This is a genomic window from Neorhizobium galegae (genome assembly GCF_021391675.1).
In the GTDB taxonomy this organism is placed as follows: Bacteria; Pseudomonadota; Alphaproteobacteria; order Rhizobiales; family Rhizobiaceae; genus Neorhizobium; species Neorhizobium galegae_B.
The window spans coordinates 3,204,532-3,314,339 of sequence record NZ_CP090095.1 but is presented as its reverse complement, the minus strand read 5'-3'; the positions used below and the strand labels follow the sequence as shown (position 1 = coordinate 3,314,339).

Annotated in this window: 112 protein-coding genes, 1 other RNA gene and 3 pseudogenes (2 of these 116 only partly in view); 63 read left to right on the top strand and 53 right to left on the bottom strand. The window is 62.5% G+C overall.

Annotated elements, in window-relative coordinates:
- Positions 1-280 carry the start of a bile acid:sodium symporter family protein gene (locus tag LZK81_RS16525; RefSeq protein WP_233953955.1) on the bottom strand. The gene continues 722 nt to the left of window position 1, outside the view, so only the first 280 of its 1,002 coding nucleotides appear in the window; the start codon lies at positions 278-280; the stop codon falls past the left edge of the window.
- A gap of 88 nt (positions 281-368) precedes the next feature.
- Between LZK81_RS16525 and LZK81_RS16520 the strand changes: the two genes are divergently transcribed.
- Positions 369-1,223 carry a LysR family transcriptional regulator gene (locus tag LZK81_RS16520; protein ID WP_233953954.1) on the top strand — a complete coding sequence of 285 codons (855 nt, stop codon included), beginning with the start codon at positions 369-371 and terminating at the stop codon, positions 1,221-1,223.
- A gap of 236 nt (positions 1,224-1,459) precedes the next feature.
- Here LZK81_RS16520 and LZK81_RS16515 read toward each other — a convergent pair whose 3' ends face one another.
- Positions 1,460-2,512, bottom strand: coding sequence for a threonine aldolase family protein (locus LZK81_RS16515; RefSeq protein WP_233953953.1), 1,053 nt, complete (start codon positions 2,510-2,512; stop codon positions 1,460-1,462).
- Between the two features lie 499 nt (positions 2,513-3,011).
- On the opposite strand from LZK81_RS16515, the gene gltB reads away from it, so the two are divergent.
- Together gltB and LZK81_RS16505 are read left to right on the top strand one after the other, a co-directional pair.
- Positions 3,012-7,712: a glutamate synthase large subunit gene (gene gltB / locus LZK81_RS16510; protein ID WP_418936506.1), complete on the top strand. Its 4,701-nt coding sequence runs from the start codon at positions 3,012-3,014 to the stop codon at positions 7,710-7,712.
- Between the two features lie 65 nt (positions 7,713-7,777).
- Positions 7,778-9,232 (top strand): glutamate synthase subunit beta, encoded by a 1,455-nt coding sequence (locus tag LZK81_RS16505; protein ID WP_233953952.1) that lies wholly within the window; start codon positions 7,778-7,780, stop codon positions 9,230-9,232.
- A gap of 146 nt (positions 9,233-9,378) precedes the next feature.
- On the opposite strand, the gene LZK81_RS16500 is transcribed toward LZK81_RS16505, so the two are convergent.
- Positions 9,379-10,674 (bottom strand): GDSL-type esterase/lipase family protein, encoded by a 1,296-nt coding sequence (locus tag LZK81_RS16500; protein WP_418936447.1) that lies wholly within the window; start codon positions 10,672-10,674, stop codon positions 9,379-9,381.
- A 66-nt stretch (positions 10,675-10,740) separates the two neighbouring features.
- Positions 10,741-11,961: a lytic murein transglycosylase gene (locus LZK81_RS16495; protein WP_233953950.1), complete on the bottom strand. Its 1,221-nt coding sequence runs from the start codon at positions 11,959-11,961 to the stop codon at positions 10,741-10,743.
- 200 nt (positions 11,962-12,161) lie between these two features.
- Here LZK81_RS16495 and galU point away from each other — a divergent pair, with 200 nt between their 5' ends.
- Together galU and LZK81_RS16485 are read left to right on the top strand one after the other, a co-directional pair.
- Entirely contained in the window at positions 12,162-13,049 is an 888-nt protein-coding gene (gene galU, locus LZK81_RS16490) for a UTP--glucose-1-phosphate uridylyltransferase GalU (RefSeq protein WP_233953949.1), read from the top strand.
- A 93-nt stretch (positions 13,050-13,142) separates the two neighbouring features.
- On the top strand, positions 13,143-14,027 hold the full coding sequence (locus tag LZK81_RS16485; RefSeq protein WP_233953948.1) for an ornithine carbamoyltransferase: 885 nt from the start codon (positions 13,143-13,145) through the stop codon (positions 14,025-14,027).
- Here the strand turns inward: LZK81_RS16485 and LZK81_RS16480 are convergent.
- Positions 14,024-15,559 carry an outer membrane beta-barrel protein gene (locus LZK81_RS16480; protein WP_233953947.1) on the bottom strand — a complete coding sequence of 512 codons (1,536 nt, stop codon included), beginning with the start codon at positions 15,557-15,559 and terminating at the stop codon, positions 14,024-14,026. The two genes, LZK81_RS16485 and LZK81_RS16480, sit on opposite strands and share 4 nt — an antisense overlap.
- Before the next feature lie 145 nt (positions 15,560-15,704).
- Here LZK81_RS16480 and LZK81_RS16475 point away from each other — a divergent pair, with 145 nt between their 5' ends.
- Positions 15,705-16,700: a KpsF/GutQ family sugar-phosphate isomerase gene (locus LZK81_RS16475; protein ID WP_233953946.1), complete on the top strand. Its 996-nt coding sequence runs from the start codon at positions 15,705-15,707 to the stop codon at positions 16,698-16,700.
- A 49-nt stretch (positions 16,701-16,749) separates the two neighbouring features.
- Here the strand turns inward: LZK81_RS16475 and LZK81_RS16470 are convergent, their stop codons facing one another.
- Both LZK81_RS16470 and LZK81_RS16465 read right to left on the bottom strand, forming a co-directional pair.
- Complete coding sequence (locus tag LZK81_RS16470; protein ID WP_233953945.1) at positions 16,750-17,208, bottom strand: NfeD family protein; 459 nt, start codon at positions 17,206-17,208, stop codon at positions 16,750-16,752.
- 3 nt (positions 17,209-17,211) lie between these two features.
- The gene (locus tag LZK81_RS16465; protein WP_046624782.1) at positions 17,212-18,249 is read right to left on the bottom strand and encodes an SPFH domain-containing protein; all 1,038 of its coding nucleotides are present in this window, start codon (positions 18,247-18,249) and stop codon (positions 17,212-17,214) included.
- 193 nt (positions 18,250-18,442) lie between these two features.
- Here LZK81_RS16465 and queC point away from each other — a divergent pair, with 193 nt between their 5' ends.
- Together queC and LZK81_RS16455 are read left to right on the top strand one after the other, a co-directional pair.
- On the top strand, positions 18,443-19,153 hold the full coding sequence (gene queC, locus LZK81_RS16460; RefSeq protein WP_233953944.1) for a 7-cyano-7-deazaguanine synthase QueC: 711 nt from the start codon (positions 18,443-18,445) through the stop codon (positions 19,151-19,153).
- Between the two features lie 87 nt (positions 19,154-19,240).
- Positions 19,241-19,996, top strand: coding sequence for an MBL fold metallo-hydrolase (locus tag LZK81_RS16455; protein WP_233953943.1), 756 nt, complete (start codon positions 19,241-19,243; stop codon positions 19,994-19,996).
- Between the two features lie 52 nt (positions 19,997-20,048).
- On the opposite strand, the gene hemH is transcribed toward LZK81_RS16455, so the two are convergent.
- The 5 genes from hemH to LZK81_RS16430 form a co-directional block, all read right to left on the bottom strand.
- A complete protein-coding gene (hemH, locus tag LZK81_RS16450; RefSeq protein WP_046608478.1) occupies positions 20,049-21,083 on the bottom strand; it encodes a ferrochelatase in 1,035 nt (344 codons plus the stop codon).
- 131 nt (positions 21,084-21,214) lie between these two features.
- A complete protein-coding gene (locus tag LZK81_RS16445) occupies positions 21,215-23,266 on the bottom strand; it encodes a 5'-nucleotidase C-terminal domain-containing protein (protein WP_233953942.1) in 2,052 nt (683 codons plus the stop codon).
- 213 nt (positions 23,267-23,479) lie between these two features.
- Positions 23,480-23,839: an outer membrane lipoprotein Omp10 gene (gene omp10, locus LZK81_RS16440; protein ID WP_038589461.1), complete on the bottom strand. Its 360-nt coding sequence runs from the start codon at positions 23,837-23,839 to the stop codon at positions 23,480-23,482.
- Between the two features lie 196 nt (positions 23,840-24,035).
- On the bottom strand, positions 24,036-25,487 hold the full coding sequence (locus LZK81_RS16435; RefSeq protein ID WP_233953941.1) for a homospermidine synthase: 1,452 nt from the start codon (positions 25,485-25,487) through the stop codon (positions 24,036-24,038).
- Between the two features lie 157 nt (positions 25,488-25,644).
- Positions 25,645-25,794: a hypothetical protein gene (locus tag LZK81_RS16430; RefSeq protein ID WP_233953940.1), complete on the bottom strand. Its 150-nt coding sequence runs from the start codon at positions 25,792-25,794 to the stop codon at positions 25,645-25,647.
- 49 nt (positions 25,795-25,843) lie between these two features.
- Between LZK81_RS16430 and LZK81_RS16425 the strand changes: the two genes are divergently transcribed.
- Together LZK81_RS16425 and LZK81_RS16420 are read left to right on the top strand one after the other, a co-directional pair.
- A complete protein-coding gene (locus tag LZK81_RS16425) occupies positions 25,844-26,128 on the top strand; it encodes a CopG family ribbon-helix-helix protein (protein WP_046607879.1) in 285 nt (94 codons plus the stop codon).
- Entirely contained in the window at positions 26,125-26,418 is a 294-nt protein-coding gene (locus LZK81_RS16420; protein WP_080952400.1) for a type II toxin-antitoxin system RelE/ParE family toxin, read from the top strand. The genes LZK81_RS16425 and LZK81_RS16420 overlap by 4 nt, the downstream gene beginning before the upstream one ends.
- Here LZK81_RS16420 and LZK81_RS16415 read toward each other — a convergent pair whose 3' ends face one another.
- From LZK81_RS16415 to LZK81_RS16400, 4 genes are read right to left on the bottom strand one after another with little or no spacing between them, the layout of a single operon-like run.
- A complete protein-coding gene (locus LZK81_RS16415) occupies positions 26,419-26,793 on the bottom strand; it encodes a DUF4440 domain-containing protein (RefSeq protein WP_233953939.1) in 375 nt (124 codons plus the stop codon).
- A complete protein-coding gene (locus tag LZK81_RS16410) occupies positions 26,794-27,498 on the bottom strand; it encodes an aminotransferase class IV family protein (protein WP_233953938.1) in 705 nt (234 codons plus the stop codon).
- Positions 27,483-28,658, bottom strand: a complete 1,176-nt coding sequence (locus tag LZK81_RS16405; protein ID WP_233953937.1) for an aminodeoxychorismate synthase component I — start codon at positions 28,656-28,658, stop codon at positions 27,483-27,485. Before LZK81_RS16405 ends, LZK81_RS16410 begins: the two co-directional genes overlap by 16 nt.
- Before the next feature lie 41 nt (positions 28,659-28,699).
- The gene (locus LZK81_RS16400) at positions 28,700-30,556 is read right to left on the bottom strand and encodes a M3 family oligoendopeptidase (protein ID WP_233953936.1); all 1,857 of its coding nucleotides are present in this window, start codon (positions 30,554-30,556) and stop codon (positions 28,700-28,702) included.
- A 151-nt stretch (positions 30,557-30,707) separates the two neighbouring features.
- Here LZK81_RS16400 and LZK81_RS16395 point away from each other — a divergent pair.
- The 3 genes and pseudogenes from LZK81_RS16395 to LZK81_RS16390 all read left to right on the top strand — a co-directional run.
- Positions 30,708-31,896 (top strand): annotated as a pseudogene (locus LZK81_RS16395) (sigma-54-dependent transcriptional regulator); the annotation flags it as partial.
- Between the two features lie 197 nt (positions 31,897-32,093).
- Positions 32,094-32,270 (top strand): annotated as a pseudogene (locus tag LZK81_RS29420) (helix-turn-helix domain-containing protein); the annotation flags it as partial.
- A 292-nt stretch (positions 32,271-32,562) separates the two neighbouring features.
- Positions 32,563-34,338 carry a DUF882 domain-containing protein gene (locus LZK81_RS16390; RefSeq protein ID WP_233953935.1) on the top strand — a complete coding sequence of 592 codons (1,776 nt, stop codon included), beginning with the start codon at positions 32,563-32,565 and terminating at the stop codon, positions 34,336-34,338.
- A gap of 87 nt (positions 34,339-34,425) precedes the next feature.
- Here the strand turns inward: LZK81_RS16390 and LZK81_RS16385 are convergent, their stop codons facing one another.
- The 3 genes from LZK81_RS16385 to LZK81_RS16375 all read right to left on the bottom strand — a co-directional run bounded on the left by LZK81_RS16385 (position 34,426) and on the right by LZK81_RS16375 (position 35,907).
- Positions 34,426-34,698, bottom strand: coding sequence for a DUF2312 domain-containing protein (locus LZK81_RS16385; RefSeq protein ID WP_007752220.1), 273 nt, complete (start codon positions 34,696-34,698; stop codon positions 34,426-34,428).
- An 86-nt stretch (positions 34,699-34,784) separates the two neighbouring features.
- Positions 34,785-35,093, bottom strand: coding sequence for a DUF1244 domain-containing protein (locus LZK81_RS16380; RefSeq protein WP_046607872.1), 309 nt, complete (start codon positions 35,091-35,093; stop codon positions 34,785-34,787).
- A 22-nt stretch (positions 35,094-35,115) separates the two neighbouring features.
- Positions 35,116-35,907 (bottom strand): N-formylglutamate amidohydrolase, encoded by a 792-nt coding sequence (locus LZK81_RS16375; protein ID WP_233953934.1) that lies wholly within the window; start codon positions 35,905-35,907, stop codon positions 35,116-35,118.
- Between the two features lie 272 nt (positions 35,908-36,179).
- Here LZK81_RS16375 and LZK81_RS16370 point away from each other — a divergent pair, with 272 nt between their 5' ends.
- From LZK81_RS16370 to LZK81_RS16360, 3 genes are all read left to right on the top strand, one after another.
- On the top strand, positions 36,180-36,590 hold the full coding sequence (locus tag LZK81_RS16370) for a DUF1036 domain-containing protein (RefSeq protein WP_152564222.1): 411 nt from the start codon (positions 36,180-36,182) through the stop codon (positions 36,588-36,590).
- Positions 36,590-38,029, top strand: a complete 1,440-nt coding sequence (pyk, locus tag LZK81_RS16365) for a pyruvate kinase (protein WP_046607870.1) — start codon at positions 36,590-36,592, stop codon at positions 38,027-38,029. Before LZK81_RS16370 ends, pyk begins: the two co-directional genes overlap by 1 nt.
- 210 nt (positions 38,030-38,239) lie before the next feature.
- The gene (locus LZK81_RS16360; RefSeq protein ID WP_233953933.1) at positions 38,240-39,151 is read left to right on the top strand and encodes an agmatinase; all 912 of its coding nucleotides are present in this window, start codon (positions 38,240-38,242) and stop codon (positions 39,149-39,151) included.
- A 62-nt stretch (positions 39,152-39,213) separates the two neighbouring features.
- Here the strand turns inward: LZK81_RS16360 and LZK81_RS16355 are convergent, their stop codons facing one another.
- From LZK81_RS16355 to LZK81_RS16325, 7 genes are all read right to left on the bottom strand, one after another.
- On the bottom strand, positions 39,214-39,960 hold the full coding sequence (locus tag LZK81_RS16355) for a hypothetical protein (RefSeq protein ID WP_233953932.1): 747 nt from the start codon (positions 39,958-39,960) through the stop codon (positions 39,214-39,216).
- Between the two features lie 75 nt (positions 39,961-40,035).
- Positions 40,036-41,076 (bottom strand): alpha/beta fold hydrolase, encoded by a 1,041-nt coding sequence (locus LZK81_RS16350; protein WP_233953931.1) that lies wholly within the window; start codon positions 41,074-41,076, stop codon positions 40,036-40,038.
- Positions 41,077-41,095: 19 nt separating this feature from the next.
- The gene (locus tag LZK81_RS16345; RefSeq protein WP_046610139.1) at positions 41,096-41,716 is read right to left on the bottom strand and encodes a hypothetical protein; all 621 of its coding nucleotides are present in this window, start codon (positions 41,714-41,716) and stop codon (positions 41,096-41,098) included.
- 99 nt (positions 41,717-41,815) lie between these two features.
- Entirely contained in the window at positions 41,816-41,941 is a 126-nt protein-coding gene (gene ykgO, locus LZK81_RS16340) for a type B 50S ribosomal protein L36 (protein WP_003497670.1), read from the bottom strand.
- A gap of 122 nt (positions 41,942-42,063) precedes the next feature.
- Entirely contained in the window at positions 42,064-43,143 is a 1,080-nt protein-coding gene (locus tag LZK81_RS16335; protein WP_233953930.1) for a 5-(carboxyamino)imidazole ribonucleotide synthase, read from the bottom strand.
- Entirely contained in the window at positions 43,140-43,637 is a 498-nt protein-coding gene (purE, locus tag LZK81_RS16330; RefSeq protein ID WP_007757842.1) for a 5-(carboxyamino)imidazole ribonucleotide mutase, read from the bottom strand. Before purE ends, LZK81_RS16335 begins: the two co-directional genes overlap by 4 nt.
- A 10-nt stretch (positions 43,638-43,647) precedes the next feature.
- Positions 43,648-43,851 (bottom strand): YdcH family protein, encoded by a 204-nt coding sequence (locus LZK81_RS16325; protein WP_037077103.1) that lies wholly within the window; start codon positions 43,849-43,851, stop codon positions 43,648-43,650.
- A 231-nt stretch (positions 43,852-44,082) separates the two neighbouring features.
- Here LZK81_RS16325 and LZK81_RS16320 point away from each other — a divergent pair, with 231 nt between their 5' ends.
- On the top strand, positions 44,083-44,259 hold the full coding sequence (locus LZK81_RS16320; RefSeq protein WP_046607865.1) for a YdcH family protein: 177 nt from the start codon (positions 44,083-44,085) through the stop codon (positions 44,257-44,259).
- 150 nt (positions 44,260-44,409) lie between these two features.
- On the opposite strand, the gene LZK81_RS16315 is transcribed toward LZK81_RS16320, so the two are convergent.
- Complete coding sequence (locus LZK81_RS16315; RefSeq protein ID WP_046607864.1) at positions 44,410-44,670, bottom strand: ArsR/SmtB family transcription factor; 261 nt, start codon at positions 44,668-44,670, stop codon at positions 44,410-44,412.
- A gap of 114 nt (positions 44,671-44,784) precedes the next feature.
- Entirely contained in the window at positions 44,785-45,555 is a 771-nt protein-coding gene (locus LZK81_RS16310; protein ID WP_233953929.1) for a sulfite exporter TauE/SafE family protein, read from the bottom strand.
- 116 nt (positions 45,556-45,671) lie between these two features.
- Here LZK81_RS16310 and LZK81_RS16305 point away from each other — a divergent pair, with 116 nt between their 5' ends.
- The 6 genes from LZK81_RS16305 to LZK81_RS16280 all read left to right on the top strand — a co-directional run bounded on the left by LZK81_RS16305 (position 45,672) and on the right by LZK81_RS16280 (position 51,032).
- Positions 45,672-46,325 (top strand): thiamine phosphate synthase, encoded by a 654-nt coding sequence (locus LZK81_RS16305; RefSeq protein WP_233953928.1) that lies wholly within the window; start codon positions 45,672-45,674, stop codon positions 46,323-46,325.
- A complete protein-coding gene (locus tag LZK81_RS16300; protein ID WP_418936505.1) occupies positions 46,325-47,470 on the top strand; it encodes a tetratricopeptide repeat protein in 1,146 nt (381 codons plus the stop codon). The genes LZK81_RS16305 and LZK81_RS16300 overlap by 1 nt, the downstream gene beginning before the upstream one ends.
- 293 nt (positions 47,471-47,763) lie before the next feature.
- Positions 47,764-48,564, top strand: a complete 801-nt coding sequence (locus LZK81_RS16295) for an inositol monophosphatase family protein (protein ID WP_037077091.1) — start codon at positions 47,764-47,766, stop codon at positions 48,562-48,564.
- A gap of 135 nt (positions 48,565-48,699) precedes the next feature.
- Positions 48,700-49,752, top strand: coding sequence for a hypothetical protein (locus LZK81_RS16290; RefSeq protein WP_046607860.1), 1,053 nt, complete (start codon positions 48,700-48,702; stop codon positions 49,750-49,752).
- A 3-nt stretch (positions 49,753-49,755) separates the two neighbouring features.
- Complete coding sequence (locus LZK81_RS16285; protein ID WP_046607859.1) at positions 49,756-50,787, top strand: peptidoglycan -binding protein; 1,032 nt, start codon at positions 49,756-49,758, stop codon at positions 50,785-50,787.
- A 26-nt stretch (positions 50,788-50,813) separates the two neighbouring features.
- Positions 50,814-51,032 (top strand): hypothetical protein, encoded by a 219-nt coding sequence (locus tag LZK81_RS16280; protein WP_046607858.1) that lies wholly within the window; start codon positions 50,814-50,816, stop codon positions 51,030-51,032.
- On the opposite strand, the gene LZK81_RS16275 is transcribed toward LZK81_RS16280, so the two are convergent.
- Positions 51,016-52,299 carry a glucoamylase family protein gene (locus tag LZK81_RS16275; protein ID WP_233953926.1) on the bottom strand — a complete coding sequence of 428 codons (1,284 nt, stop codon included), beginning with the start codon at positions 52,297-52,299 and terminating at the stop codon, positions 51,016-51,018. The two genes, LZK81_RS16280 and LZK81_RS16275, sit on opposite strands and share 17 nt — an antisense overlap.
- A 120-nt stretch (positions 52,300-52,419) precedes the next feature.
- Positions 52,420-54,216 carry an ABC transporter transmembrane domain-containing protein gene (locus LZK81_RS16270; RefSeq protein WP_233953925.1) on the bottom strand — a complete coding sequence of 599 codons (1,797 nt, stop codon included), beginning with the start codon at positions 54,214-54,216 and terminating at the stop codon, positions 52,420-52,422.
- A 187-nt stretch (positions 54,217-54,403) separates the two neighbouring features.
- Here LZK81_RS16270 and rpmE point away from each other — a divergent pair, with 187 nt between their 5' ends.
- From rpmE to LZK81_RS16255, 3 genes are all read left to right on the top strand, one after another.
- Positions 54,404-54,625: a 50S ribosomal protein L31 gene (gene rpmE, locus LZK81_RS16265; RefSeq protein ID WP_038589408.1), complete on the top strand. Its 222-nt coding sequence runs from the start codon at positions 54,404-54,406 to the stop codon at positions 54,623-54,625.
- 143 nt (positions 54,626-54,768) lie between these two features.
- The gene (locus LZK81_RS16260) at positions 54,769-55,023 is read left to right on the top strand and encodes a type II toxin-antitoxin system prevent-host-death family antitoxin (protein ID WP_046607886.1); all 255 of its coding nucleotides are present in this window, start codon (positions 54,769-54,771) and stop codon (positions 55,021-55,023) included.
- Between the two features lie 9 nt (positions 55,024-55,032).
- The gene (locus LZK81_RS16255; protein WP_233953924.1) at positions 55,033-55,458 is read left to right on the top strand and encodes a hypothetical protein; all 426 of its coding nucleotides are present in this window, start codon (positions 55,033-55,035) and stop codon (positions 55,456-55,458) included.
- A gap of 69 nt (positions 55,459-55,527) precedes the next feature.
- Here the strand turns inward: LZK81_RS16255 and LZK81_RS16250 are convergent, their stop codons facing one another.
- From LZK81_RS16250 to LZK81_RS16240, 3 genes and pseudogenes are all read right to left on the bottom strand, one after another.
- The gene (locus tag LZK81_RS16250) at positions 55,528-56,040 is read right to left on the bottom strand and encodes a DUF1465 family protein (RefSeq protein ID WP_046607855.1); all 513 of its coding nucleotides are present in this window, start codon (positions 56,038-56,040) and stop codon (positions 55,528-55,530) included.
- A gap of 466 nt (positions 56,041-56,506) precedes the next feature.
- Positions 56,507-56,698, bottom strand: coding sequence for a DUF1192 domain-containing protein (locus LZK81_RS16245; protein ID WP_046607854.1), 192 nt, complete (start codon positions 56,696-56,698; stop codon positions 56,507-56,509).
- Positions 56,695-57,998, bottom strand: a pseudogene (locus LZK81_RS16240) (MFS transporter). Before LZK81_RS16240 ends, LZK81_RS16245 begins: the two are co-directional and overlap by 4 nt.
- 189 nt (positions 57,999-58,187) lie before the next feature.
- Between LZK81_RS16240 and LZK81_RS16235 the strand changes: the two are divergent.
- Positions 58,188-58,355: a hypothetical protein gene (locus LZK81_RS16235; RefSeq protein WP_172716904.1), complete on the top strand. Its 168-nt coding sequence runs from the start codon at positions 58,188-58,190 to the stop codon at positions 58,353-58,355.
- Here LZK81_RS16235 and LZK81_RS16230 read toward each other — a convergent pair.
- From LZK81_RS16230 to tkt, 9 genes are all read right to left on the bottom strand, one after another.
- Positions 58,352-59,269, bottom strand: a complete 918-nt coding sequence (locus tag LZK81_RS16230; protein ID WP_233953923.1) for a PhzF family phenazine biosynthesis protein — start codon at positions 59,267-59,269, stop codon at positions 58,352-58,354. The genes LZK81_RS16235 and LZK81_RS16230 overlap by 4 nt on opposite strands.
- Before the next feature lie 111 nt (positions 59,270-59,380).
- Positions 59,381-59,827: a hypothetical protein gene (locus tag LZK81_RS16225; protein ID WP_046625132.1), complete on the bottom strand. Its 447-nt coding sequence runs from the start codon at positions 59,825-59,827 to the stop codon at positions 59,381-59,383.
- 211 nt (positions 59,828-60,038) lie between these two features.
- Positions 60,039-60,935, bottom strand: a complete 897-nt coding sequence (locus LZK81_RS16220) for a fructose bisphosphate aldolase (protein ID WP_233953922.1) — start codon at positions 60,933-60,935, stop codon at positions 60,039-60,041.
- Between the two features lie 220 nt (positions 60,936-61,155).
- The gene (locus LZK81_RS16215; RefSeq protein ID WP_233953921.1) at positions 61,156-62,358 is read right to left on the bottom strand and encodes a phosphoglycerate kinase; all 1,203 of its coding nucleotides are present in this window, start codon (positions 62,356-62,358) and stop codon (positions 61,156-61,158) included.
- Positions 62,359-62,528: 170 nt separating this feature from the next.
- Entirely contained in the window at positions 62,529-64,376 is a 1,848-nt protein-coding gene (locus tag LZK81_RS16210) for a potassium/proton antiporter (protein WP_046607848.1), read from the bottom strand.
- 742 nt (positions 64,377-65,118) lie between these two features.
- Positions 65,119-65,985, bottom strand: coding sequence for a GIY-YIG nuclease family protein (locus tag LZK81_RS16205; protein ID WP_233953920.1), 867 nt, complete (start codon positions 65,983-65,985; stop codon positions 65,119-65,121).
- A 124-nt stretch (positions 65,986-66,109) separates the two neighbouring features.
- On the bottom strand, positions 66,110-66,568 hold the full coding sequence (locus tag LZK81_RS16200; RefSeq protein ID WP_233953919.1) for a hypothetical protein: 459 nt from the start codon (positions 66,566-66,568) through the stop codon (positions 66,110-66,112).
- Positions 66,569-67,007: 439 nt separating this feature from the next.
- Complete coding sequence (gene gap, locus LZK81_RS16195; protein WP_233953918.1) at positions 67,008-68,018, bottom strand: type I glyceraldehyde-3-phosphate dehydrogenase; 1,011 nt, start codon at positions 68,016-68,018, stop codon at positions 67,008-67,010.
- A gap of 76 nt (positions 68,019-68,094) precedes the next feature.
- Positions 68,095-70,077 (bottom strand): transketolase, encoded by a 1,983-nt coding sequence (tkt, locus tag LZK81_RS16190; RefSeq protein ID WP_233953917.1) that lies wholly within the window; start codon positions 70,075-70,077, stop codon positions 68,095-68,097.
- 342 nt (positions 70,078-70,419) lie between these two features.
- Here tkt and LZK81_RS16185 point away from each other — a divergent pair, with 342 nt between their 5' ends.
- The 10 genes from LZK81_RS16185 to LZK81_RS16140 all read left to right on the top strand — a co-directional run bounded on the left by LZK81_RS16185 (position 70,420) and on the right by LZK81_RS16140 (position 79,387).
- Entirely contained in the window at positions 70,420-70,692 is a 273-nt protein-coding gene (locus LZK81_RS16185; protein WP_046610118.1) for a DUF4164 domain-containing protein, read from the top strand.
- A gap of 25 nt (positions 70,693-70,717) precedes the next feature.
- Positions 70,718-71,095 (top strand): cell division protein ZapA, encoded by a 378-nt coding sequence (locus LZK81_RS16180; RefSeq protein ID WP_046607844.1) that lies wholly within the window; start codon positions 70,718-70,720, stop codon positions 71,093-71,095.
- Between the two features lie 64 nt (positions 71,096-71,159).
- A non-coding RNA gene (gene ssrS / locus LZK81_RS16175) (6S RNA) lies at positions 71,160-71,318 on the top strand.
- A 169-nt stretch (positions 71,319-71,487) separates the two neighbouring features.
- Positions 71,488-73,296, top strand: coding sequence for a diguanylate cyclase (locus LZK81_RS16170; RefSeq protein WP_046625138.1), 1,809 nt, complete (start codon positions 71,488-71,490; stop codon positions 73,294-73,296).
- Positions 73,297-73,436: 140 nt separating this feature from the next.
- On the top strand, positions 73,437-74,936 hold the full coding sequence (locus LZK81_RS16165; protein WP_233953916.1) for a sensor histidine kinase: 1,500 nt from the start codon (positions 73,437-73,439) through the stop codon (positions 74,934-74,936).
- Positions 74,933-75,376 carry a response regulator gene (locus tag LZK81_RS16160; protein ID WP_046607842.1) on the top strand — a complete coding sequence of 148 codons (444 nt, stop codon included), beginning with the start codon at positions 74,933-74,935 and terminating at the stop codon, positions 75,374-75,376. The genes LZK81_RS16165 and LZK81_RS16160 overlap by 4 nt, the downstream gene beginning before the upstream one ends.
- Positions 75,377-75,385: 9 nt before the next feature.
- Positions 75,386-76,414, top strand: a complete 1,029-nt coding sequence (locus tag LZK81_RS16155) for a sensor histidine kinase (RefSeq protein ID WP_233953915.1) — start codon at positions 75,386-75,388, stop codon at positions 76,412-76,414.
- 320 nt (positions 76,415-76,734) lie between these two features.
- A complete protein-coding gene (locus LZK81_RS16150) occupies positions 76,735-77,961 on the top strand; it encodes a hemolysin family protein (RefSeq protein WP_326491514.1) in 1,227 nt (408 codons plus the stop codon).
- Positions 77,958-78,560, top strand: a complete 603-nt coding sequence (locus tag LZK81_RS16145; RefSeq protein WP_233953913.1) for a 5-formyltetrahydrofolate cyclo-ligase — start codon at positions 77,958-77,960, stop codon at positions 78,558-78,560. Before LZK81_RS16150 ends, LZK81_RS16145 begins: the two co-directional genes overlap by 4 nt.
- 2 nt (positions 78,561-78,562) lie before the next feature.
- The gene (locus tag LZK81_RS16140) at positions 78,563-79,387 is read left to right on the top strand and encodes a TIGR00282 family metallophosphoesterase (RefSeq protein WP_233953912.1); all 825 of its coding nucleotides are present in this window, start codon (positions 78,563-78,565) and stop codon (positions 79,385-79,387) included.
- Positions 79,388-79,397: 10 nt separating this feature from the next.
- Here the strand turns inward: LZK81_RS16140 and LZK81_RS16135 are convergent, their stop codons facing one another.
- Both LZK81_RS16135 and LZK81_RS16130 read right to left on the bottom strand, forming a co-directional pair.
- Positions 79,398-79,724, bottom strand: coding sequence for an HNH endonuclease (locus tag LZK81_RS16135; RefSeq protein WP_326491492.1), 327 nt, complete (start codon positions 79,722-79,724; stop codon positions 79,398-79,400).
- Positions 79,724-80,323 (bottom strand): hypothetical protein, encoded by a 600-nt coding sequence (locus tag LZK81_RS16130; RefSeq protein WP_233953911.1) that lies wholly within the window; start codon positions 80,321-80,323, stop codon positions 79,724-79,726. The genes LZK81_RS16135 and LZK81_RS16130 overlap by 1 nt, the downstream gene beginning before the upstream one ends.
- A gap of 201 nt (positions 80,324-80,524) precedes the next feature.
- On the opposite strand from LZK81_RS16130, the gene LZK81_RS16125 reads away from it, so the two are divergent.
- On the top strand, positions 80,525-82,459 hold the full coding sequence (locus LZK81_RS16125; RefSeq protein WP_233953910.1) for a DEAD/DEAH box helicase: 1,935 nt from the start codon (positions 80,525-80,527) through the stop codon (positions 82,457-82,459).
- A 117-nt stretch (positions 82,460-82,576) separates the two neighbouring features.
- Here LZK81_RS16125 and LZK81_RS16120 read toward each other — a convergent pair whose 3' ends face one another.
- Positions 82,577-83,308: a dienelactone hydrolase family protein gene (locus LZK81_RS16120; protein WP_233953909.1), complete on the bottom strand. Its 732-nt coding sequence runs from the start codon at positions 83,306-83,308 to the stop codon at positions 82,577-82,579.
- 200 nt (positions 83,309-83,508) lie between these two features.
- On the opposite strand from LZK81_RS16120, the gene LZK81_RS16115 reads away from it, so the two are divergent.
- Positions 83,509-84,354 (top strand): MBL fold metallo-hydrolase, encoded by an 846-nt coding sequence (locus LZK81_RS16115; RefSeq protein ID WP_233953908.1) that lies wholly within the window; start codon positions 83,509-83,511, stop codon positions 84,352-84,354.
- Between the two features lie 24 nt (positions 84,355-84,378).
- On the opposite strand, the gene LZK81_RS16110 is transcribed toward LZK81_RS16115, so the two are convergent.
- Positions 84,379-84,891, bottom strand: coding sequence for a pyridoxamine 5'-phosphate oxidase family protein (locus tag LZK81_RS16110; RefSeq protein ID WP_046625145.1), 513 nt, complete (start codon positions 84,889-84,891; stop codon positions 84,379-84,381).
- A 170-nt stretch (positions 84,892-85,061) separates the two neighbouring features.
- Here LZK81_RS16110 and LZK81_RS16105 point away from each other — a divergent pair, with 170 nt between their 5' ends.
- Positions 85,062-85,808, top strand: a complete 747-nt coding sequence (locus LZK81_RS16105; RefSeq protein ID WP_046625146.1) for a YebC/PmpR family DNA-binding transcriptional regulator — start codon at positions 85,062-85,064, stop codon at positions 85,806-85,808.
- A 56-nt stretch (positions 85,809-85,864) separates the two neighbouring features.
- On the opposite strand, the gene LZK81_RS16100 is transcribed toward LZK81_RS16105, so the two are convergent.
- Positions 85,865-86,866: an LLM class flavin-dependent oxidoreductase gene (locus LZK81_RS16100; RefSeq protein ID WP_046625147.1), complete on the bottom strand. Its 1,002-nt coding sequence runs from the start codon at positions 86,864-86,866 to the stop codon at positions 85,865-85,867.
- 129 nt (positions 86,867-86,995) lie between these two features.
- Entirely contained in the window at positions 86,996-88,408 is a 1,413-nt protein-coding gene (locus tag LZK81_RS16095) for a methyl-accepting chemotaxis protein (protein WP_233953907.1), read from the bottom strand.
- A gap of 191 nt (positions 88,409-88,599) precedes the next feature.
- On the opposite strand from LZK81_RS16095, the gene ruvC reads away from it, so the two are divergent.
- The 9 genes from ruvC (at position 88,600) to LZK81_RS16050 (ending at position 93,665) form a co-directional block, all read left to right on the top strand.
- Entirely contained in the window at positions 88,600-89,109 is a 510-nt protein-coding gene (gene ruvC / locus LZK81_RS16090) for a crossover junction endodeoxyribonuclease RuvC (RefSeq protein ID WP_037078104.1), read from the top strand.
- A 55-nt stretch (positions 89,110-89,164) separates the two neighbouring features.
- On the top strand, positions 89,165-89,413 hold the full coding sequence (locus LZK81_RS16085) for an AbrB/MazE/SpoVT family DNA-binding domain-containing protein (RefSeq protein WP_046610108.1): 249 nt from the start codon (positions 89,165-89,167) through the stop codon (positions 89,411-89,413).
- 4 nt (positions 89,414-89,417) lie between these two features.
- Positions 89,418-89,831, top strand: coding sequence for a type II toxin-antitoxin system VapC family toxin (locus LZK81_RS16080; RefSeq protein ID WP_046610107.1), 414 nt, complete (start codon positions 89,418-89,420; stop codon positions 89,829-89,831).
- A gap of 12 nt (positions 89,832-89,843) precedes the next feature.
- Positions 89,844-90,461, top strand: a complete 618-nt coding sequence (ruvA, locus tag LZK81_RS16075) for a Holliday junction branch migration protein RuvA (protein WP_038589322.1) — start codon at positions 89,844-89,846, stop codon at positions 90,459-90,461.
- Positions 90,462-90,563: 102 nt separating this feature from the next.
- Positions 90,564-90,812 (top strand): AbrB/MazE/SpoVT family DNA-binding domain-containing protein, encoded by a 249-nt coding sequence (locus LZK81_RS16070; RefSeq protein WP_233953906.1) that lies wholly within the window; start codon positions 90,564-90,566, stop codon positions 90,810-90,812.
- Positions 90,809-91,213, top strand: coding sequence for a PIN domain-containing protein (locus LZK81_RS16065; protein WP_046607826.1), 405 nt, complete (start codon positions 90,809-90,811; stop codon positions 91,211-91,213). Before LZK81_RS16070 ends, LZK81_RS16065 begins: the two co-directional genes overlap by 4 nt.
- A complete protein-coding gene (ruvB, locus tag LZK81_RS16060; RefSeq protein ID WP_046625150.1) occupies positions 91,210-92,250 on the top strand; it encodes a Holliday junction branch migration DNA helicase RuvB in 1,041 nt (346 codons plus the stop codon). Before LZK81_RS16065 ends, ruvB begins: the two co-directional genes overlap by 4 nt.
- The gene (locus tag LZK81_RS16055) at positions 92,251-93,150 is read left to right on the top strand and encodes a metallophosphoesterase (RefSeq protein WP_233953905.1); all 900 of its coding nucleotides are present in this window, start codon (positions 92,251-92,253) and stop codon (positions 93,148-93,150) included.
- Between the two features lie 5 nt (positions 93,151-93,155).
- Positions 93,156-93,665 (top strand): NUDIX hydrolase, encoded by a 510-nt coding sequence (locus LZK81_RS16050; RefSeq protein ID WP_233953904.1) that lies wholly within the window; start codon positions 93,156-93,158, stop codon positions 93,663-93,665.
- On the opposite strand, the gene LZK81_RS16045 is transcribed toward LZK81_RS16050, so the two are convergent.
- Positions 93,662-94,552, bottom strand: coding sequence for a LysR substrate-binding domain-containing protein (locus tag LZK81_RS16045; RefSeq protein ID WP_233953903.1), 891 nt, complete (start codon positions 94,550-94,552; stop codon positions 93,662-93,664). The two genes, LZK81_RS16050 and LZK81_RS16045, sit on opposite strands and share 4 nt — an antisense overlap.
- A gap of 125 nt (positions 94,553-94,677) precedes the next feature.
- Here LZK81_RS16045 and LZK81_RS16040 point away from each other — a divergent pair, with 125 nt between their 5' ends.
- The 3 genes from LZK81_RS16040 (at position 94,678) to LZK81_RS16030 (ending at position 95,823) form a co-directional block, all read left to right on the top strand.
- On the top strand, positions 94,678-95,139 hold the full coding sequence (locus LZK81_RS16040; protein ID WP_046607821.1) for a VOC family protein: 462 nt from the start codon (positions 94,678-94,680) through the stop codon (positions 95,137-95,139).
- A gap of 104 nt (positions 95,140-95,243) precedes the next feature.
- Complete coding sequence (locus LZK81_RS16035) at positions 95,244-95,465, top strand: DUF2945 domain-containing protein (RefSeq protein ID WP_046607820.1); 222 nt, start codon at positions 95,244-95,246, stop codon at positions 95,463-95,465.
- Positions 95,458-95,823 (top strand): hypothetical protein, encoded by a 366-nt coding sequence (locus tag LZK81_RS16030; protein ID WP_233953902.1) that lies wholly within the window; start codon positions 95,458-95,460, stop codon positions 95,821-95,823. The genes LZK81_RS16035 and LZK81_RS16030 overlap by 8 nt, the downstream gene beginning before the upstream one ends.
- Here the strand turns inward: LZK81_RS16030 and LZK81_RS16025 are convergent.
- The 3 genes from LZK81_RS16025 to LZK81_RS16015 are packed head-to-tail and all read right to left on the bottom strand — an operon-like array spanning position 95,807 to position 98,737.
- Positions 95,807-96,694, bottom strand: coding sequence for an NAD-dependent epimerase/dehydratase family protein (locus tag LZK81_RS16025; protein ID WP_233953901.1), 888 nt, complete (start codon positions 96,692-96,694; stop codon positions 95,807-95,809). The two genes, LZK81_RS16030 and LZK81_RS16025, sit on opposite strands and share 17 nt — an antisense overlap.
- Entirely contained in the window at positions 96,691-97,503 is an 813-nt protein-coding gene (locus LZK81_RS16020; protein ID WP_233953900.1) for a glycosyltransferase, read from the bottom strand. The genes LZK81_RS16025 and LZK81_RS16020 overlap by 4 nt, the downstream gene beginning before the upstream one ends.
- A 13-nt stretch (positions 97,504-97,516) precedes the next feature.
- Entirely contained in the window at positions 97,517-98,737 is a 1,221-nt protein-coding gene (locus tag LZK81_RS16015; protein ID WP_046603571.1) for an NAD-dependent epimerase/dehydratase family protein, read from the bottom strand.
- Between the two features lie 122 nt (positions 98,738-98,859).
- Between LZK81_RS16015 and ybgC the strand changes: the two genes are divergently transcribed.
- Positions 98,860-99,327, top strand: a complete 468-nt coding sequence (ybgC, locus tag LZK81_RS16010; protein ID WP_046603572.1) for a tol-pal system-associated acyl-CoA thioesterase — start codon at positions 98,860-98,862, stop codon at positions 99,325-99,327.
- A gap of 8 nt (positions 99,328-99,335) precedes the next feature.
- Here ybgC and LZK81_RS16005 read toward each other — a convergent pair whose 3' ends face one another.
- A complete protein-coding gene (locus tag LZK81_RS16005; RefSeq protein WP_233953899.1) occupies positions 99,336-100,001 on the bottom strand; it encodes a lysozyme inhibitor LprI family protein in 666 nt (221 codons plus the stop codon).
- 365 nt (positions 100,002-100,366) lie between these two features.
- On the opposite strand from LZK81_RS16005, the gene tolQ reads away from it, so the two are divergent.
- The 10 genes from tolQ to glmM form a co-directional block, all read left to right on the top strand.
- Positions 100,367-101,086, top strand: coding sequence for a protein TolQ (tolQ, locus tag LZK81_RS16000; RefSeq protein WP_046603573.1), 720 nt, complete (start codon positions 100,367-100,369; stop codon positions 101,084-101,086).
- Positions 101,087-101,117: 31 nt separating this feature from the next.
- A complete protein-coding gene (tolR, locus tag LZK81_RS15995) occupies positions 101,118-101,570 on the top strand; it encodes a protein TolR (protein WP_046603574.1) in 453 nt (150 codons plus the stop codon).
- A gap of 10 nt (positions 101,571-101,580) precedes the next feature.
- A complete protein-coding gene (locus LZK81_RS15990) occupies positions 101,581-102,801 on the top strand; it encodes a hypothetical protein (protein ID WP_233953898.1) in 1,221 nt (406 codons plus the stop codon).
- An 84-nt stretch (positions 102,802-102,885) separates the two neighbouring features.
- Positions 102,886-104,199 carry a Tol-Pal system beta propeller repeat protein TolB gene (gene tolB, locus LZK81_RS15985; RefSeq protein ID WP_038544862.1) on the top strand — a complete coding sequence of 438 codons (1,314 nt, stop codon included), beginning with the start codon at positions 102,886-102,888 and terminating at the stop codon, positions 104,197-104,199.
- Between the two features lie 170 nt (positions 104,200-104,369).
- Positions 104,370-104,903 (top strand): peptidoglycan-associated lipoprotein Pal, encoded by a 534-nt coding sequence (gene pal, locus LZK81_RS15980; RefSeq protein WP_046603576.1) that lies wholly within the window; start codon positions 104,370-104,372, stop codon positions 104,901-104,903.
- A gap of 175 nt (positions 104,904-105,078) precedes the next feature.
- On the top strand, positions 105,079-106,134 hold the full coding sequence (ybgF, locus tag LZK81_RS15975) for a tol-pal system protein YbgF (protein WP_233953897.1): 1,056 nt from the start codon (positions 105,079-105,081) through the stop codon (positions 106,132-106,134).
- A 7-nt stretch (positions 106,135-106,141) separates the two neighbouring features.
- A complete protein-coding gene (gene tilS, locus LZK81_RS15970) occupies positions 106,142-107,008 on the top strand; it encodes a tRNA lysidine(34) synthetase TilS (RefSeq protein WP_233953896.1) in 867 nt (288 codons plus the stop codon).
- Positions 107,005-107,502 (top strand): hypothetical protein, encoded by a 498-nt coding sequence (locus LZK81_RS15965; RefSeq protein ID WP_233953895.1) that lies wholly within the window; start codon positions 107,005-107,007, stop codon positions 107,500-107,502. The genes tilS and LZK81_RS15965 overlap by 4 nt, the downstream gene beginning before the upstream one ends.
- A 105-nt stretch (positions 107,503-107,607) precedes the next feature.
- Positions 107,608-109,542 carry an ATP-dependent zinc metalloprotease FtsH gene (gene ftsH, locus LZK81_RS15960; protein WP_046603579.1) on the top strand — a complete coding sequence of 645 codons (1,935 nt, stop codon included), beginning with the start codon at positions 107,608-107,610 and terminating at the stop codon, positions 109,540-109,542.
- Between the two features lie 230 nt (positions 109,543-109,772).
- Positions 109,773-109,808, top strand: the 5' end (the start) of a protein-coding gene (gene glmM, locus LZK81_RS15955; protein ID WP_046603580.1) for a phosphoglucosamine mutase. It continues 1,317 nt past the right edge of the window; only the first 36 of its 1,353 coding nucleotides appear in the window; it begins with the start codon at positions 109,773-109,775; the stop codon falls past the right edge of the window.

Below are 109,808 nucleotides of genomic sequence, written 5' to 3'. Positions count from 1 at the left end.
CCAGGATGTCGTCCGGGATGAAGCCGATCATCAACCCGAGGATCGGGAAGATCGCGAATGTCGTCAGCAGGATCGTCAGGTGCAGGCGCCAGTGCAGGATGCCCGCCACCACGACATCGCGCGACAGGCGCGCGCCATGCAGGAAGAACAACAGGCCAATGGCGATGTCGGTGGCGACGTTGAACCAGTCGGCATAGACGCCGTGGATCGGCAGGGCCGAGGCGAGAATGACGGTGCAGACGAGAAGGACCGTGAAGCGGTCCGGCAGAAAACGGCTCATGGGCGGATTCCTCGGATTTGAGGATTTACCCCTCCCTTATCATGAAGCAGAATGCAAACACTAACAGTTATCACGGTAACGGATAGCCATGCTGAACCTTCACCACCTGAACAGTTTCGTCATGCTGCAGCAGACAGGCAGTTTCACGGAAGCTGCAACCCGGCTGGGAATCGGCCAGTCGACCGTCACCCAGCATATCCAGCGGCTCGAAAAATCGCTCGGCCGCCAATTGGTGTTTCGCGATACGCATCAGGTGAAGCTGACGGCGGAGGGCGAGGCATTGCTCGGTTATGCGCGGGGCATGCTGGACATGAACGGCAAGGTGGCCTCGCTGTTCGGGGAGAGCCGGTTGCGCGGGCGGCTGCGGCTCGGGGTTTCGGAAGACGTGGTGGCGAGCCGGCTGACCTCGATCCTCGAAGATTTCATCCGGCTTTATCCGCTGGTCGATCTGGAATTGACCGTGGCGCTCTCGGCGGTGCTCTACCAGATGCAGGACCTTGGCGATCTGGATCTGGTGCTCGCCAAGCGGCATATCGGCGAGACGCACGGTCGGCTGCTTTATCGCGAACCGTTGGTCTGGCTGGCGCGCGACCCGGATGTGGCGCTGCGCGGCGATGCGTTGCCGCTGATCGCCTTTCCGCCGCCGAGCATTACCAGGCGCGTGGCCCAGGAGGCGCTCGACCGGGAAAAGATGGCCTGGCGGATCGTCTGCACCTGCGGCAGCCTGAGCGGGCTGACGGCGGCGGCGCGGGCCGGTATGGGCGTGCTCGTCCAGCCGCGCAGCATGGCGCCGGCGGGGCTCAAGGAGATCCCTGGAGACCGGCTGCCGGTGCTGGAAGACGTGGAATTTGTGCTGATTCCGCGTTGCGGCGCCGATGCCGCGCTCATGGAGGCGCTGTCGAGCCTGATCGTGGCGCAGATCGCGCCACAACATCAAGCGTGACGGTCGCGAGAGAGGCGCCTGGCTCGTTGGGCAGGCGTGGTAAATGGGACGTGAGGCGGCGCGTGGAGCCCCTCCCCCTTGTGGGGAGGGGTTGGGGAGGGGACTTTGCTCCAGTTAAAACCCCTCCCGCCTGCCGGCCACCCTCCCCACAAGGGGGAGGGTTAGGGATGCCGCACCGCCTCACGTCCCCTAAGCGATAGCGCTGCCCCAATTGGGAGATCGAAACGCGGCGTCGTTCAGCCCGCTTTGCAGATCGACAGGAACTGGTCGATATCCTCTTCGGTGGTGGCGAACGAGGTCACGAGGCGGATCAGGGTTTCGTCGTCCTTCACTGGCTCCGGCATGTTGGTCGGCACCGGCCAGCCGTAGAATTTCGCGCCCTTGGCTTCGGCTGCCTCGGCCGATGCCTTGTTGAGCACGGCGAAAACCTCGTTGGAGGTCGTGTCCCAGGCAAGCCGTGTGCTGTTCAGCGAGCCGATCCCGGCGCGCAGGCGGTCGGCCATGCTGTTGGCGTGGCTTGCCATGTTGAGCCAGAGGCCGTCCTGCAGATAGGCATCGAACTGGGCCGAGATGAAGCGGGTCTTCGAGAAGAGCTGGGCGGCGCGCTTGCGGATGAAGGCGAAGTCCCTGGCCAGCTCCGGATTGAAGAAGACGATCGCTTCCGCACACCAGCAGCCGTTCTTGGTGCCGCCGAAGGAGAGGATGTCGATGCCGCGCTTCCAGGTCATTTCGGCGGGCGATACGTCGAGGGAGACCAGGGCATTGGCGAAACGGGCGCCGTCCATATGCACCGGCAGGCCGTTCGCCTTGGCGATCGCGGTGATCGCGTCGATCTCGTCGAGCGTATAGATGGTGCCGGTTTCGGTCGCCTGGGTCACGGTGACGGCTGCGGCGCGGCCGTGATGGAGCGAATCCTGCGGGAAGCCGGCGATCCGGGCTGCCAGTCTGGCCGGATCCATCTTGCCGTCTTCGCCTTCGACCGGAACCATGCGCATGCCGGAAAAGAAGTCGGGCGCGCCGCATTCATCCTCGATTACATGCGCTTCCGAATGGGAGAAGGTGACGCCGCCGATCCGGGCGATGCTGGCGAGCGACAGCGAATTTGCGGCCGTGCCGGTGGAGACGAAATAGACGGAGACGTCCCGTTCGAAGATCTCGTTGAAACGGGCCTCGACCGCCTTGTCGAGGTCGCTGTTGCCATAGGCGGCGGCAAACCGGGTCGACTCCTTGGAGAGGCGTTCATTGATGGACGGATGGGCGCCGGCCCAGTTGTCGGAAGCGAAAAACATTTTGAAAAATCACCCTGGAAGCTTTGTCTTGGAAGGCGTGCGGAGATTAATCTTTTTGAACCGGTAATCAATCGGCGAGGGCGGCCGAAAGGCCAAAACGGTTAGGTCAGCAAGTAGCACGCTTTAAAACCCGCCCGAACGTAATTAAATTTCGACATCTACGGCATTTGGCGTAATCTTCTGTCGCCAAAAGCGGGAGATTTTTAGCAACCGCTCTTGTCGCCGGTTAACTTCTATGGCATAAATTTTGAAAATTAGGACAGAAGTGCTGTCCTAATTCCGGGAAATGAAGCGATAATTGGCGCGTCTTTTCCGCTGACGCTCACGCCGATCCGGGTTATGTTGCGCTGCAAAGCTGCAACTGACGCTGGAGCGGCGCCATCGCATGAAGCACGGGATGGAGCTTGGCTGTCATCCCCAAGAGATATTTGAGGGCCACTTTGCCCGCTGCCGAAGGCGGCCAACAGGAGGAATGACGATGACGAAGACCATCTCCGAGATGTCCGGCCTTGATGCCCCGATGTCCGCCGAGACGAAAACTCGCATTCCGTTTGTCGCGAACGGCATTCCGGCCGCGCAGGGTCTCTATAACCCCCGCAACGAGCACGATGCCTGCGGCGTCGGCTTCATCGCCCATATGAAGGGCAAGAAGTCGCACCAGATCGTCAAGGACGGCCTGTTCATCCTCGAGAACCTGACGCATCGCGGTGCCGTCGGCGCCGACCCGCTGATGGGCGATGGCGCCGGCATTCTGGTGCAGATCCCCGACCGCTTCTTCCGCGAGGAGATGGCGGCGCAGGGTGTCACCCTGCCGAAGGCCGGTGAATATGCCGTCGGTCACATCTTCATGCCGCGCAAGGCGGATGAGATCGAGCACTACAAGAAGGTGATCGAGGACGTCATTGCGGAAGAGGGGCAGCAGTTCCTCGGCTTCCGTGATGTGCCGGTCGATAACTCTTCGCTCTCCAAGGCACCGGATATTGCCGCCACCGAACCGCATCACGTTCAGGTCTTCATCGGCGCCGGCAAGGACGCCGCGACCAACCACGATTTCGAGCGCAAGCTGTTCCTGATCCGCAAGGTGATCTCCAACCGCATCTATGACGCATTCGGCGGCGTCGACATGGGCTTCTATCCGGTGTCGCTGTCGTCCTCGACGATCGTCTACAAGGGCATGTTCCTGGCCTATCAGGTCGGCGCCTATTACAAGGACCTGGCCGACCCGCGGTTCGAGACGGCGGTGGCGCTGGTGCACCAGCGCTTCTCGACCAACACCTTCCCGTCCTGGAAGCTCGCGCACCCTTACCGCATGGTCGCCCATAACGGCGAAATCAACACGCTGCGCGGCAACGTCAACTGGATGGCGGCGCGCCAGGCGTCGGTCTCCTCGCCGCTGTTCGGCGAGGATATTTCCAAGCTCTGGCCGATCTCCTACGAAGGCCAGTCGGACACGGCCTGTTTCGATAACGCGCTCGAGTTCCTCGTGCGCGGCGGTTATTCCATGGCGCATGCCGTGATGATGCTTATCCCGGAAGCCTGGGCCGGCAACCAGTCGATGTCGCCGGAGCGCAAGGCCTTTTACGAATACCACGCTGCCCTGATGGAGCCGTGGGACGGCCCGGCTGCCGTTGCCTTCACCGACGGCCGCCAGATCGGCGCGACGCTCGATCGCAACGGCCTGCGTCCGGCCCGCTACATGGTCACCGACGACGACCGCATCATCATGGCGTCGGAATCCGGCGTTCTGCCGGTGCCGGAAGAGAGCATCATCAAGAAGTGGCGCCTGCAGCCGGGCAAGATGCTGCTGATCGACATGGAAAAGGGCCAGATCGTTTCGGACGACGAGCTGAAGTACGAGCTTGCGACCAAGCATCCCTACGGCAAGTGGCTGGACAAGACCCAGCTCATCCTCGAAGACCTGAAGCCGGTGGAGCCGCGGGCGCTGCGCCGCGACGTGTCGCTGCTCGATCGTCAGCAGGCCTTCGGTTATACGTCGGAAGACACCAAGATCCTGATGTCGCCGATGGCGACGACGGGCCAGGAAGCCGTCGGCTCGATGGGCACCGATACGCCGATCTCGGCCATGTCTGAAAAGTCGAAGCTGCTCTACACCTATTTCAAGCAGAACTTCGCGCAGGTCACCAACCCGCCGATCGATCCGATCCGCGAGGAACTGGTCATGAGCCTCGTGTCGTTCATCGGCCCGCGTCCGAACATCCTCGACCACGAGGGTGCCGCAAACGCCAAACGTCTGGAAGTGCGCCAGCCGATCCTGACCAATGGCGATCTGGAAAAGATCCGCTCGATCGGCCACACGGAAGACCGGTTCGACACCAAGACGCTCGATTTCACCTATGACATCGAGCGTGGCGCCGAAGGCATGCCGGAAATGCTCGACCGTCTCTGCGAACGTGCGGAAGCTGCGGTCAAGGGCGGCTACAACATCATCGTGCTCTCCGACCGCCAGATCGGCCCGGACCGCATCGCCATCCCGGCGTTGCTGGCGACGGCCGCCGTGCACCATCACCTGATCCGCAAGGGGTTGCGCACCTCGGTCGGCCTCGTGGTCGAATCCGGCGAGCCGCGCGAAATCCATCACTTCTGCTGTCTCGCCGGTTACGGCGCCGAGGCGATCAACCCTTATCTCGCCTTCGACACGCTGACCGACATGCACATGCGCGGCGAGTTCCCCAAGGAAGTCGATGCGTCTGAAATCGTCTACCGCTATATCAAGGCGGTCGGTAAGGGCATTCTCAAGGTCATGTCCAAGATGGGCATATCGACCTACCAGTCCTATTGCGGTGGCCAGATCTTCGATGCGATCGGCCTCTCTTCGGGTCTGGTCGAGAAGTATTTCTTCGGAACGGCTTCGAACATCGAAGGCGTCGGTCTCGAAGAGATCGCCCAGGAAACCGTCACCCGTCATCATGCGGCCTTCGGCAAGGACCCGGTCCTGGCGACGACGCTCGATATCGGCGGCGAATATGCTTACCGCATGCGCGGCGAGAGCCATGCTTGGACGCCGGATGTGGTCGCGACGCTGCAGCATGCGGTACGCGGCAACAGCCAGGAGCGCTACCGCGAATTCGCCGAGATGGTGAACGAGACGGCGGTGCGGATGAACACCATCCGCGGCCTGTTCAAGATCAAGTCGGCAGGTGAGATCGGCCGCAAGCCTGTGTCGATCGACGACGTGGAGCCGGCGGTCGATATCGTCAAGCGGTTTTCGACCGGCGCCATGTCGTTCGGCTCGATTTCCCGTGAAGCGCATACGACGCTTGCGATCGCCATGAACCGGATCGGCGGCAAGTCGAACACCGGTGAAGGCGGCGAGGAAAGCGATCGCTACATGCCGCTGCCGGACGGCAGCCAGAACCCGGAGCGTTCGGCGATCAAGCAGGTCGCGTCCGGCCGCTTCGGCGTCACGACGGAATACCTGGTCAATGCCGACATGCTGCAGATCAAGGTGGCGCAGGGTGCGAAGCCCGGCGAAGGCGGCCAGCTGCCCGGCCACAAGGTGGACGCGACGGTCGCCAAGACCCGTCACTCGACGCCGGGCGTCGGCCTCATCTCGCCGCCGCCGCACCATGACATCTATTCGATCGAAGACCTGGCGCAGCTGATCTACGACCTGAAGAACGTCAACCCGACCTCGGACATTTCCGTCAAGCTCGTTTCGGAAGTGGGCGTCGGCACGGTTGCCGCAGGTGTCGCCAAGGCACGCGCCGACCATATCACGGTGGCGGGCTTCGACGGCGGCACGGGCGCTTCGCCGCTGACCTCGCTGAAGCATGCGGGCAGCCCCTGGGAAATCGGCCTCGCCGAAACCCAGCAGACGCTGGTGCTGAACGGGCTTCGCTCGCGCATTGCCCTGCAGGTCGACGGTGGTCTGAAGACCGGCCGCGACGTCATCATCGGTGCGTTGCTCGGTGCGGACGAATTCGGTTTCGCGACCGCTCCGGTCATCGCCGCCGGCTGCATCATGATGCGCAAGTGCCATCTGAACACCTGTCCGGTCGGTGTCGCCACCCAGGACCCGGTTCTGCGCAAGCGCTTCAAGGGCACGCCGGAGCATGTCATCAACTACTTCTTCTTCGTTGCCGAAGAAGTGCGCGAAATCCTGGCCTCGCTCGGCTTCACCCGCTTCGACGAGATCATCGGCATGGTCGAGCTTCTGGAAAAGGACGAGATGATCGCCCACTGGAAGTCCAAGGGTCTCGATTTCTCGAAGATCTTCCACAAGGTGGCGGCTCCGAAGGAAGCGACCTACTGGACTGAACGCCAGAAGCACCCGATCGACGACATTCTCGACCGCAAGCTGATCGAGAAGTCGCAGGCTGCGCTCGAAAACAAGGAACCGGTCGTCTTCGAAGTGCCGATCAGGAACGTCGACCGTTCCGCCGGTGCGATGCTCTCGGGTGCACTTGCCAAGCGCTGGCGCCACAAGGGCCTCAAGGACGACACGATCCATGTAACGCTGCGCGGCACGGCCGGTCAGTCATTCGGCGCGTTCCTTGCGCATGGCATCACCTTCGATCTGGTCGGCGACGGCAACGACTATGTCGGCAAGGGCCTGTCTGGCGGCCGTATCATCGTGCGCCCGCCGGAAAACTCGAAGATCGTTGCCGAGAACTCGATCATCGTCGGCAATACCGTGCTTTACGGCGCGATCACCGGCGAGTGCTATTTCCGCGGCGTTGCCGGCGAGCGCTTTGCCGTTCGTAACTCCGGTGCGATCGCTGTCGTCGAAGGCGTCGGCGACCACGGCTGCGAATACATGACCGGCGGCATCGTCGTCGTGCTCGGCGAGACGGGACGCAACTTCGCGGCCGGCATGTCCGGTGGCGTCGCTTACGTGCTCGACGAGAGCGGCGATTTCGCCAAGCGCTGCAACATGGCGATGGTCGAACTCGAACCGGTTCCGGAAGAGGACGACATGCTGGAAAAGCTGCACCATCACGGCGGCGACCTCATGCACAAGGGACGCGTCGACGTTTCCGAGGACATGACGCGCCACGACGAGGAACGCCTCTACCAGCTGATCTCCAACCACCTGCATTACACGGGCTCCAACCGCGCCAAGGAAATCCTCGACCGCTGGAGCGAATACCGGCCGAAATTCCGCAAGGTCATGCCGGTGGAATACCGCCGTGCGCTGGTGGAGATGGAGCGTATGCGGATGGGTGTTGCTGCGGAATAAGTTTCGCGAGGATTGTTAGGTTTTAACCGGCTGCGAGAGCGGCAGGACGGATTGAGGGTTTAAACATGGGCAAGGTAACGGGTTTCCTGGAGATCGACCGGCAGGTGGGCAAGTATCAGCCGGCTTCCGACCGCATCCGCCATTTCCGCGAATTCACCATCCCGATGTCGGATGCGGAGGTCACCAAGCAGGCGGCGCGCTGCATGGACTGTGGCATTCCCTATTGCCATGGCCCGACCGGCTGTCCGGTTCACAACCAGATCCCGGACTGGAACGACCTCGTCTACAACAACAAGTGGGAGGAGGCGATCCGCAACCTCCATTCCACCAACAACTTCCCGGAATTCACCGGCCGCGTCTGCCCGGCGCCTTGCGAGGAAGCCTGCACGCTGAACCTGGAAGATGCGCCGGTCGCCATCAAGACCGTCGAGCAGGCGATCGCCGACAAGGCCTATGAGCTCGGCTTTATCGCGCCGCAGCCGGCGACCATCCACACCGGCAAGAAGGTCGCGATCATCGGCTCCGGCCCCGCCGGCATGGCGGCTGCCCAGCAGCTCGGCCGCGCCGGCCACGAAGTGCATGTCTATGAGCGCGAGTCCAAGGCCGGCGGCTTGCTGCGCTACGGCATCCCCGACTTCAAGATGGAGAAGAACTTCATCGATCGCCGCGTCGAGCAGATCACCGGCGAGGGTGTCACCTTCCATTACGGCGCCAATGTCGGTGTCGACATTCCCGTCGAGAAGCTTCTCGCCGAGCATGATGCGGTGCTCTATTGCGGCGGTTCGGAAACCCCGCGTCCGGCCGGCATTCCTGGCGTCGAGCTGCATGGCGTCTATGACGCGATGCCCTATCTCGTGCAGCAGAACCGCCGCCTCGGCCGCGAGAACATCGAAAGTGTCGCCTGGGCGGCCGATCCGATCCTGGCCGGCGCCAAGCATGTCGTCGTCGTCGGCGGCGGTGACACGGCGTCGGACTGCGTCGGCACGGCCTTCCGCCAGGGCGCCGTCAAGGTGACCCAGCTCGACATCCGCCCGCAGCCGCCGGAAAAGGAAGACAAGCTCGCCGTCTGGCCGTTCTGGGCCACCAAGATGCGGACCTCGTCCAGCCAGGCCGAAGGTGCGGTGCGCGAATTCCAGGTGGCGACGCTCGAGTTCGTTGGCGAAGACGGCCAGCTCATCGGCGTGCGCTGCTGCGAAGTCGACGAGCGCCGCAAGCCGATCGCCGGCACGGATTTCATCATCAAGGCCGATCTCGCCTTCATCGCCATCGGCTTCTCCGGTCCGCTGACGGACGGGGTTCTGAACGAACTCGACGGCAAGCTGACGCTCAATGTCGACAAGCGTGGCTCGACCAATGTCGTCGCCAACGACAAGGACTACAGGACCTCGATCGACAAGTTCTGGACCGCCGGCGACGTGCGCCGCGGCCAGTCGCTGGTCGTCTGGGCGATCCGCGAAGGCCGCCAGGCGGCCCGGGCGATCGACGAGGCGCTGACGGGAAGCTCGGTTTTGCCGCGGTAAGTGGCGGGAATTTCGCTGGGCAGACGGTTGATGTGAGTCGGTGCGGCAAGCTCCTTTAATCTCCCCCACAAGGGGGAGATCGGATGCGGCGCGGTTTCACTCCCTCTCCCGGTTTGCGGGAAAAGGGCGAATGCCACACCCGATCGCTAACGGGTCGCCGCGCTCACGGCCGGGATCCTATAATCGTCAATGCGTCCGGCCGGCGCCGGGGCGAGTTCTCCGCGCCTGACCAGTTTGTCGCGCGGTGTTTCGACGAGGACGGAGGGGAGTGGGGCGGCGCCGAGAAGGTCCTTGCCGCCGTCGAGCTCGGGGTCGGAGAGGCTGATCGGATGGGTCGGGATGGCCTGGCCGGGCGAGGCGGGAAGGGTGGATAGAGCCGGCAGGTTGGAGCCGTCGAGCTTCACGACATCGGGGCTTGCCATTTCGCCGAGATGCCGGCGCGCGAGCTTTTCCACGTAGAAGGCGAGCTTCTGCTTGCCGGCCTTGGTGAAGGTGATGCCATCGGAACCGCGCAGGCGCACCTGCTGGCCGTTGACGTCCGACCCGGTGACGATGAACTTGCCGTCCTCGTCGACGAAACCTTCCCAGATATCGACGAATTCGCCGCCGGCCTTTTCCGCCTGGTTGCGGTAAATGGCGTTGAGCGTCACGGCGTCGGCGGTCGCCACCGGCGACTGGAAGGAAGGCAGGCCGACCCAGAGGAGCGGCAGCTTGCGTGCGGCGACGATGCCGACAAGTTCGGTCACCCGCCGCTCGTATTCCTTGAACCAGGCGTCGCTGCGGAACTTTTCCTTGGTGCTGCCGATCGTCATCTGCTGGCGGTCGTTGGCCCCGAGCATGATCACGACCACGGCGGGTTTCACCTCGTCGAGCATGGCGGGAAGCTCGGCCGCCCAGTCGAGGTGATCCTCGCGCACGAGACCGGAGGAGCCGTCGCTGCGCTCGGTGATCGCGACGCCGGGAGCGGTCGCAAACGCCGTTTCCAGTTCGCTGCCGATGCCGCCGGCCATAAAGTCGCCGACCACCAAAACCTGCTTGGCATTATTGATTTTGGCGACCGGTTCCGGCGCCGGTGGCGCGATCGGCTGCACCGGGCGGGGAGCGGCCGCTCGTCCCGTGCTGCGGCGCGGCCGCGGTTTCATCTCGATGATCGAGCCGTCGCGTTCGTAGCGGCGGCGGCTGTAGGGGGCGGGCCGCTCATAGCGGTCGTCGCGCTCGTAACGCGGACCGCCGAACAGGTAATCGAAGAGGTTACGGCGCGGGATGGGCTCCTGGGCGGCGGCCGGCGGCGAGCCGGCCGGCAGGGCGACCAGCACCGCGAGGAGGAAAAGGGCCAGACGCACCCATCCCCAGTTTCGCACGCCCTTGTCTGGTCGAGGCCTGTTCCGCCAGGCACCGTTCTGGACGGTCTCTTTTTGCCCGGATTTATGCAAAGCCTTCATGCCTCCGCCGCCCCGCAAGTCTTGCGGGAGATTCCCTTAAACGATGTGGCGCGATACGCCTTCTTGTCAACGCAAAGCTTCGAGAAGCGACTTCGAGGGCTCGCCGTTCTGCTGCATGCCGAGGCGTTTCTGGATCGCCGAGATCGCAGCCTTCGAGCCGGAGCCGAAATTGCCGTCGACTTCGCCCTCGTAATAACCGAGCTGCTTCATGCGGTTCTGCAGCTCGAACTTCTGCTTGATGTCCAGCGTGCCTTCGGGGCGCGGCCAGCTCTGCTGGACGCCGCCGACACCGGCGATCTCGTCGGCGAGCAGGCCCACCGCCAGCGCGTAGCTGTCGGCGGCGTTGTATTTCTTCACGGTGAAGAAATTGCCGAGCATCAGGAAGGCCGGGCCGCTCTCGCCGGCCATCAGCTTCAGCGTCGCCCGGTCGGTGCCGCGCGGGAAGCTTTTGCCGTTCGGGCGGGCGAAACCGAGCTTCGCCCATTCGCCGAGCGTCTTGGTCTGGCCTTCGTGACGGGCGCCGTTGGCCGGGAGCACGGTTTCGTAACCCCAGGTCTTGCCGCTCTGCCAGCCGTTCTTGGCAAGCAGGTTGGCGGACGTGGCAAGCGCATCCGGGACCGAATGCCAGATATCACGCTTGCCGTTACCGTCGGCATCGATCGCGTAGAGCAGGTAGCTGGTCGGGATGAACTGGGTATGGCCCATGGCGCCGGCCCAGGAGCCGGTCAGCTGCTTCGGGGTGATATCGCCCGACTGCAGGATCTTCAGTGCGGCGATGAGCTGGTTGCGGGCGAACTTGGCGCGCTTGGGATCGCCCCAGGCAAGGGTCGCCAGCGCCTGCGGCACGTGGTGCAGGCGGTCGGGATTTTCCAGTGCTGCACCATAATTGGATTCCATCGACCAGATGGCGAGCAGGATGTTCTTGTCGACGCCGAAATGGCGTTCCAGGGAGGCCAGCGTCGAGCCGTGCCTGGCGGCCATCTCGCGGCCGATCTTGACCGTATAGGGGTTTACGCGGCTGTCGAGATAGTCCCAGATCCTGGACTTGAATTCCGGCTGAAAATTCGCCTTCTCAAGCACGTCCTGATCGGGTTCACTGATACCGGCGAACGCTCGGTCATAGGTGGAGCGTGTGATACCGCTTTTGGCGGCGGTGTCGTAGAATTTTGCGATCCACGTCTTGAAACCGGCGTCTGCCTGAGCATCTATCGGCATGGCCGCAGCGGCGAGCCCGGCGATCAGGGAGAAGGCAAACCCACGAAAGAGGTTGGTGCGAAGCGTCTTCATCGGCAGTCGGGTCCATTCTTCTTTTACCAAGCCTGACGGCAAGAGTGGCATGCGGCTTAACGATGTAATAACAGGATTGGGTCAACAAATTCTTTACCATAGAAACCCAACCCGCGGCAGTCTTTGCGAAACGGTAGCAATTCGTCATTAGATGCCGAGATTTGAATATTTGCACAATGACGTGCTTGCAGGAGGCATGAGTGGCACAACAACAAAAGATCCGTAAGGCAGTGTTTCCGGTAGCAGGTCTGGGCACGCGCTTCCTGCCCGCGACCAAGGCGGTGCCGAAGGAAATGCTGACCGTGGTCGACAAGCCGGTCATCCAGTACGTCGTGGATGAGGCGGCCGAAGCCGGGATCGAACATTTCGTCTTCGTGACCGGACGCGGCAAGGGGGTCATCGAAGACTATTTCGACATCCAGTACGAGCTGGAACAGATGCTGCGCGAGCGCAACAAGAACGCCGAGCTGACGCTGCTCGCTGGGCTTCTGCCAGTTGCCGGCACCGCCAGCTTCACGCGCCAGCAGGTGCCGCTCGGGCTTGGCCACGCGGTCTGGTGCGCGCGCGACATCGTCGGCAACGAGCCTTTCGCGGTCCTACTTCCCGACATGATCATGGCCGGCGGCAAGGGCTGCCTCAAGGGCATGGTCGATCTTTATGCCGAGAGCGGCGGCAACGTCATCGCGGTTCAGGAATGCGATCCGGAACAGGCGCATAAATACGGTATCGTCGGCATCGGCTCACCGGTCGGCGAGGGCTTCAAGATCACCCAGATGGTCGAAAAGCCGGCCAAGGGCACCGCGCCGTCCAACCTCTACATCAACGGCCGCTACATCCTGCAGCCGGAGATCTTTAAGATCCTGGAAACCCAGGAGCGCGGCGCCGGCAACGAGATCCAGCTTACCGACGGCATGCTGGCGCTCCTGAAATCTCAGGAATTCGCGGCCTATCCCTTCAAGGGCGATACGTTCGACTGCGGCGCCAAGGACGGCTTCATCCTGGCCAACCTCGCCTTCGCGCTGCAGCGTCCCGACATTCGCCCGGCGATCGAAGGGCCGATGAAGGCACTGCTCGCCTCGCTGAAGTAAATTTTCCGGCCGGCAAGTTTGCCGGTTCGACGTCACGCAAACCCCTCATGGTCCTGCTATGAGGGGTTTTCGTTTTTCACGGTGTCGGGTGACATGGGTGTCTCTGAGGGTAGCGATTTTCTGGAATTTCATGACCTGCCGACGGAGGCGGTGCTGGCAATCCTTAAACGCGCCGGCGAACTTGGCGAAGCGTGGCGGGAACGGCGAATGCCGAAAAGCCTCGAGGGCAGACGGGTCGCCCTGATCGTCGACGATGGCGGCTGGCGCAATACGACGGCCTTCGATCTCGGTATCCAGACGATGGGCGGCATTTGCACGCATGTGCCGGCCAGCCTCGGCGGGCGCGAGGCGGTTGCCGATCTGGCGGGTTATCTCGACAACTGGTTCGACATGATCGTCGTCCGCACGCCGGAGTTGGCCTCGCTCCGGGAACTTGCAGCAAATGCCCGGGCGCCGGTCATCAATGCCCGGACGCGATCGAACCATCCTTGCGAGACGCTTGGCGATCTCGCCTATGTCAGAGCCAAAAGGGGCGGCATCGACGGGCTGAAGATCGCCGGTGTGGCGCCGGACGCCAATATTCTGCGGTCCTGGGTGGAGGCGTCGATCTCGCTGCCGATCGAGGTGGTGCAGGTCTATCCGGACGATTGGCATGTCAGCGACCCGGCGCTTCTCAATCCGAATTTCCGCCTGAGCACGGATATGCGCGAGCTTGAGGATGCGGACGTCATCTTCACGGATAGCTGGCCGAGCGGGGTGGCGGAAGGCGAGGTCGCCGACTATCGCATATCGGCCGAGGTTCTCGATCGCTGCCGCCTGGATGCGATCTTCATCCCCTGTCCGCCTGTGGCGCGAGGGCAGGAAGTGACCGCGGATGCGATGGCGCATCCCGCCTGCCAGAGCGCAGCGGCGAAGGCGTTTCTGCTGCATGCGCAGAACGCGCTGATGGAATGGATTGCCGCCCGAACCGGGGTTTAACGCTTCAAGGTGAGGCCGACGCCGGCGCGGACGATCTTGTCGTTGGTGCCGCCGCCGCCCGCCTGTTCGTATTCGACGTCACCGGTCAGATCGAGATAGCGGTTGATGGCCCAGGTCAGGCCGGCGCCGCCGATCCAGACCGTTTCGTCGCTCGGGCCGCCGCTCGGGAAATCCCGCAAAGTCGAACTGCCGGTCAGCCGGGCGATGAGGTTGTCGCGCATTTCATGGGTCAGCGCCGCCGTCGCCTGGTATTCCACCCAGCCGCTCTGGCCGGGCGTGGTCGAGTCCTGCACCGTGGTGCGCAGACCGAGATCGACATTGGTGCCGCGCTGCGGCGACCATGTGGCGGTGCCGTTGAGGGTGACCGCGCCGACCGATTTCAGGCGGTCGTCCTCGTAGTCGACGATTTCGTAACCGGTGCCGATCTCGCCGCGCAGCTTTTCGCCCAAATCGAATTCGACGCCGGTGCGCGCCGCATAGCTCTGCGACGAACGGGCATAGCCGGAATTGTCGCGCCTGAGGTCGTAGAAGGTACGGCCGGTCGCCACTTCCACATAGGGGACGAGTGCCGGCGACAGTTCGTAGCCGAGCCGCAGGCGACCGTCGATGCCGGTGCGGTTGCGGTCCTTGGTGCTGACGATCGTACCGTCGGAGAGTTTCGCATCCGTATAGGCCGCACGGGAAAAATCGAGTGCGGCGGTGCCGCGGACCTTGCCGAAGTCGCGCTGGACGGAGGCGCCGCCGGTGAATTCATGGACGCCCGGCTGGGTCGATGCGCCGCCGAGCGCATTCGGATCGTAGTCGTCCTCGCGGGAGAACCGGTAGCCGCCGGTGATATGGGCGACCGTATCGTTGGAGAGGTCGAGCCGCAGGTCCGCATTGATGTTCGCTTCCGGCTGCTCGCCCTGGCTGCTGCTGCCGAGATTGCGTTCCAGCGTGCCTTCGCCCGTCACCGTCAACGAATGGCGCGACCAGTCGGAGGTCAGCGTGCCGCGGATCGTCGTCGACAGGTAATCGCGGCGGATCTTGGTGCCGTTCGAGCGGCGGGTCTCGGTGTCGATGCTCTGGTTGATCGAGGGGCGGAGCAGGAAACTGCCCATCCGGATGCCGGTCGGATCGCCCGGCTCGCGGGGCTGTTCCTGGGTTTCGACAGGCTCCGCGCCGCGGTCGAGCGGCTCTTCGCGCGGCTGGTTCAGGTCGTCCTCGTAGGGAGGCTCCTGGTTGGCCGCCTGGCTGCGGCCGGGCGTGGTGCCGGTCGCGAGATTGGGATCGTCCTGGTTCTGGTCGTCGGCGGCATTGGTGGCGTTGGTCGTCGGCTGCGCCGAGGTGCTGCCTCTCAATGCCGTGTTGGAGGCCGTGTTCGAAGTTGGCGACGTGGCGTTCGCGACCGAGGGAAGAGAGCCGTTCTGCGGCGGAAACACGTTGCGGGTCTGGGCGGCTGCGGGCGAAACAAGCGCTGAACAGGCCAGCAGAAGGCCGAGTGCCGCCCGGCGCCTCTGACGCGTCCCGCCTGTCGTTGTGGTGATCTTCATAGGCCTGCCCGGGCAATCGCAAATGCTTACCCAAACGTAAAGCCATGTGGTTAACGTTTGGTTGCGACGCTATGGCAGCGGCCAACTTAGCGGCCCCGCGCCAAAGCCGATAGACTTGATGGGTGAAAAGCGTTAAGGCTTGCCCATGATCAAGAGAGCTTTGCAACTGGTCGAAAACGACCTTGTCGATTCCGCCTTGAGGACAATTTCCTTCGGGAAACAAGGGCTTAATGCGCTGGAGCTGGCGCTTCAGAACGGCCTTGGGGATGCCTTCCGCAAGGCCGCGGAACTGATCGGCGACATCGACGGCAGGGTCGTCGTGACCGGCATCGGCAAGAGCGGACATATCGGCCGCAAGATCGCCGCCAGCCTCGCTTCGACCGGCACACCCTCCTTCTTCGTGCATCCGGTTGAAGCCAATCACGGCGATCTCGGCATGATCGGCTCGGGCGACGTGGTGCTGGCTCTGTCCTGGAGCGGCGAGACCGCCGAACTGCAGGGCATCGTTTCCTTCACCCGCCGCTTCTCCATTCCGCTGATCGCCATGACGTCGGGCGAGATTTCGACGCTGGCCCGCGAGGCCGATGTCGTTCTGCTGCTGCCCAAGGAACAGGAAGCCTGCCCGCACGGTCTGGCGCCGACCACCTCGACGCTGATGCAGCTTGCCATGGGCGACGCGCTTGCCGTGGCGCTGCTCGAAGCACGCGGTTTCTCGGCAACCGATTTCCGCGTCTACCATCCAGGCGGCAAGCTCGGGGCGATGTTGAGCCATGTCGGCGACCTGATGCATACCGGTGATCGCATGCCTCTGGTCAAAAAGGGCGTCCTCATGCTGGAGGCGATCGAGGAACTGTCGCGCAAGCGCTTCGGCTGCGTCGGCATAGTCGACGAGGATGGCAGCCTCTGCGGCTTCATCAGCGATGGCGATATTTCCCGGCACCTTCATCTCGATCTGCGCGAAACGCTGGTCGACGACGTGATGACGCACAACCCGAAGACCGTCGGCAAGGAAACGCTTGCCACGAAGGCCATGGCGCTGCTCAACAAGCACAGCATCGGCGCGCTGCTCGTGGTCGACGAAGAGCGCAAGCCGGTCGGCATCGTCCACTTCCACGACCTGCTGCGCGTCGGCGTCGCCTGATATTCAGCCAGGCTCCAAGCCGCTTTAAGCCGTTTTCCAACCGGAAGAACTACGCCGCTTCGACCGTCAGGTCGCGGCCGCTCGCCGCCACCACCTTCACCTGCGTGCCGGCCGGCAGGTCCGGTCCCATCACCGACCACCATGTATCGTCGAGTCGGATGCGGCCGCGCCCCTCGGCGATCGGTTCGTGAAGAGTTGCGGTGCGGCCGACCAGGCTTTCGCCGCGACGGTTGAGATTGGGCTCGTCCGTCGCCTGGTTGCGGTTGGAATAGAAACGGCGGCCGGCCAGTGCGAAGGCGCCGGAAAGCACCGCGAAAAGCAGGAGCTGGACGTGCCAGGTCCAGAAGGCCGCGTCCCAGAGCGCCAGAGACAGGACGCCGATGACGATCGCGGCCGCGCCGATCCAGATCAGGAAGACGCCGGGTGCAGCGAGTTCGGCACACAAGAGGACGACGCCCAATATCCACCAGCTCCAGGGACCGAGATTGACCACAGCATCATGCAGCATGGTTCAGGTCTCTGAAGAATTCGGGTTGAACGGATTGAGGACCGGCGTGGTGCGCGGGCCGGGCTGGGGACGCGGGCCGGCCGAGGGGCGCGGCGGTGCGGCGGGACCCGAACCATCGCCAAAAACCTCCTTGGCGATGGCGCCGATGCCGCCGAGCGAACCGATGACCGACGAAGCCTCCAGCGGCATCAGCACGATCTTCGAATTGGGCGCCTTGCCGATCGCCGCCAGCGCCTCGATGTATTTCTGCGCCACGAAATAGTTGATTGCCTGCACGTCGCCGGCGGCGATCGCCTGCGAGACGGACTGGGTCGCCTTGGCTTCGGCTTCCGCCAGACGCTCGCGAGCTTCCGCCTCGCGGTACGCGGCCTCGCGCTTGCCCTCGGCTTCCAGGACGGCCGCCTGCTTGGCGCCTTCGGCGCGCAGGATCTGGGCGCTGCGGGAACCTTCGGCCTCGAGGATCTGGGCGCGCTTCTCGCGCTCGGCCTTCATCTGCCGCCCCATCGATTCGACGAGGTCGGCGGGCGGCTGGATGTCCTTGATCTCGACGCGGGTGACCTTGATGCCCCAGGGGCCGACGGCCTCGTCGACGACGCGCAGCAGGCGCTCGTTGATGACTTCGCGATTGGAGAGCAGCTCGTCGAGATCCATCGAGCCCATGACCGAGCGGATGTTGGTCATGGTGAGGTTCTGGATGGCGTTCTGCAGGTTGGAAATCTGGTAGGCGGCCTGGGCCGGATTGAGCACCTGATAGAAGGCGACAGCATCTGCGGAGACGCTGGCATTGTCCTTGGTGATGACTTCCTGGGTCGGGATGTCGAGCACCTGCTCCATGACGTTCATGCGCACGCCGATGCGCTCGATGAAGGGCGTCAGGATGTTGAGGCCGGGCTCCAGCGTGCGCGTATAGCGTCCGAAGCGCTCCACGGTGTAGCGGTAACCCTGCGGCACGGTCTTGATCCCGGCGAACAGGACCAGGATGATCAGCAGTACGACGCCGATCACGACGATATCGAAGCCACCCAGGCCGCCCAAGTTCATGACATTCCTCCATTGCAGGCGGTAAGTCCGCCAGATCACACGTGATGAGTTAGCACGTTCTTTACAGGGAAGAAATGACAGCCCGACCGCTGTCGATGTCGCCCGGGTTATTCACAAGGACGCGTTGCCGGTCTAGGAAGCGGGTTCGAACTCCCGGTCGCAGCCTACCCGGTCAAAACAAGGATGAAAGCCCATGAAAACCATCGTCGTCTGCTCCGGCGGACTGGATTCCGTTTCGCTCGCCCACAGGATTGCCGCCGAACAGCAGCTGCTGGGGCTGATCTCCTTCGACTATGGCCAGCGGCACCGCAAGGAACTCGATTTCGCCGCCGCCTGCGCCGCGCGGCTCGGTGTGTTCCACGAGATCATCGACATGCGCGGCATCGGCAGCCGGTTGACCGGCTCGGCACTGACCGATGACGTGGACGTGCCGGACGGGCATTATGCCGAGGAGACGATGCGGGTGACCGTGGTGCCGAACCGCAACGCGATCATGCTGTCGATCGCCTTCGGGGTGGTGGCGGCGCGAAACGCCGATGCGGTGGCGATCGCCGTGCATGGCGGCGACCATTTCATCTATCCCGACTGCCGGCCCGGTTTCATCGACGCCTTCCAGGCGATGCAGGATCATGCCCTCAACGGTTATGCCTCGGTGCGGCTGCTTGCGCCTTATGTCCATGGATCGAAGGCCGATATCGTCACGGACGGCGCTCGTCACGCTACGCCGTTTGCCGAAACCTGGTCCTGCTACAAGGGCGGTGCCCGCCATTGCGGCCGCTGCGGCACCTGCGTCGAGCGGCGCGAAGCCTTCCACCTTGCCGGCATCGAAGATCCGACCGAGTACGAGGATCCGGATTTCTGGAGGGCGGCGACGGAGCGATTCACGGCCGAGGAGACGCGTTGATAGAGTGGCTGTCTCATCTAGAACAGTCATTGGATCATCACGGCCAACCGGGCTAGGTTTCGCATTCTTCCCGCACGAGGTACCTCGATGAAGCTTCAATTGATCCGCAATGCGACGCTCAAGCTTTCCTATGCGGGCCGCAGCATCCTGATCGATCCTTATTTCGCACCTCGTCACAGCCTGCCGTCCTATACCGGAAAATCCGCCAATCCGTTGACGGACCTGCCGCTTTCGGTGGAGGAGGTCTTGCAGGGTGTCGAACTGGTGATCGTCTCCCATCTCCATACGGACCATTTCGATTCGGTGGCCAAACAACGTGTCCCGAAACATCTGCCGCTGATCTGTCAGCCGGGCGATGAGGCGACAATCGCTGCAGAAGGTTTTACCGATGTGGAGCCGCTCGAGGGGGAGCTCGTCTGGCAAGGCATCACGATCACGCGCCGTGAGGGCAGCCACGGGCTTGGTCCGGTCCGGGAAAAGATGGGGTCGGTAATGGGACTGACGCTTGCCGCGCCCGGTGAGCCGCTCATTTATTGGGCGGGCGATACGGTCCTTTATCCGCCGGTACTGGAGACGGTGGAGCGCGTCGTGCCCGATGTCATCGTCAGCCATTCCTGCGGCGCCCTCTGGGATGGCGACCTCATCGTCATGGATGCGGCGGAAACGATCGAACTCTGCCGGTCCGCGCCTGAGGCCACGGTTGTCGCGGCGCATATGGAGGCGCTCGATCATGCCACCGTTTCGCGTGCACATCTGCGCGAGGCGGCTGGTTCGGCCGGAATCGGCCCATCGCGCCTGCTGATTCCGGCAGACGGCGATGTGATCGACCTGCCGGCCCGCTGAAAGCGCTGAACCCGGAGAGGCAATAAATCAGGGGCGGCTGGAATGAGCCGGCTTACACCCAGCCCTGAAGTTCGCGGCGAACGACCTTTTCCAGCACCGTCATGCCACCGGGGCTGTCGTTCAGACAGGGGATATGCGCGAACTTTTCGCCGCCGTGATGCAGGAAGATCTCGCCGGCTTCTTCGGCAATCTCTTCGAGCGTTTCCAGACAGTCGGAGACGAAGCCGGGGTTCATCACCGCGATCCGCTTGATGCCGTCATGGGCGAGTTTTTCGACCGTCTTGTCGGTATAGGGCTGCAGCCATTCCTCGGGCCCGAAACGGGACTGGAAGGTGATCATGAAATTCCTGTCCGTGAAGCCGAGGGTCTCCTTCAGGAGCCGCGCGGTCTTCTGACAATGGCAGTAATAGGGATCGCCCGCCTTGAAATAGGATTGCGGGATGCCGTGGAAGGAGGCGATCAGCATTTCCGGCTCCCAGTCGAGGGCCGCATACTTCGCCCTGACGGAGTCCGCCAGCGCCTCGATATAGGCCGGCTCGTCGTGATAGGGCGGCACGGTGCGTAACGCCGGCTGCCAGCGCAGCTTCATCAGGTGCTCGAAGGCCTTGTCGTTGACGGTGGCGGTGGTGGAAGCCGCATATTGCGGATAGAGCGGGAAGAGGACGATCTTTTCGCAGCCCTTCTCCTTCAGGGCATCGATGCGCTCGGCGATCGAGGGTTTTCCGTAGCGCATCGCCCAATCGACGACGACATTCGGGAGATCCTTCAGCCGCTCGGCCATCAGCTCGCCCTGGCTGCGGGTATAGGTGCGCAGGTAGCTTTCGTTGAGATCCTTGTTCCAGATCGCCTCATAGGCCTTGCCGACCTTCTGCGGCCGCTTGTTGAGCACGATGCCGTAGAGGATCGGATACCAGTAGAGCCGCGACCATTCGATCACCCGCTTGTCGGACAGAAACTCGGCGAGATAACGCCGCATCGACCAGTAATCCGTGCCGTCGGGCGTGCCGAGATTGACGAGCAGCACGCCGACCTTGCCGAAAGTCACCTTCGGATGATCGGAGGGCATGGGGGCGGAATGGGAGGTCATGCGGACACTTTCGGGTTGAACGATAGCCGGGCGCTTTATCTGCGGGATTACTTAGGAAGAAAACCGGCCCGGGAAAGCCCGGGCCGGCTGAAGAAACGAGACAAATTGTCCTTGTCAGCGATGCCGGCGGCTTATTTCGCCGGCAGTTCCAGCTCGGCGCCGACCTGGATGACATTCGGGTGGCGCAGTGCGTTGAGCTTGGCGATCTCGGTCCACTTTTCGCCGTCGCCATAGGTGGCTTCGGCGATCTTCCACAGCGAGTCACCCTTGGCGACCGTGTACTTGGTCGGACCGGCCGGCTGCGGAGCGGCGGGAGCCGCTGCCGGAGCAGGCTTTGCCGGGGCTGCGGCCATGGTGTTCGGGGCCGGAGCGGCAGGTGCTGCCGGAGCCGCCATCGAGGGAGCGGGAGCGGCAGGTGCAGGGGCTGCGGGTGCCGCCATGGTCGGGGCCGGCGTTGCTGCCGGGGCCGGGGCAGCCGGAGCAGGAGCCGCGGCTGTCGGAGCCGGTGCGGCAGGAGCAGCCGCCGGAGGAGCGGCCGGCGCAGGCTTTGCCGGCGGCGTGTAGCTTGCCGGGGTCAGGTCGGTGACGCGGCCGTCCGTATAGGGCTTGTAAGGGTTTCGGGCAGCCACGAATTCCGCCGTCACGTCGGCGAGGTCCGGACCGTAGTCATAGGCGTTCTTGCCGCCGGTCTTGAAGATGGCATAACCGTCGCCACCTGCACGCATGAAATTGTTGGTGACCACGCCGTAGCTCTTGGCCGGGTCGATGGCGACGAACTTGTCGCCGTCCTTGACCTGCACGTCGCTGACCTTGGAGCCGGCCGGCTTCGACTTGTCGAAGGAATATTTGAGGCCAGCGACCTGCGGGAAACGGCCGGCGCCGTCATCGATCTGGCTGACGCCGTTTTCCAGGGCCTTGATGACATCGGCACCGGTGAGCTGGAAGGTGGCGAGCGTGTTCTGGAAAGGCAGGACGCTGACGACTTCGCCCTGGGTGACTTCGCCGGCGTCGATCGAGGCGCGCAGGCCGCCGCCGTTCTGGATGGCGATGGTGATGCCCTGACCCTTGGTGCGGTCGAGCATGGCATCGGCGACCAGGTTGCCCATCGAGCATTCCTTGGCGCGGCAGACGCGGCGGTCACCGTCGATCACGGCTTCGGAGGCGCCGACGACCTTCTTCTTCATGTCCTCGATCGGCTTCTTCAGCTCCGCGACGCGGGCCAGGAAGGCCGGGTCCGGGGTGATCGACTTGTCCATGAGGATCGGCTCGCCCTCGGCCGACTTCACGACACCGCTGTCGTCGAAGACGATTTTGATGTCGCCGAGATACTTCGAATACTGATAGGCTTGGACGACCGGGACCTTGTAGCCGCCCGGGTTGTCCGACCAGGTCGGGTAGGGGCCTTCGGCGCCCTTGGCGGTGTTCGACAGCAGCGTGTGGGTATGGCCGCCGACGACGACGTCGACATCCGGGATCTTGGCGATCATGGTGAGGTCGCGCGGATAACCGACATGGGTCAGTGCGATGATCTTGTCGACGCCCTGGGCCTTGAGGCCCTGGACGGCTTCGGTGATCTTGGCGACGTCGTCGGCAATGGTGATGTTCGGGCCGGGATTGGCGATTTCGGCGGTGTCGTTGGTGACGGCGCCGACGATGCCGATCTTCTGGCCTCCGACGGTCAGCACCAGCGAGGGCTTGATGCGGTTGCCGATCTTGGCGGCGGCGCTCGGCACGACGTTGGCGGTGACGACCGGGAACTGGATCTTGTCGAGGAAGGTGGCAAGCACGTCGTCGCTGTCGTCGAATTCATGGTTGCCGACGGTCATGGCGTCGAACTTCATGGCGTTCAGCGCTTCGGCTTCGGCCGCACCCTTATAGGTCGTGTAGAAGAGAGAGCCCTGGAAGTTGTCGCCGCCGTTGAGGAGAATGACGTTCTTGTTCTGAGCCTTCAGCGCGTCGCGGGTCTGGTTGATGGCGGTCAGTAGGCGGGATGCGCCGCCGAAGCAGACGCCCTTGCCTTCATCCTCGGCCGAGCAGGTGGAATCGGTTGCGTTGATCGATTCGAGACGTGAATGGAAGTCGTTGATGTGCAGGATATTGAGCTCGAAATCGGCAAATGCCGCGCCGCTTGAAAGAGCCATGACCGACGCGGTCAGCAGCCCGAGCCCCAATGTCTTCTTCATCTGATCTCTCCTCTTTTTAATTCGGACGGCTGTGCCGCCCTTTTTATCTGTTCTAGTTTTTCAATGTGACAACCGTTCCGGCGGGCATGTTTTCATCAACCGATGGTGGGTTCAAGGGAAATGTGACGGTAGTGCATTCGTAAATGAATGCACGCAAAACGCGAAAACCCCGCCGAGGCGGGGTCGCGATGATCGGGACGAGGATGTGTCGTCTCAGCCGCGGCGGGCCAGCGAGAACTGGGCGCCGCTATCCTGCGTGCAGTTGAGCTGGTTGATGCTGACCAGCGAGCAGTTGACACGCGACTGGGTCTTGCGCACCAGCGAGGTCATGTTGATCTCGACCAGCGTCGGCGAGAGGCTGGTATAGGTGCCCGAGGCGAGCAGCGTGTTGCTGTCGCTGGAGCGGGTGTTGAACGTGCCGGCCTGGAACGACGAGACGATGCCGTTCGGATCGACCCAGCTTCCTTCGACGCCCTGCGGCTGCACGGCCGCCATCTGTTGCGGCGGAGGGGAAGAAACGCAGGCGGTCAAGCTGGCTGCGGCGATGAGCGCAAAGCTCACTTTAAATTTCATGATCAGTCTCCCGCGATTCGGTCCGGCTTAGGTTGGCAAACCTTGCCGCCATCGCCCTATGTAACGCAAGATGTGGCCTTGAAAAGGCAAGAGCTTTCAACATGCAAAAAACCGCCTGCGGCGAGGCAGGCGGTTTCTATTGTCTTTTATCGGATCAACGGACCCGTTCGTTGGATTAACGAACCTGCTCGCGAAATTAGCGAACCAGGATGTTCTTGAACTGCCACGGATCCTTCTCGTCGATGTCTTCCGGGAAGAGGCCCGGGCGACCGTCGAGCGGGGTCCAGTCGGTGTAGTGACCTTCGACCGGGCCGAGATAGGGCAGCTGCACTTCGAGGCAGCGCTTGTAGTCGATCTCATCGGCTTCGACGATGCCGGCGGTCGGGTTTTCGAGCGCCCAGACCATGCCGGAGAGAACCGCCGAGGTCACCTGCAGGCCGGTGGCGTTCTGGTAAGGCGCGATGCGGCGGGTTTCTTCGAGCGACAGGCGCGAACCGAACCAGTAGGCGTTCTTCTCGTGGCCGTAGAGCAGGACGCCGAGTTCGTCGATGCCGTCCTCCAATTCGTCCTCGTCGAGAACGTGATGGACCGGCTGCGGGGTGCCGCCGTTGCCGAACATTTCATGCAGCGACAGGACCGCGTCATTGGCCGGATGGTAGGCGTAGTGGCAGGTCGGGCGGAAGGTCACTTCGCCGTCCTTGTCGCGCACTGTGAAATAGTCGGCGATCGAGATCGATTCGTTGTGGGTGACGAGGAAGCCATACTGCGGACCGGGCGTCGGGCACCAGGAGCGGACGCGGGTGTTGGCGCCCGGCTGTTCGAGGTAGATGGCGGCCTTGTTGCCCTTCTTGTGCTTCTTGGCGTTCTTCGGCATCCATTCCTCATGGGTGCCCCAGCCCAGTTCGGCCGGCTGCATGCCTTCGGAGATGAAGCCTTCGACCGACCAGGTGTTCCAGAAGACGTTGAGCGGCTTCGGATGCTTGGTGCGCTGGGTGTCGCGCTCGGCGATGTGGACGCCCTTGACGCCGAGCTTCTTCATCAGCTTGGCCCAACCTTCGCGATCGTGCTGATCCGGCTCGTCGAACTTCAGGCCGGTGTCGTTGGCAAGGTTGACCAGCGCCTGCTTGACGAACCAGGAGACCATGCCCGGGTTGGCGCCGCAGGTGGAAACGGCGGTGGCGCCGCCCGGGCTCTTGGCCTTTTCCTTGCGCACGGTTTCACGCAGCGCATAGTTGGTGCGCTCGGAATTCTTCATGTTCTTGTCGAAGTAGAAGCCGAGCCAGGGCTCGACGACCGTGTCGATGTAGAGGACGTCGAGCTTGCGGCAGAGCTTCATCAGGTCGAGCGAGCCGGTGTCGACCGACAGGTTGACGCAGAAGCCCTGGCCCTTGCCTTCGGTCAGAAGCGGCTTCAGGAGTTCCTTGTAGTTCTCCTTGGTCACGAATTCCTTGATGTGACGGACGCCGTGCTTCTTGAGGATCTCCATGTCGGCGGGTTCTTCGCGCGGGTCGATGACGACCATCCGGCTCTTGTCGAACTTGAAATGGCGTTCGATCAGCGGCAGCGTGCCGCGGCCGATCGAGCCGAAACCGATCATCACGATCGGACCGGTGATTTCGCCATAAACCGGATAGGTAGTCTCTGACATGTCTTTCTCCTTGATCGCGGCCTTGTGGGCCGCTGCCCCGCTTATTCGGCAGTGGAATGGAAATTAAAGGCTGCACTCGGGCAATTCGCGGCGCTCTAGATCATAAAACTTCGTCACAATAAAGAGCCTGTCGGTTTTCGGGTATGAATCGGCGGCGTTATTCGACGACGGCGGGCGTCGCTTCGGATTTCCGGAGAGCTGCGACAAGCTCGACGTCCGGTTCGACGCGGCGGGCCGGATCGAGTTGCCGCAGCCCGATCATGAAGGGCTTCGACAAGCCATCGTGGGGCGTGCAAGCGAGTTTCATGGCATCGGGCTTTGTGCTATAGACCAGGGAAATTGGAGGCATACGGTCCATGACGTCGCATGTGGTCTCACTTCGCATTTCGGGCGAAATGAAGGAACGGCTCGACCGGCTGTCCTCGGCGACCAATCGGTCCGCGACAGCGCTCGCCGAGGAAGCGCTCGAAGACTATCTCTCACAGCACGAGTTGGAGATCGAGGCCCTCGATGCCGCGGTCGAGCGCGCCGACAAAGGCGATTTCGTCTCACATGAAGCGGTGGCCGGCTGGCTGAGGAGCTGGGGTACGGCCGATGAAGGCGCGGCACCCAAGCCGGACATCATCAAGACGCATCGATGAGGCTCATCTGGGCCGAGGCGGCGATCGCCGATCTTGTTCATCTTCGCAGTTATATCGCCGAGCATAATCCGCAGGCCGCAAACGAGATGGCGGCGAGACTGCTCGATATCGCGGAACTGCTGATCGCGCATCCTCAGGCGGGCCTCCAGACGGCAAAACTCGGAGTGCGTCGTCTCATTTTATCGCAATCAGCCTATTCGCTGATCTATCGAATGGTGGGTGAGGATATCGAAATCATCGAAGTGTTTGACGGCCGTCGGCGAAAGCCCCGCACGGATCTGGCCGACTAGTCACTCGGTCGCAGTACCCTGGTGGAAAACCATGCGCCACTTGCCGTCCGGATCGAGGCGCCAGATGGAGCTGCGGTTGGCGAAGAGCTGGCTGCCGTCCTCGTTGACGCGGGTGCCGCGGTAGGTGGCGAGCGCGATCGTGTCGCTCAGCATCGCAGCGCTGAAATCAGAGATCGACGTGTTGTTCGGGCCGGTCTCGGCGACGAGGCGGGTGACGATATCGTCGAACGTGTAGGCGAGGCCGGAGCGGCCGAATTCGCGGAATTCCGGGGCCAGCAGTTCGCGCAGCTTTTGTTCGGAGCCGCGGACCTCGCGGCTCTGTAAGGCGAGCTCCAGCGCAAGCAGGTGATCGGAGAGGGGGCTGGGCGCGGCCATTTACCGGCCCGCTCTGGCCATTTTTGCGGGGCGGGCGGCGGGGCGAGGGGCTTCCGCCGGCATTTCCGATCGGGCGGCCTGGGCGACGAGTTCGGCTGGGATCAGGCCGCGCAGCGAATTGCCGACGAAGAAGCGGCGGTTTTCGAGGTCGGCGAGACGGAGGACCTGGCTTTTCGCTTTTCCCTCGCGGATCAGGTCGGCGCGCAGGATGCCGGGCAGGAGGCCGCTCGACAGCGCAGGCGTCAGAAGCAAACTGTCCGCCGTCTCCGCGAAGACATTGGTGATCGTGCCTTCGCAGACCTCGCCGCGCTCGTTGAGGAGAATCACCTCATCTGCCTCTTCGGGAGAAAATTCGGCGCGGGCGGCCTCGTAGAGCTCGCGCTTGGAGGTCTTGTGGCGATAGGTCGGGTCGTCCGAGGGAAGCATCGTTTTGGCGACCTGGATCCGCCAGAGGGTATCGGCGGGCAAGGGTGTGAAGGGCGTGGTGGTGATCTCGATCTTGCCGCGATAGGTCATGACGAGACGGACGCGGAGCGGCGTCTCGCCGCCGGTCGTCGTCGCTTGGAGCTGTTTCAGCGTATCCGCCGGTGGCTGGCGGAAACCGAGTGCGTCCGCCGACCGGCTGAGCCGGCGCAAATGCTGGTCCATCCGAAGCAAGCCGTTGCCCGGTTCCCAGCGCATTGTTTCGATCAGCGAGAAATCCATTGGTCGCCCACCGCAAAGCGTGCCTTCAACAGGCACTCGTCATACTCGGCTTCGGCCTTCGAGTCGAAGACGATGCCGCCGCCGACATTGAAGACGGCTTTTTCGTCGTTGAAAAGTGTGATCGTGCGGATGGCCACCGAAAAACGCATCGGGCCGGCCGGATCGCACCAGCCGATGGCGCCGCAATAGACGTCGCGCGGTTCCGTTTCGAGATCGGCGAGGATGCGCATGGCCCACATTTTCGGCGCTCCGGTGATCGAGCCGCAGGGAAAGAGCGCGGCGAGAATCTCGGGAAAGCCGATCTCGGGCAGCAGCCTTGCCCGCACGTGGCTGACCATCTGGTGGACGGTCGGATAGGTTTCGATCTCGAAGAGTTTGGGCACCGAGAGCGTGCCGACCTCGCTGATCATAGAAATGTCGTTGCGCAGCAGGTCGACGATCATCCGGTTTTCGGCGAGCGTCTTCTCGTCGCCGAGCATCTCGGCGATGATCGCTTCGTCTTCTTCCGCCGTCGCGCCGCGCGGGGCGGTGCCTTTCATCGGATGGGTCTCGATGAAGCGGTCCGCATCGACCGAGAAGAACAGTTCCGGCGAGCGCGACAGCACGAGCGGGCCGCCAAAGTCGATATAGGCGCCGTAGCGCACCGGCTGGCGGGCGACGAGGGACCAGAAGGCGGACAGCGGATCGCCGTGCCAGCGTGCCGCGACCGGCATGGTCAGGTTCGCCTGGTAGCAGTTGCCGCTGCGCAGGTGCCGGTGAAGCCGGTCGAACCGTTCCTGGTAGGTCGCAAAATCCCACGTCGCGCGGGGTTCGCTGAGGAAGGAGCCTTGCGAGGAGCCGTCGTCCACGATCGTGTCGGGCGGTCCGGCGAGTGGATGGTCGTTGCCCGAGGGTTTGTCGAATATGCCCATGGCGATCAGCGGCGTCGGCCGGTCATCGACGATCAGGTGCCGGAGCTTGTCCTCGAAGACGTAGCCGGTCTCGTAGGAAATATAGCCTGCCAGCCATTGGCCGGCGAGGCGCGCGTCTTCCAGGCGCCGAAGTGCGGGCAGCACCTCGGCGGCAGTCCGGGCCGTGACGATTTCCTTCGGCCGGTCGAAAACGAGGCTCCGGCCGGCGGGGTCGTCACGAAAGAGCGCGAAGGGCGCTTTCTCACTCATGGGAGTGTATTATGGGCATGGGAGTGCCTTAAGGGAATGCGTCAGGCCTTGTCCAGAGCCTCCAGCTCGTCGATCAGGCCTTCGATCATCGACAGGCCCTTGGACCAGAAGGACGGGTCGGTGGCGTCGAGGCCGAAGGGCTTCAGGAGTTCCGAGTGATGCTTGGTGCCGCCGGCCTTCAAGAGCTCGAAATACTTCTGCTGGAAGCCCGGAGCGGCGTTCTGGTAGACCGCGTAAAGCGAGTTCACCAGGCAGTCGCCGAAGGCATAGGCATAGACGTAGAAGGGTGAGTGGATGAAGTGGGGGATATAGGTCCACCAGCTTTCATAACCCTCCGAGATCTTGATCGCCGGTCCCAGGCTCTCGCCCTGGACGGAGAGCCACAGTTCGCCGATCTGCTCGGCGGTCAGTTCGCCTTCCTTGCGGGCCGTGTGGACCTTGCGCTCGAACTGGTAGAAGGCGATCTGGCGCACGACCGTGTTGATCATGTCCTCGACCTTCTGGGCGAGCATGGCCTTGCGTTCGCGCTTGTCGGTGGTCTTTTCCAGCAGCGCGCGGAAGGTCAACATCTCGCCGAAGACGGAGGCGGTTTCGGCAAGCGTCAGCGGCGTCTGGCACATCAGCGCGCCCTGGTCGCCGGCCAGAACCTGGTGCACGCCGTGGCCGAGTTCGTGGGCGAGCGTCATCACGTCACGCGGCTTGCCCATGTAGTTGACGAGCACGTAGGGGTGGGCAGACGGCACGGTCGGGTGCGCGAAGGCGCCCGGCGCCTTGCCGGGACGGACCGGCGCGTCGATCCATTCCTCCTCGAAGAAGCGACCGGCGATATCCGCCATTTCGGGCGCAAAGCCGCGATAGGCGTCGAGCACGGTATCCTTCGCCTCAGTCCAGGAAATTAGCGCATTCGGGGTTTCCGGCAGCGGCGCGTTGCGGTCCCAGAAATTCAGCTGGTCGACGCCGAGCCACTTCGCCTTCATCGCGTAGTAGCGATGCGAGAGGCGCGGGTATGCCTGCCTGACCGCTTCGGCGAGCGCATCGACGACTTCGCGTTCGACACGGTTGGCGAGATGGCGACTGTCGGCGATGTCCTCGAAGCCGCGCCAGCGGTCGGAGATTTCCTTGTCCTTGGCGAGCGTGTTGGTGATCAGCGTGAAGACGCGCAGGTTGTCGCCGAAAGTCTTCGACAAGGCTGCGGCGGCCTTGGCGCGGGTTTCAGGCTGCGGCTCCTGCAGCATGTTAAGGGTGATTTCCAGCGGCAATTGCTCGCCGTCGATCTCGAATCGGAGCTCGGCCATGGTCTCGTCGAACAGGCGATTGAAGGCGGCGGCCGAGGTCATCGATTTTTCGAGGAAGAGCTGTTCCAGCTTGTCGTCGAGCTGGAAAGGCTTGTCCTTCCTGAGGTCGACCAGCCAGGGGCGGTAGTGGCCGGCGGCCGGATCGCGGTCCATGCAGGCGTCCATCACCGCATCGTCGATGCGGTTGAGTTCCAGCGCGAAGAACAGCAGGTGTGCGGAGAGGTCGGTCAGCTTCGCCTGCACGTCGCCGTAGAACTTGCCGTTCGCCGGGCTCGACGTGTCGGAGAAATAGGTGAGGCCGGCGAACGAGCCGATCTTGCCGAGCAGGTCGTCGAGCGCCTCGTATTCCTTGAGCGCCTCGCCGATACCGCCGGCGCCGGTCTTCGTCGCAGCTTCGGTAAGCTTGCCCTTCCACTTTTCTTCGAAGGCGATCGAGAGCTTGCTTGCCTTTTCCATGTCGGCCGTGAAGGCCGGGGCATCCTTGGCGGCATAGAGATCCGAGAGCTTCCAGACCGGCAGAAGGCCGAGCGCTGGATCGGTGGCGGCAGCGCCTGCGGCGGTTGCGGCCAGAATTTGGGGGAGGACGGGGGCGGACATTCTCATCGCTTTTTTCCTTCTCAACCTGTTGCGTCTGTTTTCCTTGCCGGCCGTTAAAATGCAAGCTTTTCTCAAAAGGGGATGTTCAAGGCTTTCTGACACAACCAGCGGCATAACAGCCTAAAAGGGCCATGATGACCATTGCTGGGAGCCGAGCATGATTGCGCAAATCCTCGTTGTCGATGACGATCCTATTCAGCGTCGCCTATTGAAGAATGCGGTTGAACGTTACGGCCATGCCGCCCATCTTGCCGAAAACGGACTGGTGGCGCTGGAGTTCCTGAAGCGCACCGCGACCGACATCAATGTCATCGTGCTCGACCTGATGATGCCGGAAATGGACGGCCTCACCTTTCTCGCGGCTATCCGCGAACTCGGCATCGAAACGCCGGTGATTGTCCAGACGGGCCAAGGCAGCATCGAATACGTGGTGCAGGCGATGCGCGCCGGTGCCTTCGATTTCGTTGTGAAGCCGGTGTCGCCGGAGCGGATCGGCGCCTCGATCACCAATGCGCTGAAGCTCGACCAGAAGGAATCGAAGGCCCGTGTCGGCCGCCGCCATCGCGCCGGCGCCGTCGGCTTTGGCGATATCATCTCGGCGAGCCCGGACATGCTGCGCGTCATCGATCTCGCCCAGCGTGCCGCCCATTCCAACATCCCGGTGGTGCTGGAAGGCGAATCCGGCGTCGGCAAGGAAATGATCGCCCGCGCCATCCAGTCGAACAGCGACCGCGCCGGCAAGCCGTTCATCACCGTCAACTGTGGCGCCATTCCGCACAATCTCGTGGAAAGCATCCTCTTCGGTCACGAGAAGGGCGCCTTCACAGGCGCCTCGGAAAAACATACCGGCAAGTTCGTGGAAGCCGATGGCGGCACGCTTTTCCTCGACGAGATCGGCGAATTGCCGCTCGACGTGCAGGTGAAGCTGCTGCGCGCCGTGCAGCAGGGCGAGGTCGAGACCGTCGGCGCCTCCAAGGTCCAGAAGGTCAATGTCCGGCTGATTTCGGCCACCAACAAGGACCTGATCGAGGAAGTCCGGGCCGGCCGCTTCCGCGAAGACCTCTATTATCGCCTCAACGTCTTCCCGATCACCATTCCGGCGCTGCGCCGCCGCAAGGAAGACATCCCGCATCTCGCCCGCGTTTTTGCCGAGCGGTTCTCGACCGAGCAGAAGCTCAACAGGACGCTGTCGGTCGGCGCCGGCGCGCTGGCGCTTTTGACGGCCTACGACTGGCCGGGCAATATCCGCCAGCTCGAGAACGCCGTGTTCCGCGCCGTCGTGCTGGCCGAGGGCACCGAGCTCACCGAAGACGATTTTCCGCAGATCGCCGCGCAGATCCCGGAATTCAGGCAGGCGGAACTGGCGGCGACCGCCGTCATGCCCGCACCGGGTGTTCTGTCCGACTACGCCATGCGCGAGGCGCTCGCCGATTCGCCGGTATTTGCCAATAACGACAAGGCTCGGGTCGGCAGGCCGGATGCGAAGGCGATGCTCGCCGCCGCTTATCCCCAGGAAAACGTCATCGTCAGCACCGACGAGACCGGCGAAGTGAGGAAGCTCGCCGACGTCGAGGAGGAGCTGATCCGCTTTGCCCTGAAGTTCTATCGCGGCCAGATGAGCCAGGTTGCCCGTAAACTCGGCATCGGACGCTCGACACTCTACCGCAAACTCAAGGATTACGGCATCGATCCTGACGATCCGCTGAAGGAAGCCGCGTAATTACTGCAACGTAATTGCTAATGTATTAGCTAGTGTTAACCTTCGCGCAAGGATGTCCTGTCAACGTCTGTCAATCTTCGATTAGTCAATTATTGACTATACGGGAGAACGTTGTACATGTGTGGCACATTTGCCATCGTGTCACCGCAATTGACAGTCATTTGAGGCAACGTGGGACGTTGTCGACAGGACGGGGATCGTTTTGCCGGATCAGTATGCAAAAGAAACGCCTTCGGGTGAGAAAAGGCGCGGCGGCAGAGCTGGGCTTTTTGTCAGTCTGACCCGGCGCATCATGGCCGTCGCCCTGCTGGTGTTGATGGCGCTGCCCGTGCTTTCGGTCTCCGCAAGCGATGCGGCCGCCCAGGAGAAGAGCCTCAAGCTCTATTTCGTCCATACCGGCGAAAAAGCCGTCATCACCTTCAAGCGGAACGGCAAGTTCGACCCGAAGGGCCTCGCCCAGATCAACCAATTCCTGCGTGACTGGCGCCGCAACGAGCCGGCCCGGATGGATCCGCGGCTCTTCGATCTCGTCTGGGAAGTCTATCGCCGTTCCGGCGCCTCCGATTACATCCACGTGGTTTCCGCCTATCGTTCGCCGACCACCAACAACATGCTGCGCACCCGTTCGCGCACCACCGGTGTGGCCAAGAACAGCCAGCACATGCTCGGCAAAGCCATGGATTTCTACATTCCGGGCGTGAAGCTTTCGACGCTGCGCGGGCTCGCCATGCAGATGCAGGTCGGCGGCGTCGGCTATTACCCGACCTCGGGTTCGCCTTTCGTGCATCTCGATGTCGGCGGCGTGCGCGCCTGGCCGCGGATGACGCGCCAGGAACTGGTGCAGATCTTCCCGAACGGCAATACGATCCATCTTCCCGCCGACGGCAAGCCGCTTCCCGGCTACGAAACGGCGATGGCGGATTACAAGCGGCGTGTCGGCTCCGATTCGATCCAGATCGCCAGCACCGCCGGTGGCGGCATCCGCGGCGACTCGGAACGCAAGCGGCAGCCTAACCTTCTGGCATTCCTGTTCGGCGGCGGCGGTGCCGACGAGGAGGAGGACAACGTGGAAAGCGCGGCTCCGGCCGTGGCGCGGCGTGCGGCTCCGGCTGCAAAGCCTGCTGCGGACGACGAGGGCGAAGCTCCTGTCGCGGTTGCCTCGGCTTCGCCTCTGACAGGCCAGATGCAGAACCAGGTCCAGCCTCCGGCGCAGGCGCAGATGGTTTCAGCGCCCGTACCCCTTTCGCGCCCGGCCTTCCGCTCGGACAGCGGCGGGCTTGCCACTGCGCTCTATTCTCCGGCGCGCAACCCGGCCCAGGAAGCGTTGGCACTGCAGGCGTCCGCTCCGGTCCAGTCCGGCGGCGAGACTTTTGCCGATCTTTCTACCTACAATATTCCGGTTCCGACGCTGCTTGGGCCGCGTGGCTTCAAGGGTGATGCAGAAAGCGGCGTGATGACCGCGTCCGTCGGCCCGATGCAGCCGCCGGAGGATGTCGCGTCCGTTCCGCTTCCCAGTCAGCGGCCGAACATCGCCGCTGCCGCTCCCGCCGCAAGGGCAGAGGAACAGCAGGAGCTGACGCCGGCCCTCGTTGCAGCGCTTGCCCAGAGTGTCGAGCCGCGCCAGGCGGCGGTGCCTACGCCTGTTGCTCCGGCCCAGCCTGCTCCGGCAATGGCGGCGGCTCCAATGCCGGCCCAGAAGCCGGTTGAAACGGCGTCGGCTTCTCCGAAGGTCATTCATTCCAACAAGGGCGTGCAGTTCGGCGACGGTTTCGATGCGCCGCGCAGCCCGGTCTCGGCTTCGACAAGCGCGCTGCCGATCCCCGCCAAGGGCGGCCGTGCGGCCGCCTCTGCGCCGCAACCGGCAAATGGCGGGCTGACGGGCGACATGCTGGCGAAATGGGCTCTCAACAACAATCGCGCCGACGCGGCCGCCTCGATGAAGGCACCGCGCGTCGTCAGCCGGACCCTCAACAACGAATATTCGGCAGGCTATTCCGGCGGTGGCTTCAGGCCGGTTGCCGCCACGGTGGCGATCGACCCGAACCGGTTCAGCGGCCCGAACAACTGATCGTCGGGCTGATCGAAGACCATAAAAAACCCGCCGAAATGGCGGGTTTTTTCATGCTTTCTGCCTGGCCTGCGTGCCTGGGAAGAATCAGGCGGCGTCCTGGTCGGCAGGGGCCTCGATCATGCCGAGCGCCTGGAGATATGTATCGAGGATCAGATCCTCTTCCATGCGCTCCTGGTCGTCCTTCTTGCGCAGGGCGATGACCTTTTTCATGATCTTGGTGTCGTATCCCATGCCCTTGGCTTCGCCGTAGACATCCTTGATGTCGTCGGCGATGGTCTTCTTTTCTTCTTCCAGTCGTTCGATACGCTCGATAAATGCGCGAAGCTGGTCGCGGGCGACGCCATGAGCATCAGACATCGGGGCCTCCTGATCGTGTAGATTTCAATGAATGGTCGTCAACTGCCGAAAAGCCGCCGCGAGGTCAAGCCCAATCGGCAAATCGATCAGCCATGGGCCGGCTTGTTGACGTCGAATGCGGCTTTTTGTGCATCCGAGGCTTCCGCCTGGTGCAGATTTTTCCAATCCTCGTATGGCATGCCGTAGACGATCTCGCGGGATGCGTCCTTGCTCAGGTTGATGCCGGCATCGCCGGCGGCATCGCGATACCAGTTCGACAGGCAGTTGCGGCAGAAGCCGGCGAGGTTCATCAGGTCGATATTCTGCACGTCGGCGCGTTCACGCAGATGCTGAACGAGGCGGCGGAAGGCGGCGGCCTCGAATTCGGTCTGCTGTTCTTTCGTGAGTTCGCTCATGGGCCCACCTCCTGGTGTCGCGTCAGACCGGATAGGGGCCGGTGCGCGAGGGAAAGATCCTGTATTCATGCAATGTGGGGTCGGCGTTGAGCGTCTTGAAGACCGGCGCCAGTCTTTCCGCCCAGGCGGCGATGCCCGCCTCGTCGCCGATCAGGTCCTGGCGGACCTCGAGAAGCGCGTGCGGGGTTCCTGACACCATGCAGTGCCGGTACATCGTGTCGCCTTTAAGGGCCCCGTCATATGGCTCGTTGTCGCCGACGACGATGTCGCCGGGTTTGCCGAGCAGTTCCAGGAGCGGCGTCACGGCGCGATCGTCGCTGTCCCACAGCACGGCTGCGTGCCAGGGACGGGCGACACCTTTCCAGAAAGGCGTGAAGGAATGCAGCGACAGGACGAGCGGCGCGCGGCCCGACGCACCTGCCTTGGCAATCGTGCGCTCGACGGCGCGGTGATAGGGCCGGTGATAGGTGTCGAGGCGGAAATCCCACTCTTCCTGCGTGATCGGATGATTGCCGGGGATGATCGCCCCGTCGGAAATCTTCATGATCAGGGTCGGATCGTCCTCGCCGCGGTTCGGGTCGATCAGCAGGCGCGAGAAGCAGCCGAGCACCGCCGGCACGTTCAGCATCGCCGCCAGGTGGCGGGTGAGCCGCTCGATGCCGATGTCGAAGGCGATATGGCGGCGGAAGGCGCTCTCCGGTAGGCCGAGGCTGCCATAGGGCGCGGGCAGGCGGTTCATGGCATGGTCGGCGAGCAGCACCATGCCGCTGTCATAATCGCCTTCTATGATCTCGAAAGGAATGAAGTCCTGCATCGCCATCGGAAATGAAATGGTTTCGAAAGGTCGGTCGGAAGACGGGTGTTGATGGCATGGGGAAAGCCGAGACGCAAGCCGTGTTGGGGCGACGATCAGCTTGGATTGAGGGCATGAGACGGACTAATCGATTAGAGTTACGTTGACTTTCCGACTCCGCCGCGCGAAGAAAGTGCTTCACGAATAACCATGGAGTCCTGACGGAAACCGTGTCGAAAAAATCCCCCAATGCCACTCTTCGCTCCCTCGTTTCCGCTCCGGCGCTTGCCGCCATGGTCGCCTTCGGTGTTCCGCTTTTGGCGGCGACCGTCGCGCATGCGGATTTCCGTGTCTGCAACGCCACGCAGAACCTCGTCGGCGTGGCGATCGGCTATCGCGCCACGGAGGGCTGGACCACCGAAGGCTGGTGGCAGGTTCCGGCCTCCACCTGCGCGACGCTGATCGAGGGCGAACTGCAGTCGCGTTACTATTATCTTTACGCCGAGGACGCGGCCCGGGGCGGCCGCTGGACCGGCAATGTGAACATGTGCGTCGCGGAGAACGAGTTCAAAGTCGTCGGCGTCAATGACTGTTTTGCCCGTGGCTTCCAGCGCATGGGCTTCAAGGAATACGATACGGGCCGTCAGGGAAGCTGGATGGTCCAGCTTTCGGACACGCCTGGTACACAAGAAGGCCACAACTGATGAGGCGCAACCGCAAAGTAAAGATCCTCGCCACCCTCGGGCCGGCTTCGTCCGAAGAGGCGATGATCCAGAAGCTGCATGAAGCGGGGGCTGATCTCTTCCGCATCAACATGAGCCATGCGAGCCACGACCTGATGCGCACGCTGATCAAGCGCATCCGTTCCGTCGAGGCGCGCTGCGGCCGGCCGATCGGCATTCTCGCCGACCTTCAGGGCCCGAAGCTGCGCGTCGGCAAGTTTGCAGCCGGCAAGGTGACGCTCACTCCGGGGCAGACCTTCACGCTCGACAACCGCGACGAACCGGGCGACGAGACCCGCGTATTCCTGCCGCATCCGGAAATCCTGGAAGCGGTGAAAGTGGGCCACAGGCTGCTGATCGACGACGGCAAGCTGGCGCTGAAGGCCGAGAAGGCCGACGGCAAGAGCATCGTCTGCAAGGTCGTCGCCGGCACCAGCATTTCCGACCGCAAGGGCGTCAGCCTGCCCGATACGCTGCTCGGCGTCGGCGCGCTGACCGAAAAGGACCGGATCGACCTTGACGCGGTTCTCGCGACCGACGATGTCGACTGGGTGGCGCTTTCCTTCGTCCAGCGCCCCGACGACCTTGCCGAAGTGCGCAAGATCGCCCGCGGCCGCGTCGGCATCATGTCGAAGATCGAGAAGCCCCAGGCGCTCGAGCGCATCGACGAGATCATCGAGCTTTCCGATGCCGTGATGGTGGCGCGCGGCGATCTTGGCGTCGAAATGCCGATCGAAGCCGTCCCGGGAATCCAGAAGCAGCTGACGCGCTTGTGTCGGCGCGCCGGCAAGCCGGTCGTGGTCGCAACCCAGATGCTGGAATCGATGATCACCGCGCCGGTTCCGACCCGCGCCGAGGTGTCGGACGTGTCGATCGCCGTTTTCGAAGGTGCCGATGCGATCATGCTCTCGGCCGAATCGGCCTCCGGCCAGTATCCGGTCGAGGCGGTGTCGATGATGGCGTCGATCGCCAGCACGGTCGAGCAGGATCCGCTTTATCCTAGCATCATCTATGCCCAGCGCGCGACGCCCGAGGCGACCGGTGCGGACGCCATCTCGCTAGCCGCCCGCCAGATCGCAGAAACCCTGAAACTGTCCGCCATCGTCACCTATACCTCGTCGGGTACGACGGGCCTGCGCGCATCCCGCGAACGTCCGGAGGTGCCGATCATCGCGCTGTCGCCGATCGTCCAGACGGCGCGCCGGCTTTCGCTCGGCTGGGGCATGCATTGCGTCGTCACCCATGACGCGACCGACCTCGACGACATGGTCAACCGCGCCTGCCGCATCGTCGTCTCGGAAGGCTTCGGCAAGCCCGGCGACCGGATCATCATCTCGGCCGGCGTTCCGCTCGGCACGCCCGGCGCCACCAACATGCTGCGCATCGCCTATATCGGCTCGGACGGCCAGAGCGGCATCTGAGGCGCCCCCCGACCGAGAACCGCCGGAGCGATCCGGCGGTTGACTGAAATCCAAGTCTGATCTCGAACCGCCTGCAACGCAGACGTTGCAGGCGGTGTTTCTTGCCAGTTAGGCGAGCCGCCGTTCAAGATACTGCCTGATCCGTCGGGGACAGCGAATGCTGCGACTCGATGCTAAATTCAGCTAAACCATCATCAGAGCCATCAAGAAATGACCGCCTCGCCTCCATTTCTCGGCTTTTCCGATCGCCTCTCCGACAGCCGGATACCCTGTGCGGTGATTTACGGAGCCGGTCACGGCAGCACCTATCCCGGGAAGGACAGCAGCGGCCATGCTTTGGCCGCCGACGCCATCCGCGCTGCGAGCCAGGATGACGTCGCGCTCGTCGAGCACTGGGATTTCGATCTTGGCGGTCCGCTGTTCGACGGCAAACCGGTCTCATGCATCGACGCCGGCGACATCCCGACCAGCCTGCATGATAATACCGGTAACCGGGCTCGGATAGCGGCGAAGATACGCGAGGTCCTGGCATTTCCGGCTGTACCGATCTTGCTCGGCGGCGACTGTTCCGTGACCATTCCGTTCCTCGCCGGCTTTGCGGACCGCGGGCCGGTCTGGATCCTGCAGATCGACGCCCATATCGACTGGCGCGACGAGGTGAATGGTGAGCGCCACGGCTATTCGAGCCCGATGCGCCGGGCGAGCGAGATGCCGCATGTTGCTGGCATCGTGCAGGTCGGCCTCCGTAGTGTCGGTAGCGCGCGCCTCACCGACATCGAAGCGGCGCGACACTATGGCAGCCGCTTCGTGACCGCCCGCGAGGTTCACTCACAGGGCGTCGAGGCCGCTCTACAGCATATCCCGGAAGGAGCGCGAGTCGTCGTTACCCTCGATTGCGACGGCCTCGATCCCGGCATTATGCCCGGCGTGGCGGGGCGTACGCCCGGAGGCCTCACCTACACGCAGGTGATCGACCTGATCGCGGGCCTCGGCAGGCGGGCCAGGATCGCAGGATTCGACCTTGTCGAACTCTATCCTCCCGCCGACATTGACGGCTTGTCGGCCCTGACCGCCGCGCGCCTCCTCGTCAATGCGATCGGCACCATCGTTCGGCAGGGTTGAATCGGCCCACGCTCGCCCTTCAGGCACTTCTATTTCTTAGTCGCGGCCGCCCGACAATATCGTCAGACGGTGATGCTGACGGTCGGCATGGCGGAGATCGTGCCGGTCAGGGCGTTGACGGAAGCATCGAGGCTTCCGGTGCCCGGCACCGTGGCTGTGCTGTTCTGTTCGCGCAGCCTGCGGGCGGCCTCTTCCAGCAGCGCCTTGATTTGGCGGGCGACGGTGCTGAATTCCATCGCGGTCTTGATGTCGTCGAGGGACAGTTTTGGCGTCTCCCGCGGCGTTTCGTCCATCTCGTCGAGATAGGCCTGTTCTGCATAGGAGACCGGCTTTTCATCCTCCGTCGCCTCGTCGCCGGTAGTATCTGCGGCCGCGGCCTGCTCGCTTGTATCCAGGATCGGATCGGCCGTCTCGGCAACGGGCGGAGCATTGGTCGGGGCGGTGGGTATGGCGCCACTGCCGCTCCCGGCCAGGGCCTCGGTGAATTCGCGGGCGGCGCCGGCAACGATGACGCCGAGCTGGGCCGCCTGCTTGGCGATCACTTGCGGATCGAACCCCCAGCGGCGCATGAACTCGAGCTGCTGCTTGGCATCATCGAGCTTCTGCTTGGCACGCGCTTTTGCCTGTTCTTCCGCCTCGTCGCTCGCCTTCTTCAGCGAGGTAAGGCTATGGACGAGGCGATCGTAGAGCTCGTCCTTGGGGCTGGATGGACCGGGCGACGCGGCTGTTGCGGCATCCGTCGGGGCCGACGCTCCATCCTGCTTCGCGGGCCGCGCCGGGTAATCACTGCCAATGCTGCCGATCTGCATCTCGTCTCTCCGATTCCGTGTGGCCGGAGGTTGAGGCGGTCAGCTTGCTTCGGGCTGGCGTCGTCCGAGCAAGGCTCAGGTTTTCTCGATCGAGAGATCCATCTCGGGAGCCGAGTCTTCCGCTGCCGGCGCGATGCGCGCTTCCGCGATGTGGGCGGCGGCCTTCAGGTCGCGGGGGAGGCCCGCGAGTTTTTCGATTGCCGCGATCACCACATCGATCGCCAGATAATCCGGCTTGTGGCCGAGATTGCGGATGGAGACGAGTTCGGACCCGGTGATGTCGCGGGCAAGGCCGCGCGAATGGATCTCCTCCGCGACGATCGCATCGCTGTCGCCGGTGATGATCACCGTCGGCGCAGTGATCTCCGTATATCGCGGCGCAACGCGCGTCACGTAACCGTTGAGATTGGCGACGTCGATCGCGTTGCTGCGGAACACTTTCGGGCGCAGGACCAGATACGGCGCGCCGTCGCGAAGATAGGTCTCGGGGCAGGGGTTGGGGTGGAAGACGGAGCGCGTGGCGGCCTTCATTATCACGAGGCCGACCGGCAGGGCGAGAAGATGGCTGAACAGCCGGCCGATGACCGGGCGGGCGGTGAGATTGTAGTACCAGTCGATCCGGCCGGGCCAGGGATGGGTGGCTGGCGCCAGAAACAGCAGGCCGTCGGTCTTTTCCGGATGGTTGAGACCGAAGCTCGCGGCGATCGCGCCACCGAAGGAATGGCCTGATATGATCGCCCTGTCGATGCCGCGCTTTTCCATCAGCCTTGCGATCGCCGCTGCCTGGCCGTCCGGGAAGTCGTTTTCAGGCCCGCCGCGCTCGGAGTACCCGTGGCCCGGCCGGTCGACGAAGAGCATTTCGGCGCGGCCTTCGAGCGCCCGGCGGAAGGCCGCTTCCTGGTCGCGGAAATTGCCGCTGGCGCCGTGGATGAAGACGATCGCCGGCAGGTCGGCGCCGGCCGGTTTCGGCACATGCAGTGAGTTCATGGAGAAGCCGCCGACATCGATCAGCTCCCCGGTATTCGGGAACGCGGTTTCGATCGCCTTGGCCTTCCAGGCGGTGAAGCAAAACGCGGCGGCGACAATGCCGGCGATGGCAAGGGGCAAGATCATCATGAATGGGCTGCCGAAAGGCTCAGGTCCGGTTGCCGGCGAGCTTTTCGGAAAGTTTGGTGACGGCTTCCTGGGCGTCGCGGTCGGCGGGGTAGACGGCGAGATAGTCCTGCCACGCCTTCAGCGCCAGATCGTCCTTGCCGGCCTCGCTGAGGATGCCGGCCATGCCGGCCAGCGCTCCAAAATGGCGCGGCTCGCGCTTCAGCACTTCGGCGATGTCGGCCATGGATTTGCGGGGGTTGCCCATCGTGTAATGCAGCGTTGCGCGGCGGTTCCAGCCTTCGGCAAAGGCGGGATCGAGCACGGTCACCTGATCCAGGAAATCGAGTGCCGCGGCATTGCGCTTTTCCTTGATGGCGGTCGCAGACCACTGCATCAGCAGGTTTACGGTGGCGCTGCCCGAATCATTCAGGTCAGCGATGATCTGGCTGGCGATGCCGCGTGCCTTTTCCGGATTGCGTTCGCGCTTCAGGGCATCGAACAAAGGATCGACGGGCTTGCCCGGTTTCTGGGCGACGGCGGGAATGACCGGGGCGGCCGCAGGTGGTGCGGCAGGCGGCTTGGGGGCCGCTGTCTGGGCCAGAGCTGACGAAGCGGCGAGGCTCGCGGCGAGAATCAGGGTGCTGAAACGAAAATAGCGCATGCGGATAAGGTAATCCGCCTGCGCCGAAGGTCAAACCCGATTTGTCGTGTTATCGACAATTTGATCGGCTGCGGTCGAGACCGAAGCCGATTGCCTGTATCAGCCCTGACGAGCCTTGAAGCGCGGGTTCTGCTTGTTGATGATGTAAACGCGGCCCTTGCGGCGAACCAGACGGTTATCGCGGTGACGAGCCTTCAGCGCCTTAAGCGAGTTCTTGATCTTCATTTTCCTGGTCCAGCAGTCTGTGGGCGTGAAGCCGCATGTCTATCAATCAAAAGCGCGCCGCCTGTTTCTTTGAGGGGCACGCTCTCAGTTGGGCGTGCAGATAACCCGAGCCAATCTGCGTGTCAACCTTGTGACGGCGTTTTCAGGCCGTTCAATTCGGTCACATGGCCCATTTTCCGGCCCGGTCGGGATTCCGTCTTGCCATAGAGGTGGACGAGGACGTCTTTCTTCTGAAGCCAGGCCGGCACGTCCAGAATATCGTCGCCGATCAGGTTGGTCATCACGCAGGCGGAATGGCGATGCGGGTTGCCGAGCGACAGTCCGGTGACTGCGCGGATATGCTGTTCGAACTGCGAAACGACGCAGGCGGCCTCCGTCCAGTGGCCGGAATTGTGGACGCGGGGGGCGATTTCGTTGGCGATCAGCGTGCCGTCAGCCATCACGAAGAATTCCATGCCGATGACGCCGACATAATCGAGCGCCGCGAGCAGCTTCTCGGCCGATTCGCGGGCAGTCTTCGCCGTCGCCGCAGAGATCCTGGCGGGCAGGGTGGATGTGTGGAGAATGCCGTTCCTGTGGACGTTCTCGGCCGGATCGTAGCAGGCGGTGGTGCCGTCCTTGGCGCGGGCGCCGATGATCGACACCTCCCGTTCGAAGGGCACGAAGCTTTCGAGAATCAGCGGCACGCCACCGAGCGCGTCATAGGCGCCCTCGGGTTTGTCCTCGGCGGAGCGGAAGACACGCTGGCCCTTGCCGTCATAACCCATCCGGCGGGTCTTCAGGACGCCTTGGCCGCCGAAATCGGCGAGCGCCTTTTCGAGGTCGGACTGGCTATCGACGGCATGGAATTTGGCGGTCTCGATGCCGCAGGAATTCAGGAAGCGCTTTTCGGTCAGCCGGTCCTGCGACATGTCGAGGGCCTTGGCCGGGGGATGGACCGGGACCGAGCGCTGCAGCGTTTCGGCGGCGGCGACCGGCACGTTCTCGAATTCGTAGGTGACGACGTCGCAGCGGCTGGCGAGTTCGGCAAGCGCTGCCGGATCGTCATAGGCGGCGGTGATCTGGGCGTTGGCGACCTGGGCTGCCGGGCAGTCGGCCTGCGGTTCGAGCACGATCGTGCGGAAGTTCAGCCGGGCTGCGGCCATGGCCAGCATGCGGCCGAGCTGGCCGCCGCCGATGATGCCGATCGTGTGGACAGTCATGGAGCCTCGTCGATTGGGTAGTCCGCAACGGCGGCGCTCTGGCGGGCGCGCCATTCGTCGAGCCGGTCGGCGATCTCGTCGTCGTTGAGGGCGAGAACGGCAGCCGCCAGCAGCGCGGCGTTGATGGCGCCGGCCCGGCCGATCGCGAGCGTGCCGACCGGAATGCCGGCCGGCATCTGGACGATCGACAGCAGGCTGTCCTGGCCGGACAGCGCCTTCGACTGAACCGGCACGCCGAAAACCGGAAGCGGCGTCATGGCGGCGGTCATGCCGGGCAGGTGGGCCGCACCGCCGGCGCCGGCGATGATGACCTGGAAACCTTCGGCACGGGCGCCCTTGGCGAACTGCATCATCCGCTCCGGCGTGCGATGTGCCGATATGATACGGGCCTCGTAGCCGATATCGAGTGCCTCCAGCGTGTCGGCGGCGTTCTTCATGGTCTCCCAGTCGGACTGGCTGCCCATGATGATGGCGACGGCAGGTCTTTCAGACATGGCGGGACCCTTACGCGATGATGTCCGGAACAATCTGGTCTTCGAGCTGAGTCATCTTGTCTTTCAGCGACAGTTTCTTCTTCTTCATGCGCTGCACGCGAAGAGCGTCGCAGCCGACCTGGATCATGGCATTGATGGCGGCGTCGTAATCCTCGTGTTCCTGTCGAAGTTTCGCAAGCACCAGCCGGACATCCGCCTGTTCCTGATCTGCCATATTCCAGTCCCCATTCTCACGCCCGGCATTTCAGCGGTCGCCGGCATTCTCCGCAAGCCTCTACCACCAAACCGCGTTAACGGGAAGTTAGACAAGGTCACGAATTTGCCCACTTCAAACCATGATTTCACCTTCGACAAAGCCGGCCGATCGTGTCACACTTCCTTCGTAAACCTGAAGCCTCGGCATTAGGGAATGCCGTGGTAGGTGACTAAGGAAGGAACATGCCACATGACCGTCCAGGCTCATATCGCATCGCTTGAAAAGAAGCACGGTGCTTTGGAGGAGGAGCTCCAGACCGTTCTAGCGTCCCCCTCCGCCGACGACCGTGAAATAGCCGAACTCAAGCGGCGCAAGCTGCGCATCAAGGACCAAATGCAGCGCCTAAAATCATCTACGCGTCATTAGTTCCTCAGTAGGAGAACCCGCCGCTCGCCCGGTTTTTCATCAGTCAGAGGCGAATAATAAAAGCGGCAAAACAATAATCCAGAAATAACAATGACAAGGTTCTGGTCGTGGTGAAGGGAGCCATAATTCCCGCGGTTTAAAAGCCGGTCGTCACGACCAGAACTGATCCAGCCACAGGTTAAGCCTGTCGAAGCCCTTGCTGTTGACGGAATAGATGCGCCGCGTGCCTGCCGCCGTCACATTCACCAGATTGCTGTCCAGAAGAGCCTTCAGATGCTGCGACACCGCGGGCCGGCTGATCGGCAGGCCTTGCGCAAGTTCGTTTACGGTTCTCGGGGCGCGCCGCAATTCCTCCAGCAGATACCGCCGGTTCGGATCAGCTATGGCTGCAAAGGGGTCAACGGTTGTCATGCGTTGAACTTACGGTAAACGCTCGGTAACGGCAAGATTTATTGTGCATCGCAACAATGTTGCTCGCCTTATTTTGCGTTGCTTTTTTAGCTGCTCCGCGTTTGCTTTGCCGGGTCAGAACGGCAGGCCGTCCCACAGCAGTTTCAATCCCGCGCAGAATGCCAGACCGTAAGTCATCGGATAGAAGGTTTCCGCCTTCAGGTGCTTGACGATGGCCGCGCCGATCATGGTCGCGATCAGAGCCACCGGCAGCAGGGTCGCGGATATGGTGAGGTTTTCCGCGTCGAGTGCGCCGAGGAAGAAATAAGGGATGACCTTGACCGCATTGACGATCGCGAAGAAGCGGATGCTGGCGCCGGTATAGGCTTTCGGGTCGAGCCGCATCGGCAGGACGTAGATCTGGAACGGCGGCCCGCCTGCATGGGCGACGAAGCTCGCGTAACCGGACAAGGCGCCCCAGAAGGTGGCAGCGCCCGGGCGGTGCGGCAGGGGAGCCCTCGGCCGGTTGGATCGAGGGCCGTAGACCTGCCAGAAATAGCGCACTGTAAACAGGATCGTCGCGGCCGCGATGACGAGGCGCAGGGCATTGTCCGAGACATAGGCCGAGGTCGCCCAGCCGAGCGCGATGCCGATAATGCCGCCGGGCAGGATCATCAGGAGTGTCTTGCGGTCGTTGAAGTTCCGCCAGGACCATAGCGCGACGATGTCCATGACGATCAGGATCGGCAGGAAGATCGCCGCCGCCTTGACCGGGTCCACGGCGAGCGACATCAGCGGCACGCCGAGCAGCCCGATGGCGCCGCCGATGCCTCCTTTCGAGAGGCCGACAAGCAGAACGGCGGGGATGGCGAAGGTGAAGAACGCGAGGCTAAGCGTATCGGGCATGAAGACTCGAGGGGCAGCAAGGGAATGGTTGATCCGGCAGTCTGTCCGGTCTATCGAATTTGCGGACAGAAAACGAGTGCGGATTTGATAAGCCGATCCGCCAAACGGGAAGAAACATGACCAGACAGAAAGAGCGCTGCCGCCTCGTGCTGATCGTGCCGCAATATGACGATGCCGATCAGCAGGCCAAGGACCTCGAAGCAGCGCTTGCCGGGGGCGACGTCGCCTCGGTGATCCTGCCGCAATACGGCCTTGACGACCAGGCGTTCCAGAAGCGTGCGGAAGCGCTGGTCGACCTGATCCAGGCGGCGGGTGCCGCGGCGCTGATCTGTGGAGACAGCCGGGTGGCCGGGCGCATCAAGGCGGATGGCCTGCATCTTGGCGGAGACCTCACCGAGCTGGGGGAGGCGATCGAGAAATTCGTGCCGAAGATGATCGTCGGCACCGGTGGGGCGGCCGACCGGCATCAGGCGCTGGCGATCGGCGAACATCGCCCCGACTATATCTTCTTCGGCAAGCTCGACGGCGACATCAAGCCCGAAGCCCATCCGAAAAACCTCGCACTTGCCGAATGGTGGGCCTCGATGATCGAGATCCCCTGCATCGTCATGGGCGGCACCGATACTTCCTCGGCGCTTGCCGTCGCGGAGACCGGCGCGGAATTCGTGGCACTCAGGGAAGCGGTATTTTCCAACCCCCAGAGCCCCGGCGCCGCGGTCGCCGAAGTCAACGCAATTCTGGACGAAAAAGCGCCACGGTTTGAGGCTTGATGGAGCCCATGCCGTCGAACCGCCTTTCCCGCGTGATTCTGAAAGGGCTGCTGGCGACGCTCATCGCTTCGGCGGCAATGCCTTGCCTTGCGCTGGCGCAGGCGAATTCCAGGGCTGTGACCCGGCCGGTGGAGCCCAATTTCCAGCCGATGAAAAAGGGGCGGGTCGAGATCCAGCCGGTTCCCGGTTCTGCGCGGGGAACCAAGGAGCCGGATGGCCAGCCGAGCGGGATCGTTCCCTCGGGCGGCGTCGAACTCTACCAGCGGATGGGGGCAGCCCTGCCGCCCGCGCCGCCTGAAAAGGCCTATGCCGGTGCCGTGGACGATGCCTATGGGGCCTACCAGCGCGGAATGTATGTGACGGCGCTCGACAAGGCGCTGACCCGTGCCGGGGCCGGCGATGCGGCGGCCCAAACGCTGGTCGCGGAAATGATGACCAAGGGGCTTGGCATCAAGCGGGATGCGAAGACGGCGGCATATTGGTATCAGAAGGCGGCGGAAGGCGGGGACCCGGCGGCCATGTTCCAATATGCGCTGCTGTTGATGACCGGGCGCGATGTTCCCCGCGACAAGTCAAAAGCCGACGATCTGATGCGCAGGGCCGCCGAAGCCGGCAATGCTTCGGCGCAATTCAACTGGGCGCAGATCCTGGTTTCCGAAAATCCGGGCGACAAGGGCCTGCATCGGGCGCTGCCCTTCTACGAAAAATCCGCAAGGCAAGGCGTCGCCGATAGCCAATATGCGGTGGCGCAGGTCTATGTGACGCTGAAGGACCTTCCGGCTGAAAAGAAGGCGCGGGCCCGCGAATGGCTGGAGCGCGCCGCAACGGCCGGTTTCGACACCGCGCAGCTCGACATGGGCCTCTGGCTGGTCAACGGCGTCGCGGGAGACCGCGATTACGAAAAAGGCTTCGAATGGCTGCGGATCGCCGCCCATCGCGGCAATGTGGTTGCCCAGAACAAGCTCGCGCATCTCTATGTCAACGCGCTCGGCACTCGGCCCAACCCGGTGGAGGCGGCAAAATGGTACGTGCTGTCACGCCGCGCCGGGCTGCAGGACCCGGAGCTCGAGGACTTCTATCTCGGGATCAATGAGGATCAGCAGCGTCAGGCAATCGACGCGGCAAACAAATTTAGACGTGGGTGAGGCCCGGTCCGGCGAAGCCGGAGCAATCGATCCAGTGAATCGATTGCAGGGCCGGACGCGCTGAGCCAAAGCGAAGCGCCGGGGGAGGGGCGGCAATCTGGTTTCGTCGCTCACACATCCGAGACCTCGAACACCAGTTTTGCAGACGCGGCCAGCGGCGGCAATGCCCGCATTCCCGCAGACGGCTTGAATTTCACGCTGTTTTATGGTCTTGAAGCCGCCAATCAAAAAATCGCCTATAAAACGCCGTCCCGTCCAGACGACAAGTCGGGACAACCCCAAGGATTTCCCGCATGGCCCGCTCCGCCCTTCTCAACGTCATGGTTCAGGCTGCCCTCAAGGCAGGCAAGTCGCTCTCCAGAGATTTCGGCGAGGTGCAGAACCTGCAGGTTTCGGTGAAGGGCCCGAGCGATTTCGTGTCCCAGGCGGATCTGAAGGCGGAAAAGATCGTCCGCGACGAGCTGCTGAAATCGCGTCCGACCTACGGTTTTCTCGGCGAGGAGAGCGAGGAGCTGAAAGGCACCGACGGCGCGCATCGCTGGATCGTCGATCCGCTCGACGGGACCACCAACTTCCTGCACGGCATTCCGCAGTTCGCAGTCTCCATTGCGCTCGAGCGCAACGGGGAAGTGGTTGCCGGCGTCGTGTTCAATCCTGCGACCGACGAGCTGTTCACCGCCGAAAAGGGCGGCGGCGCCTTCATGAACGACCGCCGCATCCGCGTCGCTGCCCGCCGGGTGCTGTCCGACTGCGTGATCGGCTGCGGCATGCCGCATCTCGGCCGCGGCAATCACGGCAAGTTCCTCGTCGAACTGCGCCACGTGATGGGCGAAGTCGCCGGCATGCGCCGCTTCGGTGCGGCCGCCCTCGACCTTGCCTATGTGGCTGCCGGCCGTCTCGACGGCTTCTGGGAAACCGATCTTTCGCCCTGGGACATGGCCGCCGGGCTGATCCTCATCCGCGAGGCGGGCGGGTTCGTCTCCGACATGAAGGGCGCCACCGATATCTTCGGCAGCGGCAATGTCGTGGCCGGCAACGAACTTATCCAGAAGGCGCTGGTCGAGGTCGTCAATCGGCCCGTTCCGACCCGCTGAGGCATTTTTGCGCCACCGCCCGGCTTAGAGCTCCAGTAGTGAATAGCTGACTGTTTTCCTGAGCTTCTGCACTTCAATTCGTCGCAATTTTCAACTAGCCTCCGGCGCGGCAGACTACCGGAGGCGAAGCATATTATGGCGAATGCGACAGTGGACGATTTGGACGCGTCTGAAACGGGCCGCGGCGGTTATGCCTACAAACTGTCCAATCCTGCCTCATTCTTATGGACGATGCTGATCTTCCTGATCATCGTCGGTTTCGTCGCTTCCATCCTCTACCGCCAGGCTGCCCACGCCTTCCAGACCAATCCGGGCCTCAACGGCCTCATTCTCGGCGTTCTCCTGATCGGCGTGATCCTGGTTTTCAACCAGGTGATCGCCCTGATGCCGGAAGTGCGCTGGTTCAATTCCTTCCGCGCCGCCGGTAACGCTGACAAGGTCGGCCGTGAACCGCGCCTTCTGGCGCCGATGCGCACCCTGATCGGCAGCCGCCGCCGGATGGCGCTGTCGACCAACGCCTTCCGCTCGATCCTCGATACGATCGGCACGCGCCTGGACGAATCACGCGACACGTCGCGTTATCTGATCGGCCTCCTCGTCTTCCTCGGCCTGCTCGGCACGTTCTGGGGACTTATCGAAACCATCGGCTCGATCAGCAACGTCATCGGGGCGCTCGATCCGAATTCCGGCAGTTCCAACGACGTGCTCGCCGCCATCAAGAGCGGCCTTGCCCAGCCGCTCGCCGGCATGGGCACGGCGTTCTCGTCCTCGCTGCTCGGCCTTTCCGGTTCGCTGATCCTGGGCTTCCTCGACCTGCAGGCGGGCCGCGCCCAGAACCGCTTCTATACGGAACTTGAAAACTGGTTGTCGTCGGTGACCGACCTTGGATCGGACATGCCGCCGGCCGTCGCCGAAACGCTTGCGAGCGGTTCCTCGGAGGATTTGAGGGCGCTGACGGAACAACTGCGCGCGCTCGCCTCCGCCCAAAGCAAGGCACCGATCGACGGCCACCAGAACGAACGGTCGCTGTCGGCCATGGCCAATCTTGCCGAAGGCATCCAGGGCCTGGTCAAGAACATGCGCAACGAACAGCAGATGCTGCGCGACTGGATCGAGGCGCAGCAGGAGGAATCAAAGGCCCTGCGCCGCACGCTCGACCGGCTTTCCGACAAGATCGGGGGGAAGTAAGCGATGGCGCTTGGCAAGAGCCGCCGTCGCGAGCGGGGCGTCGACTATTGGCCGGGTTTCGTGGATGCGCTTTCCACGCTGCTGCTTGCCATCATGTTCCTGCTTACCGTCTTCGTGCTGGCGCAATTCCTGCTCAGCCGCGAAATCACCGGGCGTGACGAGGTGCTGAACCGGCTGAACAGCCAGATCGCCGAACTGACGGAACTACTGGCGCTCGAAAAGGGCAATACCCAGGACGTCGAGGATCAGCTTGCCAACCTGCAGTCGTCGCTTGCCACGGCCGAGGCCGACCGCTCGCGCCTGCAGCAGCTTCTGAGCCAGGGCACCGGCAGCAGCAGCGTCGCCAATGCCCGCATCGGCGACCTCACCAACCAGCTCAATCAGGAACAGCAGCTGAGCGCCCGCGCCGCAAGCCAGGTGGAACTGCTCAACCAGCAGATCTCCGCGTTGCGTGCCCAGATCGCGGCCATCGAACAGGCGCTGCAGACCTCGGAAGCCAAGGATGCCTCCTCGCAGGCGCAGATCTCCGATCTCGGCCGGCGCCTCAACGTTGCGCTGGCGCAGCGCGTCCAGGAGTTGAACCGTTACCGCTCCGACTTCTTCGGCCGGCTGCGGGAGATCCTCTCCGACCGCGAGAACATCCGCATCGTCGGCGACCGTTTCGTCTTCCAGTCGGAAGTGCTCTTTCCGGTCGGCGGCAACGAACTCGACCCGGCCGGCCGGGTGGAGATGGACAAGCTTGCGGCGGCTCTTCTCGATCTCGCCAAGGAAATCCCGGCCGAAATCAACTGGGTGCTGCGCGTCGACGGGCATACGGACAACTCGCCGCTTACCGGTTCCGGCCGCTACCGGGACAACTGGGAGCTCTCCTCGGCCCGCGCCACTTCGGTGGTCAAGTACCTGATTTCCAAGGGCGTGCCGGCCAATCGCCTCGTCGCCGCCGGCTTTGGGGAATTCCAGCCTCTCGCCCAAGGCGATACGCCGGACGCTCGCTCCCAAAACCGTCGCATCGAGCTGAAGCTCACCGAGCGATAAATCCGGCCACGGGGAAGACTTAAAGGATGGCCGAAGACAAGCCGGATATGAGCGCCGTCATGAAGGCGGTCGCCGAAAGCCCCAAACGCGACAACAGCGCCTATCACAAGGCGATTGCCGAGGCGCGCCAGGCCTTCGAAGAGGCGGAGGCGGCTCTCGGCGGGCCGGTCGCGGTGCGCACCAAGACCAAGATGAAGCGCAACGGAGACTATGTGGTGAAGTGGACGTTCAGGCGCTCGGAGTAGGTATTTCCGCCGCGATGGAATGGGTGGTCGACGTGAAGCCCAGCCGCTCCAGGCCGCGACGCACCTCGGGTGCGTTCATGAACAGGCGCCACAGCAGGCCGGATCGATAATTTTCGATCATGGCGATGATCGGGCCCTGGTCGATCGCGAGATATGTGCCGGCCACCCAGTCTGTCTTCGGGACGAAGGCGTCGACGAAGCCGAATGCGCCGAGCAGTTTGCCATCGCCGTAGTGAAGCAATGCGCGCATGGCGCTTTCTGCCTCGGCGGGCAGGAAGGGGAAGCTCGACAGGGCGGCGGTCGGGGCGATGACGCCGCGATCGAATGTCGGCGAGTGGGCGCCGTAACCTTGCGGTCCGTCGGATGCGCTGAGGCCCCAGACCCCGGCATTCGCATAATCGGGCACGGTCAGGCAATAGTCGTGGTTGATGCGCGTATGCGCCACGGCCTGATCCCGATAGTTGCTGCAATAGCGGTCGCTCAGGCCCCGCGGATCCAGTGCGCAGAACGAATAATGCGAGATGAAAAGCGGTCCGCCATAGGGCTCGCCAAGCGGAAGCTTCGTTCCAAGATAGGTCTCGCCGTTCAACATGGCGCCAGCCCTCGCCCAGCCGGCATGGTAACTTTCCGGCTTGATCGGATGGGTGTCGGAGCCGGCCGCCAGGACGTAACAGGACAATGCCTCGTTCCAGCCCCAGATCGGCAGGTTCATGGCCCAGTCGTAGTTCGGGCTCCAATGCCAATACAGGGCTTCATCCTTGCCGCGGGTGAACCACTCCCATTCCACCTCGTCGTACAATCGCGTGATATCCGCTCGCAATTTCTCTTCCCGAGCGGTCTCGCCGGCGAAATATTCCCGTGCGCAGATCAGGCCTTGCATCAGCAGCGCCGTTTCGACGAGGTCGCCGCCGTCGTCCCGTCCGGAGAAGCGGATGACGTCGCTCGTCGAGCCGTCGATGAAATGCGCGAATGCCCCGTGGAAACTTGGCGAATGCCTCAGGCGGTCGATGATGGTCGATATGCGCGCCAGTGCCTGCGAACGGGTGACCCACTGGCGTTCGCAGGCGACGATGATGGCAAGGACCCCAAAGCCGACGCCGCTGATCGACACGATGTTCGGGGAAGGCGCGCCCGAGACGAAGCACTTGTCGAACGGCAAGCCCGATTCGGGATGGGCACCATCCCAGAAGAACCGGAAGGTCCGGGCCTGTATCTTGTCCAGGCAATCATCGAGGGACAGGCTGGGCGGCAGGTGACTGAAATTCATGACCTCAAGCTTCTGGCGGCAATGGTATCTGCGATACTAGCGGTTCTGCAACAGGTAGGCACTCGGCGCCCCCGGTTCATTTCCAGCCTGGTCCGGATGGAAACACGTTTGCGTTAACGATCAGAGCGCAGTCGCGCTCTGTCGTTCGATGTCGTGGAACTGCAGGCGGGCGAGCCTGGCATAGAGGCCGCCCTCGGCGATCAGGCTCTGATGCGTGCCTTCCTCGGCGATCCGACCGTCTTCCAGAACGAGGATGCGGTCGGCCTTCAGCACAGTTGCCAGACGATGGGCGATGACCAGCGTTGTGCGATTCTGCATCAGCCCGTCCAGCGCCTTCTGGACCAGCGTTTCGCTTTCCGCATCGAGTGCCGAGGTCGCCTCGTCGAGCAGCAGGACCGGGGCATCCTTGAGGATCGCGCGGGCGATGGCGATGCGCTGGCGCTGGCCGCCGGAGAGCGTGATGCCGCGTTCGCCGGCCATGGTGTCGTAACGGTTGTCCAGTTTCGAGATGAACTCGTCGGCCTGGGCGGCTATGGCGGCGGCCCGAACCGCCTCGCGGCTGGCATCGGGCGCGCTGAAGGCGATGTTGTCGTGGATCGAGGCGGCAAAGATGGTCACGTCCTGGGGCACGATCGCCATGCGGGAGCGCAGTTCTGTGAGTTTCGCCTGGCGCAGGTCGATGCCGTCGAGCTTCACCGAGCCGGCGGAGGGATCGTAGAAACGCAGCAGCAGCGAGAAGATCGTGCTCTTGCCGGCGCCGGACGGACCGACGATCGCCACCGTCTCGCCGGACTTCACCTTGAACGACAGCGAATTCAGCGTGATGGCGCTGACGCGGGCCGGATAGGCGAAGGAGACCGCCTCGAACTCGACTTCGCCGCGCGGCGGGGAGGGGAGCGCGACCGGATTTTCCGCGTCGCGAATGGCCGGGACTTCTTGCAGCAGCTCGGTCAGCCGCTCGGCGGCACCGCCGGCTGACGAAAGCTCGCCCCAGACTTCCGAGAGCTGGCCGAGCGAGCTTGCGACGATCACCGAATAGAGCACGAACTGGCCGAGCGTGCCGGCGGTCATGGTACCGGCCAGAACGCTCTGGGCGCCATACCAGAGTACGCCGACGATGCTGCCGAAAACGAGGAGAATGCCGAAACCGGTCAGCAGTGCGCGGGCCTTGATCGCGGTGCGGGCCGCGTCATAGGCGCTTTCCACAGTACTGCCGTACCTGCCGTTTGCGGTCGTCTCGCCGCCAAAGGCCTGGACGGTGCGGGTGGCGCCGATCACTTCGGAGGCGAAGGCCGAGGTCTGGGCAAGCGTGTCCTGGGCGGCGCGCGAACGCTTTCTGACCGAACGGCCGAAACCGACCAGCGGAAAGACGATCAGCGGGATGGCGCCGAGCACCAGCAAGGAGAGCCGCGGGCTCGTGTAGATCATCATGCCCATCGCGCCGAGACAGAGGATGGTGTTGCGCAGCGCCTGGGAGGCGGAAGAGCCGAAGGCCGACTTGATCTGGACCGTGTCGGCGGTCAGCCGCGAGACGATCTCGCCAGACTGGTTGACGTCGAAAAAGGACGGCGACAGCGACGTGACATGTGAAAACACCTCGCGGCGCAGGTCGGCCACGACCCGTTCGCCGATCGTGATGACGTAATAGTAGCGCATGGCGCTGGCGACCGCGAGGAGGGCTGCCAATGCCAGCAGCATGCCGAAATAGTTGTTGATGAAATGGCCGTCGGAAGAGGCAAAGCCATGGTCGACCATGCGGCGCACGGCAAGCGGCAAGGCAAGCGTCGTTGCGGCGGCGAGCACGAGGAAAACGATTGCCGCGGCGACCATCGAACGATAACGGGCAAGATAGGGAATGAGCCTTGCAAGCGGTCTTAGGGCTTTGCCTCTCGGCTGGTTTTCTCGGGCGTCTGCCACGTCATCTCCATAGGCTCGAAAGGCTCATTTCTCGGCCTTACGGGTACTTGTACTTCCGGTGACCTTCCTGTATAGGCTCCGCATCTAATTGGGAAGCCGTGACCAGACCGGTCTACGGCTTCATTTATTAAAGAGGCCTCTCGCTCGCAATTGCGACAAATGGACCTCGCAGAGCAGGAATATCGACATGAAGGCTGGCATCCATCCGCAGTATCACGTGATCAAAGTGGTCATGACCGACGGCACCGAATATGAAACCCGCTCTACCTGGGGTTCGGAAGGCGCTACCATGAACCTGGAAATCGACCCGAACTCCCATCCGGCCTGGACGGGCGGGAACCAGCAGATGCTGGACCGCGGCGGCCGCGTTTCCAAGTTCAACAAGCGTTTCGGCGGCCTCGGCCTCTAATACGCTTCTTGGCGGACGAGATACGAAGAGCCTGGCGGAAGCCGGGCTTTTTTCGTTTGCGGTGTTGGGATCTGAGGCGTTCTGTTTACGTTTGTACAAATTATATGTATAATTTGTATTCGGCCGCCAAAGGATCATCCATGATGCCCACCGTCAGCTCTCTCGATTTTCAGCGCAAGATCGGCGAATACCAGCATCAGGCGCAGCGTGAGCCGGTTGAGATCACCCGGCACGGACGGCGCGAATTCGTGCTGATGTCCGCAGATCACTATGACTGGCTGAAGGCGGCGGCACAACGGAGCCACGCCACGGCCGATGCTCTCGACGTCGTTATCGATGCGGTAGAGCGGGCCGAGATGGACCCGGAGCATGCGGCGCTCGACGAACTCCTGAAGTAAGAGATCTCGATGGCGTTCATCGAGCCGAAGCCGGGTCTCGTCGTCCGCTATGATTATCTGTGGACGCATGAGGCGGCTGCGGGGCGGTACCAAGGCAAGGATCGTCCGACATGCCTTGTGGCGGCAAGCGATAGCTCTGCCCAACCCCGTTTCGTCATGTTGCTCCCCATCACCCATACGCCGCCCTCCGGCGGCACAGTCGGAATAGAAATTCCGGCCAAGGTGACGCGAGCGATCGGGCTCGACGACGAACCGAGCTGGGTGATCGTTTCCGAGCACAATATCGACGAATGGCCGAGTGCAGGGCTGTCACCGGTGCCGGGCAAATCGAGGGAGTTCAGCTACGGCTATATTCCACCCGGCCTGTTCGCGATCATCAAGGCGAAGTTTCTTGAGCTGGCAAAGGCAAAGAGAAGCCCTTCGGTAAGGCGTTGACCGAAAGGAAAAGGGCCGATGCTTGCGCACGGCCCTCTGGTTCGATGTATTTGCTTTGCGCGATGGCGATCAGTTGCCGAAGGCGGTGCGCAGCAGGTTGAGCTGGGCGCGGACGCTGTTTTCGTTGTCCGGCAGAACGGCCGGGTCGGCCGGGCGGTAAATCTCGCGGTCGAGAATGGCAACACGGTTCTGGAGGCGCAGCGAACGTTCGACGAGATCGCGGAAACCTTCCGGCAGGTCGAGCCAGCCCGGGGCATTGCGGTCGACGTTGAAGCCGTCGAGACGGACCTTGCTCTTTTCCGACAGGACCTGTTCGCGGCTCATCTCGCCATTGTTGACGGCGCGCTGCAGAAGCAGCCAGGAGGCCATCTGCATGAGGCGGGTGGTCAGCCGCATGGATTCGGCCGCATAGAGAACCGATGCCATGCGCGGCAGAACCTTTGAAGCAGCGCGGCCCGTACCGTCGAGATAGCTCGCGGTCTCCTCGACCAGCGACATACCTTCGGAGTAGAGCGCCTTGAACTGCGAAGACGCAGCGGCACGGCCTGCAAAACTTACGGTATTCAATCCCTGTTCGGACATCGAAATCATCCTGCTCAACGCAATCACACTCAGGCAATGACAACGGCGGATAAAAGTTCCCATGCCGTTCTGACTGACCTGAACATGATACTTATAATGGAAATCCGCAAGGCGTTTCTTAAGGAAAGGTTAATACCCACAAGAAGTGGTAAACAACGGCCATGTTCCTGAAATGAGACGCATTTTGGCGTCCAATACAACAGTTTGTTTCTGTGTGAAAGCCGGCTGAAACCCTCGCCGCAGCGGTATTGGAGGCAAGGAGCCGGAGCCGGGCCGGCGTGGCCATAAAAAAAGAGAGCCGCGGAATGGCGGCTCTCAAGGTAAAACAGGGAGAAATCAGACCATTCGCCGAATGGTGAAACTGTCTGAGTCCAGGAAACCTGAACGGCTTTATATTCTACGTTAATGATTAATATAGTCTTAAAAGTAAGCAGAAATACTTAGAGTTCTTGGCTGCGCCCGACGTTCAGGAACGAAACAGACTGTCGGCCGCGCGCCGGCCCGCGGCCTTTATCTCCTTCTCGGCTTCGAGCCGGGAGATTTCCTGCCTCAGGAGGCCGATTCGCGATTCGAGCTCGTCCACGGACAGCATGGAGAGATCGCTGCCGAGCTCGTGGGTTATCGGCTTCTTCGGCCGGTCGTCATCGAGAAAGCTCATGATGCCTCCTTTCGGGCATTCGCATCTGGCTTGGCATTCGCATCCGGTGGTGAGTCGGTGGTGCGAGAGCGGGGGTCGAGCGACAAGCTCTCCGGCGTCGAAAGCTGGGAGCTGCCGCCTGAGGCGGTCGTGTAGGCGTCACGGTCGGCGATCGGAACCGGCGCCCGCTGGCGGCTGCGGATGATAGCATAGACGGCCACCAGAAGATGCGCCCCGGTTGTCACCGCAAACAGTGCATGCGGGCCGGCCCAGGTCATCACCGGGCCGCCGAGCGTCGGACCGATGATCGTGCCGATACCGTAGAGCAAAAGCAGGCCGCCGGAGACCTTCACGAAGTCCTCGGGGGCTGCGAAGTCGTTGGCGTGGGCGACGGCGATCGGATAGAGCGCGTTGGCGGCGGCGCCGTAGATCGCCACCAGCACGACGATCTCATAGGTGCCGGAGGGCCGGATTGCGAGGATCGCCAGGCCCGCGAGGGCTGCCGCGGCCGACAGGCCGGCAAGGACGTGGCGGCGGTCCATCCTGTCGGACAGCCGGCCTGCCGGGAACTGCATGATCGCGCCGGCGAAGAGCGTGATGCTGACCATCGCCGCTACCGCACCCTGGTCGAGCCCGGCGCGCGTGCCGAAGACCGCGCCGAGCGTGCCGTAGGCGCCGTTGGCGACGCCTATCAGCAGGATGCCAATGCAGGAGATCGGCGAGTTGCGGAAGAGGGCGCGCAGATCGAGGCGGGCGCGCTTCAATGGTTGCGGCGAGGCGGCCTTGGACAGCGTCGTCGGCAGTGCGGCAAGGCTGTAGAGGATGCCGCAGATCATGAACAGTGTCGGCGTCGTGATATCGGCGAACGGCACCATCAGCTGGCCGCCGACAACGCCGAAAAGGGTGATCGAGATATAGAAGGAAAAAAGATCGTCCCGCGGCTTTCGCTCGTCGCGCGCTCGTTCAGCCAGCTTTCGATGATCATCGAGGTGCCGGCGGTGCAGAAGCCGGTGATGGCGCGTAAGACCAGCCAGGTGTTTTGATCGACCATCAGCCCGGTCAGCAGCACGTTGAGGCATATCAGCGACAGGAAACCGGAAAAGGCGCGTACATGGCCGATGCGGCGCACTACGTTCGGCGCCACGAAGCAGCCGATGACGAAGCCGGAGGCCCATGTGGTGCCAAGCAGGCCGAGCACTTCGTTGGAATAACCTTCCTGAGCGCCCCGCACCGGCAGAAGCAGGCTCTGCAGGCCATTGCCGAGGAAGAGGAGAAGCGTACCGCAAAGGAGGGCGAGGATTGGAAAGAGGTTTCGTCTCATCTTTGCTACAGTCAGCTCTTTGCACGAATGCGATCAATCACGGCTCCGCAGGCAAGCATTGTTGCATGCCGATGAACCGGGCGTTAACGAAAGCGAAGCGGATTACCTATTCCCCGAATCCCCTCCACATCTATCTGTGGTGGAGCGCAAAAATGTCCAGCCTGTGGCGGATAAGATCGGCAAGACCAAATGACAAAGACAATCGCGGTTCTTCTGATCTTCGCCATGCTTGTGCAGATCATCAAGCCGCTCAACCTTCCGGGCTTGAGGCGCCGGGGCGACTTCTGGAAGCTGGCAATCGTCGCCTTTGCGGTCTGGAGCGCAGCGCTGATCCTGCGCGAATTCACGACTCTCTAGACGTCGATCGAGCCGCGCATGACGGGCACGCAGTGGCCGGTGATGGTGACGTCGGTGACGGTGCCGGCCGTCTTGACCACGTCGAGCTCGATGATGCTGCGGCGGCCCATCTCGACGCCCTGCTCTATTGTCAGATGCACCTGGGCGTCCTTCTCCGGCACACGCGTTACCAGGAAGGCGGAGAGGGCGGCTGAGGCGCTGCCGGTCGCCGGATCCTCCATGATGTCGTCGAGCGGCGCGAACATGCGGGCGCGGAGGTTCCAGGGCTTTTCCCGGCTGCGGACATAGAGGAAGATCGGAAAGTCGCCATCGGCGCCCTGGTGTCTTGCGGCCGCCTTGCGGAACGCCGTGATGTTCGGCCGGGCGGCGGCAAGCGCTTCGAGGCCATCGAGTTCAGTGATCACGAAGGCGAGGCCGACCGAGGCGAAGACCGGTCCATGGGCGGTGGTGCGCACGTGTTTTGCGTCGATCGAAACGCAGTCGGCGATCAGGCCCGGCTCGATCTCGGCGCCGATTTCCAGCGGTCTCGGCGCGCGGATCGTAGCGCCGATCACACCGGCTGCCTCCCGCAGCAGCCGGATTTCCACCAGGCCGGCGATCTCCTCGAATCGGAGCGTATCGGCGAGCGGCTTGCCGAACAGTTCGCGCCGCTGACCGAGCACGTAGGCGGTGCCGACATTGGGGTGGCCGGCAAAGGGAATTTCCATCGTCGGGGTGAAGATGCGTACCCGCGCGCTGTTTTCAGGATTTTCCGGCGGCAGGACGAAGGTGCTTTCGGCATAACCGAATTCGACCGCGATCTTCTGCATCTGCCGGTCGGTGAGCCCGCGCGCATCCGGCACCACGGCGAGCGGGTTGCCGGCGAAACGTTCGGTCGTGAAGACATCGACGGTGACGAAATCTGTGGTCGGCATGGCGGAACTCTCCGGGAGCGATACCGGATTTAAAGCCTCATCAACCGTCATGACCAGCCAATGTTTTTGATCGCGGTCATCAACGGAATGAAAGCGGCCCGCGTCATCGGCTCAGGCAAGACCGTGGTCACGCATCGCCTTCTCCTCGTCGCCGGTGATATAGGCGAAAATCCTGGGGTCGCCATCGGCGATCGTCACCAGATAGAAGTTGGTGAACCGAACATTGCCGGCTTCGCCCGCCTTGTTGACGTAGGAAAAATCCCAGCCGACTTCCGCAAGCGCATGAAGATCGTTGAGGCAGGTGATCCTGACGCCGGTAATGTCCATCCGCTTGCCGCCGGCATCCCGATATCGGGCGAAGCCCTGCGGGATCACTTCCCGGAATGCCGCGTCATTGGCTCCACCGAACACCGCCTGTGGTGTCGAGCCGACGAAGTAGGCGGCGAAGAACGCTGCGACGCCGGAGACATTCACCGCCGCCGCGTCCTTCAGGGCGTCATTGCTGGTTCGGCCGTATTCATCGAAAAGCCTGCGGACCTTTTCTTCAATTTCCGTCATGGGCAACCTCCATCATGCAATGAACGTTGTTTTGCCCGTTCGGTTCACGTCCGCTTCAAGGTCGCAGCAAACAGAAAGGCCGCTCCGTTTCCGGAGCGGCCTTCTTCCTCCTCCTTGAAAAGGCGCTCCTCAAGCGGCCTTTTCGAGATACTTCTTCCAGCTTCCCCCGGTAGCACGTCGCCTGAGAACAGCGGCATGCTCCACAACCGTATCAGGACTTGTTGACGCTTGCGGCGTAGATCTGATCGATCGTTGCGGCCAGGCTCGCATCGAAGTCCGCGTCACTCATCGAGGCACGGAGGTTCTCCGCCAGGGCGCGCGAGAAACTCGCGATCATGCCATGGTTGTGGCTGAGCTTTTCGCAGGCTTCCGCGGTGCTGTAGCCGCCGGAAAGGGCGACGACGCGGACGACCGATTTGTGGGCGGTCAAGGGAGCGTAGAAATCGGCGACCGTCGGGATCGTCAATTTCAGCATGACGGTCTCGCCTGCGGGAAGCTTGTCGAGCTGCTGTGCGATCTCGTCGCGCAAGATCGCTTCAGCCTGTTCCTTTGTCGGGCTCTTGATGGAAACCTCAGGCTCGATGATCGGCATGAGGCCCTGGCCGATGATCTGACGGGCGACCTGGAACTGCTGTTCCACGACGGCAGCGATGCCGGCCTTGTCGGCATGGCCGATCACCGAACGCATCTTGGTCCCGAATATCCCTTTTTCGCGGCCGCGGATGAGGAGATCATCCAGATCGGGCATCGGCTTCATCGTCTGAACGCCGTTTTCCTCGGCATTCAGGCCCTTGTCGACTTTGAGAAAGGGGACGACGCCGCGCTTTTCCCAGAGATAGGAGGGAACGGCCTGACCATCGACGTCGCCGTCCATGGTCCGCTCGAAAAGGATGGCGCCGATAACCTTGTCGCCTGTGAAGGCGGGCGCGCTCATGATGCGGACGCGCATGGCGTGGATCAGGCGGAACATTTCCTCGTCACCCTGATAGTCGGACTCGGACACGCCATAAAGACGCAATGCTCCGGGTGTTGAACCGCCGCTTTGGTCCAGCGCCGCAATAAATCCGGGCGCAGAACGCATCTTGTTCAACATCTTCGCGTCCACCATACTACACTCCTGTCCCTAAAGTTGGCGCACAACGCGCTCGTCTCTCCCAAGCTGTCAGTCGCGGATAACAGAAGTTATTTTAAAGGGAAATCCTCCGGTAAGCTATTGAAACGATTGAAATGCTTTCAATCGTTTAAAACATCTAAAATTTTTTAAACCAGTTAACTCGGGAGCGCGCCGCCCTATATGGAACGCGCTCCCTTTTGGAAAAAATGACAGATCAGGCGGCCTTGATCAGCACCGAGACGCCTGGCAGATCCTTGCCTTCCATCCATTCCAGGAATGCGCCGCCGGCGGTCGAGACATAGGAGAAGTCGTCGGCAGCGCCTGCGTGGTTGAGGGCCGCGACCGTATCGCCGCCGCCTGCGACCGAGGTGAGCTTGCCGGCCCTGGTCTGCTCTGCCGCATGCTTGGCGGCAGCGACCGTCGCCTTGTCGAACGGCTCGATCTCGAAGGCGCCGAGCGGGCCGTTCCAGACGAGCGTCGAGGCCTTGGAGATCCATTCGTTGACGGCCGCCACCGACTTCGGCCCGACGTCGAGCATCATGGCGTCGGCGGGAATCTTGTCGATATCAACCACTTCGTTGGCGGCACCAGCCTTGAACTCGCGGGCGACGACGCCGTCGACCGGCAGCACGATGGCGCAATTGGACGCTGCCGCTTCTGCCATGATCTTGCGGGCCGTGTCGGCAAGGTCGTGCTCGCAGAGCGACTTGCCCACATCGATGCCTTGTGCCGCGATGAAGGTGTTGGCCATGCCGCCGCCAATCACCAGCGCGTCGACCCGTTTCACGAGGTTCTGCAGCAGGTCGATCTTGGTCGAGACCTTGGCGCCGCCGACGATCGCGACGACGGGGCGGGCGGGATTGCCGAGGCCCTTTTCGAGCGCTTCGAGTTCCTCCTGCATCGTGCGGCCGGCATAGGCGGGCAGGTGATGGGCGAGGCCCTCGGTCGAGGCATGGGCGCGGTGGGCGGCGGAGAAGGCGTCGTTGACGAAGATGTCGCCGTTCTTGGCGAGCGCCTCGGTGAAGCCCGGGTCGTTCTTTTCCTCACCCTTGTGGAAACGGGTGTTTTCGAGCAGCAGGATGTCGCCGTTCTTCATGTGGGCGATCGCCTGTTCGGCTTCGGGGCCGATGCAATCGGAGGCGAAGAGGATCTTGTGGCCGAGGACCTGGTTGACGGCAGAGACGATCAGCGACAGCGACATGTCGGCGATCGGCTCGCCCTTCGGACGGCCGAAATGGGCAAGCAGGATGACCTTGGCGCCCTTCTTGGCAAGTTCCAGGATGGTCGGTGCGACGCGTTCGATGCGGGTCGCGTCGGTGACCTTGCCATCGGAAACGGGAACGTTGAGATCGACGCGCACGAGCACGCGCTTGGCTGCGATATCGGTGAGGTCGTCAAGGGTTTTGAAGGCCGGCATGATGCTAATCCATTTACTCGGAAAGTTCGTAGCGGACCTTACTATGCCTGACCGGCGACGCAAGACGATTGGTCGCAACCATTTCCATTCCGTCTGTCGCGGATAGGCTGCATGCCGATTCTACTGCGATAACGCAGCGGGTGGAGGATTTTGTTTGAGCTTTCGCCGCTCTATGCCGGGCCCTCGGGCGGCACGGCGCCCGGCTTCACCGGCACGTTCTTGCCGCGATATCTGCGGACCAGATCGCGGACGCGGTGGGCAATCTCGCGCATGTTGATGAAGATCGGCAGATTGGTCGCCGGCTCCACCGGCTCCAGCGAGATGCCGATGCTGCGGACATGTTCGTGCTCGTCGAGTTCGCGCACGATCAGGATGATCGAGCCGAAGCGGATGCGGTCGGCATAATCCACCCGGCCGCCGAGCCGCGACGTCATAAGGTCGCCGACGGTCATGTTCTGCTCGTTGGCGGACAGCAGGCCGGGGCCGTAAGCCGCATCGAGCTCCTTGGCGGGCCTGGTCGGCGAGATCGCAAACGCGCCGAAAAATTCCGCGTCGTCCTCGTCGACCGGCACCTGGCTTGCGAAGATGCGGTCGAGGAGTTTCGAGTAGGCGGGCGAGATGAACAGGTAGACCTGGTCGTTTTCCTTCAGCCGGCCGGCATATTGATAACGCATGCTGCGGCCGTCGCGGATGACCAGCGACGGCATGGCCCAGCGAGGAATGCGCTCGCCCTGCAGGATCGGGCTGCCCTTCATGACGCGGTAGGAGATCAGTTCGTGATGGGCGGTGCCCGGCAGGTCGAGCTCGATCTTGTCGACGGCGCCGATGCGCGGCGGAATGATGAGGCCGAGCTTGTGGGCGACCGGCTTGATCGTCCAGCCCTGGACGAGGAGGGAGACCAGCACGATGATGAAGGTGACGTTGAAGAAGAGCTGGCCGTTCTCGACGCCGCTCAAGACCGGCATGATCGCCAGCAGGATGGAGACGGCGCCGCGCAGGCCGACCCAGGCGAGGAAGCTGGTTTCCTGCTGGGTGAAATCATAGGGCAGAAGGCTCAGCCACACCGCAATCGGCCGGGCGACGAAGATCAGGAACAGTGCCAGCCCGATCGCCGGCAGAAGGATGGCCGGAAACTGCGACGGCGTGGCGAGCAGGCCGAGTACCAGGAACATGATGATCTGGGCGAGCCAGCTCAGTCCCTCGTTGAAGCGGATGATCTGGGGCTTGGCGAACATCTTGCGATTGCCGGAATAGATGCCGGCCACATAGACCGCGAGGAAGCCGCTGCCGCCCATGGCGCCGGTGAAGGAAAAGACCAGCAGCGCCAGCGTCAGCACGAAGATCGGCGCCAGCCCCCGGTCGGAGGTGAAGCGGTTCAGCACCCAGACGATCATCATGCCGCCGAACAGGCCGCAGATGACGCCGAGCCCCATTTCCTCGACGAACAGGAAAAGGAAGTGCAGGTCGAGGCCGGAAAAACCCTGTCCGGTCGCCAGAAGTTCGGCGAGCGCTATCGTCAGGAAGATCGCCATCGGGTCGTTGGTGCCGGACTCGACTTCGAGCGTCGAACGGACCTTGTCGCGGATGTTGATGCCGCTGACGCGCAGCAGGAAGAAGACGGCGGCCGCATCCGTCGAGGCGACGATCGAGCCGAGCAGCAGGCCTTCGAGCCAGTTGAAGTCGAGAAGGATCGTCGCGGCGAAGGCAAAAAGGCCGGCCGTCAGGAGGACGCCGACCGAGGCGAGCGTGACCGCCGGAACGGCGGCGATGCGAAACGAGTGGATGGGGGTCATGAAGCCGGAATCGAACAGCACGATCGCCAGCGCCAGATATCCCAGCATGAAGGTGAAGGAATAGTTCTCGAATTGGATGCCGAGGCCATCGACGCCGGCGAGCAGGCCGATCGACAGGAAGATCAAGAGGAGGGGAGCACCGAAACGGAAGGCAAGGAGGCTGGAAAGGGCAGCCGCCAGCACCAGGACCGTGCCGACCAGCAGGACGATATAAAAAGCCTCCACCTAAAAGTCCCTTCCTTCGCACCTCTCGCCGACACCATCCCCGTCCGCAGCTCCGGAACCGGAACTGTGCCATACCGCAACGCGGCCATGCAAGAATGGGGCAGATCCCGGCCGAGGGCCAGGCGAATCGACTGATCGATTAGGCGGGAACAATTCCGGCAAGAGAAGGGCAGGGGCGGAAAAAAGACGGACGCGTGCCTTGGTGCCGTGGCTCTGTCAAAGATCGGAGAGTCCACACGAATGCGGAACCTCAATAGATTTTAATAGGTGCCTCCGCATTCGCGTGGCCTTCGGCGTCTTCTCGGGGCTTCCGGCCCCTACAGGTGATCACCTCGCCCCACTGCGTGGCTTCGTTCGCGATCTCCTTTCGGGAAATCCTGCCACTTGCACGGCTCAGCCGAACCCGGCCCGGTGGCCAGGGGGAGGCTTGATAGGAATGTTCGTCTTTCGACGCACACACCATGGCTTTCACCTCTTCCACCATCCCCGCACGTTACGGTTCCAATGAAAGCGCCGGCCCCCGCCTGCCCACGAACGTCTCGCGAAACACTCCGGCGGTGGGAGCGAGGGGATTGTAGGCATGGGTTGGAGAGGTGGGGATGATCGAGGGTGAAAAAAATCTGAGGGAGGGGTGCGGGGCAGGACTTGAATGAAGCGAATGCCTTCAATGCCTCCGTTCGGCCCGAAGCAGACTGCAGTGAATGTTGCGATCGGGCTCGCCTTTGGACTTCGGGGCATCAAGTCACTGCTCCACGTGTTTGGTAATCAGAAGGATTCTGTGCGGGTCCAACACTTGCGCCTCAACGGTATCGCCTTTGTTGAAATGCTTTTGGAACCACTGTGCAATAAATCTGTTTCGGCCTACGATTCGGACGGCTCCCGTTTTGTTGGCGGTTCGGTTAATGCGGGATGTCACCGGTTCAGTTCCGTCACCAAAGGCAATCGTAATCGGATCGCCGTCATTACCGAGGTAACTGCTCGCTTCTACACCCGGGTTGATTAGCCCCCCGTGGAAGTACGCCTCTCCTAGGGCAATTTGGAAGGACGCAATAACCTGTGTCAGGCCGTCGGGCATTGGCACGGCCGAAAGCACATCAGGAATTTGCTGTGGGGCGCTGGTGGGTGAAGAAACTTCTTCCGCCTTTTCCCGTTCGGCCTCCTCGGTGACCGGTCGCCCACGTTCGCTACCGTTCCATGGCGGACTAAACTCTGCAATTAAGGAGTCTTCCAATCCCGCAGCAATATTAATTTCGAAATCGCCGTAGCGTAAGTAAGAAATCGGATTGAATATAAATATGCGTAGTGCCTTGTCATGTCGGAGCACCTCCTGAATCTTACCATGGCAACGCCAGTTTGTTCTCTGGTCGCGGTGTGGATTTTTGTATCCGGCAAAGCGTTTTCGAATACTTCTAGAGGTTTTACCAATATACATGACGCTGTTATCGAAAACAAAAGCATATAGTGAGTTCCGCTCGTCTAACAGCAGCATGTCGGATTGTGCGTTCAAGCCATCCAAACGGTAGTCGATGCCTCCATCATCTGAAGATATCCAGCCGGCGACGTCCTTAAACCCGAGATTAAGCAACGTATCTGCGTTCCACTGTGGCATTCTAATCCTTTGCTTGCATTGCTCCCGCAAAACGACAAGTTTTATAATCAGCTCCGCTATTGTCGCTGTTGATGGCAATTAAGCGAAGGCTAACAGATGCTTAGAGGAGTGCTATGGGCAGGTCTTAGGTTAAAGGCCTTGCTTGTCCAAGGCGGTGCCAAGCGTTCCGCGCCTCAGTCATCTCGAGATCTGATCCTGGGGTGTAGTAACGACGGTGAAACCAGAACAAGCGTTCATGTTCGGGTTTACCTGTTCGCGTACCCGGATCGCGCCCCATGCGGGCACGAATTTCCTCGAGCGAAATGACGTAACAAGTCGGCTCCGAACTAGCCGCAAATGCAACAAACACCCACCATGGGGTAACGTGCTTCTCTGGCAGAAGTCCAAGATGCGTATCCTGTGGCCTCGCAGCATGAGACTTGACTTGGATCGGGCGCTGGGTGCTCTCGTCTTCTGATATGGCGAACATATCAGCACCCTTGGCATTCCTTACCGTGAGCATGACATTCCAGCCCACGCGCGATAGTTCCCGTGCTACATGATAGACGCCGATGTTTCCTGTAATTTGCTTATGATTGCTCAATGTCGCCCTCTCGCAAAATTATGTAGCCCATTTCGAACTACCAACTGGCGTCATAGACTGTTCGAATCCCCACGACCAGAATGGCCGGTACGCCCCCCTTCGGCCAGAAGGTCCTGGTGGCCGCTTCGAGCGGGCAACCGGCGCCGTTCGGCGTTCATAGTTCTGTACTGAAATGGCGCACTGGACGAGATTCGAACCGCACGTCGTAGCTCAGAACGCATTCAGTATGGCTGCTTTCCCAGCGTCGCCCTCCAGAAGCTGCCAGTCCGCTCCCGGCCCCAATGAAGCCATGCGTGCTTCCCTGTCGCTAACCTTGCTCCCGCCGCCCTTTTGTCTAAGTCGGCGCCGTCCTTCCACCATCCCCGCAAACAAAAACCCCCTCCCTTGCGGGAGGGGGCGATATCCTGCCGGTGCCGCCCGAAGGCAGCGTCTGTGATCCTCAGATCAGCTTGGCAAACGCCACGGCCGTGTCGGCCATGCGGTTCGAGAAGCCCCATTCGTTGTCGTACCAGGACAGGATGCGGACGAAATTGCCTTCGAGCACCTTGGTCTGGTCGATCGCGAAGATCGAGGAATGGCTGTCGTGGTTGAAGTCGCGGCTGACGAGCGGCTCTTCGGTGTAACCGAGGATGCCCTTCAGCGCGCCGTTGGAAGCGGCCTTGATCGCTTCGTTGACTTCGGCAACCGTGGTCGTCTTCTTGGCGACGAACTTGAAGTCGACGACCGAGACGTTCGGGGTCGGCACGCGGATCGAGGTGCCGTCGAGCTTGCCCTTGAGGTGCGGCAGAACCAGGCCGACGGCCTTGGCGGCACCGGTCGAGGTCGGGATCATCGAGAGGGCTGCTGCACGGGCGCGATAAAGGTCCTTGTGCATCGTGTCGAGGGTCGGCTGGTCACCCGTGTAGGAGTGGATCGTGGTCATGAAGCCATGATCGATGCCGATCGCGTCGTCGAGGACCTTGACCACCGGAACCAGGCAGTTGGTGGTGCAGGACGCGTTGGAGATGACCAGGTGTTCCCGGGTCAGCTGGTCGTGGTTGACGCCGAAGACGACGGTGAGGTCGGCACCGTCGGCAGGCGCCGAGACGATGACGCGCTTGGCGCCGGCGGTCAGGTGCGCCGCGGCCTTGTCGCGGGCGGTGAAGATGCCCGTGCATTCGAGCGCGATATCGACGCCGAGTGCACCGTGCGGCAGGGTCGCCGGATCCTTGATCGCGGTCACCTTGATCGGCTTGCCGCCGCCGACGGTGATCGTGTCGCCCTCGACCTTCACATCGGCCGGGAACTTGCCGTGGATGGAATCGTAGCGGAGCAGGTGGGCATTGGTCTCGACCGGGCCGAGGTCGTTGATGGCAACGACTTCGATGTCGGTGCGGCCGGATTCCACGATAGCACGCAGAACGTTACGGCCGATGCGGCCAAAGCCGTTGATGGCAACTTTCACAGTCATGTCATTCTCCCGAAAATGTGCGGTCTGTCTTGGCGGGACGCGCCGAACGCGCCCCTTTTCATGGTCTGTCTTTGGCTCAGGCGAGCTGTTTTTCGGCTGCGGCAACAACCGCTTCCGCGGTGATGCCGAAGTGCTTGAAGAGATCCTTGGCAGGGCCCGAAGCGCCGAAGGACTTCATGCCGATGAAGGCGCCCTTCGGACCGATGAAGTGATCCCAGCCTTCGCGCACGCCGGCTTCGACGGCAATCTTGACCGGCGAATTGCCGACGACCGCGGTCTGGTAGGATTCCGGCTGGTCGAAGAAGAGCTCGACGCAGGGGACGGAAACGACGCGGGTCGCGATGCCCTTGCCGTCGAGGACAGCTTGCGCCTTCAGCGCCAGTTCGACTTCCGAACCCGAAGCGAAGATCGTCACCTTGGCGTCGGCCGCGGAGACGAGTTCGTAAGCGCCCTGGGCGCAGAGGTTCTTCTCTTCATAGGTCTTGCGGGCCGGCGCCAGATTCTGGCGGGTCAGCGCCAGGCCGGACGGGCGGTGCTTTTCCTTGAGCGCCAGCTGCCAGCACTCGGCCGTCTCGGTCTCGTCGGCCGGGCGGAACATCAAGAGGTTCGGGATGGCGCGAAGTGCCGCGACCTGCTCGACCGGCTGGTGGGTCGGGCCGTCTTCGCCGACGCCGATCGAATCATGCGTCCAGACGTGCACGACGCGGATGCCCATCAGGGCTGCGAGGCGGACGGACGGACGGCAGTAATCCGAGAAGATCAGGAAGCCGCCGGAATAGGGGATCAGGCCGCCATGCAGCGAGATGCCGTTCATGGCCGCGGCCATCGCGTGTTCGCGGATGCCCCAGTGCATGTAGCGGCCGGAGAAGTCGGTCGGGGTGATCGACTTCATCTGGCTGGTCTTGGTGTTGTTCGACGGCGTCAGGTCGGCCGAGCCGCCGAGCGTTTCGATGACGATGCCGTTGATGACCTCGAGCGCGTCCTCGGAGGCCTTGCGGGTCGCGACGGTCGGGTTGTTCTCGGCGATCTTCCTCTTGAAGGCGTCGATGGCGCTGTCGAAATTGCCCGGCAGATCGCCGGCGAAACGGCGCACGAACTCGGCCTTCTTGCCGGTTTCGGTCGAAGCCAGGCGATCCTCCCAATCCTTGCGGGTCTTGGTCGAGCGCAGGCCTGCGAGGCGCCATGCATCGAGAACGTCGGCCGGAACGGTGAAGGCTTCCGCCTCCCAGTTCAGCGCCTGCCGAGCTGCCGCGATTTCCTCGGCGCCGAGCGGCGAACCGTGGACCTTGTGGGTGCCCTGCTTGTTGGGAGCGCCGAAGCCGATGATGGTCTTGCAGGCGATGAAGGTCGGGCGGTCGGACTTCTGGGCGGCTTCGATCGCGCCCGAGATCTGGTCGACGTCATGGCCGTCGATCTCGATCGTGTTCCAGTGGGCGGACTTGAAGCGCATCACCTGGTCGGTCGAGTCCGACAGGGAGACGGCGCCGTCGATGGTGATCGAGTTGTTGTCCCAGAAGAGCACGAGCTTGTTGAGCTTCAGGTGGCCGGCAAGCGCGATCGCTTCCTGGCTGATGCCTTCCATCAGGCAGCCGTCGCCGCACAGCGCATAGGTGAAATGGTTCTGCAGGTCGGAGCCGAACTCCTCTTCCAGCTTGCGTTCGGCGATCGCCATGCCGACGGCATTGGCAATGCCCTGGCCGAGCGGACCGGTGGTCGTCTCGATGCCCGACGCATGGCCGTATTCCGGATGGCCGGCGGTCTTGGAGCCGAGCTGGCGGAACTGCTTGATGTCCTCCATCGTCATGTCCTCGTAACCGGTGAGGAACAGCAGCGAATAAAGCAGCATGGAACCGTGGCCGGCAGACAGCACGAAACGGTCGCGGTCCGGCCAGAGCGAGTTCTTCGGATCGAATTTCAAATAGCGGGTAAAGAGCACGGTCGCGATGTCGGCAGCGCCCATCGGCAGGCCGGGATGGCCGGAATTGGCCTTCTCTACAGCATCCATGGCGAGGAATCGGATCGCGTTCGCCATCCGGTTATGTTTGTCGAGAGAGGTCATGGCTAATCCGCTTTTTACGGGTGTCGGTCACGGTCCTCGTGGGACCACTTGAAGGGCGGCCCAGGGACCACCTAAGAGCGGCTGATCCTTAGCAGGTGCAACGCGCAAGTCAACAAAAGCGCCTTCCTTACGAACGGGTGATGACGAACTTTCCTGCAGCTGCCTGAATTCCGTGCAGCATGTGGCGAGCGGCAGAAACATAGGGGACGATCCACAGTTAGGACACGTTTGAAGGCCCTGGATTGATTGACCGGCTTGCGGGCGGTGAATAGTCTTCCGCCCTTGTTGGAGAGGCCGATCGTATCGATTCGGCGCATTTCGCGTATCGACAGGAAGCTTCGCATGCCGTCGGAAAAGACGATCGACATGGTGATTTCGGAACTCAGCGCGGCGATCGGCGGTCTTGAGAGCGCCGTCGACGCGCGCATCGAGCGCCAGCGCGAGACTCAGGATGTGGAGGGCGAGGTCCGCCGGGTGCACGCGGACCGGGCACGGCTCGCACAGGAGCTCGATCAGTCGCAATTCCGCGCCAATCGACTGGAAGAAGTAAACCGGGAAGTCTCGAGGCGCCTCGTGACGGCGATGGAAACCATCCGCGCCGTGCTCGACCGCTGATGCGCCAGGATCAAAAGGGAATGCCATGGCCCAGGTAACGGTGATGATCGACGGCAAGGCCTATCGCATGGCCTGCGAGGAAGGACAGGAAAGCCACCTGACCGAACTGGCCGATCGATTCGACCGTTACGTCGGGCACCTCAAGGGCCAGTTCGGCGAGATCGGCGACCTGCGCATCACCGTGATGGCCGGCATCATGATCATGGACGAGTTGTCTGAGATGACCCGCAAGCTCGGCCTGCTGGAGACCGAGGTCGCGGCACTCAAGTCCAACCGCGACGGCGCGCTCGAAACCCACCAGCGCAACGAGCAGCACGTGGTCTCGGCGCTCGGCGAGCTCGCCTCGCGGCTCGACGGGCTGACCGCCAAGCTCAACGGCCGCACGCCCGCTCCGGTGAACTGATCAAAGTCGATAATAAAGGCTTTCCGCCACTGGTGCGGACCGGCAATCACACATATATTGCTGGTGCGATCTGCGCCTCACGACAGGAACCACAATCCCTGGGGCCATACTCGATCCAAAGGGAGCTGTCCCTGGCCAGGCCCGTGGGCTTGGACACACGGCGCCCACCTACGTTTGTAGGCACCCAGGATCGTAAACATCCATCGGTTGCCGCGGATCGCACTTAATTCTTCCTCCGATTTCAGGCGTTCCCCGATCAGCCGCCTTCGTGCGGGCGGATGAATTTAAGAAATCTCTAATTTATTTACCATGACGCGGACTTGGCGCGGCCCGATCGCGGTTTGGGCGAGGCTCTTAATCCTCTTTTCAAACGACGGCTTTATCTTCCCGGCATGCGTATCAACGAGATCACCAACTGGGCTTATGGTGTCACGGTCGTCCTGACCGTGTTGTCGGGCACGGCCTTCATGCTGTCTGCCGGGAGCGCCAACCAGGAGCGGATCGCCGTCGAGGAACACCTCTCCCTCAATGAGCTTTCCGAAGGGCTGGCGCTCGGCGCGGAAGTGCGCACCGATGAAGCCCGGCTTTATGTGATGCGCGGCGAGGACCGTCATCTCCAGGCTTTCCGGCGCAAGGAGGCCGAGGAGCTGGAGCTCGAACAGGCGATCAAGGGCATAAGGGCGCTCGGTGCCTCGGATGCCGAGCTTGCCGCGCTGGTCGAGGTGGGACAGGACGCGGACGCTCTCGACCAGCTCGAGAACGCAGCCATCGCCGCTTACCAGAACGGCGACCGGGCCGGGGCGCAGGAGGCATTGTTCGGTCCCGAGCATGACCGCCTGCAGACGGGGCTGCTCGAAACCGTCACCCGGTTCCGTGAACTGGTAAAGGCGCGCACCGAGACTGCGGTCGCGTTCGCGCAGTCGCGCAGCGACTGGTGGGGTCTTGCCGCCAAGACGATGCTCGCCATCACAGCCGCGCTGTTTCTCGGCGTTCTCTATTTCGTGCTCAAGCGCCGCGTTGCCATGCCGCTCACCCGCATGACCAGCATCGTCACCCGGCTCGCCCGGCAGGACTATGCCGTGGAAGTGCCGCTCGACCGCCGGCGGGACGAGATCGGCGAGATGAACCAGGCAATCCACATCTTCCGCGAAAACGGGTTGGAGCGGGACCGTCTCGATGCCGAACGGCGGGCCGACCAACTGACCAAGGATCTCATTCTGCAGATGATGCACCGGCTGCAGGCCTGCCAGACGCAGGGCGAGCTGGCGGAGGTCGTCTCCCGTTTTGCGCCGCAGATCTTTCCGAACCTCGCCGGCCAGCTCTATGTGCTGAACGACAGCCGAACGATGCTCACCGAGATAGGCTCCTGGCTCGACCCGCAGCTTTCGATCCCGTCCTTCCCGAGCAGCGCCTGCTGGAGCCTGCGTCGCGGGCGGCCGCACCTGAGCCATCACGGCCATGGCGACATTCCCTGCCAGCATCTCGGCGAAAGCGAAGTCGCCGGGCTCTGCGTGCCCCTGACGGCGCAGGGCGATACGATAGGCCTTCTCTATTTCGAAGAGCGTGCCGGCCATGAGATGGCGGCGGAAGGCTCTCGTCTCTATCTCGAGCTGATTGCCGAGAATATCGGCCTTGCGGTCGCCAACCTGCAGCTTCGCGACAGGCTGACGAACCTTGCCGTGCGCGACGCGCTGACCGGCCTTCTCAACCGCCGCTGCCTCGACGAGACGCTCGCACGCCACGGGCGCGACCATGCGGGCCAGCCGCTCGCCTGCCTGATGATGGATATCGACCGCTTCAAGCGCTTCAACGACGAATTCGGGCACGATGCCGGCGACATGGTGATGCAATATGTCGCGCAGATGATGCTCGACACCGTCGGCCAGGCGGGGACCTGCTACCGCTTCGGCGGCGAGGAATTCACGATACTCGTGCCGGACACAGTAGAGACTGCCGCCTTCGAACTTGCCGAACGGCTGCGGCAGAAGATCGCGACCATGCCGCTTTCGCATGGCGGCCGCATCCTCGGCCTCGTCTCCGTTTCGATCGGCGTCGCGGGCTCGCCCGTCGAGGGGCCGGTGTCGACGCTCCTCACGCGGGCGGATGCAGCGCTTCTCGAAGCCAAGGGTGGCGGGCGGAACCAGACCGTGCTTGCAGGCGCTGTAAAACTTACGGATCAGGCGAGCCGCACCTCGGCTTAAACAGATCGGCGATAGACGCCGCGGCAGCTGATATCCGCTCTTGATCCGTGCATTCTTCAGCCTTTGCTTGACAACGGACGCCGTCGCGACAAGTTCTGCCTCCCATTCACTTGTCCTTCCGTTCTTGCCGGCCGGTATCCATGCCCTTTTTGAATTCCACCTTCGCCCGATCCTCGCTGCTCATGCTTCTGGTCGGGGGCGGCGTCCTTGTGGCGATCGTGTTGTCATCGTTCTTTCTGGCCAGGACGACGCAGGTCTATTTCCAGGACGTGGTGAAACTGCGCGAGCTTCGAAGTGCGGCGGCAGACATGCAGCTTTTCCTGCGGGCGGCCGAATCCGGGCAGCGTGGTTTCGTGCTGACGCAGGATGCTGAATTCCTAAAACCCTATACGACGGCCAACGCGGTCATTCCGCGGTTGCGTGAGCGGCTGAAGACGGCTGCCGACAATCTGGACGCCGTGCGCGTTCCATTTGCCGAACTCGACCCGCTGATCGACGACAAGCTCGCAGAGATGCAGTCGACGGTGGAGATGGTGCAGAAGGGCAATGCCGTCGGGGCGATCGAAGTCATCCGCGGCGCCTACGGCCGCCAGCTGATGGAAGGCATCACGGCGATCCTCGGCAAGCTGATCGGTGACATGGACGGGCGGATCGGGACCGGGATCGACGACCTCAACGATTCCGCGTCGGCGCTGCAATGGATCACCATCGGCGGCGGCCTGATGATCATCCTCGTCATCGGCGGTGCGATCCTGATCGTCGGGCAGCATGTCCGCGAGCTTCAGCGGGCGCGGTTGGAGGTCGAGGAACTCAATGCCGGGCTCGAGGAGCGCGTCAACGAGCGCTCCGAGGATCTGATCCAGGCCAACCGCGAGATCCAGCGTTATGCCTATATCGTGTCGCACGACCTGCGCGCGCCGCTGGTCAATATCATGGGTTTCACCAGCGAACTCGACGCCAGCCTCAAGTCGATCAGCACCTATGTGCTGGCCGATGGGACGCCGCTGTCGGAAGCCGACGTGAACGACGCCCGCATCGCCGTGGAGCAGGATCTGCCGGAGGCGATCGCCTTCATCCGCTCTTCCACCAAGAAGATGGACGGGCTGATCAACGCGATCCTGAAGATTTCCCGCGACGGACGGCGCGAACTGAAGCCGGAGAGGATCGATCTCGGGGAGTTGCTGGAAGCGACGGCCGCCAGCGTCTATCATCAGGTCAGCGAGGCGGGCGGCGAGGTGAATATATCGGTAGGCCAGGCGCGGGGCCTTATTACCGACCGATTTTCGTTGGAACAGATCTTCGGCAATCTCTTCGACAATGCGGTGAAGTACAAACATCCGGAGCGGTCGCTGAACCTTTCGGTCAAGGCCATGCCGATCGGCCGCGCTGCGATCAGAATAGAGGTTGCGGACAATGGCCGGGGCATCGCTCCGGAGGATCACGAGAGGGTTTTCGAGCTTTTCCGCCGCTCGGGCGTCCAGGACCAGCAGGGCGAAGGTATCGGTCTTGCGCATGTGCGTTCATTAGTCAGAAATTTAGGCGGTGAGATTACGGTGACGTCCACTTTGGGCGGCGGGACGACGTTCGTCATCCGGTTGCCCACGGATTTGTCCCAGTATGTCAGGAGTAACAGGTCATGAAGGCTGCCGGCAAAGAAGTCACCATCGTGATGATCGAGGACGATGAAGGCCATGCGCGCCTGATCGAGAAGAATGTCCGCCGTGCGGGCGTCAACAACGAGATCGTTCCTTTTACGAATGGCAATGCGGCTCTCGACTTTATCCTCGGCGCGGATCGTTCCGGAAACTCGAACCAGGATCGCCATCTGCTGATCCTTCTTGACCTCAACCTGCCGGACATGTCGGGTATTGACATCCTCGAGAAGGTGAAGTCCAACCCTCACTCCAAGCGTCTGCCGGTGGTCATCCTCACGACCACGGACGATGAGCGGGAGATCCAGCGCTGCTACGATCTCGGCGCCAACGTCTATATCACCAAGCCGGTGGACTACGACAATTTTGCGCATGCCATCCGACAGCTCGGGCTGTTCTTTGCCGTCATGCAGATACCCGGACAATAACGAGACGCGATGCCGCAAACCATACTCTATGTCGATGACGATCTCGCGCTTGCCAGATTGGCGGAACGCCATTTCGGGCGCGCCGGCTATCAGGTCGTCCATGCCGTCAATGCGGCATCGGCAATGGAGGCGGTTGAAAAAGGCGTCGTCGACGCGATCGTCCTCGATCACTACCTGAAGACCGAAACCGGGCTCGACATCCTCCACAAACTCAAGGACCAGGGCTCGGTCATTCCGGTGATCTACGTCACCGGTTCCAGCGACGCGACGATCGCCATCGACGCGCTGAAGAGCGGTGCGTCCGACTACGTCATCAAGACGGTCGGCGAGGAATTCTGGCCGCTGATGGAGAGTGCGATTGCCCAAGGCATCGCCAATGCGGAATTGCGGCGCGCCAAGGAAAAGGCCGAGCAGGAGATCCGTCTCGGCAAGGAACGCGCCGAGGTTCTGCTCTCCGAGGTGAACCACCGCGTCGCCAACAGTCTGGCGCTGGTTGCGGCGCTCATCCGCCTGCAGGCGTCCAGCAGCAAGAACGACGACGTGAAGGCAGCACTTTCCGAGACGCAGGCGCGCATCAGCGCGATCGCCGGCATGCATCGCAGCCTCTATACCTCCGACGACGTTCGGCATGTGGAGATGGACAAATATCTGGGCACGCTGGTGCGCGAGGTGCAGGGCTCCGTCAACGACGAACAGGGACCGTCGATCCGTCTCGATGCCGAACCATTGTCGCTGACCTCCGACCGGGCTGTCTCGGTCGGCATGATCGTCACGGAACTGCTCACCAACGCGCTGAAATACGCCTATCCGGCCGGCACCGAAGGCGAAGTGCGGGTCCTGCTCAAGCGCCAGGACGAGGGCAGCGCGCTTCTCGCCGTCGAGGATGACGGGATCGGCTGGCGCGAGGGCGATGCGCCCAAGGGGACCGGGCTCGGCAGCCGTATCGTCAAATCCATGGCCGCGACGCTCGGCTCGACGATCCACTACGTGCCTTCTTCTTCCGGCACCCGCGCCGAACTGACACTCAGCCTTCAGTAGGTCAGGACGAAGCGGCCGTGCCGTTTCTGCCACGATCGAAGCCCTTCATTTTGTTCCCGCCATTGCAATGCCCGCATGGCGACCCTATGATTTCCGGGATGGCGTGAAGGTGCATAGCTCCGAGAACCGGTCCCGGTTTTCTGAACTGTGCGCGAGACGTCGCGACGAGGCGCCTCTGGCGCGGTCGTATGGATGCGGGCCGTTCCTCGGAGCGGCACATTCGTTTCGCGTGCAGGCATATTGTTCCAATCAAAGAGCTTCTCTTGTTAACCGAAATACTCATCGTCATTGCCCTCACCGTTTTGAACGGTGTCCTCGCGATGTCGGAACTGGCCGTCGTCTCCTCCCGCCCGGTGCGGCTGCGGATCATGGCGGAGCAGGGCAACCGCGGCGCGGCGACAGCCATACGGCTCGCGGAAGATCCCGGCCGCTTCCTTTCCTCCGTCCAGATCGGCATCACGCTGGTTGGCGTATTGTCCGGCGCATTCTCGGGGGCCACGCTCGGCGCCCGGCTGACCACCTGGCTCGAAACGCAGGGCATGGCCGACAATCTGGCCGACTGGCTGGGCGTCGGCACCGTCGTCGTTTTCATCACCTATCTGTCGCTGATCATCGGCGAACTGGTGCCGAAGCAGATCGCACTGCGGGCGCCGGAAGCGGTTGCCGCCCGGGTCGCTCCGGCCATGAAACTGCTGGCGACGGTCGGCGCCCCGATCGTCTGGTTCCTCGACATTTCCGGCCGGCTGGTGCTGACCATGCTCGGCCAGCGGGGCGAGTCGGGCGAGCGCGTCACCGACGAGGAAATCCGCACCGTGCTTGCCGAAGCCCAGAGCGCCGGCGTGATCGAGACGGAAGAATCCGCGATGATCTCCGGCGTCATGCGGCTTGCCGACCGCACCGCCCGCGGCCTGATGACGCCGCGCCGCGATGTCGAGGTCATCGATATCGAAGACAATTCGGATGAAATCCGCGAACAGCTTCGCGCCACCCAGCGCTCCCGCCTGCCGATCCGCAACGGCAGCTCGGACGAGATCATGGGCACGCTGTTCGTCAAGGACGCCTATGATTTCATCGCCGGCGGCAAGATGCTGGATATCCGCGGCATCATGCGCGAAGCGCCCGTCGTCTCCGACCTCACCGGCGCGCTCGACGTCATCCAGGCGCTGCGCCGCGCGCCGGCCCATATGGTGCTCGTCTATGACGAATATGGCCATTTCGAAGGCATCATCACCTCAGGCGACATCCTCGAGGCGATCACCGGCGTCTTCCAGGAGGAAGAGGACGAAGAACCTGCGATCGTATCGCGCGACGACGGTTCGTTCCTGATCGCCGGCTGGATGCCGGTCGACGAATTCGCCGACCAGATGGGATTTTCGCTCGGAGACGATCCAGGCTACGAGACGGTCGCGGGCTTCGTGCTCGACGAGATGAAGCGCCTGCCGGAACTCGGCGAGAGCTTCACCAAGAACGGCTGGACCTTCGAGGTGATCGATCTCGACGGTCGCCGCATCGACAAGCTGCTGGTCAGGCGGTCGGACAAGGTATGACGGACGGCTTGAAGACCAAGGCGGAGCTTCGCGCAGCGCGGCTTGCCGCACGGGACGCCATTCCACCGGTCGAGCGCATCGAGAAGAGCCTGGCCATCGCGTCGCACGGGGCCGAGGCAATCAGCCTCGACGCCGGCGCGATCGTCTCCGGCTTCCTGCCGATCCGCTCGGAAGTCGATGTGCGGCCGCTGATGGCGTATCTCAGGGACCGCAGCGCGCGGCTCTGCGTGCCCGTCATTCTCGACAAGCAGACCATCATCTTCCGCGAACTGGTGCGCGGCGCCGAGCTGGTGCCGGGCACGTTCGGGACATTCGGGCCGGGGCCGGAAGCGGCGGAACTCGAGCCGCAGGTGATGCTGGTGCCGCTGTCGGCCTTCGATGCCGAGGGGCACCGGATCGGCTACGGCGGCGGTTATTACGACCGGGCGATCCATCGCCTGCAGCAAAAAGGCCTGAACCCGAAGCTGATCGGGATTGCCTTCGACTGCCAGGAAGTGGCATCTGTTCCCGCTGAACCTCACGATATCAGACTAAACGCTGTCCTGACGGAGAGCGGTTACCGGCCTTTTGAAGACATCGGCCGCGCACAGATTGGATAAGAATGCGCCTTTTGTTCCTGGGTGACATGGTGGGCAAGACCGGCCGCGTGGCGGTGTGGGAAAAGCTGCCCGGCCTCGTCGCCGACCTGAAGCTCGATTTCGTCATCGTCAACGGCGAGAATGCCGCGGGCGGCTTCGGCATTACCGAGGATATCTTTCTCGAGACGATCAATGCCGGCGCCGATGTGGTGACCACCGGCAACCATGTCTGGGACCAGAAGGAGGCGGTGAGCTTCGCCGGCCGCCACGAGCAGTTCCTGCGGCCCGCCAACTATCCCGCCGGCACGCCGGGCAAGGGATCGGGCATCTTCTACGCCCGCAACGGCGCACGTATTCTGGTCGCCAACATCATGGGCCGGGTATTCATGCATCCCGAACTCGACGATCCCTTCAAGAGCGCCGAGACGATCCTTGCCGCTGCTCCGTTGAAGGAACAGGCTGACGCGATCATCTTCGACTTCCATGCGGAGGCGACCAGCGAAAAGCAGTGCTTCGGGCATTTCGTGGACGGCCGCGCCAGCCTGGTGGTCGGCACCCACACGCATGTGCCGACGGCCGACTGCCAGATCCTCAACGGCGGCACAGGCTACATGTCGGATGCCGGAATGTGTGGTGATTACGACTCATCGCTCGGCATGGACAAGGAAGAACCGCTCAATCGCTTCATCTCGAAAATGCCGAAGGGCCGTTTCGAGGCGGCGACCGGACCTGCGACGATCTGCGGCCTCGGTATCGAGATTTCCGATGCGACCGGGCTTGCGGAAAAGATCGAGCCGCTCCGGATCGGGCCGCGGCTTGCGGAGACCATTCCGTCGTTCTGGCGGTGAAGTTTCGACGTCATCGACGGCGGTTGCTGCGTTTCGTGCCGTCGTAAAAGCCGGGCGGTTTCTTGGCGACCCAGCTGACGAATTTGCTGATCTCGGGATGGTCGAGAAGAGCCTCGATGGTCGAATACGACTTTTCGAGTTCCGACTCGCTGAACAGGGCATGGATCTGCCGGTGGCAGATGCGGTGGAGAAATTGCGTCTGCCGCCCGCCTCGGCTCTTGGGGACGAGATGATGCTCGTCGCGCTGGTCGTCGGGGATCAGCCGATTGCACAAAGGGCATATTTCAGGTTCCGGCTGCTCGTACCACGAGACGACGTCGTATTTGTGTTTTCTCATCATCGGTCACCGGTGCGGGCCATCCACCTCTCGAATTCCGCGGTGGTCTTCACGCCATGATCCACCACCGCCTCGTAGACAAGTGCGCTCGGGGCCGGCTTGCCGCCCTTCGGTGTCATGGCGGCGAGTTCGGCCTTGATGACGAGGATGGTTTCCCGCGCCGTGTCGGTCAAGCGAGGCAGGAGCGTCTTCAGATGTTCGAGGTCCGGCTGACGGTCCGGTTCGTCGATGAACCAGATGTCAAGATTCCAGTCCTCGCCGGTTTCCGTCCGATAGGTGGCGCCGAGATAGAGACCGTCGGGATAGTCCTGCGGCGCGGTGTTCCATAGGCCGGTATCGTTGCGGAACTTGAGCGCGCCGATGCGTGGATGAAGCGTCAGGTCGCGGCCGATGCCGGCAACAGCGGCATGGGTCGCACCATCGAGCTTCTCGCAGACGGTGGTGATGTCGATATCGCGGCGGACCATGAGGCCGAGCGCCGAGCTTCCGACACGTACCGGATTTCCCACAGCGCCCAAGATATCGTCGAGGTCGAGGGCGCTGACGATCGCGTCGGCCTGCGCTTGAAGCTCGGCCTGCTTTTCCAAAATGCCGGACATGCTTTCTCCGTTCGGCTTCCCTGTTCAGGGTGGATTTACGTCAGATATTAAGCTTATGGCGTCAAGAGCGGCCTTGGCGGATGTCCCGCATGGACATGCTCTTTGACATTTGCCCTGCAAATAAGTAGGAACGGCGCAAGTTCGGCTGCGAGTGTTGCAGCCACAGCGCTTTGCGCGCGAAAATCCGAAAGACAGATTTAGATGACCGATTACAACGGCGCCGTTCCGGCGATCGCCAAGGCATTGGCGAAACGGGGCTATGTTACGCTGACCCCCGTCCAGAAATCCATGCTCGACCCGGCTCTCATCCATTCCGATGCGCTGGTTTCGGCGCAGACCGGTTCGGGCAAGACCGTTGCCTTCGGCCTGGCGATTGCCCCGACCCTGCTCGGCGACGCGGATAAGTTCGGCCCGGCGCGGCAGCCTTTGGCGCTCGTCATCGCCCCGACCCGCGAACTGGCGATGCAGGTTACCCGCGAGCTGGAATGGCTTTACGAGATGACAGGCGCTGTCATCACCAGCTGCGTCGGCGGCATGGACATCCGCAGCGAACGGCGCGCGCTGGAGCGCGGCGCCCATATCGTCGTCGGCACGCCCGGCCGTCTCTGCGACCATATCCGCCGCAACGCGCTCGACATGTCGGCCCTGAAGGTTGCCGTGCTCGACGAGGCGGACGAGATGCTCGATCTGGGTTTCCGCGAGGACCTGGAATTCATCCTGGAATCGGCGCCTGCCGAGCGCCGCACCCTGATGTTCTCCGCAACCGTCCCCGCCGCCATTGCCAAGCTCGCCAAGAGCTACCAGCGCGATGCGGTCCGCATCGCGACCTCGGCCGAAGAAAAGCAGCATGTCGATATCGAATATCGCGCGCTCGCTGTGGCATCCGCCGACCGTGAGAATGCGATCATCAACGTGTTGCGTTATTACGAAGCGACCAATGCGATCGTGTTCTGCTCGACCCGTGCCGCGGTCAACCATCTGACCGCTCGCTTCAACAACCGCAATTTTGCGGTCGTGGCGCTCTCCGGCGAGCTGACGCAGAACGAGCGGACCCATGCGCTGCAGGCGATGCGCGACGGACGCGCCCGCGTCTGCATCGCGACCGACGTCGCCGCCCGCGGCATCGACCTGCCGGGCCTCGACCTCGTCATTCATGCCGACCTGCCGAGCAATCCGGAAACGCTGCTTCACCGCAGCGGTCGAACCGGCCGCGCCGGGCGCAAGGGCATCAGCGCGCTGATCGTGCCGGTCAATGCCCGCCGCAAGGCCGAGCGCCTGCTCGGCGGTGCCGGCATTTCCGCCACCTGGGCTCGTCCGCCGTCTGCCGAAGAGGTCACGCGCCGCGACGACGAGCGTCTGCTGGCCGATCCGATCTTCACCGAAAAGCCGCGCGAGGAGGAGCAGGACCTCATCGCAAAGCTGGTTGAGAGCCATGGCGCCGAAAAGCTGGCGTCCGCTTTCGTTAATCTCTACCGCACCAAATATTCGGCGCCCGAAGATCTGATCGAGATTTCGGTGCAGCAGGATACCCGCAAGCCGCGTGAGCGGACCGGCGAGCAGGGCGATTTCCCGATGACGCCGCGCCCGTCGCGCGACGAGTTCGGCCCCGCCGTGTGGTTCTCCCTGTCGGTCGGCCGCAAGCAGAATGCCGAGCCGCGCTGGCTGATCCCGATGCTCTGCCGCAACGGCAACGTCACCAAGCGCGAGATCGGCGCGATCAAGATGCAGCAGGACGAAACCTTCGTCGAGATCGCCGCCGATCACGCCGACGCCTTCATGCAGGCGGTCGGCAAGGACAAGGCGCTGGAGCGCGGCATCCGCGTCACCCGGCTGACCAGCGCGCCGGACCTCAGCAGACCGGCGCCGGCCAAGCCCTATGTCAAGAAGTCCTATGACGACCGTCCGAAAGAGCCTCACGGCGATGACTGGGCGAAGGGCAAGCCGCGGAAGAATACGTCCAACGCGGCAGGCCCTGGTGGCCCCAAGGCAGCCGAGGCACGCGACGGAAAGCCCTTCAGCAAGGATGCCAAGCCGTTCCGCAAGGACGCCCAGCCCTTCAAGAAGGACGACAAGCCTTTCAAGAAGAAGGACAAGCCGAAACTGGCCAACAGCAGCAATTTCGAGCGCCGGAAGTAAGCCGGATGCCGCGCAATCCCTGTTTGGGTGATGCTGCGGCAGTGACCTGAATGCTAGACGTTCAATGAGATCAGGGGCGGCCCAAAGCCGCCCCTTCGTCGTTTCGGAGGGGTCGTTTCAGAGGGTCTCTTCGAACAGGGTCAGCAGACGCTTGAAGTGGCGCTCGGAACCGTCCTTGTCGTAGACGCTGTGGTCCGGCACCGCCCAGCCATGCGCCATGCCGACATAGTTTTCGACCGCATGATCGACGCCGCCGATGCGAAAAGCTTCCGCGAAGCGGGCTGACTGTTCCGGCGGAAAGCTGTTGTCGACGCCGGCAACGCCGACATAGACGCGGGCCTTGATCCTGTCCGCCAGCCTGTGCGGGCTGTCCTGCGCCTCGCTTGCGAGATTGCCGCCGTGGAAGCTTGCTGCCGCCTTGATGCGCTCCGGATAGTGGGCCGCTGCGGTGATCGCGCGTGCCCCGCCCATGCAGTAGCCGACCGTTCCGATCGCACCGGTGACACCTTCGGCTTCCAGCGCTTCGATGAAGGCGGCGCCGTCCTGCGCCGTCAGTGCCTGGGTGGCTGTCTGCATCATCGCCCTGATCCGGGTTTTGGTACTTTCCTCGCTGAAGGCGGTCCGGGCGATGAACGGGCCATATTCGCCGGAGCGGTAATAGAGGTCGGGAACGAGCACGGTGTAACCGGCATCGGCGATGCGCTGGCCCATCCAGTAGAGCGCTTCGCGAGGCCCGAAGGCATCCATGTAGAGGATGACGCCCTTGTCCGTTGCCGCGCCGTTCGCAGGCTTGATGACGGCGGCCTTGGCCGTGCCGTCCTTGGTCTTGATCTCAACGTCATGCTTCATGGAAATATCCTCTTGCGCTTCCGACCGGAGGCCGGCGAGCTCATGTCGGGCGCTGCCCCCGCTTCTCAATAATCAATTCCATGACCTCGACCAATGACAGAATTGTGAGGCCGGCCTTCGCGATTGCGGCTGGACCGGCCTTTCGCATTGCCGCATGTTTTCGCCGGGAATGAGCATGAACGCAGTTCTTTGGGATCAGCATGATGCTACGGGCTCTCGCACTCGGTCTTTCCGGCCTCCTTCTCTCCGCCTGGGCCGCGTTCGCTCAGGATGGCCTGCCCGTCAGCCAATGCCAGGCGATCGCCCAGAAGCTGCCCGGTGTCACCTTTGCGAGCTTCAATCCCTCGGGCCTGCAGTTCGCCCAGGCGAGGAGGAATCTGGCGCTGGCCGAGAGGGAAGAGGTGAAGATCACCTTTGTCGGCCATTCCACCTATTTCATCGAAACGCCTGAAGGGATCGGCATCGCCACCGACTATAGCGGCGCCTACCGGCCGTCGCGCCTGCCTGACGTCGCGACCATGAACAAGGCGCATTCCACCCATTTTACACTCAGCCCCGATTCCGGGATCAAGCATGTCCTGCATGGCTGGGGTGAGGTGCCGGGCGAAAAGATCCAGCACAAGCTGATGGTGGGGGACGTCTACATCCGCAATGTCATGTCGGATATCCGCAACTGGGGCGGCGGCATCGAGGAAAACGGCAATTCGATCTTCATCTTCGAGGTTGCGGGCCTGTGCATCGGCCATCTCGGCCATCTGCATTTCGAGCTGAACGAGGCCCAGTATACCGAGATCGGCCGCCTCGACATCCTGATGGTGCCGGTCGACGGCGGCCTGACGATGGGGGCGGACAGCATGAGTCGGGTGGTGCAACGGCTGCGCTCGTCGCTGATCCTGCCGATGCATCGCTGGGGGCCGCCGCTCGACAATTTCATCGCCATGTTCGATGCCAAATTCGACATCGCCTATGCGAAGGAACCGACGATCCGGGTGTCGATGCGCAGCCTGCCGAAAAAGCCGACGATACTGGTGCCACAGGGGCTGTAACCCCCGCGGCTTTTTCGCCGGGTGTTAATGGAATTGCGGGAAGGCGAGGTGCTGCTTGACGCCGACATCCGGCATCTTCTCGTCATGCAGGTTGGCCTTGGCGATTTCCCAGCCGAATTTCAGGGTGCTGTCGGTGGAGGCCCAGATTTCCGCGTCGTCGACCTTGAAAGCGAGCAGGGTCAGAAGCGGGTCTTCCTTGCCGTGCTCGTACCAGGCCGATGTCACTGCGCTCCAGTATTCATCGATCTTGGCGCGGTCGGGGCGTACTTCCAGCGTGCCCGAAAGGCAGGCGTGATAATCGTGGTTCTTGCCGACCACGCAGAAATGCGCGCGGCTGCCGGCCCGGATGGCCCGTACCAGATCCGTGTCTGACTTGGTGAAGAACCAGATGGTGCTCGACTTCGGATCGGCATTCGGCGCCATCGGCTGGAAATGCATGTGCGAACCCTCGATGCCCAGCATGCCGGCATGGATGTTGTTGATCTCGTCCCAGAGCTGACGTTCGGGCGCTTCGCGGGCTTCGGTAAGGCTTGCCATGGATTGTCTCCTTTGTTGTTCGTCTCGGTGAACAAACGGCAAGGCTTTGGCTTTGTTCCGGCCGATCGGGAGCAGGAAAGCCTCGCCTTACGCCGGAAATGCCCTTGAACGGCTCCGGCTTCGAAATTATAAGGCCTCATTCCAGAACAAGTTAAAGTGTCAGGGGTGCCATGGCTGGCCATTCACAGTTCAAAAACATCATGCACCGCAAGGGCAAGCAGGATTCGATCCGGTCGAAGATGTTTTCCAAGCTTGCGCGCGAAATCACCGTCGCCGCCAAGACGGGTCTGCCTGATCCGACCATGAACGCGGCGCTGCGCCTGGCGATCCAGAACGCCAAGGCGCAGTCGATGCCCAAGGACAATATCGACCGGGCGATCAAGAAGGCTGTCGGTTCGGACGCGGAGAACTACGATTCCGTCCGTTACGAAGGTTACGGCCCGGGCGGTACCGCCGTCATCGTCGAGGCGCTGACCGACAACCGCAACCGCACGGCGTCCAACGTCCGCTCGACCTTTACCAAGGCCGGCGGCGTGCTTGGTGAAACCGGCTCGGTTTCCTTCTCCTTCGACCACGTGGGCGAAATCACCTACAAGGCGAGCGTCGGCGATGCGGACAAGGTGATGGAAGCGGCGATCGAGGCCGGTGCCGACGACGTGACCACCGACGAGGACGGCCACACGATCATCTGCGCTTTCGAAAGCCTTGGCGAGGTGTCGAAGGCGCTCGAAGCGACACTCGGCCAGGCCGAGACGGTCAAGGTGATCTGGCGGCCGCAGAACACGATCGAGGTGGATGAGGAGAAGGCGCAGTCGCTGCTGAAGCTCATCGACAATCTCGAAGACGACGACGACGTACAGAGCGTCTATTCGAATTTCGAAGTCTCCGAAGAGGTCATGGCCAAGCTTTCGGCCTGACCATTCGCCACCGGACAGTTTTGAAGGCGGGCTGGCATGACCAGCCCGCCGTTGTTTCAGGCGCGAACTTTTTCCATCATCGGCAGCGTCGCGAACAATTCGACCGAGCGCAGTCGCGCATCGACATCGTGGATCGGCATCGAGATGATCAACTCGTCGGCGCCGGTTTCTCCCAGGAAATCCCTGAGCTTTGCCTCGACCGTCGCAACGGAGCCGACCGCTGCGTAACGCAGCGTGTGCTCGACATTCATCTTCTCCATCGGCGTCCAGAAACCTTCCATGCTGTCGACGGGCTTCGGGAACCGGGTGCGGACGTTCTTGCGCAGATTGACGAACTGCTGCTGCGACGAGGTGAAGGCGCGCTCAGCTTCGGCATCGGTCTCCGCCGCGACGCCCATGACGCCGACCATCATGTAGGGCTTGTCGAGTTGGAGCGACGGCTGGAAACGGTCGCGGTAGATCGAGATCGCTTCCATCAGCATGTCCGGGGCGAAATGCGAGGCAAACGCATAGGGCAGGCCGAGCGCCGCGGCGAGGTGGGCGCTGTAGACGCTCGATCCGAGCAGCCAGATCGGCACATGCGCGTCCATGCCGGGGACGGCGAGCAGGCCCTGGTCCTTTTCGGGCGTGCCCAGCAGGCGCTGCAGTTCGAGAATGTCGTGCGGAAAACTTTCGGCGCCGGCATCGAGATTGCGGCGGAGCGCGCTTGCGGTGCGCATGTCGGTTCCCGGCGCCCGGCCGAGGCCGAGGTCGACGCGGCCTGGCAGCAGCGCTTCCAGCGTGCCGAACTGTTCGGCGATGACGAGCGGCGAATGGTTGGGCAGCATGATGCCGCCGGAGCCGACGCGGATGGTCTTGGTGGCCGCGCCCACATGGCCGATGACGATCGCCGTTGCGGCACTGGCAATGCCCGGCATGCCGTGGTGCTCGGCAAGCCAGACGCGTTTGTAGCCCTGCTCCTCGGCCTTGATCGCCAGGCGGCGGGACTGGTCGAGCGCATCGCTCACGGAATAACCTTCACCGACGGGTGAAAGATCGAGAATGGAAAAGGGGATCATCGGCGCGTCCTGAAGGCGGAATAACTGACAGGGTGTTCCAGTTATCTAGGCAGCCTCGTCCAGGAATACGACCCTGCGGCCGACAGAAAAAGAAGCGCCGGAAAATTGCGCGCAGCGGAGCCCCCGATATCACGACTTGACCAGCCGCAGGTGCGAACCGGGTTTTGCGGGTTTGAGGCTCTCCGGTACGGCCACTCCTCCGGCGTGGAGGATCGTGACGGGCGTGAAGCGCCCTGCATGATGGTCGATCGCGGCGATATCGCGGTTCATGCGGCCGAGCTTTGCCGTCAGCGCATCCAGCGCACCGATCTGGTCGCGGCTCGCCCTAGCAAGCGTCGTCATCGTGGTCCTGACGGCTGCGACCGCTTCGATCTCCTGGCCCGAGCCTGCCGCGAGTGCCGCGACGTGACCGTGCAAGGCATCCGCATAGATCGTCATCGCATCCAATTCTCCGCCCGCCTTCTCGACAGACTTGCCGCCGAGTTCGGCCGCTTCGGCCGACCTTCGGGACAGGCCGGAGATTTCCTTGGCCGCCTCAGCGGCCCGCTCGGCAAGTCCGCGGATTTCCTCTGCCACGGTCTTGAAGTCGATCTCGGCCTCACCCGGATGGGCCGCCTCGAGGCCGGCATTGAGGGCGAGCATATTGGCCTGGAAGGCGATCTCCCGGATCGTTGCGGTGGCTGGCTCGATCCTGAGCGACTCGTTGCGGATCGCCTCCATCGCCGCCGTTGCGACTTGCATCATCTCCTTCGGCGGGCGCATGTCGAGCCGGGCATTGTTGGCGATTTCGGCCGCGTGCTGAGCCTCCATCTTTCGCACCCTCAGCATTTCGGCAAGCTTGCCGACATCCGCAGCTGTCTTGGCGATGGTTGCCGTCAGCCGGCCCCCGGCCTCGGCGGTTTTCGTCATTTCGTCGCGAGCCTCGGCGCAGTCCGTGTGGAGGCTGTGGGCGCAGCTGCCGATCATTCCGAGCACGTCTTCCAGGATCGTCAGGGCATGGTTGAAATCCGCACGCAGGCCCTCGTATCTGTCGGGGAACGGCATATCGATCCGCACGGTGAGATCGCCGACCGCCAGGCGCCGCAGGCCGCCGTCCAGCGCTTCGACCACTGTCCTCAGGTCGCGTGCCTCCTCTCCGGCGGCCTCGAGATCGCGCATGCGAGCTTGCTCCACCTCCGCCTCCTGCCGCTCGCGCGCTTCTTCTTCCTTGACGAGCCGGATGAGATGATTGCGGCAAAGCTGCTCCAGCGCCCGGGAGATCGAGCCGATTTCATCGGTGCGGGCCAGATGTTCGCGCGGCACCGCCGTCCTGCCGGCGGCGACCTCCGAGACGGTTCCGGCAATGGTCCGCAACGGATTGATAAGTGCACCGGCAAGGGAAATGGTGACGAGGGTCAGCGTTATCAGCGATGCGGCGATGCCCAGCATCTCGAACGGCGTCAGCTCCTCGGCGACATAAAAGAGGAGCCCCGCGAGAATCCCATTCTGCGCCAGCACGAGCCCGATCACCTTGACGGATAGGGAATGATGTCTGCCTATCATGGCTGCCTCCTCACATTGCGTCCAAGCCGCGATTTGCAACGCGCGAGGCGCAGGGGCGTTGCCGACCGGCGACCCGAAAGGGGGCAAACCTTCCCGACATGGTTAACCGAAGGTAAACGGTGCTGCATTCCCGTTTTCGGTTTGTTCACATTCTCATGGCACTGGTTGGGGCATCAGGATAGGGTATGGGCATGACAGGCACGATTCGCATCATCGGCATCGACCCGGGGCTTCGGCGCACCGGCTGGGGCATTATCGAGACGCTCGGCAACAGCCTGAAATTCGTCGCGTCGGGGACCGTGACCTCCGACGGCGACATGGATCTCGCCTCACGCCTCTGCCAGTTGCACGACGGGCTGGCGGAAGTGGTGCATGCCTACCAGCCGGACGAGGCGGCCGTCGAACAGACCTTCGTCAACAAGGACGCAGTCGCGACGCTGAAGCTCGGCCAGGCGAGGGGCGTCGTCATGCTGGTGCCGGCAAGGGCCGGGCTGCCGGTTGCCGAATATGCGCCGAACGCGGTCAAGAAATCGGTGATCGGCGTCGGCCACGGCGAAAAGCAGCAGATCCACATGATGCTGAAGATCCTGATGCCGAAGGCGGAGTTCAAGGGCAATGACGCTGCCGACGCGCTGGCAATCGCCATCTGCCACGCCCATAACCGCGGCGGCCAACGCATGCGCGCGGCACTCGCCGGCTAGTTTGTTCTTGACTTGTTCTGGGTTGGCCAGTAAGTAATACCTCAGAGGTATTACCATGCGCGTCACGGAAAAAGGCCAGGTTACGATCCCGAAAAATGTCCGCTCCAATCTGGGGATTGAACCGGGCAGCGAGGTGGAATTTGTTCTTCGCGAGGGTGAAGCCGTGCTTCGCCGTGTTGAGCCGTCTCGTGAGGAAGCCGAACGCAATGTTCGCGTGCTCATGGATCACCTCAGGCGGCATCAAGGGTCCATGTCTCTCGGCGATATGAGTGGCGAGGAATTTTATCGTCTTCTGAGAGACTGATCGCATGGCGACCCTTGTCGATACCAATGTCCTGATCGACGTGTTCCACACGCGGAGCGCCTTCACCGAATGGTCGACCGAACAATTGGCGGCTGCCCAGACAAACGGGCCGCTGCTGATCAATCCGTTGATTTATGCGGAAATGGCCGCCGGTTACGCGACGAGCGAGGAACTGGAATCGGCACTTGCGCCCAGTCTTTTCCGGCGGGAAGATCTCCCTTGGGAGGCGGCCTACGCGGCAGGCCACGCTTTCTTGCAATACCGCCGCCTGGGCGGGGACAAACGTTCGCCGCTCCCCGATTTCTACATTGGCGCCCATGCGATGGTCAAAGGCTACAGGCTGCTCAGCCGGGATGTAGCAAGGTACCGGACCTATTTTCCCTTGATTTCCATCATCTCCCCCGAAACCCATCCCTGACGGACATCTTTCATGATCGGCAAGCTCAAAGGCACTATCGACGAGATCGGCGACGACTATGTGCTCGTCGACGTTCACGGCGTCTGTTACGAGGTGTTCTGCTCGTCGCGGGTTCTGTCGAAGATGGGTTCGGTCGGCGAGGCGGTGGTGCTGTTCATCGAGACCTATGTGCGCGAGGACCAGTTCAAGCTTTTCGGCTTCCTGACGGCGCTGGAGCGGGAATGGTTCAACCTGCTGCAGAGCGTGCAGGGCGTCGGCGCCAAGGTGGCGCTCGCGGTGCTCTCGACGCTGACGCCTTCCGAGCTTGCCAATGCGATTGCCCTTCAGGACAAGACGACCGTCTCGCGTGCGCCCGGTGTCGGGCCGAAGGTCGCGGTGCGCATCGTCACCGAACTCAAGAACAAGGCGCCCGCCTTTGCCGGCGAGGCTTCGGGCAATATCGGCCTCAAGCAGGAGCTCGGCGAGGGGGTGGCCGCCGCACCGGTCGCCGATGCCGTTTCGGCGCTCACCAATCTCGGCTACTCGCGCGACCAGGCCGCGAATGCGGTTGCGGCGGCGCTCAAGAACGGCGGCGAGGGCGGCGACAGCGCCAGGCTTATCCGGCTGGGGCTGAAGGAGCTGGCGCGGTGATTTGCTGATTTGTCGGAAGTTTGATAAAATTTCCTTCGAATAGCGTTTTGTCGGAACAGGTGATGTATGTGGTGGGAAGTTACGCTTTCGCCGAAGGGCCAGGTGACCATTCCGAAGGAGATGCGCGAAGCTCTCAACCTTCAGCCCGGAGACCGTATGATTTACTCACTGGTCAATGGAGAGGTAGTCATCACGCCTAAGAACGTCAACTTCAACGACCTCGCGGGGCTCCTTGGAAAACCGCCGAAAGGGCGGGCGACGCTCGATGAGATCGATGCCGCTGTGCTGGAAGCCGCCGGTGCGAATGCGGTCGATACGCAGGATGATAAAGAAGCGGATGCGGCCGCATGACCGTTTTTGGGCTCGACACGAATGTCGTTCTGCGGCTTTTCATCGATGACGACCCGTCGCAGCGGGCAGCAGCGCTCAAATTTGGGGAAGGCCTTGGAAGAGGTTATTCCGCTTTTATCACCCTGATTGGTCTGCTTGAGCTTGATTGGGCCCTCAGGTCACAATACGGATTCAGCAGGAAGCACGTGACACTTGCCATAGACAGGCTGCTTCACACGAGAGGGCTTATGGTCGAGAACCATACGCTTGTCGTAAAGGCGCTTCGGCTTGTCGAGGCCAACAATGCAGACTTTGCCGATGCCGTCATCGCCTGCCGCTCGTTGGAGGAAGGCTGTGAATCGACAAAGACCTTCGATCAAAAGGCTGCACGCAAGGTGCCCGGAATGGAACTTCTCGCATGAGTGAACCCGCCCGCCTGATAACGCCGGAAAAGCGGGGCGAAGACCTGGATACGACGCTGCGTCCGCAGTCGCTGGACGAGTTCACCGGCCAGGCGGAGGCGCGCGCCAACCTGAAAGTGTTCATCGAGGCGGCGAAGAACCGCGGCGAGGCGCTGGATCACGTGCTGTTCGTCGGCCCGCCCGGCCTCGGCAAGACGACGCTGGCGCAGATCATGGCCAAGGAACTCGGCGTCAATTTCCGCTCGACATCCGGCCCGGTCATCGCCAAGGCGGGCGACCTTGCGGCCTTGCTCACCAATCTCGAAGAGCGCGACGTGCTCTTCATCGACGAAATCCACCGGCTCAATCCGGCGGTCGAGGAAATCCTCTATCCGGCGATGGAGGATTTCCAGCTCGACCTGATCATTGGCGAAGGCCCGTCGGCGCGGTCGGTGAAGATCGATCTGTCGAAATTCACGCTGGTTGCCGCCACCACCCGGGCCGGTCTGCTCACCACACCGCTGCGCGACCGGTTCGGCATTCCCATCCGGTTGTCCTTCTATACGGTCGATGAGCTGGAACTGATCGTCCGGCGCGGTGCGCGGCTGATGAGCCTTTCGATCACCGATGCAGGCGCCCGCGAGATCGCCCGCCGCGCCCGTGGCACGCCGCGCATCGCCGGGCGGCTCTTGCGACGGGTGCGCGATTTCGCCGAGGTAGCGAAGGCCGAAGCGGTGACGAAGGAGATCGCCGACGAGGCGCTGACCCGCCTTCTGGTCGACAATATGGGTCTCGACCAGCTCGACAAACGCTACCTCAACATGATCGCCGTCAATTTCGGTGGCGGACCGGTCGGCATCGAAACGATCGCCGCAGGTCTGTCGGAACCGCGCGATGCGATCGAGGACATCATCGAACCCTACATGATCCAGCAGGGTTTCATCCAGCGCACGCCCCGGGGCCGCGTTTTGACCGCAAACGCGTGGAAACATCTGGGAATGCAGCCGCCGAAGGATCTCGAGGCAGCGCAATTCCGGATGAATCTCGAGGATGAATGAGTGCTCACAAGGCGGACTTTGCTCAAGGCCTTTGCCGGAGGCGTTGCGACCCTGTTCGCTCTGGCCGCCTATCCCTTCGTGGAGGTGATGGCACGGCCGCGGCTGACGCAATATGCCGTCACGCCCAGGCGATGGACGCCGGGATTGAAGCTGCGCATCATCGTCCTGGCGGATATCCACGCCTGCGAGCCCTGGATGAGCCTCGACCGGATCGGGTCGATCTGTTCGGCGGCCAATGCGCTGAACGGGGATGTCATCCTGCTGCTCGGCGATTATGTGTCGGGAATGAACCTGCTGACCGAGCATATCCCGTCGGCGGATTGGTCGCGGGTATTCTCGGTGCTGAAGGCGCCGCTTGGCGTTCATGCAGTGCTCGGCAATCATGACCATTGGGAGGATCTTCGTTTCCAGAGAGATCCCCTCGCCGAGAATATCGCGGCGGCCGCACTGAGGGCCGTTGGAATACCGACCTACATCAACGAGGCCGTCAGGCTGGAGAAAGACGGGCAATCGTTCTGGCTGGCGGGCCTCGGCGACCAGATGGCTCTGCGTCCCGGCAAAGACTTCAAGCGGACGAGGATGAATGGCATCGACGATCTTCCGGGAACGCTCGCGCAAATTGACGACGACTCGCCGGTGCTGCTCATGGCACATGAGCCGGACATATTTCCGCAGGTGGGCGAGAGGGTCAGTCTGACGCTTTCGGGTCATACCCATGGCGGTCAGATCAATATTCTGGGCTGGCGGCCCGCCGCTGCATCGCAGGGCTCGCGGCGTTATCCGGCCGGACATTATCGTGAGGGGGAGCGTGATCTCATCGTGTCCCGGGGCCTCGGCTGCTCCATCCTGCCGGTGAGAGTGGGCTCGAGGCCGGAAATCGTCGTGATCGAACTGGGGTAAACCGCATGGCGCGCACTCGCATCCGTATCAAGACCAAGAGCAAGCGCATCTTTCAGATGCGGATTGCCGGGCTTGGGTTCCGCGATGGTTACGTGCTGGTGCATCGCGCCGTGGACGAGGCATTCTGGACGTTTCCGGGCGGGCGGGCCGAGATTGGCGAGACCTCGGAAGAGACGCTGAGACGCGAGATGGTCGAGGAAATCGGGGTCGAGGTGACGGTCGGGCGGCTGCTCTGGTCGGTCGAGAATTTCTTCCACTACGAAGACCGCGACTGGCATGAGCTCGGTTATTATTATTTGATGGACATCCCGGAGACGTTTCCGTTTCATCCGACCGATATCGTCCACCGGATAAAGGACGAACACGATCTGGAATTCAAATGGGTGCCGGCGACGACCGCGGCGCTGAGGGCGCTCGACATCCCGCCCTACTTCATCGCCGAGGAGATCGAGAACTTGCCGGTCAGTCCGCGCCACCTCGTCTGGCGCGACGGCGATCTCGACCTGAAGTCCTAGCCTTGGACCCGCATCGCCTCGATGACGGCGCGCAGGCCTGCCGACATGTTGCGGCGGCTCGGGTAATAGAGGTAGAGCCAGTCCTCCGGCGGGCACCAGGCGTCCAGGCATTGGATGAGCCGGCCGTCGCGGATGTCGCGCTCGGCACGGTTTTCCCAGACATAGGCGAGCGCCGTGCCGGAGCGGGCGACCTCGACCATCAGTTCATGATCGTCGAGCGCCACCGGTCCGTTCGGATGGAAGGTCACGGTTTCTCCGTCGCGGGAGAATTCCCAGGGATAACGGGTGCCGCTCGGATAGGTGTTTTCGATACAGACGTGGGTTTCCAGCTCCTGCGGCGTCTGAGGGATTTTCCGGTCCCTGAAATAGGCGGGCGAACCGACCACGACGAGGCGCAGGCGCGGCTTGATCCTGACCGCGATCATGCCCTGGTGCAGGCTTTCGCCGAGCCGGATGCCGGCATCGAACCCTTCCTCGACGATATCGACCAGCCGGTCGGTGGCGACGACTTCGAGCTTCAGATGCGGATTGTCGCGAATGAGCGGCCCAAGCGCCTGGCCGAGCACCGCCGGCGCGATCGAGTTCGGCACGTTGATCCGCACCTTGCCGAAGGGCGTATCGCGGAACTGGTTGAGCGCGTCGAGCGCTGTGCCGATATCGCCGAAGGCGGGCGAAAGCTGCGCGTGCAGCATGGCGCCGGCATCGGTCAAAGAGACGCTGCGGGTGGTGCGGTGGAGCAGGCGGACGCCGGTCCGCTCTTCGAGATTGCTGACCGCGTGGCTGATGGCCGAAGCCGTGACGTAGCGCTCCTCCGCTGCGCGGCGAAAACTCAGGTGGCGGGCTACGGCTTCGAAGGCGGCGAGTTCGGAAAGATCTGTGGCGCGCATTGCTGAACTGAGCTCAACATTGATGAGAGAACTATCAGTCTAATCGAAGAAATGCGCTTGCGCCATTCTCTCCTCGTCACCGCCCCAGGCAATTCCGCCGGCGGTCAAAAAGAGGAGAATTTCCAATGGCCGACTTCATCCTTCCGCCCAAGAATACCGCATCCGCCTTTGCCGCCATGCGCGGTCATCACGTGGCCATTCGGGTCACCGATTTCGAGATCGCCAAGCGCTGGTATGTCGAAAAGCTCGATTTCCGCGTCATCCATGAATGGCCGTTTGCCGACGAGCAGCTCGCCTATCTGGCGCCTGCCAATGACGATCACTTCATGGTGGAGATCCTGGGCGGCGGCGATCCGCTGCCGATCGACCCGCCGGCCTATACCGATCTGGGCGACAGCCTGCGTTACTCCGGCTACCACCATTTCTGCATCAACGTCACGGATATCGAAGCGACCGTTGCAGAGCTGCGCGCCCGCGGCGTCAATATTGTCACCGAGCCCTTCAAACTCGACGACATCAGCCGCAAGCTCGCCTTTTTCGCCGATCCTTTTGGCAACCTCATTGAATTGGCGGAAGTCGTCGCCTGACGGCTCTCGGTTAGGGAGCATCGGACGGGTGCTCCCTAACAGCCCGCATTCCGATTGGAACATCTGCGCATCGCTTGCCGTTTCTCCCCCGAAAGGAGAACGCCATGCAGAAGATCGAGATCGGAAACGAGGTCGCGTGGACCTGGGGGCGATCCGAGGCCAACGGCAAGGTCGCCGAGAAATTCACCAGCGACGTGGAGCGCAAGATCAAGGGCAAGACGATCAAGCGCAAAGCGGATGCCGATGAACCCGCGTTTCTCATCCGCCAGAAAGACGGCGACCGGGTTCTCAAGAGCGAGTCCGAGCTGAGGAAGACCCATGGATAGCGAAATCCCCGATCACGTCCCGCCTACCGAAGTGGCGCAGGCCGCTGAAAAAGGCTTGAAGCTCCGTTCCCAGCACCGCCGCGGCGGCACGATGGTGGGGGTAGCGCGAGCCCGGGACCTCAAGAACCGCAAGTCGATCTCGGAAAAGACGGTGCGGCGGATGGTGAGCTATTTTTCCCGCCACAAGGCGGACAAGCGTGCCGAGAATTTCGGCGACGACGACAATCCGTCCACCGGTTACATAGCCTGGCTGCTCTGGGGTGGCGACGCCGGCCAAAAATGGGCCGAGGAGCACAAGAAGGCGATCGAAAAGGCAAAGAACGAGGCGAAGCTGCGTCGCTTCACGCAGTCGCACTGAGAGCGGCTGCAAGATCCGCGATCGTCTGCCGCAAGAGCGGTGCGCCGCCCGGCTGCCAGCCGAGCGCCCTCAGTTTGTCCGTCGACATGACGTTGACGGCGCCGCGGTCTGCCGGCGGCGGCAGGTTGTGATGGGTGACCGACAGGTGGCCGAGGATTTCGCAGGTATCGGTCAGAATGTCCGAGGCATTGAACACCTGGCCGGCGATCTTGCCGGTCTCGGTTTCCAGCATGAGGCGAACGGCGGCGGCGACATCGCGGCCGTGCGTCTCCGTTCCCGCACGCGACGGAACAGGCCGACCCGCCAGGTAATCCGAAAAGAGAGCGTCCCATTTATTGGGGCGCAGATTGCCGTAGACGCCGGTGAGCCGCAGAGACGAGGTGGCAAAGGCGGGGGCCGAAAGCTCTGCCAGTGCTCCCTCGGCCCAGAGTTTGATCTCGCCGTAGAGCCCGTCCGGCTTCAAGGGCAGGTCTTCGTCAAGCACCGTTCCGGCGGGTTGCCCGTCATAGACGGCCCTGCTCGAGAGGAAGACCGCCCGGCGGGTGCCGGCCGTCCTGGCGGTCTCGAACAGCTTGACGGTGCCGTCGAGGTTCAGCCGTCGGAAGCGATCGGGATCATCGCCTTCGCCGCCGCGGTATTTTCCGGGCAAATGGTGGAAGGCCGCATGGACGAAGAAATAGGCATCGTCAAAAGCTTCGATCTGGTCGATGGCGGGATCGAGCGAAAGGGGCGCGAACTCGACGGGTTTGGAAAAGAAGCCAGGCGCCGGCGGGCTGCGCCCTCCGACAATCACCTGATATCCCGCATCGACGAGGCCTTCGACGATGTAGCGGCCGACCAGGCCCGTTCCGCCCGATATCAGCACCTTCATGGCATCTCTCCCGGCTTCGGCAGGGAGGAGAGGGCGGGGATCTCGCGGCCCTCGTAAAACGCCTGCCAGAGCTCGATCAGCGGCCGCAGCCGGTCGGCTTTCGGATGATCCGTCTCCCACGGCTTCTCATACTGGTAGTGCAGCACGCCGATGCTTTCCCAGCTCCAGAGATCCGGCATGTTGAACCAGACATATTGCAGCATGTTCATGAAGACCGGCAGGCCGTGCCAATCCGGAAAGAACGTCTCCAGAAAAGTCTGGTCTGTGCGCCGCCAGAAGGCGTCCGGCGGGTCGAGCGCCGCGAGCATCCTGTCGAATGTCTCGGCGGAAGGTTTGGCGACGAAGACGCCGGAGTTCAGGCGGTGAAAGTCCGAGAGGTTTTCATAAACGTTGGGGGCGGCGGAGAATTCCGGATAGGAAAACAGCTTGTCGATCGGCCTCAGCACCAACGCATCGGCATCGATGAAGATGCAGGTCTCGTATTCGGTGAGCTGCCAGAGCCTGAGCTTGCAGAAATTGTCGAGCGGCGTGTGGAAATCCGGCTTGCGGCCTTTTGTGAAGGGAGCGGCGCCATGCAGTTTTTTTCGCGCATGCCGCTGGTTGAAGGCGTCGGAAAGGGGCAGATGCTCCACCTCGACCAGGCGGCAGCCGAGGGCCTCGAGCGGGGCGAGGGCGGGGCGTTCGACGCCGCCGGTATGGAGGACGACGATATCGGCCTCAGTACCGGTGCGGCGGATGGAGCGCGCCAGCGCGGTTGCGCCCATCGCGTAGTCGGCATTGGTGACCAGGGTGACGAAGGCGTTGGTCATGAGATGCGGTGCCTCACGACACCGACTTCAGCCGCACACCCTCCGGGTCATGTTCCACCTTCGCGGCGATGTCCCTCGTCCAGGCGGAGACGGCCGGAACGCGTGATCTGTCAACGCGGTAGGCGTATTTCTTCGCGACGTCGACGATCTCGCCGAGCAGTCCTTCGCCGAGCGTCGTCGGTTCGAGACCGAGGCCGAGGAATTTTTCGTTCTTCACCACCAGCTCGTTTTCCGGCGCTTCCTTGCGCGGGTTGGGCAGCCAGGCGATCCTCGAACCGGTCATTTTCGAAATCATCTCGGCAAGATCGCGCACCCGGTGGGTCTCGGTCATCTGGTTGAAGATCTCGACGCGGCTGCTGCGGGCGGGCGGGTTGTTCAGGGCGATCTCGATACAGCGGACCGAATCCTGGATGTGGATGAAGGCGCGGGTCTGGCCGCCGGTGCCGTGGACGGTGAGCGGATAACCGATGGCCGCCTGGATGAGAAAACGATTCAAGACCGTCCCGTAATCCCCGTCATAGTCGAATCTATTGATCAATTGCGGGTGGCGGCGGGTCTGTTCGGTATGGGTGCCCCAGACGATGCCCTGGTGCAGGTCGGTGATCCGCAATCCGTCGTTCTTCGCGTAGAACTGGAAGAGCTGCTGATCGAGGCACTTGGTCATGTGGTAGATCGAGCCGGGATTGCTCGGATAGAGGATTTCCTGGGAGACGGTGCGGCCGTCGGCGGTTTCGATGCCGACCGGGAGGTAGCCTTCCGGGATCGCCGCGCCGACCGTCGAATAGCCGTAGACGCCCATCGTGCCGAGATGCACGAGATGCGCGTCGAGATCGAGTTCGACCATTGCATTCAAGAGGTTGTGGGTGGCGTTTACATTGTTGCTGACGGTGTAGTTCTTGTGCCGGTCGCTCTTCATCGAATAGGGCGCGGCGCGCTGTTCGGCGAAGTGGATGATGGCGTCAGGGCGGTGCTTTGAAAGCCAGCCCTTCAGGAGCTCGTAGTCCTTGGCGAGATCGATCAGGTGGAAATGGATGCGGCGGCCGGTTTCGGCATGCCAGATGCGGGTGCGTTCCTGGATGCTGTCCATCGGCGTCAGCGACTGGACGCCAAGCTCCGTATCGATCCAGCGGCGGGAGAGGTTGTCGAGGATATGGATCTCGTGGCCGGCGTCGGACAGGTGAAGCGATGTCGGCCAGCCGACGAAACCGTCGCCGCCCAGGACTGCAATCTTCATGGGTTACTCTCCGCTGGTTTTCGACTTATTTCCTGATAGGGAGGATATGTGACAGGACGTCAAAACTGGGGCGGCATTGCGCGCATATCCAGTGGAGAGCTAGGAATTTCCAAGGCAAGGCCATGAAGGAATACAATTTTTTGTTATCGGGCGAGTTGATGGAAGGCGGCCATCGGCTGGCTCAGCGCGTCTATTATGAAGACACGGATTTTTCCGGCCTCGTCTACCACGCCCGTTATCTGCATTTCCTGGAGCGCGGCCGCACCGACTATCTGCGCTGCCTCGGCTGTGAGCAGAGCGCGCTGCTTTCCGCCGACGAGGAGGGGCTGGTCTTCGTCGTCCACCGGATGGAGATCGACTTCAAGCAGCCGGCCCGCATGGACGACATCCTGATCATCCAGACGGTGACGGAAAAAGCGGGCGGCGCCAAGATGGTGCTCAACCAGGAGATCCGTCGCGGCGAAACACTGCTGATCGCCGCAAAAGTGGTGATCGCGGTCATCAACAGGCACGGGCGTCCGCGCCGGCTGCCGGAGAGCGTGGCGGAAAAGTTTCTCGGGCGCGGGGTCGAGCAGGTGGATGCGGTTTAAGGCGGAACCTACATGCCGCCGCAGGCATGCTGCGAATCGGCCATCGCCCAGCTCTGCCCGGTGCGGGCGTTGGTGACGAAATACTCGCGACCCCGGTCGTCGCCCGGCGGGCAGCGTTTGGGGATGGAAATCAGGCACATGGTCACCTTGTCGCCGGGCTTCGAGGCGATCAGCGCCTCTTCGCGGCTGTAGGAGACCTGGTAGCCGTCATTGGCGTATTCGATGCCGGTGCCGGCATTGTAGTCCTCGTCCTTGATCGGATCCTCGCCGACGCGCGGATGGACACCGGTCACGTTCGTCACCGTGCACTGGCCGATCTTCATGGGCAATGTCGGGGAGGGCTTGGCCCGCCCGCCCGCGATCGTGCTGGCGGTGATGTCGGCCGGAATGCTCTTGGCGCCGCCGAGCTCTCCAAGGATCGCAACATAGGTGCTCAGAACGCAGGATCGGTCGGAGCCGCAGGCTGACCGGTCGCTGGTGAAGTCGCGCATAACCTGGCGGGTCTCCGCCCTTTTCTCCCGTTCGGCCTTTTCCTGGACCCGCGGAAGCAGAGTGTCGAGCGCTGAAAGGAGGGGATCGTTGCAGACTACCAGTTCATCAGGCGAGGGGACGCCCTTGCAGTCGAACGAGGCGGCATGGGCCGGCACCGCGATCAACATCGTCAAGGCTATCATCACTGCGCGCCACATGGTGTGCCCCCGGGAATCCGATTCTCACAGTGTCATAACCCGTGAATGAGAAAAAACTAAGTTGGAAGTTGCCGGCTTTCCTTGTTCCAACTTCAAGTGATCTGGGAACTCGCCATTGCAAGGCCCGTCTAAACCTTTCGTTAACGATAATGGTGTCTTACTGAGACATGAGGAATTTGTGCAACGCACGCCTTCCTTTGACCAAAATTGAAAGCGAGAAGCCAAGCTTGAAGCTCAGGGTATCTTGGGGTTAGGGCTAAGCGCTTCCGGCGATCAAAGACATACTCGCGAGAGCGCGCTTTTGAACCGCCCGGTCCTTAAAGCCGGGCGTTTGGATTCGGGGATAGTAGATGGAACAGGTAGGTTTGGCGGCAGCGGCGAGCGAAGTGAGCCTCTGGTCGCTGTTCATGCAGGCCGGTCTGGTCGTCAAGCTGGTGATGATAGGTCTCATCGGCGCATCGATCTGGACCTGGGCGATCGTGATCGACAAATATGTCAGCTTCGGCAAGGCCAAGCGCCAGTTCGACCAGTTCGAGCAGGTGTTCTGGTCCGGGCAGTCGCTGGAAGAACTTTACCGTACCCTGTCGGAGCGGACGAACACCGGCCTTGCGGCGATTTTCGTCGCCGCCATGCGCGAGTGGAAAAAGAGCTTCGAGCGCGGTGCCCGTTCGCCGATCGGTCTGCAGATGCGTATCGACCGGGCGATGGACGTGACCATGTCGCGTGAAGCGGAAACCTATGAGGCCCGCCTCGGTTCGCTGGCGACGATCGGCTCGGCCGGTCCGTTCATCGGTCTGTTCGGCACCGTCGTCGGCATCATGACCTCGTTCCAGGCGATTGCCGGGTCGAAGTCCACCAACCTTGCGGTCGTTGCGCCGGGTATTGCAGAAGCGCTGCTCGCCACCGCGATCGGCCTGGTCGCCGCCATTCCGGCGGTCATCGCCTACAACAAGTTCACCGGCGATGCCGGCAAGCTCTCTGGCCGCATGGAAGGTTTCGCGGACGAATTTTCCGCCATCCTGTCGCGCCAGATCGACGAGAAGCTGCAGCCGCGCCAGGCGGCGCAGTAAAAAGCCTCTCGGGCTCAAGGAGTAACGTCTCATGGGTATGTCGGCCGGAGGAGCAAAATCGGGTGGCGGTCGTCGCAGGCGCGGCGGTCGTCGCGGCGGTGCGATCAGCGAAATCAACGTGACGCCGCTCGTTGACGTCATGCTCGTGCTGCTCATTATCTTCATGGTAGCGGCACCGATGATGACCGTCGGCGTGCCGATCGACCTGCCGGAAACGCAGGCGAAGGCGATGAACGCCGACACCCAGCCGATCACCGTCTCGGTCAATCCGAAGGGCGAAATCTACCTGCAGGAAACGCCGATCGGCCTCGACGAGATCGTGCCGAAGCTTCAGGCGATCGCCACCACAGGCTATAACGAACGTATCTATGTGCGCGGCGATACGACCGCGGCCTACGGCGTCGTCATGAAGGTCATGGCCCGCATTTCTTCTGCCGGGTACAAGAATATCGGCCTCGTGACCCTGCAGGAACAGGAGAAGTGATCGCGGCGCCATGAAGGTCAGTCTCGGCACATCGCTGGTCCTACACTCGCTGGTACTCGGCTTGGCGCTCGTTTCGCTGAGCGCGCCCGCGACTTTCGACGTGGCCGAAGTGGATGCACTTCCGGTCGACATCGTCTCCGTGGAATCGATCACCCAGACCCAGCAGGGTGACAAGAAGGCGCCTGCCAGCCAGAAGCCTTCGCCCAAGGAAACCAAGAACCAGAAGATCGTCGAGAACGCCCAGAACGCCGGCGAGAACGACGTCGACCTGAAGACACCTCCGACGCCGACCACCAAGCCGCAGCCGACCGAAACCACGGCGGCTCCGAAGCCGGTGGAACGGCCGACGCCTACCCCGACGCCGGAACAGAACCAGGTCAAGGATATCGTCAAGGAAGAGACGGCTCCGAAGCCCACCGAGATGGCCGCTCTGCCGCAGCCCAAGCCCGAAATCACGCCACCGAAGCCGGAGGCGACCCCGCCGAAGCCCGAACCTACGCCGCCGAAGCCGGAGGCCGCCAAGCCGACGGCCGTGCCGCTGCAGAGCGAAAACACGTCCGAGACGGGCGAACTGCCGCAAGCGGTTCCGACGCCCGCCTCCAGGCCGCAGCCGCCGAAACCCGAACCGCCGAAGGAGCAGGCCAAGCCCGTTGAAAAGCCGGCCGAGGCGAAGCCGGATACGGCCAAGGCAGCCGAGGCGGCCAAGACCGACAACAAGGCGACCGCATCCGTCAAGCCGTCCGACAAGAAGGAAGGCAAGCAGCAGGAAACCGCCAAGTCGTCGTCTTCCATGCAGAGCGATTTCAACGCCGACCAGATAGCAGCCCTGCTGAACAAGCAGGAGGCATCCGGTGGCGGTGCCAAGCGTTCCACCCAGGTGGCCGCCCGCGGCGATACCAAGACCATCGGCGTCGGCCTGAGCTCCAGCGAGATCGACAACGTCAAGGGACAGATCCAGGGCAACTGGGCGCTCGTCGGCGGTTTGACCGGCGTCTCGGAAGTGCGTGTGAAGATCAGGGTGCAGCTCGATCAGTCCGGCAATATCGTCGGCGATCCGGAGGTGACGGCGACCGGCGGTCCGGAAGGAACCCGGCGTGCGGTCGAAGGCAGCACGCGCCGCGCCCTCATGAAATCCGCTCCGCTCAAGAATTTGCCGGTCGAAAAATACCAGGGCGAAAAGGGCTGGAATGTTTTGGTGCTGAACTTCGATCCGTCGGAGTTCGCATTGTGAGCCGGCAGGTATGGAACCGATGCAGAAACAGATGAAACGGAACCTGCCCCGAAACTCTCGTATTAAGCTGAAAGGCTTGTTTCAATGATCAAGAGTTCTTTTTTTCGCGCCGTGATGGTGGCCGCGGGGATGTTGACGGCATTGATGGCCGCGACCCCGGCCAACGCTGTCGTCGAGATCAACATCAACAAGGGCAATATTCAGCCGCTGCCGATCGCGGTGACGGATTTCCTGTCGAACAACGATCTCGGTGCCCAGATTTCCCAGGTGATCGCCGCAGACCTGCAGCGCTCCGGCCTTTTCGCGCCGATCAACAAGAGCGCCTTCATCGAAAAGATCGCCGATCCCAACAAGGCGCCGCGCTTCGAGGACTGGAAGGTCATCAATGCGCAGGCGCTGGTGACGGGTCGGATTACCCGCGAAGGCGATGGGCGCCTGCGTGCCGAGTTCCGCCTGTGGGATACGTTTGCCGGCAGCCAGATGACCGGCCAGCAGTTCTTTACCCAGCCGGAGAACTGGCGCCGCGTCGCGCATATCATCGCCGATGCGATCTACAAGCAGATCACCGGCGAGAACGGCTATTTCGACACCCGCGTCGTGTTCGTCTCCGAAAGCGGGCCGAAGACCGCTCGCCAGCGCCAGCTGGCGATCATGGACCAGGACGGCTTCAACGTCCGCATGCTGACCAACACCAAGGATATCGTGCTGACGCCGCGCTTCTCGCCGAGCCGGCAGGAAGTCACCTACATGTCGTTCGAGGGCAACCAGCCGCGGGTCTACCTGCTGCAGCTGGAGACCGGACAGCGCGAAGTGGTCGGCAATTTTCCGGGCATGACGTTTTCGCCGCGGTTCTCTCCGGATGGCCAGAAGGTGATCATGAGTCTGCAGCAGGAAGGCAATTCCAACATCTATACGATGGACCTGCGCTCGCGCACCACGACGCGGCTCACCTCGACGGCGGCGATCGACACCTCGCCTTCCTATGCGCCGGATGGCGGACGCATCGCCTTCGAGAGCGACCGCGGCGGCCGTCCGCAGATCTACGTGATGAACGCGGACGGCTCCGGCCAGACCCGCATCTCCTTCGGCGACGGTTCCTATTCGACGCCTGTCTGGTCGCCGCGCGGCGATCTGATCGCCTTCACCAAGCAGTCGGGCGGCAAGTTCTCGATCGGCGTCATGAAGCCGGACGGCTCGGGCGAGCGCATCCTGACCAGCGGCTTCCACAATGAAGGCCCGACCTGGGCGCCGAACGGCCGCGTGCTGATGTTCTTCCGCCAGAATGCCGGCGCCGGTGGTCCGCAGCTCTATTCCATCGACCTGACCGGCTATAACGAACTCCAGGTCAAGACGCCGTCCTACGGTTCGGACCCGGCCTGGTCGCCGCTGCTCGAATAGGCGATTGAGGCAAAAGAGGCGGATTTACGCCTCTTTCCCGCCCCAATCTGCTGAAATTGAACGAAAAGTGACACCGGGAATATTTTGTTAACCATAAGAATTTGATCATGGTTAACCGAACCCGGTTAGAATCTGGAAACTCTGAAATACTGATCAAGGAGAGACCGGCCATGAGCCGCATCGATACTTCGGCGATGAGCCGCATGCAGATCCTCGCCCGCAATCCTGCCGTCATCGCGCTGACGCTGGCACTTGCGCTCGCCGGCTGCGCCAACAAGAAGAACCTGCCGAACAATGCCGGTGAGCTCGGCCTCAACGGCGCCGGCGCCGCAACGCCCGGCTCGACCCAGGACTTCACCGTCAATGTCGGCGACCGCATCTTCTTCGATACCGATAGCACTTCGATCCGTGCCGACGCTCAGCAGACGCTCGACCGTCAGGCCCAGTGGCTGGCTCGCTATCCGAACTACGCGATCACCGTCGAAGGCCATGCCGACGAACGCGGCACACGCGAGTACAATCTCGCGCTCGGTGCCCGCCGCGCTGCCGCCACCAAGGAATATCTCGCCTCGCGCGGCGTTCCGGCGAATCGCTTGAAGACCATCTCCTACGGCAAGGAACGCCCGGTTGCCGTCTGCGACGACATCTCCTGCTGGTCGCAGAACCGTCGCGCGGTCACCGTTCTCGGCGGCGCTGGTATGTGATCCGAGCCACAGGCTCGATATAAAAGGCGGTCTTCGGGCCGCCTTTTTGTTTTTTCCATAGTTTAGCCCTGTTTTCCGGGATTTTTGACTTGGAGCTCGGTTGCTTTTTGCCGGGAGTTGGAAAAATCTCCTCTCGCGCCAATCCGGCGCAGACTAAAGAGCAGGACGGACAAAGATGAAGAAACTTGTCTTGGCAGCAATGCTGGGGCTGATGGCGACGAGCGCCCCGGCCGGGGCTTTGTCGCTGCCGAAACTCTTCCAGGGCAGCAATCAGCCTGCTGCAGAACAGCCGCGGGAAACCACTCCGCCCCCGGTCATTCTGGCGCAGAGCAATGATGCCGTCCGTATCCAGCAGCTCCAGGAAGAGGTTCGGCAGTTGAACGGCCGGATCGAGGAAATGAGTTTTCAGCTGCTGCAGATGCAGGAGCAGCTGCGCAAGACGCAGGAAGACAACGAATTCCGCTTCCAGGACCTGGAAAAGAAGAAGCGCACCGAAGTGGACGACGCGGCCGGGAAACCGGCCGTGGCGTCCAACCGCGCTCCCGCCGCCCAGCCCCCGTTGCCGCAGGCGACCGCTCCCGCCCAGTCCTCCGACGATGTGGCACGGATCATCGAATCGCCGTCCGGTCAGGGTGCCGGCGGGGCAACCGCACCCGGCCGCGCGCCGCCTCCGACGACGCTCGGTTCGATGGATCTCGACCAGAACGGCAATCCGCGCGGCGCAAGCCGCAACGACCGTGCCAACAATGCCGCCGGGCTTCCGGGCGTCGAGGCCGGCCCGCAGGTTTCGCCCAGGACGCCTCCCGCACCGACGAGCAGAACCGACTCGCAGCAGACAGCATCGCTCGGCAGCGAGAACGATGCCTATCAGACCGCCTACAACCATGTGCTGGCCGGCGACTATCCGCTCGCCGAGAAGGAATTTAACGGTTACCTGACGGCCTATCCAAAGGGCGCCAAGGTGGCGGATGCGAGCTTCTGGCTCGGCGAATCGCAGTATTCCCAGGGAAAATACAACGACGCCGCCAAGACCTTCCTCAACGCGCACCAGACCTACGGCAAGTCGCCCAAGGCGCCTGAAATGCTGCTGAAGCTCGGCATGTCGCTTGCCGCACTCGACAATACCGACACGGCCTGCGCAACCCTCAAGGAAGTCAGTCGCCGTTATCCGAGCGCGCCCAAGGCCGTGCTCGCCAAGGTGGGCAGCGAACAGAAGCGCCTGGCCTGCTGATCCTCCCGTGACCGCGGGACCGAAAATCCTGTCGCCCGAACAGGCAGCCGAACGGCTGATTGCCGATCTCGCCAGACCAGCGCGCCTTCTCGTGGCGATTTCCGGCGGCAGCGATTCCTGCGGGCTTCTGGTCGCCCTTTCGAAATCCAATCTCCCCGGCTCCGGCCTGTCGCTTTTCGCGACGACGATTGATCATGGGCTGAGACCCGGATCGGCGGACGAGGCGCGTGCCGTGGCAGCCCTTTGCGGCCGGCTCGGCATTCCGCATTTCATCCGCCGGTGGGAGGGCGAGAAGCCGCGGACCGGCATTTCCGCGGCGGCCCGCGAGGCGCGCTACCGGCTGCTGCTCGAGGTCGCCGACGAGGTCGACGCGACGGCAATCGTTACCGGCCACACGCTCGACGACCAGGCCGAAACGATTGCCATGCGCGCTGCCCGGGGCGAGGGCGATGCAAATTCCGGGCTTGCCGGCATGGCCCGGGCGGTGCTCCTCGATCGCCGCCGCTGGCTGCTGCGGCCGTTCCTTGAGACCCGCCGGTCCGATGTCCGTGACTTCCTGACCAGGGAAGGGCAGGGCTGGATCGACGATCCCAGCAATCTCGATCCGCATTACGAGCGGGTGCGGGTCCGCGGACGGCTGGCGCAGGAGGATCGGTTCGACGCAGCCGCCCAGGCCATGGCCGCTGAGCGACGGACGGCGCTTTCCGATGCGGCGGCGCGGCTTGTGCGGGAGCATGTGACGATCCGCCAGGGCGTGCTGGCGCATCTTGCCCCAGCGGGCCTGCAGGGGGACGAGGCCGTGCGGGGTCACGCACTGTCATTGCTCGCCGCGGTGCTCGGGGGAGGGAGCATGCGCTCGGCAGCGACAGCATGAACCGGATCATGGCCTTTCTCGGCGGCGGCCAGCCGGGCCGCATCACGGCCGGCCGGGTGATCTTCGACCGGCGCCGCGACGGGCTTTATCTCGTCCGCGAAAACCGCGGCATACTGCCGCTGCACGTAGCCCCCGGCGATACGGCAATCTGGGACGGTCGCTGCCGGATCACCAACCGGGATTCTGCCGACATCATCGTCGGCTCGACTGCGCCGGATCGCGACGAAGCCTTGGCGCTGTTTCCCGACGTGCCGCCCGCAATCGCCATGCGCGCCGTGGCAGCGATGCCTTTCATCGAATCCAATGCCCTCCTTTCGACGGAGGATCGCGAAAACAAAGGGGTGGCCGAACGAAGTATCGTCCAGCCTCTCCTTGCGCCTTTCGACCGTTTTTTGCCGCAGTTCGAGCTTACTCTTGGCATTCAGTTCGCGGTTTTGCTCGGATGCGACGTTTTCCCCCGGCTACCAGTTAAGGATTCCTCGCGGAAAAGGTAGGCGGCGGCTCCGGTTCGCCTTGGCAAGGACTTGCCGCAACCCTATGTTATGCGGCAAGCAAGGCGGCCGCCTCAAGAAGCTGGCCGTCGCAGTCCGGGGAGTTCAATGAACCCAAACTTTCGTAATATCGCCCTCTGGGTCATCATAGCCCTCCTGCTGGTCGCGTTGTTCAGCATGTTCCAGACGGCACCGTCGCAGACCAGCTCGCGTGAGGTCCCATATTCGCAGTTCCTGCGGGATGTGGATTCGGGGCGAGTGCGGGATGTCGTCGTCACGGGCAACCGGGTGCTCGGCACCTACAATGAAAACGGCTCGGGATTTCAGACCTATTCGCCCGTCATCGACGATTCGTTGATGGATCGGCTGCAGGCCAAGAACGTCACCATCGTCGCCCGTCCGGAAACGGATGGATCCTCGGGGTTCCTCAGCTATCTCGGCACGCTTTTGCCGATGCTGCTCATCCTCGGCGTCTGGCTGTTCTTCATGCGGCAGATGCAGGGTGGGTCGCGTGGCGCGATGGGCTTCGGCAAGTCCAAGGCCAAGCTTCTCACCGAAGCGCATGGCCGCGTGACGTTTGAAGACGTCGCAGGCGTCGATGAAGCCAAGCAGGATCTCGAAGAAATCGTCGAATTCCTCCGCGACCCGCAGAAGTTCCAGCGTCTCGGCGGCCGTATCCCGCGCGGCGTGCTGCTTGTCGGCCCTCCGGGCACCGGTAAGACGCTGCTCGCCCGTGCGATTGCCGGCGAAGCGAACGTGCCCTTCTTCACCATTTCCGGTTCCGACTTCGTCGAAATGTTCGTCGGCGTCGGTGCAAGCCGCGTGCGCGACATGTTCGAGCAGGCGAAGAAGAATGCGCCCTGCATCATCTTCATCGACGAAATCGACGCGGTCGGCCGTCATCGTGGCGCCGGTCTCGGCGGCGGTAACGACGAACGCGAACAGACCCTCAACCAGCTCCTCGTCGAGATGGACGGTTTCGAAGCCAATGAAGGCATCATCCTGATCGCCGCGACCAACCGTCCCGACGTTCTCGACCCGGCGCTGCTGCGTCCAGGCCGTTTCGACCGTCAGGTCGTCGTGCCGAACCCGGATATCGTCGGCCGCGAGCGCATCCTCAAGGTACACGCCCGCAACGTGCCGCTGGCTCCGAATGTCGACCTCAAGGTCCTGGCCCGCGGTACGCCCGGCTTCTCCGGTGCCGACCTCATGAACCTTGTCAACGAAGCAGCCCTGATGGCCGCGCGCCGCAACAAGCGCATGGTTACGATGAGCGAGTTCGAAGACGCCAAGGACAAGATCATGATGGGCGCCGAGCGCCGCTCGTCCGCCATGACGGAAGCGGAAAAGAAGCTGACCGCCTATCACGAGGCCGGCCATGCCACAACCGCGATCAATGTTCCTGTCGCCGATCCACTGCATAAGGCGACCATCATTCCGCGCGGCCGCGCGCTTGGCATGGTCATGCAGTTGCCCGAAGGCGACCGCTACTCGATGAGCTACAAGTGGATGGTCTCGCGTCTGGTCATCATGATGGGCGGCCGCGTCGCCGAGGAGTTGACCTTCGGCAAGGAAAACATCACCTCCGGCGCATCCTCGGACATCGAGCAGGCGACGAAGCTTGCCCGCGCGATGGTCACCCAGTGGGGCTTTTCCGACATGCTCGGCCAGGTCGCCTATGGCGAGAACCAGCAGGAAGTCTTCCTCGGCCATTCCGTCTCGCAATCGAAGAACGTCTCGGAATCGACCGCCCAGAAGATCGACACCGAGGTTCGCCGTCTGATCGACGAAGCCTATACCGAGGCGCGCCGCATTCTTACCGAGAAGCACGACGACTTCGTTGCGATTGCCGAAGGCCTGCTCGAATACGAGACGCTTTCGGGCGAGGAGATCAAGGCGCTGATCAAGGGCCAGAAGCCGTCGCGCGATCTCGGCGACGATGCGCCTCCGACCCGCGGTTCGGCTGTTCCCTCGGCTGGCTCCAAGAAGGACGAACCGAAGGGCGGAGAGCCGGAAAGCGGTCTGGAACCGCAGCCGCACTGATCCTTCGCCGACTGAATTCAAAAGCCGCCGTGGAGCAACTCACGGCGGCTTTTGCTTGGAAGGTTTTGTTATGAGTAACGGGATATAATCGATTTTGATGCTAATTTATGTGCTTGTGCCGTTAAACTATGGCATGAGCCAAGCTTCGGGCCGGTTTTACCGTCTAACATACTGCGGGTTCGATCCCTGCAAGGACCGCGACGTTCAGGCGCGATGACGAAGGAGCTTATATGACACGCCGCTATTTTGGCACCGATGGCATTCGC

Excerpts from the sequence above, each read along its gene's own strand:
- LZK81_RS16520 (WP_233953954.1), top strand. The coding sequence starts at position 369 with ATGCTGAACCTTCACCACCTGAACAGTTTCGTCATGCTGCAGCAGACA.
- LZK81_RS16515 (WP_233953953.1), bottom strand. The coding sequence starts at position 2,512 with ATGTTTTTCGCTTCCGACAACTGGGCCGGCGCCCATCCGTCCATCAAT.
- gltB (WP_418936506.1), top strand. The coding sequence starts at position 3,012 with ATGTCCGGCCTTGATGCCCCGATGTCCGCCGAGACGAAAACTCGCATT.
- LZK81_RS16505 (WP_233953952.1), top strand. The coding sequence starts at position 7,778 with ATGGGCAAGGTAACGGGTTTCCTGGAGATCGACCGGCAGGTGGGCAAG.
- LZK81_RS16500 (WP_418936447.1), bottom strand. The coding sequence starts at position 10,674 with ATGAAGGCTTTGCATAAATCCGGGCAAAAAGAGACCGTCCAGAACGGT.
- LZK81_RS16495 (WP_233953950.1), bottom strand. The coding sequence starts at position 11,961 with ATGAAGACGCTTCGCACCAACCTCTTTCGTGGGTTTGCCTTCTCCCTG.
- LZK81_RS16485 (WP_233953948.1), top strand. The coding sequence starts at position 13,143 with ATGGGTGTCTCTGAGGGTAGCGATTTTCTGGAATTTCATGACCTGCCG.
- LZK81_RS16480 (WP_233953947.1), bottom strand. The coding sequence starts at position 15,559 with ATGAAGATCACCACAACGACAGGCGGGACGCGTCAGAGGCGCCGGGCG.
- LZK81_RS16475 (WP_233953946.1), top strand. The coding sequence starts at position 15,705 with ATGATCAAGAGAGCTTTGCAACTGGTCGAAAACGACCTTGTCGATTCC.
- LZK81_RS16470 (WP_233953945.1), bottom strand. The coding sequence starts at position 17,208 with ATGCTGCATGATGCTGTGGTCAATCTCGGTCCCTGGAGCTGGTGGATA.
- LZK81_RS16465 (WP_046624782.1), bottom strand. The coding sequence starts at position 18,249 with ATGAACTTGGGCGGCCTGGGTGGCTTCGATATCGTCGTGATCGGCGTC.
- queC (WP_233953944.1), top strand. The coding sequence starts at position 18,443 with ATGAAAACCATCGTCGTCTGCTCCGGCGGACTGGATTCCGTTTCGCTC.
- LZK81_RS16455 (WP_233953943.1), top strand. The coding sequence starts at position 19,241 with ATGAAGCTTCAATTGATCCGCAATGCGACGCTCAAGCTTTCCTATGCG.
- hemH (WP_046608478.1), bottom strand. The coding sequence starts at position 21,083 with ATGACCTCCCATTCCGCCCCCATGCCCTCCGATCATCCGAAGGTGACT.
- LZK81_RS16445 (WP_233953942.1), bottom strand. The coding sequence starts at position 23,266 with ATGAAGAAGACATTGGGGCTCGGGCTGCTGACCGCGTCGGTCATGGCT.
- omp10 (WP_038589461.1), bottom strand. The coding sequence starts at position 23,839 with ATGAAATTTAAAGTGAGCTTTGCGCTCATCGCCGCAGCCAGCTTGACC.
- LZK81_RS16435 (WP_233953941.1), bottom strand. The coding sequence starts at position 25,487 with ATGTCAGAGACTACCTATCCGGTTTATGGCGAAATCACCGGTCCGATC.
- LZK81_RS16430 (WP_233953940.1), bottom strand. The coding sequence starts at position 25,794 with ATGAAACTCGCTTGCACGCCCCACGATGGCTTGTCGAAGCCCTTCATG.
- LZK81_RS16425 (WP_046607879.1), top strand. The coding sequence starts at position 25,844 with ATGACGTCGCATGTGGTCTCACTTCGCATTTCGGGCGAAATGAAGGAA.
- LZK81_RS16420 (WP_080952400.1), top strand. The coding sequence starts at position 26,125 with ATGAGGCTCATCTGGGCCGAGGCGGCGATCGCCGATCTTGTTCATCTT.
- LZK81_RS16415 (WP_233953939.1), bottom strand. The coding sequence starts at position 26,793 with ATGGCCGCGCCCAGCCCCCTCTCCGATCACCTGCTTGCGCTGGAGCTC.
- LZK81_RS16410 (WP_233953938.1), bottom strand. The coding sequence starts at position 27,498 with ATGGATTTCTCGCTGATCGAAACAATGCGCTGGGAACCGGGCAACGGC.
- LZK81_RS16405 (WP_233953937.1), bottom strand. The coding sequence starts at position 28,658 with ATGAGTGAGAAAGCGCCCTTCGCGCTCTTTCGTGACGACCCCGCCGGC.
- LZK81_RS16400 (WP_233953936.1), bottom strand. The coding sequence starts at position 30,556 with ATGAGAATGTCCGCCCCCGTCCTCCCCCAAATTCTGGCCGCAACCGCC.
- LZK81_RS16390 (WP_233953935.1), top strand. The coding sequence starts at position 32,563 with ATGGCCGTCGCCCTGCTGGTGTTGATGGCGCTGCCCGTGCTTTCGGTC.
- LZK81_RS16385 (WP_007752220.1), bottom strand. The coding sequence starts at position 34,698 with ATGTCTGATGCTCATGGCGTCGCCCGCGACCAGCTTCGCGCATTTATC.
- LZK81_RS16380 (WP_046607872.1), bottom strand. The coding sequence starts at position 35,093 with ATGAGCGAACTCACGAAAGAACAGCAGACCGAATTCGAGGCCGCCGCC.
- LZK81_RS16375 (WP_233953934.1), bottom strand. The coding sequence starts at position 35,907 with ATGCAGGACTTCATTCCTTTCGAGATCATAGAAGGCGATTATGACAGC.
- LZK81_RS16370 (WP_152564222.1), top strand. The coding sequence starts at position 36,180 with ATGGTCGCCTTCGGTGTTCCGCTTTTGGCGGCGACCGTCGCGCATGCG.
- pyk (WP_046607870.1), top strand. The coding sequence starts at position 36,590 with ATGAGGCGCAACCGCAAAGTAAAGATCCTCGCCACCCTCGGGCCGGCT.
- LZK81_RS16360 (WP_233953933.1), top strand. The coding sequence starts at position 38,240 with ATGACCGCCTCGCCTCCATTTCTCGGCTTTTCCGATCGCCTCTCCGAC.
- LZK81_RS16355 (WP_233953932.1), bottom strand. The coding sequence starts at position 39,960 with ATGCAGATCGGCAGCATTGGCAGTGATTACCCGGCGCGGCCCGCGAAG.
- LZK81_RS16350 (WP_233953931.1), bottom strand. The coding sequence starts at position 41,076 with ATGATGATCTTGCCCCTTGCCATCGCCGGCATTGTCGCCGCCGCGTTT.
- LZK81_RS16345 (WP_046610139.1), bottom strand. The coding sequence starts at position 41,716 with ATGCGCTATTTTCGTTTCAGCACCCTGATTCTCGCCGCGAGCCTCGCC.
- ykgO (WP_003497670.1), bottom strand. The coding sequence starts at position 41,941 with ATGAAGATCAAGAACTCGCTTAAGGCGCTGAAGGCTCGTCACCGCGAT.
- LZK81_RS16335 (WP_233953930.1), bottom strand. The coding sequence starts at position 43,143 with ATGACTGTCCACACGATCGGCATCATCGGCGGCGGCCAGCTCGGCCGC.
- purE (WP_007757842.1), bottom strand. The coding sequence starts at position 43,637 with ATGTCTGAAAGACCTGCCGTCGCCATCATCATGGGCAGCCAGTCCGAC.
- LZK81_RS16325 (WP_037077103.1), bottom strand. The coding sequence starts at position 43,851 with ATGGCAGATCAGGAACAGGCGGATGTCCGGCTGGTGCTTGCGAAACTT.
- LZK81_RS16320 (WP_046607865.1), top strand. The coding sequence starts at position 44,083 with ATGACCGTCCAGGCTCATATCGCATCGCTTGAAAAGAAGCACGGTGCT.
- LZK81_RS16315 (WP_046607864.1), bottom strand. The coding sequence starts at position 44,670 with ATGACAACCGTTGACCCCTTTGCAGCCATAGCTGATCCGAACCGGCGG.
- LZK81_RS16310 (WP_233953929.1), bottom strand. The coding sequence starts at position 45,555 with ATGCCCGATACGCTTAGCCTCGCGTTCTTCACCTTCGCCATCCCCGCC.
- LZK81_RS16305 (WP_233953928.1), top strand. The coding sequence starts at position 45,672 with ATGACCAGACAGAAAGAGCGCTGCCGCCTCGTGCTGATCGTGCCGCAA.
- LZK81_RS16300 (WP_418936505.1), top strand. The coding sequence starts at position 46,325 with ATGGAGCCCATGCCGTCGAACCGCCTTTCCCGCGTGATTCTGAAAGGG.
- LZK81_RS16295 (WP_037077091.1), top strand. The coding sequence starts at position 47,764 with ATGGCCCGCTCCGCCCTTCTCAACGTCATGGTTCAGGCTGCCCTCAAG.
- LZK81_RS16290 (WP_046607860.1), top strand. The coding sequence starts at position 48,700 with ATGGCGAATGCGACAGTGGACGATTTGGACGCGTCTGAAACGGGCCGC.
- LZK81_RS16285 (WP_046607859.1), top strand. The coding sequence starts at position 49,756 with ATGGCGCTTGGCAAGAGCCGCCGTCGCGAGCGGGGCGTCGACTATTGG.
- LZK81_RS16280 (WP_046607858.1), top strand. The coding sequence starts at position 50,814 with ATGGCCGAAGACAAGCCGGATATGAGCGCCGTCATGAAGGCGGTCGCC.
- LZK81_RS16275 (WP_233953926.1), bottom strand. The coding sequence starts at position 52,299 with ATGAATTTCAGTCACCTGCCGCCCAGCCTGTCCCTCGATGATTGCCTG.
- rpmE (WP_038589408.1), top strand. The coding sequence starts at position 54,404 with ATGAAGGCTGGCATCCATCCGCAGTATCACGTGATCAAAGTGGTCATG.
- LZK81_RS16260 (WP_046607886.1), top strand. The coding sequence starts at position 54,769 with ATGCCCACCGTCAGCTCTCTCGATTTTCAGCGCAAGATCGGCGAATAC.
- LZK81_RS16255 (WP_233953924.1), top strand. The coding sequence starts at position 55,033 with ATGGCGTTCATCGAGCCGAAGCCGGGTCTCGTCGTCCGCTATGATTAT.
- LZK81_RS16250 (WP_046607855.1), bottom strand. The coding sequence starts at position 56,040 with ATGTCCGAACAGGGATTGAATACCGTAAGTTTTGCAGGCCGTGCCGCT.
- LZK81_RS16245 (WP_046607854.1), bottom strand. The coding sequence starts at position 56,698 with ATGAGCTTTCTCGATGACGACCGGCCGAAGAAGCCGATAACCCACGAG.
- LZK81_RS16235 (WP_172716904.1), top strand. The coding sequence starts at position 58,188 with ATGACAAAGACAATCGCGGTTCTTCTGATCTTCGCCATGCTTGTGCAG.
- LZK81_RS16230 (WP_233953923.1), bottom strand. The coding sequence starts at position 59,269 with ATGCCGACCACAGATTTCGTCACCGTCGATGTCTTCACGACCGAACGT.
- LZK81_RS16225 (WP_046625132.1), bottom strand. The coding sequence starts at position 59,827 with ATGACGGAAATTGAAGAAAAGGTCCGCAGGCTTTTCGATGAATACGGC.
- LZK81_RS16220 (WP_233953922.1), bottom strand. The coding sequence starts at position 60,935 with ATGGTGGACGCGAAGATGTTGAACAAGATGCGTTCTGCGCCCGGATTT.
- LZK81_RS16215 (WP_233953921.1), bottom strand. The coding sequence starts at position 62,358 with ATGCCGGCCTTCAAAACCCTTGACGACCTCACCGATATCGCAGCCAAG.
- LZK81_RS16205 (WP_233953920.1), bottom strand. The coding sequence starts at position 65,985 with ATGCCACAGTGGAACGCAGATACGTTGCTTAATCTCGGGTTTAAGGAC.
- gap (WP_233953918.1), bottom strand. The coding sequence starts at position 68,018 with ATGACTGTGAAAGTTGCCATCAACGGCTTTGGCCGCATCGGCCGTAAC.
- tkt (WP_233953917.1), bottom strand. The coding sequence starts at position 70,077 with ATGACCTCTCTCGACAAACATAACCGGATGGCGAACGCGATCCGATTC.
- LZK81_RS16185 (WP_046610118.1), top strand. The coding sequence starts at position 70,420 with ATGCCGTCGGAAAAGACGATCGACATGGTGATTTCGGAACTCAGCGCG.
- LZK81_RS16180 (WP_046607844.1), top strand. The coding sequence starts at position 70,718 with ATGGCCCAGGTAACGGTGATGATCGACGGCAAGGCCTATCGCATGGCC.
- LZK81_RS16170 (WP_046625138.1), top strand. The coding sequence starts at position 71,488 with ATGCGTATCAACGAGATCACCAACTGGGCTTATGGTGTCACGGTCGTC.
- LZK81_RS16165 (WP_233953916.1), top strand. The coding sequence starts at position 73,437 with ATGCCCTTTTTGAATTCCACCTTCGCCCGATCCTCGCTGCTCATGCTT.
- LZK81_RS16160 (WP_046607842.1), top strand. The coding sequence starts at position 74,933 with ATGAAGGCTGCCGGCAAAGAAGTCACCATCGTGATGATCGAGGACGAT.
- LZK81_RS16155 (WP_233953915.1), top strand. The coding sequence starts at position 75,386 with ATGCCGCAAACCATACTCTATGTCGATGACGATCTCGCGCTTGCCAGA.
- LZK81_RS16150 (WP_326491514.1), top strand. The coding sequence starts at position 76,735 with ATGTCGGAACTGGCCGTCGTCTCCTCCCGCCCGGTGCGGCTGCGGATC.
- LZK81_RS16145 (WP_233953913.1), top strand. The coding sequence starts at position 77,958 with ATGACGGACGGCTTGAAGACCAAGGCGGAGCTTCGCGCAGCGCGGCTT.
- LZK81_RS16140 (WP_233953912.1), top strand. The coding sequence starts at position 78,563 with ATGCGCCTTTTGTTCCTGGGTGACATGGTGGGCAAGACCGGCCGCGTG.
- LZK81_RS16135 (WP_326491492.1), bottom strand. The coding sequence starts at position 79,724 with ATGAGAAAACACAAATACGACGTCGTCTCGTGGTACGAGCAGCCGGAA.
- LZK81_RS16130 (WP_233953911.1), bottom strand. The coding sequence starts at position 80,323 with ATGTCCGGCATTTTGGAAAAGCAGGCCGAGCTTCAAGCGCAGGCCGAC.
- LZK81_RS16125 (WP_233953910.1), top strand. The coding sequence starts at position 80,525 with ATGACCGATTACAACGGCGCCGTTCCGGCGATCGCCAAGGCATTGGCG.
- LZK81_RS16120 (WP_233953909.1), bottom strand. The coding sequence starts at position 83,308 with ATGAAGCATGACGTTGAGATCAAGACCAAGGACGGCACGGCCAAGGCC.
- LZK81_RS16115 (WP_233953908.1), top strand. The coding sequence starts at position 83,509 with ATGATGCTACGGGCTCTCGCACTCGGTCTTTCCGGCCTCCTTCTCTCC.
- LZK81_RS16110 (WP_046625145.1), bottom strand. The coding sequence starts at position 84,891 with ATGGCAAGCCTTACCGAAGCCCGCGAAGCGCCCGAACGTCAGCTCTGG.
- LZK81_RS16105 (WP_046625146.1), top strand. The coding sequence starts at position 85,062 with ATGGCTGGCCATTCACAGTTCAAAAACATCATGCACCGCAAGGGCAAG.
- LZK81_RS16100 (WP_046625147.1), bottom strand. The coding sequence starts at position 86,866 with ATGATCCCCTTTTCCATTCTCGATCTTTCACCCGTCGGTGAAGGTTAT.
- LZK81_RS16095 (WP_233953907.1), bottom strand. The coding sequence starts at position 88,408 with ATGATAGGCAGACATCATTCCCTATCCGTCAAGGTGATCGGGCTCGTG.
- ruvC (WP_037078104.1), top strand. The coding sequence starts at position 88,600 with ATGACAGGCACGATTCGCATCATCGGCATCGACCCGGGGCTTCGGCGC.
- LZK81_RS16085 (WP_046610108.1), top strand. The coding sequence starts at position 89,165 with ATGCGCGTCACGGAAAAAGGCCAGGTTACGATCCCGAAAAATGTCCGC.
- LZK81_RS16080 (WP_046610107.1), top strand. The coding sequence starts at position 89,418 with ATGGCGACCCTTGTCGATACCAATGTCCTGATCGACGTGTTCCACACG.
- ruvA (WP_038589322.1), top strand. The coding sequence starts at position 89,844 with ATGATCGGCAAGCTCAAAGGCACTATCGACGAGATCGGCGACGACTAT.
- LZK81_RS16065 (WP_046607826.1), top strand. The coding sequence starts at position 90,809 with ATGACCGTTTTTGGGCTCGACACGAATGTCGTTCTGCGGCTTTTCATC.
- ruvB (WP_046625150.1), top strand. The coding sequence starts at position 91,210 with ATGAGTGAACCCGCCCGCCTGATAACGCCGGAAAAGCGGGGCGAAGAC.
- LZK81_RS16050 (WP_233953904.1), top strand. The coding sequence starts at position 93,156 with ATGGCGCGCACTCGCATCCGTATCAAGACCAAGAGCAAGCGCATCTTT.
- LZK81_RS16045 (WP_233953903.1), bottom strand. The coding sequence starts at position 94,552 with ATGCGCGCCACAGATCTTTCCGAACTCGCCGCCTTCGAAGCCGTAGCC.
- LZK81_RS16040 (WP_046607821.1), top strand. The coding sequence starts at position 94,678 with ATGGCCGACTTCATCCTTCCGCCCAAGAATACCGCATCCGCCTTTGCC.
- LZK81_RS16035 (WP_046607820.1), top strand. The coding sequence starts at position 95,244 with ATGCAGAAGATCGAGATCGGAAACGAGGTCGCGTGGACCTGGGGGCGA.
- LZK81_RS16030 (WP_233953902.1), top strand. The coding sequence starts at position 95,458 with ATGGATAGCGAAATCCCCGATCACGTCCCGCCTACCGAAGTGGCGCAG.
- LZK81_RS16025 (WP_233953901.1), bottom strand. The coding sequence starts at position 96,694 with ATGAAGGTGCTGATATCGGGCGGAACGGGCCTGGTCGGCCGCTACATC.
- LZK81_RS16020 (WP_233953900.1), bottom strand. The coding sequence starts at position 97,503 with ATGACCAACGCCTTCGTCACCCTGGTCACCAATGCCGACTACGCGATG.
- LZK81_RS16015 (WP_046603571.1), bottom strand. The coding sequence starts at position 98,737 with ATGAAGATTGCAGTCCTGGGCGGCGACGGTTTCGTCGGCTGGCCGACA.
- ybgC (WP_046603572.1), top strand. The coding sequence starts at position 98,860 with ATGAAGGAATACAATTTTTTGTTATCGGGCGAGTTGATGGAAGGCGGC.
- LZK81_RS16005 (WP_233953899.1), bottom strand. The coding sequence starts at position 100,001 with ATGATAGCCTTGACGATGTTGATCGCGGTGCCGGCCCATGCCGCCTCG.
- tolQ (WP_046603573.1), top strand. The coding sequence starts at position 100,367 with ATGGAACAGGTAGGTTTGGCGGCAGCGGCGAGCGAAGTGAGCCTCTGG.
- tolR (WP_046603574.1), top strand. The coding sequence starts at position 101,118 with ATGGGTATGTCGGCCGGAGGAGCAAAATCGGGTGGCGGTCGTCGCAGG.
- LZK81_RS15990 (WP_233953898.1), top strand. The coding sequence starts at position 101,581 with ATGAAGGTCAGTCTCGGCACATCGCTGGTCCTACACTCGCTGGTACTC.
- tolB (WP_038544862.1), top strand. The coding sequence starts at position 102,886 with ATGATCAAGAGTTCTTTTTTTCGCGCCGTGATGGTGGCCGCGGGGATG.
- pal (WP_046603576.1), top strand. The coding sequence starts at position 104,370 with ATGAGCCGCATCGATACTTCGGCGATGAGCCGCATGCAGATCCTCGCC.
- ybgF (WP_233953897.1), top strand. The coding sequence starts at position 105,079 with ATGAAGAAACTTGTCTTGGCAGCAATGCTGGGGCTGATGGCGACGAGC.
- LZK81_RS15965 (WP_233953895.1), top strand. The coding sequence starts at position 107,005 with ATGAACCGGATCATGGCCTTTCTCGGCGGCGGCCAGCCGGGCCGCATC.
- ftsH (WP_046603579.1), top strand. The coding sequence starts at position 107,608 with ATGAACCCAAACTTTCGTAATATCGCCCTCTGGGTCATCATAGCCCTC.